General features: G+C 65.9%; 103 protein-coding genes (1 of these 103 only partly in view). 38 read left to right on the top strand and 65 right to left on the bottom strand.

Annotated elements, in window-relative coordinates; genetic code table 11:
• The 4 genes in view from ACX9OW_RS03525 to ACX9OW_RS03510 are tightly spaced (at most 32 nt apart) and all read left to right on the top strand, a layout consistent with a single transcriptional unit that may run on beyond the window.
• Positions 1-313 carry the 3' end of a class I SAM-dependent methyltransferase gene (locus ACX9OW_RS03525; RefSeq protein ID WP_065181374.1) on the top strand. It extends 455 nt beyond the left edge of the window, so 313 of the gene's 768 nt are visible here — the last part of the coding sequence; its start codon lies beyond the left edge, outside the window; its stop codon occupies positions 311-313.
• Positions 314-321: 8 nt separating this feature from the next.
• Complete coding sequence (locus tag ACX9OW_RS03520) at positions 322-1377, top strand: quinone-dependent dihydroorotate dehydrogenase (RefSeq protein ID WP_065181373.1); 1056 nt, start codon at positions 322-324, stop codon at positions 1375-1377.
• An 8-nt stretch (positions 1378-1385) separates the two neighbouring features.
• Positions 1386-2447 (top strand): UDP-N-acetylmuramate dehydrogenase, encoded by a 1062-nt coding sequence (gene murB, locus ACX9OW_RS03515; RefSeq protein WP_459061943.1) that lies wholly within the window; start codon positions 1386-1388, stop codon positions 2445-2447.
• Positions 2448-2479: 32 nt separating this feature from the next.
• Positions 2480-3367, top strand: coding sequence for a DMT family transporter (locus ACX9OW_RS03510; RefSeq protein WP_065175629.1), 888 nt, complete (start codon positions 2480-2482; stop codon positions 3365-3367).
• 7 nt (positions 3368-3374) lie between these two features.
• Here ACX9OW_RS03510 and ACX9OW_RS03505 read toward each other — a convergent pair whose 3' ends face one another.
• On the bottom strand, positions 3375-4403 hold the full coding sequence (locus ACX9OW_RS03505; RefSeq protein ID WP_053517554.1) for an aminoglycoside phosphotransferase family protein: 1029 nt from the start codon (positions 4401-4403) through the stop codon (positions 3375-3377).
• 124 nt (positions 4404-4527) lie between these two features.
• Positions 4528-5139, bottom strand: coding sequence for a TetR/AcrR family transcriptional regulator (locus tag ACX9OW_RS03500; RefSeq protein ID WP_065175563.1), 612 nt, complete (start codon positions 5137-5139; stop codon positions 4528-4530).
• A 103-nt stretch (positions 5140-5242) separates the two neighbouring features.
• On the opposite strand from ACX9OW_RS03500, the gene ACX9OW_RS03495 reads away from it, so the two are divergent.
• Together ACX9OW_RS03495 and ACX9OW_RS03490 are read left to right on the top strand one after the other, a co-directional pair.
• The gene (locus ACX9OW_RS03495; RefSeq protein ID WP_346475702.1) at positions 5243-6322 is read left to right on the top strand and encodes an MBL fold metallo-hydrolase; all 1080 of its coding nucleotides are present in this window, start codon (positions 5243-5245) and stop codon (positions 6320-6322) included.
• Positions 6323-6519: 197 nt separating this feature from the next.
• Positions 6520-9636: a galactose-binding domain-containing protein gene (locus tag ACX9OW_RS03490; RefSeq protein WP_459061942.1), complete on the top strand. Its 3117-nt coding sequence runs from the start codon at positions 6520-6522 to the stop codon at positions 9634-9636.
• 59 nt (positions 9637-9695) lie between these two features.
• Here the strand turns inward: ACX9OW_RS03490 and ACX9OW_RS03485 are convergent, their stop codons facing one another.
• The 9 genes from ACX9OW_RS03485 to ACX9OW_RS03445 all read right to left on the bottom strand — a co-directional run bounded on the left by ACX9OW_RS03485 (position 9696) and on the right by ACX9OW_RS03445 (position 20294).
• Positions 9696-10670: an ABC transporter substrate-binding protein gene (locus tag ACX9OW_RS03485; protein WP_065175560.1), complete on the bottom strand. Its 975-nt coding sequence runs from the start codon at positions 10668-10670 to the stop codon at positions 9696-9698.
• Positions 10671-10686: 16 nt separating this feature from the next.
• The gene (locus ACX9OW_RS03480) at positions 10687-12417 is read right to left on the bottom strand and encodes an amino acid ABC transporter permease/ATP-binding protein (RefSeq protein WP_459061941.1); all 1731 of its coding nucleotides are present in this window, start codon (positions 12415-12417) and stop codon (positions 10687-10689) included.
• Entirely contained in the window at positions 12414-12974 is a 561-nt protein-coding gene (locus ACX9OW_RS03475) for a GNAT family N-acetyltransferase (RefSeq protein WP_459061940.1), read from the bottom strand. The genes ACX9OW_RS03480 and ACX9OW_RS03475 overlap by 4 nt, the downstream gene beginning before the upstream one ends.
• Positions 12971-14185 (bottom strand): M20 aminoacylase family protein, encoded by a 1215-nt coding sequence (locus tag ACX9OW_RS03470; RefSeq protein WP_053517561.1) that lies wholly within the window; start codon positions 14183-14185, stop codon positions 12971-12973. The genes ACX9OW_RS03475 and ACX9OW_RS03470 overlap by 4 nt, the downstream gene beginning before the upstream one ends.
• A gap of 4 nt (positions 14186-14189) precedes the next feature.
• Positions 14190-15533 (bottom strand): LLM class flavin-dependent oxidoreductase, encoded by a 1344-nt coding sequence (locus ACX9OW_RS03465; protein WP_459061939.1) that lies wholly within the window; start codon positions 15531-15533, stop codon positions 14190-14192.
• Positions 15534-15551: 18 nt separating this feature from the next.
• The gene (locus ACX9OW_RS03460; RefSeq protein WP_459061938.1) at positions 15552-16547 is read right to left on the bottom strand and encodes an LLM class flavin-dependent oxidoreductase; all 996 of its coding nucleotides are present in this window, start codon (positions 16545-16547) and stop codon (positions 15552-15554) included.
• Between the two features lie 14 nt (positions 16548-16561).
• Positions 16562-16924, bottom strand: a complete 363-nt coding sequence (locus ACX9OW_RS03455; protein WP_053517565.1) for a DUF3088 family protein — start codon at positions 16922-16924, stop codon at positions 16562-16564.
• Between the two features lie 159 nt (positions 16925-17083).
• Positions 17084-17665, bottom strand: a complete 582-nt coding sequence (gene msuE, locus ACX9OW_RS03450; RefSeq protein ID WP_459061937.1) for an FMN reductase — start codon at positions 17663-17665, stop codon at positions 17084-17086.
• A 52-nt stretch (positions 17666-17717) separates the two neighbouring features.
• Complete coding sequence (locus ACX9OW_RS03445) at positions 17718-20294, bottom strand: TonB-dependent receptor plug domain-containing protein (protein ID WP_459061936.1); 2577 nt, start codon at positions 20292-20294, stop codon at positions 17718-17720.
• Positions 20295-20554: 260 nt separating this feature from the next.
• Here ACX9OW_RS03445 and ACX9OW_RS03440 point away from each other — a divergent pair, with 260 nt between their 5' ends.
• Both ACX9OW_RS03440 and ACX9OW_RS03435 read left to right on the top strand, forming a co-directional pair.
• Positions 20555-21556: a helix-turn-helix domain-containing protein gene (locus ACX9OW_RS03440; RefSeq protein ID WP_277381695.1), complete on the top strand. Its 1002-nt coding sequence runs from the start codon at positions 20555-20557 to the stop codon at positions 21554-21556.
• 86 nt (positions 21557-21642) lie between these two features.
• Complete coding sequence (locus ACX9OW_RS03435) at positions 21643-22887, top strand: hypothetical protein (RefSeq protein WP_459061935.1); 1245 nt, start codon at positions 21643-21645, stop codon at positions 22885-22887.
• Between the two features lie 24 nt (positions 22888-22911).
• Here the strand turns inward: ACX9OW_RS03435 and ACX9OW_RS03430 are convergent, their stop codons facing one another.
• The 3 genes from ACX9OW_RS03430 to ACX9OW_RS03420 all read right to left on the bottom strand — a co-directional run bounded on the left by ACX9OW_RS03430 (position 22912) and on the right by ACX9OW_RS03420 (position 25086).
• Positions 22912-23397, bottom strand: coding sequence for a hypothetical protein (locus ACX9OW_RS03430; protein ID WP_053517571.1), 486 nt, complete (start codon positions 23395-23397; stop codon positions 22912-22914).
• 96 nt (positions 23398-23493) lie between these two features.
• Positions 23494-24078, bottom strand: a complete 585-nt coding sequence (locus ACX9OW_RS03425; RefSeq protein ID WP_053517572.1) for a TetR/AcrR family transcriptional regulator — start codon at positions 24076-24078, stop codon at positions 23494-23496.
• Between the two features lie 54 nt (positions 24079-24132).
• The gene (locus tag ACX9OW_RS03420; RefSeq protein ID WP_459061934.1) at positions 24133-25086 is read right to left on the bottom strand and encodes an AraC family transcriptional regulator; all 954 of its coding nucleotides are present in this window, start codon (positions 25084-25086) and stop codon (positions 24133-24135) included.
• A 102-nt stretch (positions 25087-25188) separates the two neighbouring features.
• Between ACX9OW_RS03420 and ACX9OW_RS03415 the strand changes: the two genes are divergently transcribed.
• Genes ACX9OW_RS03415 through ACX9OW_RS03405 form a run of 3 tightly spaced genes read left to right on the top strand, consistent with a single transcriptional unit; the run spans position 25189 to position 26834 of the window.
• Positions 25189-26025, top strand: a complete 837-nt coding sequence (locus tag ACX9OW_RS03415; protein WP_459061933.1) for an oxidoreductase — start codon at positions 25189-25191, stop codon at positions 26023-26025.
• 33 nt (positions 26026-26058) lie between these two features.
• A complete protein-coding gene (locus tag ACX9OW_RS03410) occupies positions 26059-26373 on the top strand; it encodes an ArsR/SmtB family transcription factor (RefSeq protein ID WP_414487916.1) in 315 nt (104 codons plus the stop codon).
• A 2-nt stretch (positions 26374-26375) separates the two neighbouring features.
• Positions 26376-26834, top strand: coding sequence for an SRPBCC family protein (locus ACX9OW_RS03405; protein ID WP_074901428.1), 459 nt, complete (start codon positions 26376-26378; stop codon positions 26832-26834).
• Positions 26835-26856: 22 nt separating this feature from the next.
• On the opposite strand, the gene ACX9OW_RS03400 is transcribed toward ACX9OW_RS03405, so the two are convergent.
• From ACX9OW_RS03400 to ACX9OW_RS03380, 5 genes are read right to left on the bottom strand one after another with little or no spacing between them, the layout of a single operon-like run.
• Positions 26857-27579 carry a hypothetical protein gene (locus ACX9OW_RS03400; protein WP_459061932.1) on the bottom strand — a complete coding sequence of 241 codons (723 nt, stop codon included), beginning with the start codon at positions 27577-27579 and terminating at the stop codon, positions 26857-26859.
• Position 27580: 1 nt separating this feature from the next.
• Positions 27581-28282 carry a Tox-REase-5 domain-containing protein gene (locus tag ACX9OW_RS03395; RefSeq protein ID WP_065181358.1) on the bottom strand — a complete coding sequence of 234 codons (702 nt, stop codon included), beginning with the start codon at positions 28280-28282 and terminating at the stop codon, positions 27581-27583.
• Positions 28282-28641 (bottom strand): hypothetical protein, encoded by a 360-nt coding sequence (locus ACX9OW_RS03390; RefSeq protein WP_459061931.1) that lies wholly within the window; start codon positions 28639-28641, stop codon positions 28282-28284. Before ACX9OW_RS03390 ends, ACX9OW_RS03395 begins: the two co-directional genes overlap by 1 nt.
• Positions 28641-29093 (bottom strand): DUF4123 domain-containing protein, encoded by a 453-nt coding sequence (locus ACX9OW_RS03385; protein ID WP_459061930.1) that lies wholly within the window; start codon positions 29091-29093, stop codon positions 28641-28643. Before ACX9OW_RS03385 ends, ACX9OW_RS03390 begins: the two co-directional genes overlap by 1 nt.
• Before the next feature lie 2 nt (positions 29094-29095).
• Positions 29096-29518, bottom strand: a complete 423-nt coding sequence (locus tag ACX9OW_RS03380) for a PAAR domain-containing protein (RefSeq protein WP_180875923.1) — start codon at positions 29516-29518, stop codon at positions 29096-29098.
• Between the two features lie 316 nt (positions 29519-29834).
• Between ACX9OW_RS03380 and ACX9OW_RS03375 the strand changes: the two genes are divergently transcribed.
• Positions 29835-30206 carry a DUF4180 domain-containing protein gene (locus ACX9OW_RS03375; RefSeq protein ID WP_459061929.1) on the top strand — a complete coding sequence of 124 codons (372 nt, stop codon included), beginning with the start codon at positions 29835-29837 and terminating at the stop codon, positions 30204-30206.
• Here the strand turns inward: ACX9OW_RS03375 and ACX9OW_RS03370 are convergent.
• Positions 30203-30985 (bottom strand): 3-hydroxybutyrate dehydrogenase, encoded by a 783-nt coding sequence (locus ACX9OW_RS03370; RefSeq protein ID WP_459061928.1) that lies wholly within the window; start codon positions 30983-30985, stop codon positions 30203-30205. The genes ACX9OW_RS03375 and ACX9OW_RS03370 overlap by 4 nt on opposite strands.
• 128 nt (positions 30986-31113) lie before the next feature.
• Between ACX9OW_RS03370 and ACX9OW_RS03365 the strand changes: the two genes are divergently transcribed.
• A complete protein-coding gene (locus ACX9OW_RS03365; protein WP_459061927.1) occupies positions 31114-32490 on the top strand; it encodes a M1 aminopeptidase family protein in 1377 nt (458 codons plus the stop codon).
• 39 nt (positions 32491-32529) lie between these two features.
• Here ACX9OW_RS03365 and ACX9OW_RS03360 read toward each other — a convergent pair whose 3' ends face one another.
• Both ACX9OW_RS03360 and ACX9OW_RS03355 read right to left on the bottom strand, forming a co-directional pair.
• Positions 32530-33261 carry a hypothetical protein gene (locus ACX9OW_RS03360; protein ID WP_459061926.1) on the bottom strand — a complete coding sequence of 244 codons (732 nt, stop codon included), beginning with the start codon at positions 33259-33261 and terminating at the stop codon, positions 32530-32532.
• A 98-nt stretch (positions 33262-33359) separates the two neighbouring features.
• Positions 33360-34199 (bottom strand): type 1 glutamine amidotransferase domain-containing protein, encoded by an 840-nt coding sequence (locus ACX9OW_RS03355; protein ID WP_459061925.1) that lies wholly within the window; start codon positions 34197-34199, stop codon positions 33360-33362.
• 97 nt (positions 34200-34296) lie between these two features.
• Between ACX9OW_RS03355 and ACX9OW_RS03350 the strand changes: the two genes are divergently transcribed.
• The 8 genes from ACX9OW_RS03350 (at position 34297) to ACX9OW_RS03315 (ending at position 43100) form a co-directional block, all read left to right on the top strand.
• Positions 34297-35220, top strand: a complete 924-nt coding sequence (locus tag ACX9OW_RS03350; RefSeq protein ID WP_459061924.1) for a LysR family transcriptional regulator — start codon at positions 34297-34299, stop codon at positions 35218-35220.
• A gap of 555 nt (positions 35221-35775) precedes the next feature.
• Positions 35776-36132 (top strand): hypothetical protein, encoded by a 357-nt coding sequence (locus tag ACX9OW_RS03345; RefSeq protein WP_065175061.1) that lies wholly within the window; start codon positions 35776-35778, stop codon positions 36130-36132.
• A 249-nt stretch (positions 36133-36381) separates the two neighbouring features.
• Positions 36382-37668, top strand: a complete 1287-nt coding sequence (locus ACX9OW_RS03340; protein WP_459061923.1) for a DNA methyltransferase family protein — start codon at positions 36382-36384, stop codon at positions 37666-37668.
• Position 37669: 1 nt separating this feature from the next.
• A complete protein-coding gene (locus ACX9OW_RS03335) occupies positions 37670-39754 on the top strand; it encodes an ATP-binding protein (RefSeq protein WP_459061922.1) in 2085 nt (694 codons plus the stop codon).
• 14 nt (positions 39755-39768) lie between these two features.
• Positions 39769-40401 (top strand): hypothetical protein, encoded by a 633-nt coding sequence (locus ACX9OW_RS03330; protein ID WP_459061921.1) that lies wholly within the window; start codon positions 39769-39771, stop codon positions 40399-40401.
• A 20-nt stretch (positions 40402-40421) separates the two neighbouring features.
• Positions 40422-41354, top strand: a complete 933-nt coding sequence (locus ACX9OW_RS03325) for a ComEC/Rec2 family competence protein (protein WP_459061920.1) — start codon at positions 40422-40424, stop codon at positions 41352-41354.
• Between the two features lie 155 nt (positions 41355-41509).
• Positions 41510-42361 (top strand): HAD family hydrolase, encoded by an 852-nt coding sequence (locus ACX9OW_RS03320; RefSeq protein WP_459061919.1) that lies wholly within the window; start codon positions 41510-41512, stop codon positions 42359-42361.
• A 1-nt stretch (position 42362) separates the two neighbouring features.
• Positions 42363-43100 (top strand): hypothetical protein, encoded by a 738-nt coding sequence (locus ACX9OW_RS03315; protein ID WP_459061918.1) that lies wholly within the window; start codon positions 42363-42365, stop codon positions 43098-43100.
• 109 nt (positions 43101-43209) lie between these two features.
• Here the strand turns inward: ACX9OW_RS03315 and guaA are convergent, their stop codons facing one another.
• From guaA to folD, 4 genes are all read right to left on the bottom strand, one after another.
• Positions 43210-44775, bottom strand: coding sequence for a glutamine-hydrolyzing GMP synthase (gene guaA, locus ACX9OW_RS03310; protein ID WP_049483147.1), 1566 nt, complete (start codon positions 44773-44775; stop codon positions 43210-43212).
• Positions 44772-45251 (bottom strand): hypothetical protein, encoded by a 480-nt coding sequence (locus ACX9OW_RS03305; RefSeq protein ID WP_346475716.1) that lies wholly within the window; start codon positions 45249-45251, stop codon positions 44772-44774. Before ACX9OW_RS03305 ends, guaA begins: the two co-directional genes overlap by 4 nt.
• 107 nt (positions 45252-45358) lie before the next feature.
• Positions 45359-46816, bottom strand: coding sequence for an IMP dehydrogenase (gene guaB / locus ACX9OW_RS03300; RefSeq protein WP_014036909.1), 1458 nt, complete (start codon positions 46814-46816; stop codon positions 45359-45361).
• A 270-nt stretch (positions 46817-47086) separates the two neighbouring features.
• Positions 47087-47965: a bifunctional methylenetetrahydrofolate dehydrogenase/methenyltetrahydrofolate cyclohydrolase FolD gene (folD, locus tag ACX9OW_RS03295; RefSeq protein ID WP_065181342.1), complete on the bottom strand. Its 879-nt coding sequence runs from the start codon at positions 47963-47965 to the stop codon at positions 47087-47089.
• Between the two features lie 466 nt (positions 47966-48431).
• Here folD and ACX9OW_RS03290 point away from each other — a divergent pair, with 466 nt between their 5' ends.
• Complete coding sequence (locus ACX9OW_RS03290) at positions 48432-49223, top strand: hypothetical protein (protein WP_459061917.1); 792 nt, start codon at positions 48432-48434, stop codon at positions 49221-49223.
• Between the two features lie 86 nt (positions 49224-49309).
• On the opposite strand, the gene ACX9OW_RS03285 is transcribed toward ACX9OW_RS03290, so the two are convergent.
• From ACX9OW_RS03285 to ndk, 9 genes are all read right to left on the bottom strand, one after another.
• On the bottom strand, positions 49310-51142 hold the full coding sequence (locus ACX9OW_RS03285; protein ID WP_053517608.1) for a monovalent cation:proton antiporter-2 (CPA2) family protein: 1833 nt from the start codon (positions 51140-51142) through the stop codon (positions 49310-49312).
• Between the two features lie 217 nt (positions 51143-51359).
• Complete coding sequence (gene moeB, locus ACX9OW_RS03280; protein ID WP_459061916.1) at positions 51360-52496, bottom strand: molybdopterin-synthase adenylyltransferase MoeB; 1137 nt, start codon at positions 52494-52496, stop codon at positions 51360-51362.
• Positions 52497-52622: 126 nt separating this feature from the next.
• A complete protein-coding gene (der, locus tag ACX9OW_RS03275; RefSeq protein ID WP_053520183.1) occupies positions 52623-54020 on the bottom strand; it encodes a ribosome biogenesis GTPase Der in 1398 nt (465 codons plus the stop codon).
• 15 nt (positions 54021-54035) lie between these two features.
• Positions 54036-55244 (bottom strand): outer membrane protein assembly factor BamB, encoded by a 1209-nt coding sequence (gene bamB, locus ACX9OW_RS03270; protein WP_053520184.1) that lies wholly within the window; start codon positions 55242-55244, stop codon positions 54036-54038.
• Positions 55244-55882 (bottom strand): YfgM family protein, encoded by a 639-nt coding sequence (locus tag ACX9OW_RS03265; RefSeq protein WP_053520185.1) that lies wholly within the window; start codon positions 55880-55882, stop codon positions 55244-55246. Before ACX9OW_RS03265 ends, bamB begins: the two co-directional genes overlap by 1 nt.
• Positions 55883-55946: 64 nt before the next feature.
• Entirely contained in the window at positions 55947-56816 is an 870-nt protein-coding gene (locus ACX9OW_RS03260; protein ID WP_459061915.1) for a RodZ domain-containing protein, read from the bottom strand.
• Between the two features lie 18 nt (positions 56817-56834).
• Positions 56835-57620 carry a type IV pilus biogenesis/stability protein PilW gene (gene pilW / locus ACX9OW_RS03255; RefSeq protein WP_065181337.1) on the bottom strand — a complete coding sequence of 262 codons (786 nt, stop codon included), beginning with the start codon at positions 57618-57620 and terminating at the stop codon, positions 56835-56837.
• Entirely contained in the window at positions 57607-58812 is a 1206-nt protein-coding gene (rlmN, locus tag ACX9OW_RS03250) for a dual-specificity RNA methyltransferase RlmN (protein ID WP_053520188.1), read from the bottom strand. The genes pilW and rlmN overlap by 14 nt, the downstream gene beginning before the upstream one ends.
• Positions 58813-58822: 10 nt before the next feature.
• On the bottom strand, positions 58823-59248 hold the full coding sequence (gene ndk / locus ACX9OW_RS03245; RefSeq protein ID WP_005409295.1) for a nucleoside-diphosphate kinase: 426 nt from the start codon (positions 59246-59248) through the stop codon (positions 58823-58825).
• Between the two features lie 349 nt (positions 59249-59597).
• On the opposite strand from ndk, the gene ACX9OW_RS03240 reads away from it, so the two are divergent.
• From ACX9OW_RS03240 to ACX9OW_RS03230, 3 genes are all read left to right on the top strand, one after another.
• Positions 59598-60254, top strand: coding sequence for a TetR/AcrR family transcriptional regulator (locus ACX9OW_RS03240; protein ID WP_065175050.1), 657 nt, complete (start codon positions 59598-59600; stop codon positions 60252-60254).
• Positions 60255-60294: 40 nt separating this feature from the next.
• Positions 60295-62667: a 3-hydroxyacyl-CoA dehydrogenase/enoyl-CoA hydratase family protein gene (locus tag ACX9OW_RS03235; protein WP_459061914.1), complete on the top strand. Its 2373-nt coding sequence runs from the start codon at positions 60295-60297 to the stop codon at positions 62665-62667.
• A gap of 93 nt (positions 62668-62760) precedes the next feature.
• Complete coding sequence (locus ACX9OW_RS03230; protein WP_053520191.1) at positions 62761-63969, top strand: acetyl-CoA C-acyltransferase; 1209 nt, start codon at positions 62761-62763, stop codon at positions 63967-63969.
• Between the two features lie 464 nt (positions 63970-64433).
• Here the strand turns inward: ACX9OW_RS03230 and galU are convergent, their stop codons facing one another.
• The 8 genes from galU to cmk form a co-directional block, all read right to left on the bottom strand.
• Positions 64434-65312: a UTP--glucose-1-phosphate uridylyltransferase GalU gene (galU, locus tag ACX9OW_RS03225; protein ID WP_459061913.1), complete on the bottom strand. Its 879-nt coding sequence runs from the start codon at positions 65310-65312 to the stop codon at positions 64434-64436.
• Entirely contained in the window at positions 65312-67222 is a 1911-nt protein-coding gene (locus ACX9OW_RS03220; protein WP_053517731.1) for a polysaccharide biosynthesis protein, read from the bottom strand. Before ACX9OW_RS03220 ends, galU begins: the two co-directional genes overlap by 1 nt.
• A gap of 3 nt (positions 67223-67225) precedes the next feature.
• Complete coding sequence (locus ACX9OW_RS03215) at positions 67226-68215, bottom strand: MraY family glycosyltransferase (protein WP_065181335.1); 990 nt, start codon at positions 68213-68215, stop codon at positions 67226-67228.
• Between the two features lie 3 nt (positions 68216-68218).
• The gene (gene lapB / locus ACX9OW_RS03210; protein ID WP_053517734.1) at positions 68219-69397 is read right to left on the bottom strand and encodes a lipopolysaccharide assembly protein LapB; all 1179 of its coding nucleotides are present in this window, start codon (positions 69395-69397) and stop codon (positions 68219-68221) included.
• A 6-nt stretch (positions 69398-69403) separates the two neighbouring features.
• Positions 69404-69688 carry a lipopolysaccharide assembly protein LapA domain-containing protein gene (locus tag ACX9OW_RS03205; protein ID WP_053517736.1) on the bottom strand — a complete coding sequence of 95 codons (285 nt, stop codon included), beginning with the start codon at positions 69686-69688 and terminating at the stop codon, positions 69404-69406.
• A 77-nt stretch (positions 69689-69765) separates the two neighbouring features.
• Positions 69766-70071, bottom strand: a complete 306-nt coding sequence (locus tag ACX9OW_RS03200; protein WP_053517737.1) for an integration host factor subunit beta — start codon at positions 70069-70071, stop codon at positions 69766-69768.
• A gap of 85 nt (positions 70072-70156) precedes the next feature.
• Positions 70157-71836: a 30S ribosomal protein S1 gene (rpsA, locus tag ACX9OW_RS03195; protein ID WP_053517739.1), complete on the bottom strand. Its 1680-nt coding sequence runs from the start codon at positions 71834-71836 to the stop codon at positions 70157-70159.
• A 199-nt stretch (positions 71837-72035) separates the two neighbouring features.
• Positions 72036-72713, bottom strand: coding sequence for a (d)CMP kinase (gene cmk, locus ACX9OW_RS03190; RefSeq protein ID WP_053517740.1), 678 nt, complete (start codon positions 72711-72713; stop codon positions 72036-72038).
• 197 nt (positions 72714-72910) lie between these two features.
• On the opposite strand from cmk, the gene ykgO reads away from it, so the two are divergent.
• From ykgO to ACX9OW_RS03160, 6 genes are all read left to right on the top strand, one after another.
• Complete coding sequence (gene ykgO / locus ACX9OW_RS03185) at positions 72911-73036, top strand: type B 50S ribosomal protein L36 (protein ID WP_005409283.1); 126 nt, start codon at positions 72911-72913, stop codon at positions 73034-73036.
• A gap of 146 nt (positions 73037-73182) precedes the next feature.
• Positions 73183-73512, top strand: coding sequence for a hypothetical protein (locus ACX9OW_RS03180; protein WP_053517741.1), 330 nt, complete (start codon positions 73183-73185; stop codon positions 73510-73512).
• 39 nt (positions 73513-73551) lie between these two features.
• Positions 73552-74589 (top strand): agmatine deiminase family protein, encoded by a 1038-nt coding sequence (locus ACX9OW_RS03175; protein ID WP_053517742.1) that lies wholly within the window; start codon positions 73552-73554, stop codon positions 74587-74589.
• A 164-nt stretch (positions 74590-74753) separates the two neighbouring features.
• Complete coding sequence (locus ACX9OW_RS03170; protein WP_053517744.1) at positions 74754-75641, top strand: carbon-nitrogen hydrolase; 888 nt, start codon at positions 74754-74756, stop codon at positions 75639-75641.
• 13 nt (positions 75642-75654) lie between these two features.
• Positions 75655-76185, top strand: coding sequence for a GNAT family N-acetyltransferase (locus ACX9OW_RS03165; RefSeq protein WP_065175046.1), 531 nt, complete (start codon positions 75655-75657; stop codon positions 76183-76185).
• Positions 76186-76189: 4 nt separating this feature from the next.
• Positions 76190-77410: a TraB/GumN family protein gene (locus ACX9OW_RS03160; protein ID WP_053517747.1), complete on the top strand. Its 1221-nt coding sequence runs from the start codon at positions 76190-76192 to the stop codon at positions 77408-77410.
• A gap of 156 nt (positions 77411-77566) precedes the next feature.
• Here ACX9OW_RS03160 and ACX9OW_RS03155 read toward each other — a convergent pair whose 3' ends face one another.
• Genes ACX9OW_RS03155 through ACX9OW_RS03145 form a run of 3 tightly spaced genes read right to left on the bottom strand, consistent with a single transcriptional unit; the run spans position 77567 to position 85304 of the window.
• Complete coding sequence (locus ACX9OW_RS03155) at positions 77567-80644, bottom strand: efflux RND transporter permease subunit (protein ID WP_065181330.1); 3078 nt, start codon at positions 80642-80644, stop codon at positions 77567-77569.
• Positions 80641-84102, bottom strand: a complete 3462-nt coding sequence (locus ACX9OW_RS03150) for an efflux RND transporter permease subunit (protein WP_459062459.1) — start codon at positions 84100-84102, stop codon at positions 80641-80643. The genes ACX9OW_RS03155 and ACX9OW_RS03150 overlap by 4 nt, the downstream gene beginning before the upstream one ends.
• A 56-nt stretch (positions 84103-84158) precedes the next feature.
• The gene (locus tag ACX9OW_RS03145) at positions 84159-85304 is read right to left on the bottom strand and encodes an efflux RND transporter periplasmic adaptor subunit (RefSeq protein ID WP_053517749.1); all 1146 of its coding nucleotides are present in this window, start codon (positions 85302-85304) and stop codon (positions 84159-84161) included.
• A 205-nt stretch (positions 85305-85509) separates the two neighbouring features.
• Between ACX9OW_RS03145 and ACX9OW_RS03140 the strand changes: the two genes are divergently transcribed.
• Complete coding sequence (locus ACX9OW_RS03140) at positions 85510-85902, top strand: c-type cytochrome (protein ID WP_053517750.1); 393 nt, start codon at positions 85510-85512, stop codon at positions 85900-85902.
• A 9-nt stretch (positions 85903-85911) separates the two neighbouring features.
• A complete protein-coding gene (locus tag ACX9OW_RS03135; RefSeq protein ID WP_053517751.1) occupies positions 85912-86373 on the top strand; it encodes a c-type cytochrome in 462 nt (153 codons plus the stop codon).
• 129 nt (positions 86374-86502) lie between these two features.
• On the opposite strand, the gene ACX9OW_RS03130 is transcribed toward ACX9OW_RS03135, so the two are convergent.
• Together ACX9OW_RS03130 and ACX9OW_RS03125 are read right to left on the bottom strand one after the other, a co-directional pair.
• A complete protein-coding gene (locus tag ACX9OW_RS03130) occupies positions 86503-88383 on the bottom strand; it encodes an ATP-binding cassette domain-containing protein (RefSeq protein ID WP_459061912.1) in 1881 nt (626 codons plus the stop codon).
• 51 nt (positions 88384-88434) lie between these two features.
• Positions 88435-89310 carry a LysR family transcriptional regulator gene (locus ACX9OW_RS03125; protein ID WP_065181327.1) on the bottom strand — a complete coding sequence of 292 codons (876 nt, stop codon included), beginning with the start codon at positions 89308-89310 and terminating at the stop codon, positions 88435-88437.
• Between the two features lie 101 nt (positions 89311-89411).
• On the opposite strand from ACX9OW_RS03125, the gene ACX9OW_RS03120 reads away from it, so the two are divergent.
• Together ACX9OW_RS03120 and dbpA are read left to right on the top strand one after the other, a co-directional pair.
• Positions 89412-90491: a YeiH family protein gene (locus ACX9OW_RS03120; RefSeq protein ID WP_053517756.1), complete on the top strand. Its 1080-nt coding sequence runs from the start codon at positions 89412-89414 to the stop codon at positions 90489-90491.
• 69 nt (positions 90492-90560) lie between these two features.
• On the top strand, positions 90561-91937 hold the full coding sequence (dbpA, locus tag ACX9OW_RS03115) for an ATP-dependent RNA helicase DbpA (RefSeq protein ID WP_253118808.1): 1377 nt from the start codon (positions 90561-90563) through the stop codon (positions 91935-91937).
• A 118-nt stretch (positions 91938-92055) separates the two neighbouring features.
• On the opposite strand, the gene ACX9OW_RS03110 is transcribed toward dbpA, so the two are convergent.
• Entirely contained in the window at positions 92056-92595 is a 540-nt protein-coding gene (locus ACX9OW_RS03110; RefSeq protein ID WP_053517758.1) for an adenine phosphoribosyltransferase, read from the bottom strand.
• A 296-nt stretch (positions 92596-92891) separates the two neighbouring features.
• On the opposite strand from ACX9OW_RS03110, the gene ACX9OW_RS03105 reads away from it, so the two are divergent.
• The gene (locus ACX9OW_RS03105; protein ID WP_459061911.1) at positions 92892-95315 is read left to right on the top strand and encodes a membrane-bound PQQ-dependent dehydrogenase, glucose/quinate/shikimate family; all 2424 of its coding nucleotides are present in this window, start codon (positions 92892-92894) and stop codon (positions 95313-95315) included.
• A gap of 101 nt (positions 95316-95416) precedes the next feature.
• Complete coding sequence (locus tag ACX9OW_RS03100) at positions 95417-96274, top strand: IclR family transcriptional regulator domain-containing protein (protein WP_197572672.1); 858 nt, start codon at positions 95417-95419, stop codon at positions 96272-96274.
• A 115-nt stretch (positions 96275-96389) separates the two neighbouring features.
• Here ACX9OW_RS03100 and pcaC read toward each other — a convergent pair whose 3' ends face one another.
• From pcaC to ACX9OW_RS03025, 15 genes are all read right to left on the bottom strand, one after another.
• Entirely contained in the window at positions 96390-96776 is a 387-nt protein-coding gene (gene pcaC / locus ACX9OW_RS03095) for a 4-carboxymuconolactone decarboxylase (protein WP_459061910.1), read from the bottom strand.
• A 24-nt stretch (positions 96777-96800) separates the two neighbouring features.
• Entirely contained in the window at positions 96801-97586 is a 786-nt protein-coding gene (gene pcaD, locus ACX9OW_RS03090; RefSeq protein WP_164152931.1) for a 3-oxoadipate enol-lactonase, read from the bottom strand.
• 25 nt (positions 97587-97611) lie between these two features.
• On the bottom strand, positions 97612-98955 hold the full coding sequence (locus tag ACX9OW_RS03085) for a 3-carboxy-cis,cis-muconate cycloisomerase (protein WP_459061909.1): 1344 nt from the start codon (positions 98953-98955) through the stop codon (positions 97612-97614).
• A gap of 90 nt (positions 98956-99045) precedes the next feature.
• Complete coding sequence (gene pcaG, locus ACX9OW_RS03080; protein ID WP_111185632.1) at positions 99046-99609, bottom strand: protocatechuate 3,4-dioxygenase subunit alpha; 564 nt, start codon at positions 99607-99609, stop codon at positions 99046-99048.
• Positions 99610-99613: 4 nt separating this feature from the next.
• Complete coding sequence (pcaH, locus tag ACX9OW_RS03075; protein WP_053517767.1) at positions 99614-100324, bottom strand: protocatechuate 3,4-dioxygenase subunit beta; 711 nt, start codon at positions 100322-100324, stop codon at positions 99614-99616.
• A gap of 67 nt (positions 100325-100391) precedes the next feature.
• Entirely contained in the window at positions 100392-101606 is a 1215-nt protein-coding gene (pcaF, locus tag ACX9OW_RS03070; RefSeq protein WP_459061908.1) for a 3-oxoadipyl-CoA thiolase, read from the bottom strand.
• A 1-nt stretch (position 101607) separates the two neighbouring features.
• Positions 101608-102255: a 3-oxoacid CoA-transferase subunit B gene (locus ACX9OW_RS03065; RefSeq protein WP_459061907.1), complete on the bottom strand. Its 648-nt coding sequence runs from the start codon at positions 102253-102255 to the stop codon at positions 101608-101610.
• Entirely contained in the window at positions 102252-102932 is a 681-nt protein-coding gene (locus tag ACX9OW_RS03060) for a 3-oxoacid CoA-transferase subunit A (protein WP_053517770.1), read from the bottom strand. Before ACX9OW_RS03060 ends, ACX9OW_RS03065 begins: the two co-directional genes overlap by 4 nt.
• Before the next feature lie 169 nt (positions 102933-103101).
• The gene (locus ACX9OW_RS03055) at positions 103102-104418 is read right to left on the bottom strand and encodes an MFS transporter (RefSeq protein ID WP_262218403.1); all 1317 of its coding nucleotides are present in this window, start codon (positions 104416-104418) and stop codon (positions 103102-103104) included.
• Positions 104419-104471: 53 nt separating this feature from the next.
• A complete protein-coding gene (gene aroD, locus ACX9OW_RS03050; RefSeq protein WP_459061906.1) occupies positions 104472-105359 on the bottom strand; it encodes a type I 3-dehydroquinate dehydratase in 888 nt (295 codons plus the stop codon).
• A complete protein-coding gene (locus ACX9OW_RS03045; protein WP_459061905.1) occupies positions 105359-106648 on the bottom strand; it encodes a carbohydrate porin in 1290 nt (429 codons plus the stop codon). Before ACX9OW_RS03045 ends, aroD begins: the two co-directional genes overlap by 1 nt.
• Before the next feature lie 22 nt (positions 106649-106670).
• Positions 106671-108182, bottom strand: coding sequence for a NosD domain-containing protein (locus tag ACX9OW_RS03040; RefSeq protein WP_459061904.1), 1512 nt, complete (start codon positions 108180-108182; stop codon positions 106671-106673).
• 273 nt (positions 108183-108455) lie between these two features.
• The gene (locus ACX9OW_RS03035; protein ID WP_459061903.1) at positions 108456-110021 is read right to left on the bottom strand and encodes a protein adenylyltransferase SelO; all 1566 of its coding nucleotides are present in this window, start codon (positions 110019-110021) and stop codon (positions 108456-108458) included.
• Positions 110022-110052: 31 nt separating this feature from the next.
• On the bottom strand, positions 110053-110742 hold the full coding sequence (locus ACX9OW_RS03030; protein ID WP_459061902.1) for a glutathione S-transferase: 690 nt from the start codon (positions 110740-110742) through the stop codon (positions 110053-110055).
• A 146-nt stretch (positions 110743-110888) separates the two neighbouring features.
• Positions 110889-111098 carry a cold-shock protein gene (locus ACX9OW_RS03025; RefSeq protein ID WP_005416210.1) on the bottom strand — a complete coding sequence of 70 codons (210 nt, stop codon included), beginning with the start codon at positions 111096-111098 and terminating at the stop codon, positions 110889-110891.
• Between the two features lie 303 nt (positions 111099-111401).
• Here ACX9OW_RS03025 and ACX9OW_RS03020 point away from each other — a divergent pair, with 303 nt between their 5' ends.
• Complete coding sequence (locus ACX9OW_RS03020; RefSeq protein ID WP_053517778.1) at positions 111402-111893, top strand: YaiI/YqxD family protein; 492 nt, start codon at positions 111402-111404, stop codon at positions 111891-111893.
• Positions 111894-111906: 13 nt separating this feature from the next.
• Here ACX9OW_RS03020 and ACX9OW_RS03015 read toward each other — a convergent pair whose 3' ends face one another.
• On the bottom strand, positions 111907-112788 hold the full coding sequence (locus tag ACX9OW_RS03015) for a pseudouridine synthase (RefSeq protein ID WP_065181315.1): 882 nt from the start codon (positions 112786-112788) through the stop codon (positions 111907-111909).
• Positions 112789-112884: the final 96 nt, after the last annotated feature.

Genomic DNA, 112884 nt, shown 5'->3' with positions numbered 1-112884 from the left:
TGGCTATGAGCAGCTGCTGCTCGATTACGGCACGGACTATTCCGCCGTGGCAGAACGCTACCAGGATGACGCCACGATGCAGGCATGGTTTGGCGCCGGGTTGCGCGGCCAGGTGGAACTGCCGAACGTGCAGCACCTGGATCTGGACGCCCTGCGCGGCCGCCTGCTGTCGTCCTCCTATGCGCCACAGCCCGGGCATCCGCGCCATGCGCCGATGCTGGCGGCACTGCAGGATCTGTTCGCGGCCCACGCGGTCAACGGTCAGGTCGCCTTTGAATATCGAACCCGAGCCTTCCTCGGCACGCTGGACTGAACCGACGCATGTATTCGCTTGCCCGCCCCTTCCTGTTCTCGCTCGACGCCGAGCGCGCCCACGGCCTCGGCCTGTCCGCATTGGACGTGGCCTATCGCACCGGCACCACGCCGCTGCTGGCCGCACGCATCGCGCCGCTGCCGAGCACCGTGTTCGGGCTGACATTCCCCAATCCGGTCGGCCTGGCGGCCGGCCTGGACAAGAATGGCGAGCACATCGATGCGCTGTTCGCGCTGGGTTTCGGCTTCGTCGAGATCGGCACGATCACGCCGCGGCCACAGGCGGGCAACCCGACGCCGCGGCTGTTCCGGCTGCCGGCGCACAACGCCATCATCAATCGCATGGGCTTCAACAACGCAGGCGTGGATGCACTGGTGCGCAATGTCGAGCGCGCGCGCAACCGTCGCGGCCTGCTCGGCATCAACATCGGCAAGAACAAGGACACCCCCAACGAGCAGGCCGTCGACGACTATGTGGCCTGCCTCGACAAGGTGTACCCGCTGGCTGACTACATCACCGTCAACATCTCCTCGCCCAACACCGCCGGCCTGCGCGAGCTGCAGGAGGAAACCGCACTGCGCCAGCTGGTCAGCCAGCTGCGTGATCGCCAGGAAGACCTGGCCGCGCGGCACGGCCGGCGCGTACCGATGCTGGTGAAGGTGGCGCCTGACCTCAGCGAGCGCGACATCGACGCTGCTGCGCGCGTGCTCGGCGAGCTGCAGGTGGACGGCGTGATCGCGACCAACACCACGATCGACCACAGCAAGGTGGCCGGCGATCCGCTGGCGAACGAAGCCGGCGGTCTGTCCGGTGCCCCGGTCCTGGAACAGTCCACCCTGGTCCTGCGGCGGCTGCGCTCGCGCCTGCCCGAGTCGGTGCCGCTGGTCGGTGTCGGCGGCATCCTGTCCGGCGCCGACGCAGTGGCCAAGATGGCGGCGGGCGCCTCGCTGGTGCAGTGCTACAGCGGCCTGATCTTCCGCGGGCCGGCGCTGGTATCGGAATGCGTGGAGGCGATCCGCCGCCGCCGCGAAGCGCCCAGCCGTGGCGCGGTGGCGCCGCTGTGAGCACCCCCATGGATAGACTCGACACCGCCGCACCGCTGCGCTGGACACTGACCCGGAACGCGCCGCTGCAGGCGCTGAACACCTTCCACGTGCGTGCCAATGCCGCGCAGCTGCTGGAGCTGCATGACGCATCGCTGTTGCCGGACGTGCTGGCGCTGCCGGAGGTTTCCGGCGGACCGCTGCTGGTGCTGGGCAGCGGCAGCAATGTGCTGATCGCCGACGATGTGCCTGGCACCGTGCTGGTGTTCGGCAACCGCGACATCAGTTTCCTGGAGCATCGCGCCGATCATGCGGTGATCCGCGCCGGTGCCGGCGTGCCCTGGCACGGCCTGGTGATGTGGTCGCTGCAGGAAGGCCTGTCCGGGCTGGAGAACCTGGCCCTGATTCCAGGCACGGCCGGTGCAGCGCCGATCCAGAACATCGGCGCCTATGGCGCACAGGTCGGCGAGTTCATCCAGGCAGTGGAAGCCTGGGACTGCCACGAGCAGGCCTGGGTGCGGCTGGACAACGAACAGTGTGGCTTCGCCTACCGCGACAGCGTGTTCAAGCAGCAGGCAGACCGCTACCTGATCACCGCCATCGAGCTGAAGCTGCCCTTGCTGCACGACCTGCGCATGGACTATGCCGGCATCCGCGAAGAACTGCAGGCGCAGGGCGTGGAGCTGCCCAGTGCCGTGGACGTGGCCAACGCAGTCATCGCGATCCGCCGCCGCAAGCTGCCCGATCCGGAGGTGCTGGGCAATGCCGGCAGTTTCTTCAAGAATCCGGTCCTGCCCCTGGAGCAGGTCGACGTGCTGCTGCAGCATTTCCCGGACCTGCCGGTGTTCCCGGCCGATCGTGAGGACCGGCGCAAGGTCTCCGCAGCGTGGATGATCGAGGCCTGCGGCTGGAAGGGCTTCCGTGAGGGCGATGCAAGCGTTGCTGCCAGCCATGCGCTGGTCCTGGTCAACCATGGCAACGCCACCGGGGCCGAGCTGCTTGCGCTGGCGCGGCGCATTTCCGCGTCGGTGCTGGAGAAATTCGGCGTACCGATCGAACCGGAGCCCCGCCTGCTCGGCGCACAGTGGTGAACACCCCCGCCCTTTCCACCGGCGCCACCCCGATGCGGGCGGCGCTGCTGATGCTCGGCAGCACCCTGGCGTTCGGCATGATGGCGGTGGCGATCCGTTACGCCACCCGTTACGTACCGACCCAGGAGGTCGCCTTCTTCCGCAACGCGTTCGGCCTGCTGGCACTGCTGCCGATGCTGCTGCGGCCGGGCCATGCGCCGCTGAAGACCCAGCAGCTGCCACGCTACTTCGTGCGTAGTGCGATCGGCCTGGGTTCGATGCTGTGCGCGTTCTGGGCGTTGGGCCATCTGCCACTGGCGCAGGCGGTATCGCTCTCGTACTCCACACCGTTGTTCGTCACCATCGCCGCCGTGCTGTGGTTGGGCGAAACCGTGCGTGTGCGCCGCTGGGCCGCAGTGGTGGTCGGTTTCATCGGTGTGCTGGTGATCGTGCGGCCGGGCACCACCGGCTTCACCGCTGGCAGCCTGGTCGCCGTCGCCGCTGCGGTGCTGAGTTCACTGGTGGCCATCCAGATCAAGCAGCTCACCCGCGTGGACAGCGCCGATACCGTGGTGCTCTATACCTACGTCTTCTGGGTGCCGCTTTCGCTGGTTCCGGCAGTGTTTGTCTGGGTCTGGCCCAGTGGCGTGGCCTGGCTGTGGCTGCTGGTCACCGGCGTGATGGGCACGGTCGGCCAGCTGCTGTGGACGCGTGCGCTGCGCCTGGGAGAAGTGTCGGCGCTGACGCCGATCAGCTTCCTGCAGCTGCCGCTGGTGACCCTGTGCGGGTGGCTGCTGTTCAACGAGACCGTGGACCGCTGGACCATCGTCGGTGCGGGCATCATTCTGGCCGCCAACGCTTACATCGCCCACCGCGAGGCCGTGCTGTCGCGGCGGGCGGCGACGGCGGCGGCGTCAGCGGCGGCCAAGCCCGCCGAATGATCCACCGTCAACGCTGCAGCGGCGACGCATCCAGCGCGCGATACGCGCGTTCGGCTGCATCGAACACATTGCCCGGCGCGAACTGTTCGCCCAGGTAGTGCAGCGACTGACGGCGCAGCTGCGGCGAGCGCTCCAGCGCGTCGCCCCCCAGCAGCACCTGTTCGAACTCGATCAGGTCCTGCAGGATCCGCCAGTGCCGGTACCAGGCTATCCAGCGTGGGTCCCCCAGGTCCGGGCCATACCCTTCCACGAAACCGAGCGGACGTTCGCGCCCCCAGCGTCCACCCACCGCCGCGCCGGGGAACATCAGATCCCGCTCGCGCGGCGCCAGGGACAGGCCATCCCAATCAATCAGGTGAAGGTTGCCCTCGTTACCCATCAGCAGGTTTCCCGCATGCAGGTCGGTATGGCACAACCGCAGCGGCGGCCGTTCGTCGCGCAGTTCATCGTGCAGTTCCGACGCGCGGCGGTGGACCTCGGCAATGCGTTCGCGGCGCAGCTCCCAGACGGCCAGGAACGCACTGCCCAACCGATCCTGCGCGACCGGCAAGGCATCGCCCGGCTGCAGCCAGCGCCCAACGGTGGTCAACGCATCCGCTTCAAGGCGCAGGGTCGGCAGCGCGCGTTGCAGCGATTCGGGCACCTCAGCGTCATGCAGCCGGCGCAGCACGTTGCCCAGGCGCAGCCACTGCGCATGGCTGAGCGGCGCCTCGAAACCGGACTGGCCCTCTATGTAGGGAAACAGCGTGAACTGCAGGCCCCAGCGCTGGACCGACGCGCCGCCGGTCAATGCCGGCCATGGCGCCACGATCTCCTCGATGCCCAGGGTGCCCCGCAGCCAATGCAGCGTGTCCCAGACCGCCGGTTGCACCTGGTAGGTGCGGCATTTCAACCACCACTGACCGCGTCGCGCGTCGATGCGGTAAACGCTGGCATTGGCGTCTGCGCCAACCGGGCGAGGCACCACGGCGGCGGTGGTGATGCCATAGGACTGTTGCAGGACTTCGCCGATATGGCGCGCCGAAGCGGATGACATGGAAGCAATCGTGCATTGATACCCGACGTCACTATCGCAGATGGCGCATCGACGGCACAGACATGTCCGTCACAGCACTGTGCTTGCGGGCCGGGCGAGCCATGCCGACGCGGTTGCCACGGCGTCAGCGCGCGTAGTGGCCCAGGAACATGGCGACCGCCGATGCCGCCACCCGCGCGCGCTCGTCGGCCCCCAGCGGCGCCTGCCCCATCGTTACCTGCGGCCAGAAGGCGAAACTCTTCACCAGTCCATGCAGCTGATGGGCGGCGAATTCGGGATCGACCGCACGCAGCCGGCCATCGGCGATCGCTGCACGGATCCAGGCGCTTTCCCCACTCTCCTTCTCGCCCATGCGACAGACGATTGCCTGCGCACGTTCGGGTGAATGGATGATCTCCGCCATGGCAACGCGGGCCAGGTCGATGAAATTGGCATCACCCAGCAGTTCCAGCTTCTGCTCCAGCAACGCGAGCAGCTGCGGCTCCAGTGGCTGCTCCGCACGGTAGGGCAGCTCGACGCCGGCCATGCTGCGTTCCCAGAGTTCCTCCAGAATCAGCGAGAACAGTTCTTCCTTGCTGGGGAAGTGGTTGTAGACCGTGCGTTTGGATACACCGGCCGCTGCCGCGATCCGGTCCATGCTGGTGGCCTCATAGCCGGCCGTGCGGAATTCCTCCACCGCCGCGCGCACGATGGCCTCGCGTTTGCGGTCGGTCAGGCGCTGCGGCGGACGGGACATGGCGACACCAGATAACTGAACGGATACCCCCATTTTACACCGATGAGTATACTTTTCCGCAGCAGGAAACTACACTGTGCAGTGTACCCTGCGGACGTCACCCATGAAGCGCCTGCTCCTTGTCCTCCTGCTTGGAATCCTCGCCGTGACCGCCTACACCTTCTGCAAGTCCTGGTCCCTCCCCGACTTCCCCGACTCCCCGCAATACCGCGAGGGCAAGTTCCACAACGTACTGCCGCGGCCGGCGATGGGCCTGCGCAACGGGCTGGAGATCTGGTGGACCTTCCTGTTCAACAAGCCGAAGGGGACCGTACCCGCGGGCGCCATTCCGGTGCAGGCGCTGGATCGTGCCGCGCTGGAAGCCGCGCCGGATCGCAGCCTGTTCCGGCTGGGGCATTCGACGATCCTGCTGAAGCTGCGCGGCCAGTATTGGCTGACCGACCCGGTCTTCTCCGAACGGGCGTCACCGGTGCAGTGGATGGGCCCTGCCCGCTTCCACGCCCCGCCGATCAGCATCGAACAGCTGCCGCCGATCGCCGGCGTGATCCTCTCGCACAACCATTACGACCATCTGGATCGCGCTGCGGTGATGCAGCTGGCGGGCAAGACCACGCGCTTCATCGCGCCGCTGGGTGTGGGTGATCAGTTGATCGCCTGGGGCGTGGACGCGGACAAGGTCGAACAGCTGGACTGGTGGCAATCGACCGAAGCCGATGGCCTGCGCCTGACCGCCACACCCGGCCAGCACTTCTCCGGCCGCGGCCTGGGCGACAGCGACCGCAGCCTGTGGGCCTCGTGGGTCATCCAGGACGGCGACTTCCGCATCTTCTTCAGTGGTGACACCGGCTACTTCGATGGCTTCAAGGCCATCGGCGAGAAGTACGGCCCGTTCGATCTGACCATGATCGAAACCGGCGCATACGATCCGCGCTGGGCATTCGTGCACATGCAGCCGGAGCAGACGCTGCAGGCCCACCTGGACCTGCGCGGCAAGTGGCTGCTGCCGATCCACAACGGCACCTTTGACCTGGCCCTGCATGACTGGCAACAGCCCTTCGAGCGCATCACCGCGCTGGCAGCCGCGCACGATGTGCCGATCGCCACGCCGATGATGGGCGAGGCGCTGGACATGCAGGCGCCGCAGGCAGGCACGCGCTGGTGGGAACAGGTGGCGCTGCGCTGAGCTTGCCTGGGCGCTGCTGTCACGGGGCGCCGGTTCGTGCAGGCAGTGACCTTACGGACGATGGCTGTCGCGACGCCGTGCAGGGCGTCGCGCCACGCGTCCGCCCTCTCCCCTATTGCAGCGCGTCATGTAAACGATTACACCCCCTGCTAGCGTAGCGCCTGCCCGATCCTGGCCGAACCTCCAAGGCTGTCGACATGACGCTGCGTGCTGATCGCTTCCGCCCCTCCTGGGCCTGCCTGCGCTACGTCGCGCGCGCTCTGCTGCCGCTGGCCGTGATGGCCTCCGCCGCGCAGGCGCAGACACTGCCACCGCGCAGCCAGTGGCAGGCCAGCAGCTCGTCACAGCAGGTCCCGGCGATGGCCATCGGCCATCTGATCGACAACGACCCGAAGACGGTCACCGGCGGCGCCTTCAGCCCCGGACACTGGTTCCAGATCGATCTGGGCGCACCTGCCCTGCTCGGGGGCGCGCGCCTGACCTGGGATGTCTCCAATCCCGAGGGTTACACGCTGCAGACCTCGATGGACGGCCGGCAGTGGCAGACCGCCTACACCATGGCCGACTCGCTGGGCGATGTGGAGACGCTGTACTTCGAACCGCGCCAGGCGCGCTATCTGAGGCTGGCCAGTCCCCAGCGCACGTCGGACTGGGGGGTCTCCATCTTCGAGATGGAACCCTTGGACGCCACGCTCAGTGCACGCGTGCACGGACTCGACAGCGCACAGGCAGCCGCGTTGTGGCAAGGCGGTAGCGGCGTCGCCCTCCCTACCGATGGCAAGGGCAGCCATGTGCTTGAAATCACCCTGCCGCGCGCTCAGCCGGGCACCGGCCTGGCGGTGGAGTGGGCGGGCCAGCGTGGCGCCGCACGCCTGCAGGCCCAGGATGCGCAGGGGCGCTGGCAGCCGCTGGCGCAGGACACACAGGCCGCCAGCCATGCCCAGAGTTGGTTGGCCAGCGATACGGTGCACGATGTGCGTGCCCTGCGGCTCATCGTCGACGGGCCCTCGCCACAGGTCACGCGCCTGCGCCTGCTCGGCCCAAAGGCCGTGATGACGCCGATGAAGCAGTACCAGATCGCCGCCAGCGGCGCGCAGCGTGGCCTGTTCCCGGCGTCGTTGCAGATGCAGCAGACGTACTGGACGGCAGTAGGCGTGCATGCCGGACGGCAGAAGTCGATCTTCGACGAATACGGCAACATCGAGGCATTCAAGGGCGCACCGCTGGTGCAGCCGATCTGGCGCAATGCCGATGGGCGTGCCGCCGGTGCCGCGGAACAGACCGTGCAGCATGCCCTGCGCGACGGCTGGAAGCCGATGCCCTCGGCCGCCTGGTCGCCGCAGCCCGGTCTGGAACTGCGCAGCGAAGCGTTCGCGATCGAGCGCGACGGCCAGCCCGTCACCTTCCTCCGGCATCGACTGCGCAATACCGGTACCACGCCGGTCGAGGGCACGCTGAGCCTGGTGGTGCGGCCGATGCAGATGAACCCGCCGTGGCAGAACGGTGGCCTGTCGCCGATCCGCGACGTGGCCATCGACGGCCAGAGCGTGCGCGTCAATGGTCGTACGCTGCTGCACTCGCTGTCGGCGGTCAGCGCCTCCGGCGCGGCACCGTTCGGCCCGAACGGCGAAACCGAGATCACCTCCGCCATCGCATCGGGCCGGTTGCCCGGCGCACGCCAGGCCACCGATGCGCGTGGGCTGGCGGCGGCGGCACTGGACTACCGGATCACACTGGCGCCCGGCGCCAGCCAATCCGTGGTCGTCGCCTTCCCGCTGGGTACGGCGGCGGCCGACGCCAAGGGTGTACTTCCGGAGCCACCGGCACTGGACCTCGCGCGCCTGCCAGGCGATGCCGATGCCGGCTTCGAGACGCTGGCCGCCGAAGCCTCCGCGGACTGGCAGGCACGATTGGGCCAGGTCGGCCTGCGCCTGCCCGATCCGTCGCTGGTCGACATGCTGCGTGCCCAGGCCGCGTACATGCTGATCAACCAGACCGGCCCGGCCATGCAACCCGGCCCACGCAACTACAACCGCTCCTTCATCCGCGACGGCATGGCCACCTCGGCGGTACTGCTGCGGATGGGCGAAGCCAAGGTCGCGCGCGACTACCTGGCGTGGTACAGCGAACACGGGGTACATGCCAACGGCCTGGTGTCGCCGATCCTCAATGACGATGGCAGCGTCAACACCGGCTTCGGATCGGACATCGAGTACGACAGCCAGGGGCAGTACGTCGCGTTGGTGGCCGATGTCGCGCGCCTCGACGGTGGCCCTGAGTCCGTGCGTGCGTACCTGCCGAAAGTGAAGGCCGCGCTGCGCTTCCTGCAGGAACTGCGTGAGCGCACGCTGGTACCCGGTTACAAGGCCGATCAACCGGCGCCGGAACGCTTTGCCGGCATCCTGGCACCGTCGATCAGCCACGAGGGCTATCCCTCTCCCACCCACAGCTACTGGGACGACTACTGGGGCCTGAAGGGCTGGCATGACGGCGCATGGCTGGCTGAATCACTCGGCGACCACGCCACCGCCACCTGGGCACGCGGGCAGTACAAGGCGCTGTATGACGCACTGCACGCTTCGATCCGCGCGACGATGGCGTGGAAGGGCATCGATTTCATTCCCTCCTCCGCCGATCTTGGCGATGGCGACCCGACCGGCGTCTCCATCGCGCTGGATCCCACCGGTGCGCAGAGCGTGCTGCCGGCTGATGCGCTGCGCACCACCTTTGCCCGCTATCTTGACGACGTCCGCAAGCGCAACCAGCCCGGTGCGCTGTATGCGTACACCCCTTATGAAATCCGCAACGTCCTGAGCTATGTGCATCTGGGCCAGCCCGCAGCGGCCGACGAACTGCTGCAGGGCCTGCTGCGCGACCGTCGCCCGCTGCAATGGCAGGTGCTGGCCGAAGTCGTGCACTCACGGCTGCGTTTTCCGCGCTACCTGGGCGACATGCCGCACACCTGGATCGGTGCCGAATACGGCCGCACCCTGTTCGGGATGCTGATACGCGAGGACGACGATGCCCTGTCACTGCTGCCGGGCACGCCGCCCTCCTGGCTGGCCGGCGATGGCCTTGCGGTGGAGCGCCTGCCGACGGCGTACGGCACGCTGCGGATGCAGGCACAGCAACGCGACGGTACGCTGACCGTGACGCTCGGCGAAGGGCTGCGCAGCGCCACGGCCGTCAAGGTCTGGTGGCCCGCGCGCACGGCACCGAAGCAGGTGCGCGTGGACGGCCGTAGCGTTTCCGACTTCGATGCCGAGGGTGTGCGGTTGGCGAAGCCGTTCAGGACGCTGGAGGCGCGTTGGTAGAGCGGCCGAGCATGGTTCGTCTCTATAGAAGCAGCCTTGGTGCCGGGGCATGCCCGGCGTCAGAGATCCGGCAAGCCCGGCGGGTTGGTCTGCGACTGCGGCACGGCTTCCTCGGTCACGTTCCAGCGCGCCAGTGCCTGTGCGTAGGTGCCGCTGCCGATCTGGGTATTGAGCGCCTGGGTCACCGCATCGGCCAGGCCGCTGCCCTTCCGCGTGGTGACCGAGATCGCAGCAGCGTTAGGCCAACCGCCCGGAAACAGGCCAACGCGCCGCACCTTGCCATCGCGCGCGGAGTACGCGCCGGTGGCGTTGGGTTCGAACGACACATCGGCTCGGCCGGTGATCACGGCCAGGCGGCCGACCACCGAATCATCGAAGTACTGGTATTGCACCGGCTCCAGCCCGGCCGCGATGTTCTGTGCATCCCACTGCCGCAGGATCTGGTCCTGGTTGGTGCTGGCACCGACCACCACCTTCAGGCCAGCGACATCGGCCGGCTTCTCGATCTTCTGGATGGGCCCGTCGGTGCGCGTATAGATGCCGAGCAGGTCATAACGGTAGCTGGAGAAGTCGAACTTCTTCTTGCGCTCTTCGGTCACGGTTACGTTGGACAGCACTGCGTCGTACTTGCCCGACTCCAGTCCCAGCGGCCAGTCGGCCCAGGCGACCGGCACCACCACCAGCTTCAGGCCCAGCGCATCGGCCACCAGCCGTGCGATGTCCGGCTCGATGCCGATCACTTCCTTGCTGTCGGCGCCATAGTCGGCCAGCGGCAACTGACCGGGATGCGTCGCGACCGTCAACGTGCCCGGCGTCACGAAGCGGAAGTCCGCCGGAACCAGCGCCTGCGCTTTCGGATCCACGGTCCCCCGCAGCGCTGGCGCGCCGGCACCGGCCAGGCTGCTGGTCGCTGCGGGCACGGCCTCCGGGGCCTGCCGTGCCCGTGAATAGACGATGCCGGCAATGCCGATGACCAGCACAGCGATGACCAGCAGGGTGCTGCGCGAGGGACGACGAGACGTTGCAGGACTCATGGGGGTCACATCCGGATCAGAGGGTCTTGGCGAGAAAATCGGCGGTGCGCTGCTGGCGCGGGTGTTCAAATATGGCCTCGGGCGTGCCCTGCTCGATCACCCGGCCCTGGTCCATCATCACCACGTGGTCGGCAACGCGGCGGGCGAAGCCGAGTTCGTGGGTGACGATCACCAGCGTGGTGCCGGAACGGGCGAGCTCTTCGATTACGCTGAGCACTTCGGCCACCAGTTCCGGGTCCAGCGCCGACGTCGGCTCATCGAACAGCAGCACCTTCGGCTGCAGGGCCAGTGCACGGGCGATGGCGATGCGCTGCTGCTGGCCACCTGACAGCTGGCGCGGGAACGCATCGGCCCTGTCCGCCAGACCGACGCGCTCCAGCAGCACGCGCGCCTGCTGTTCGGCCTGCGTACGCGGCACACCGCGCACCGCGATCGGCGCCTCGATGATGTTCTCCAGCGCGGTCAGGTGCGGGAACAGGTTGAAGCCCTGGAACACCATGCCGACCTCGGCACGACGGCGGCGTATCTCGCGCTCCGGCAGCTCGTACAGGGTGTCGCCGTCACGGCGATAGCCGATCAGCTGGCCACCGACGCTGACGAAGCCGGTGTCGGCGCGCTCCAGGTGGTTGATTAGCCGCAGCAGAGTCGACTTGCCGGCACCGGACGGGCCGATCAGCACCGTTACGCTGCCGCCGCGCAGTTCCAGGGTGATGTCCTCCAGTACCGGCTGCCCGTCGAACGCCTTGCCGACACCGTGCAGCGATATCGGCGCTCCCTGTCCGGCCTCGGCCGCGCTCGCGATGCGCGGCCGCACCGGAACCGGCGATGCCGCACGCGGCGCGGGCGAGGATACCCGCGACACGCTGCGCTCACGCTGCAGCTGGCCACGCGCGAAGCGCTGCTCCACGCGCCGCTGCAGCAGCGACAGCACGGTCAGGATCACCAGGTACCAGACCGTGGCCACCATCAGCAGTGGCACCACCTCCAGGTTGCGGCGGTAGATCACCTGCACGGTGTAGAACAGCTCCGGCAACGCCAGCACGTAGACCACCGACGTGCTCTTGGCCAGGCCGATCACATCGTTGAAGGCGGCCGGCAGGATCGAGCGCATCGCCTGCGGCAGGATGATGCGCCGCACCTGGCGGCCGCGCGGCAGGCCCAGCGCGGCCGCTGCTTCATACTGGCCGTGATCGACCGAGAGGATGCCACCGCGGATCACCTCGGCCGAGAACGCCGCCTGGTTCAGTGTCAGGCCCAGCACCGCAGCCGTGAACACACCGATCAGCTGGGTGGTGGGATACGAGAACAGGCTGATGCCGGTGAACGGAATGCCCAGTTCGATCGTGCTGTACAGATAGCCCAGATTGTTCAGCAGCAGCAACAGCACCAGCAGTGGAATCGAACGGAACAACCAGACGTAGCCCCACGATACCGCCGACAGCAACGGCGAGCCGGATACCCGTGCCAGCGCCAGCAGCGTGCCCAGCGCGAAGCCCAGGCCGGTGCCGAGCGCGGTCAGCAACAGCGTGCGACCCAGCCCTTCCAGCACCGGGCGGGCGAAGAACCACTCGGCGAAGGTGCCCCAGCCCCAACGTGGATTGCCGAGTACCGACTGCAGTCCGATCAGGATCAACGCCAGCGCCAGGACCGTGCCGAACACCTGCAGCGGATGCCGCGCCGGCACGATCTTCAATGCCGGTGCCGGACGCGCGGCCAGACCCTCGATCGCGGTGGACGGCGTACTCATGCGTGGACTCCCTGCGCGGCGGCAGTGCTTGATGCCGGCGGACGCGCCGGTGCCCGCAGCTGCTTCTCGAACGGCAGATGGGCGATCGATTCCGGGTCGGCAGACAGATCGAACAGTGCGGTGTAGCCATGGCTCAGGTACAGGCCGACCGCCTCAGGCTGGCGGAAGCCGGTGGTCAGGTACACGCGGCGATAGCCCTGGCGTGCGGCCTGGTCTTCAAGCTCCTGCAGCACCCGCCGGGCGATGCCCTGGCGGCGCAGGCCAGGCAGTGTCCAGATGCGCTTGAACTCGGCCGTATCCGGGTCGCGGTGAGGCATGAACGCGCCGCCGGAAATGGCCACGCCCTCACGCAGCAGCAGCACGAATGCTCCCACCGGCGCAGCGAATGCCTGCGCCGGGTAGCGTTGCAACTCCTCGCGCGCACTGCCACCGATGCGTCGCCGCACATCGGCGTAGCGACTGTCGTACTCCTGTTCGAGCCCATCGAACAGCGGCCGCGCCAGTGGATCGTCCACCGAGGTGTAGAGGAAGCGCTCCTCGAACGGTGCCGTACTCATGCTGCGTCCTCCACCAGATAGTGTTCGGCCAGCCGCGCCCAGAGGCTGGCGGCAGGGGCGATGGCCGCATCGTTGAACACGTAGCGCGGGCTGTGCAGCGGCGCACTGTCACCGTTGCCGACGAACACGAAGCTTCCGGGCCGGGCCTGCAGCAGGAAGGCGAAGTCCTCGCTGGCGGTGCGCGGCGCGAAGGCATCCAGCACCTGCCCTGCGCCGAATCCCTGCAGCGCCACCTCACGGATATAAGCGGTCTGCTGCGGATGGTTGATCACGCTCGGGAAGCCACGCGGGAACTCGATCTCGGCGCGCGCCCCGAACGCGGCGGCGGTCTGCTCGGCAAGCTCGGTCACGCGACGGCGCAGCGTGTCGCGAACGTCGGGCAGATAGGCGCGTACGGTCAGCGTCAGCTCCACCACGTCGGGAATCACGTTGGCCGCCTGCCCACCGTGGATCGAACCGACCGTCACCACGCCCATCTGCCGCGGGTCCACGTTGCGCGACACCACACTCTGCAGTGCGGTGACGATGTGCGCGGCGGCGAGGATCGGATCCACGCTTCCCTGTGGCTCCGCACCATGCCCGCCCTTGCCGATCACCCTCAACCGTGCCCAGTCGACCGATGCCATCGCCGGTCCGTCGACAAAGCCGAAGTGCCCCACCGGCACACCCGGCCAGTTGTGCAGTCCGTAGATCGCATCCACCGGAAAGCGCTCGAACAGACCGTCGGCGAGCATCCTTGACGCACCGGAGCCGGTTTCTTCCGCCGGCTGGAACACCAGTTGCAGGGTGCCATCGATGCGCCCGTGCCGGGCCAGGTAATGCGCCGCCGACAGCAGGATCGCAGTGTGGCCATCATGACCGCAGGCGTGCATCCGTCCTTCGTTCTGGCTGGCATAGGGCAGCCCGGACGCCTCCTGGATCGGCAGCGCATCGATGTCGGCGCGCAGCCCGAGCCGGCGGCTGCCCTGACCCCGCTGCAGCGTTCCGACCACACCGGTTCCACCGACGCCCGTGGTCACCGTATAGCCCCACTGCTGCAGGAGTTCGGCTACGCGTGCGCTGGTGCGATGCTCCTCGAAGGCGAGCTCCGGGTGTCGATGCAGGTCGTGGCGGATGGCGATGGCCTCATCGGCGCGTGCGGCTATTTCAGGCAGCACGCCCGTCGGCCCGGTGGGCGCCACAGTCAACGATGCCCGGCGCAGTACGTTCATCGCCTCACCCCACCTTCCGCGCCGGTTCGGCGGCCGTCGAATGACGGCTGGCCTTGTAGGGCAGGCCCAGGTGGTCGCGCAGCGTCTTCCCTTCCAGCTCGCGCTGGTGATACCCGCGCGCCTGCAGGATCGGCAGTACCAGGGTCACGAAATCGTCCAGCCCCTCGCGCTGCGCCGCAAACCCGAGAATGAAGCCATCGCTGGCGCCCGCCTCGAACCAGCGGATCAACTCGTCGGCCACGTGCTCGGGTGTACCGATGAAGTTGGGCCGCGGGCTCACCGCCTGCAACGCGACTTGGCGCAGGCTCAAGCCCTGCTCGCGGGCGTCCTGCTTGATGCGATCGGTGGTGGAGCGGAACGAATTGCTGCCGATCTCGCCCAGCTCGGGGAACGGCGCGTCGGGATCGTACTGGGTGAAATCGTGATGGTCGAAGAAGCGCCCGAGGTAGGCCAGCGCATCGTCCAGGCCTGCGAGTGCGGCAATCGCCTGGTACTTGGCTTCGGCCTCCTCGGCGGTGTGGCCGACAATCGGCCCGATGCCCGGAAAGATCTTCACGTCATTGCCGCTGCGCCCGTGGGCGATGGCCGAATTCTTCACCTTCTGGGTGAAGGCACGGGTTTCTTCCAGCGAGGGCGAGTGGGTGAATACCGCATCGGCATACTTGCCGGCCAGCGCGATGCCGTCGTCGGACGAGCCCGCCTGGAAGATCACCGGCTGGCCCTGCGCCGAGCGCTGGATGTTCAGTGGGCCTTCGACCTGGAAGAAGCGGCCCTTGTGGTCGAGGCGGCGGAACTTGTCGGCGGCGAAGAAGGTGCCCTGTTCGCGGTCGCGGATGAAGGCATCGTCGTCCCATGAATCCCACAGGCCCTGCACCACCTCCAGGTATTCGTCGGCGATCTGGTAGCGCAGCGCATGTTCCGGATGCGGGCGGCCGTAGTTGCGGCCCGATCCTTCCAGCGGCGAGGTCACCACGTTCCAGCCGGCGCGCCCACCGCTGATCAGGTCCAGCGAGGCGAACTGCCGGGCCACGGTGAACGGATCGCTGTAGGAGGTGGACAGCGTGCCGGCCAGGCCGATCTTCTTCGTCGCCGTGGCCAGCGCGGACAACAGCGAGATCGGCTCGAAGCGGTTGAGGAAGTGCGGGGTCGATTTCTCGTTGATGTACAGCCCATCGGCAACGAAGCCGAAGGCGATGCCGTTGTCTTCGGCCGTGCGCGCGATGTCGATGTAGAAGTCCAGGTTGACGCTGGCATCGGCCGGGTTGGACGGATGCTTCCACGCATGCATGTGGCTGCCCGGTCCCTGCAGCATGATGCCGAACGGGATGGGGCGCGGTGTCTTGCTCATGGGTATCGCTCCTGCAGGTCAGGCCACCGCCGCGCGTGGCGCGGGCGACAGCAGTTCAAGGGATGCCAGGCGTGCGTCGAGGTCGGCCACCGGCGCATCGAGGATGAATTCGCCCACGCCGAAGCGGCGGTGCAGTGCGTCCAGTTCCCCGCGCACCTGCTGCGCGTCGCCCGACAGCACGCTGGGCCGCGTCTCTTCGATACGGAAGTCGGTCACGCCCACCTGGCGGGCATACTCGGCCGCGGCGTCCGGGCTGGGCAGGTTCACCGTCTGCCCCGGGCCGAGGTGCAGCTTGTAGACACGCAATGCGCCGACATGGCGCGCCGCCGCCTCGCTGGTGGGCGCCGCGAAAGCGACGGTGGCCAGCAACGGCGGCTGCGTGGATACGGCGCGATAGGCCTCGAACGCCGCTTCGATGTGCTTCGGGTCGCCGTCGAAATGGGCGGCATAGACGAAGCGCCAGCCCAGCTCCGCCGCCTGCCGTGCGCTCTGCGGGCTGGCGCCCAGCAGGAAACGCTCGGCCGCCACCTGCGGCACCGGCCGCGCCTGCGCATTGGCATGCGCATGATCTTCGGCCAGCGAGCCGGACAGGAATCCTTCCAGATCGCGCAGCTGCTGATCGAAATCGGCGAAGGCCGGTCGCCCCGCGGCCAGCGCTGCGGTGGACGCCGGCAGGCCACCGGGTGCCTTGCCCACCCCCAGGTCGACGCGTCCGGGCGCCAGCGCCGCCAGCAGGTTGAAATTCTCGGCCACCTTGTACGGCGCATAGTGGCGCAGCATCACGCCACCGCTGCCGATGCGGATGCGCCGGGTCTGTGCCAGCACCCATGCCGCCAGCACCTCCGGCGCCGGACTGGCCAGAGTCGGTGCGGCGTGATGCTCGGCAAACCAGTAGCGGTGGTAGCCCAGCTGTTCGGCATGCTGGGCCAGCTGCAGGCTGTTGCGCAGCGCCTGCTCGGCGCCTGCGCCTTCGGCCACCGGGCTCTTGTCCAGCACGCTGATGAGGTAGCTCATGTCCGCGTCCTCGCTCAGGGGTGGGCCACAGGAATGCCAAGCAGGCCATTGAGTGCGGCCAGGATCGGCTCGGCACCGGTCACGTACTGCCGGTCCTGGTAGGCACCGTTGGCGTGTTCGCTGCGCACGCCCTGCGGCAGCACCAGCTTCGGCAGCGACTGGTCCTGCTCGCCCACCGCCGCGATCACCTCGCGGCGTGGCCGCGCGAAGCCGATGCGGCGCACGTCCAGCTGTGCATCCAGGCCGTCGATGCTGGACAGCGCGCCTTCCAGCAGCAGGCTGTGCCGGCAGAAGAAGCGCTGGCCCGGCAACTGGCCGTCGACGAACTCGCGATCAAGCAGGAACAGGATGGGTTTGGGGGAGGCAGCTGCAGCCACGGGTTCGTCCTCGTCTGGGCCGGCAATGAAGTGCCGTTTCGCTATCGATGCTAGAGAAGCTGTGCGCCGCGCCCGTACCTGCTGGCGACAATCGCCGGTCGGATCCGGCCACGCAGATGCAGGTTGGCAATAAGCAGACTGCTGGCCGTTATGGGCAGCTCAGGCGATGCGGCGCAGGGGCGCCGGCCCGCTGGCGGCATGCGGCAGCAGATGCCCGGCAGCGCGCTCGGCAGCCAACTGGATGCGCGCCTGCAACGCCGCGCTGTTGATCTGCTCGCCATCGAAATCGGCTGGTGTGGCGTACACGCCGATGGGCAACGTATGCGCCTGCAGGAAGCTGAACAACGGTCGCAGCTGATGGTCGATCACCAGCGCATGCCGCTCGCTGCCCCCGGTGGCTGCCAGCAGCACAGGGGTATCCACCAGCGCCTCGAGGTCGATGAAGTCCACCAGGTGCTTGAACAATCCCGGGTACGAGCCACGATGGACCGGTGCGGCCACCACCAGCAGCTCGGCATCCTCGAGGGTGGCCAGCGCCTGTTCCACCGCGGGCTCGGCCTCGCTGCGCGACAGCGTCTGCCCCAGCGCGCGTGCAATCGGCGCCAGCTCCACCAGTGTCACGCTGGCATGCAGGCGCTGCTGCAGCGCCTCCAGCAGGTGCCGTACCAGCAACAGCGTGCGCGAATTCACCGATGCCGTTGGCGAACCGATAAACGCAACAATCTTCAACCCAGATGACATGCCACTCTCCTCGGTAACGCCGGACGCTGCCCGGCGACGCCATGCCTGAACCTCAGAACCGGTAATTGACCCGCCCGTACCAGAACGCGCCGATCCTGCTGAGCACGTCACCGCTGTCCCAGGTGGTCTCGATGCTGGCCACGTCGGTGGCGCTGCGCGCGTACTCCGGCACCTTGCGGGTGCGCTTGTCGAACACGTTGTTGATGCCCAGCGCCGCACTCCAGCCCGCGCCCAGCTCCACACCGCCGGACAGGTTGGTCACCAGCACCGGTGGCTGCCTGTATTCCACGCCGTTGTTGAGGCGCTTGATCGACCCGTAGTAGGTAACGTCCACATTCGAGCGCCAGCGTCCGTTCTGCCAACCCAGTCCGGCCACCTGGGTGTAGCTGGGCGTACGGAAGCGCAATGCGTACTCGCCGGACTTCGTCAGCAGGTTGATGTTGGGCAGCCCCTGCAGCGCCGCAGGAATGGCGCTGACGCTGCGGATCGTGGTGCGTCCGACGTTGGCGGCATAGCTCCAGCGCAGCTTGCCCCACGATGTGTCCTGGTTCGCCTCCAGCGTCAGCTCCACGCCGCGCGTGCGGGTGTCGCCCACGTTGGTGAAGTAGCTGGCATAGAACGCGTCGCCCGGCAGGATGCTGATGCCGGCCGAACCCAGCAGCGCATCGATCGTGTTCTTCTGCGCGGAGGTCAATACGGTGCCGCTGTTGTCGGTGATGCGCGCCGGATCCTGCGCGTTGTAGCCGATCTGGCTGGACTGGCCGAGCTGGCCGCGGATGTCGATCTGGTAGGCATCCACGGCCAGGTGGAAGGCCGGGCTCGGGTCCCAGGTCACGCCGATGCTGTAGTTGGTGGCCTTCTCCGGTTTCAGCGGGGTGGCACCCAGTGCCACCGCAGCGGGCGAGGACACCTGCGCCACCAGCGTCGTACCGCACGGGCAGCTGCCCGTGGCCTGGTAGAACTGCGCGCCTAGGCTTGGCGCGTGGAAGCCGTTGCTGACCGTCGCACGCACGCCCAGTGCGTCGGTGATGTCGAAGCGGCTGGTCAAGCGTCCGGTCGAGACACTGCCGAAGTCCGAATGGTCTTCCCAGCGCGCGGCCGCATCCAGGTACCAGCGCGAGGTGACGTTGGTCGCCGCCCCCACGTACACCGCCTTGCTGTTGCGCGTGGCTTTCACCGCGTCGGCGGTGGAGTAGCCGACAAACGCAGCGGCACCGAATCCGGTGTACGACTCCCACTGCCCTGCCCCGCGCTCGTAGCGCTCGTGCTGGTACTCGGCACCGGCACTCACTTCCAGGGGTGAGGCAAAGGCCGCCACGTCAAAGCCCCGGCGCAGGTCCAGGTTGGCAATGCCCTGCTGGTAATCCAGCTTGCCGTCATAGAAGTCGGTGGGCGAGCCCGGGTACGGCAGCGAGTAGTTCACCGAGTTGCGGGTATAGGTGCGCACCGTGCTGCGGTTGCCGGTCAGGCTGGCGTCGTAGTCCCAGCCGGCCAGCTGGCCCTTCACGCCGGCGGTGCCGGTGTACTGCTTCTCCTTGGTCTCCAGCACCGGCAGGAAGCCGTCGGGAAACACGCTCAGCACTCCCGGTGTCCGGTACGTGGTGAAGATCGTGGCCGGCAGGCGGAAGTTCTGGATCGCCTGCGCGGTGCGGTCACTGGCAGTGGCGTTGGCGTAGAACTGCGCGCTCTCACCCAGGCCATGGCCCACGTTCACCGCAAACGCCTTCAGCGCATACGACGGTGAGCTGAGGATGGTGTTGGCTTCAGCATCGCGCGTGACCTCGGCAGGGTCCGGCGTCGCACCGGCCGGCAGGCGGTTGTTCGGCCGCAGCGCGACCCGGTTGCCATTGGCATCGATCGCCGGATAGCTCAGATAGCCATCGATGTAGCGTCGCGTCCGGATCGCGTGGTGCTGGCGCGTGGTCTCACCCGAGAGGTTGACGAAGCCGTCCTCACCCCAGGGCAGGCCGACGTTGGCGCGCACGCTGGTACGGGTGCCATCGCCATCGATGCTCTGCCCGCTCTCCACCGACACCTCGCCGCCCTGTGCCTGCGATTTCAGGATGACGTTGACCACACCGGTGATCGCGTCCGAGCCGTAGATGGCGGAGGCACCATCGCGCAGCACTTCCACGTGGTCGATGGCCGACACCGGAATCAGCGCCAGATCCGCCCAGGCGTGGCCAGGAAAGCCGCCGCCGTTGGCACCGCTCACATAGGCACTGGCGTTGCGGCGCTTGCCGTTGACCAGCACCAGCGTGTAGCCCGGTGAAAGATTGCGCAGCTGATAGCCGCGGATCAGGCTCTCCTGGTCGCTCTGGTAGCCACCGATCTGGCTCAGCGACGGCAGGCTGCGCTGCAGCGCTTCGAGCAGGTTGGCCTGCCCGGTCGCAGCAAGATCCTCGGCGGAGATCACGTCGATGGGCGTGGAGCTGTTCTTGACCGTGCGCGTGCTGGTGCGCGAGCCGGTCACCACCACTGCGTCCAGGGTGGATGCAGCGACGTTGGCGGCGGCCGCTGTGGTTGCCGGCTGCGCATCGGCGTCTGCCGCATGCACGGGGGCCGCTACCAGGGCGGCGGCGATCAACACAGCAAGAGGACTCAGGACGGGGGCGTAGGCGGCAGGCATGGGGGCTCGTGGGGTGGGCCGGAAACACGCTTCCATTCAAGGGCCTGTTCACCCGCCACGACAGGCGTGATCGCGTCACCCAGCCGTAACATCCGGCCACCCACATGACCGCTGGTAATGACGTTAGGCAGCGCACTTGCATGGGGTCGGATCCCTTTCGAAGGAAACGGATCCGACCCCAGCCGCCATATATCCCGCAGGCATCACCTCATGACCGCATGCCACGCGGCGGCATGCACCATCACCGGTAGCATCAGGCCATGCCCATCCACGCTGCCGATTCCACCGCGCCGACCGTCGCCATCGTGGCCTGCCACGGCCAGGGCTTGTTCGAGTTCGGTTGTGCGGTGGGCCTGTTCGCACCGGTGCGTCCGGAACTGGGCGTGGCGTGGTACCGCACGCAGCTGTGCGCGGGCGAACCCGGTGCACTGCGCATGCTCGGCAATACGCAGGTGCAGTTGCCGCATGATCTCAACGCGGTGGACGATGCGGACATCATCGTCATTCCCGGTTGGCGCGAACCCAGTGAACGCCCGCCGCAGGCGTTGCTTGATGCGCTCGTCCGCGCCCACGCGCGCGGCGCCCGCATCGCCTCGATCTGCTCGGGCGCCTTCGTGCTGGCCTGGGCCGGCCTGCTCGATGGCCGCCAGGCCACCACCCACTGGCGGCTCACCGAAACGCTTGCGCAGCAGTTCCCCCGCATCGGCGTGCGCGACGACGTGCTCTACGTCGACGCCGGCAGCATCATCACCTCGGCCGGTTCGGCCACCGGCATGGACATGATGCTGCACATGGTGCGCAAGGATTACGGCGCACGCGTGGCCAACCTCGTTGCCGAGCGCCTGGTGCTGGCGCCCTGGCGTGATGCCGGCCGCAGCCAGCGCGTCAGCCGCGCCATTCCCAGCGGCGAGCCGACGCGCCTGGCCAAGCTGATGGAATGGATGCGGCGCAACCTGCGCGAACCGCACTCGCTGGGCAGCCTCGCCGAACAGGCCGCGTTGAGCCAACGCACCCTGCAACGGCAGTTCCTCGACGCCACCGGCCTGTCACCCATCGACTGGCTGATCCGCGAGCGGGTGGCTTTCGCCCGCGAGCTGCTGGAAACCACCGACCGCCCCCTGCACTGGGTCGCCGAGCAGGCCGGTTTCGGCTCACAGGAATCATTCCGCCGCCATTTCCGCGGACTGGTCGATGCCAGCCCCACCGAGTACCGCAGCCTGCATCGGCAGGGCATCGAAGCCGATCGACTGGTGGGCTGCTGAGGGTAGGCCTGCGGCAACGTCCGCCTTTCCACTCCGCCACCGGACCGGCAAGATATCGCCATGTCCCGCAGGCCGATGGAACGGTGATGACTGACCGCCCTTACAGGAACTACCGCTTCGGGATAGGCGTGTCGCTGGTGCTGGCGGCGTTCATCGCCACCCTTTCGCTCATCGCCGTGGCCACCCCCAATCTGGGTTGGGGCGTTGTGGCGCTGGCCACCCTGGCGATCTGGGTGGGCGTACCGTTGCTGCTGGTGCTTGCGCTGGCGTGGCTGCGCTACATGGTACGGGACCGTGGCCAGGTGCCCGGCCGCGTGCACGCTGTGATGTTCGTGCCCACCGCCGCAGCCATGCTCATCGTTCCGCTGTGGCACTCCCTGCAGAACACCTGGGACAGCCTCGCCGGCGGCTCGCGTGCCGCCATCGCGGAACTGCACGTCAATCTCAGCGGGCAACCGCTGTGGCTGGAAACCTCGCCGTATGCATCCACCGGCTCCGGCGCTGGCCCGGACCTGCCCATGCAGGGCGACACGCCCGAACGTTTCATCACCTTCCACCGCTACCCCAACGCGCAGTCCGATGCAGACAGGGCATTCCCGTATGAAGACGGGCGCCTGAAGCGCTCGGTGGACCACTACCGCTACGCCACGCCCTCCGGAGATCGTGCCGTCACCGACGTGCCCCTGCTGCGCCGCCCCTATCCAGACCTTGCGCCCTTCAACGCGGCATGGAGGCGCCCGGGCACGCCGGAACTGGTGCACCTCTATTACCACTACCGCGATCATGTGGAGGTCGCGCCCGCGCTCGCACGCCTCAGCGGCGCTACCGCAGATGATCTGGAGCGCAGCCGCTTCGAAGGCATGGTGCTGTTCAAGATCCACAACTACGGCGGCGCGCCCATCGTGCGGATGGAGGTCAATGGCATCGCACTGGACATCGGAGACGGCGCCATCGCCAGCATCCGGACGCCGCCCGCGGACTGCACCGCGTACGGCTACCCGGAGGGCGCCGCTCTGCTTCCGCTCGATCAGCCCTTGCAGGTCCGCTGGCAGACCAGCAGCGAGCCGATGCGCTGGCACAGCGCCCGCGTGCAGGTACCGGCGTTCCGCACGCCGCAGCCCCTGGAGGGCCAGTCAACCCTGCAGCGCGTGCTGCTGTATGTGCTGCCCGATGACGCGCTGGCCGCCGAACGCTACGCGGAAATATTCGACCGCGATACGCGGCGCGGCATCCGCGCTACCGGCCTGCCCGCGGCGGCCGCTGCGGTGGCCACCTGCGGCAGCGCCTACGCCACCTATGGCGAAGACGCGCCGCCGCCGCTGGCAGACTGAGCAGCGTCGCCGCAGCGCCTGTTCTCAGCGGCGGCCACGCATCCGCCAGCACTGTGCGATGAAACCGAGCACGAACACCACGAAACACCCCAGCAAGGTCTGCAGCACGACCGGAGCCATCGGCGCGGCCGCAATCGGATGTGCCACCGGGATGCGGGTCAGCGTTTCATTCACGCCCGGCACCAGCGACAGCAGGAAACTGAACGACAACGCGAAGGTGGACAGATACCGCGCCGCCCGCCCCAGGAAGCGCAGGCGCGCGGCTAGCACGCCGCCGAAAGCAACCAGCAGCACGATCACGCCAAAGGCGTGGCCGGGATTGAGTCCGCCCGTGCTGGACACGGTGAACGAGGTTGCCACCGACAACACCAGGCCCAGCAGGTAGAGCTTGCCGGCACGCGTGGCCGGATCGATGGCGCGGTGGCGGACGAAGCCATAGAGACCGGCCACGATGGGAAGCAGGCTGACGGCAGTGTGGATGACGCCGAGGGCGGACAGCGGGTGTGGCATGGGAGTGCTCCGTTGGGATTAAACAAACCTACTAGTAGGTAGGCATGGTGGGCAAAAAGAAGACCCGCGTTGCCGCAGGCCTTCCGCATACAGTTCTCAGGCAGCGCTCACCCGCGCGATCGCCAGCCGCGCCAGGGCCGCGAAGGTCGCCGCATCGCCAAACCCCCGCGCCGCCAGCATCGCACCGTGCACGGACGCCATGAACGCCTTGGCTTCGTCGCCCGCCGGGCCCTGCAGGCGCAGCTGCCCCTGCGCAGCGCCCTTCAGCAGGGTACGGGTCAACCACTCGGTCAGGTCCTCGAAGTGGCCGCGCACCTCCTCGGCAATCTCCACCGGGATCATCGGTGCTTCCGCGGCCAGCATCGCGCAGATGCAGAACGACGCCGTTCCGCCGGCAATGCAGCTGGACCAGTAATCGACATAGGCGTTGAGCTCCAGCAGCGGATCACCCAGCTGCCGGTCCAGCAGTGCCAGTCCCTCGCGCGCCTCGGCCCGGTACAGCACCACCACCGTGCGCACCAGATCGGCCTTGCTGGGGAAGTGGTGATGGATGCTGGCCTTGCTGATGTTCACCCGCGCGGACACGTCCGCGTAGCTGAAACCGTTGTAACCACCGGCTTCCAGCAGGGAACGGGCCTGCGCCAGAATCTCCAGCGCCTTCGGGGACAGCGACTCTTTCATGGCGAAAACCTACTAGTAGGTAGATAGGCCTGTCAACGGGCCGACCCGCGCCGTTCAGTGGGAAGACACATACAGCGCACCGGCTGGCGCGGGCGGCACCGCGAAGCTGCGCCGCATCCGCGCCACTTCCGCCGCCGGCGGCAGGCCGAACAGACGCTTGAACTCCCGGTTGAACTGCGACGGGCTGGCATACCCCACCGCCAGCGACGCCGCTTCGGCGGTCATCCCCTGGCGCAGCATCAGCAACCGCGCCTGGTGCAGGCGCGTGGACTTCACGTACTGCATGGGCGAAGTGCCGGTGACGTCACGGAAGTGATCGTGGAAGGTCGCCACGCTCATCCCCGCCTCCGCCGCCAGGTGTGCCACGTCCAGCGCCGTGGCATAGGCCGCATGGATCTGCCGCAACGCCCGGCCGATGCTGCCGAAACGGCCGCGCATGGCCAGCGCCTCACGCATCGCAGCGCCCTGCGCGCCGGTCAGCACGCGGAAGTACACCTCGCGCACCAGCGCCGGGCCCAGCACCGCCGCTTCCCGCGTGTCGCCCAGCGCATGCAGCAGCCGTATCACCGTGGCCTGCATCGGCGGGTCCATCGGGCTGGCCATCATGCTGCGCGCGTGTGTCTGCCCCGGCGCCTCATGCGCGTCCAGCGCAAGCAACAGCTCCGCCGCCAGTTGCAGGTCCAGGTGCAGGTAGATCGCCAGCAACGGCGCCTCCGCCAACGCGTCGGTTTCCATGGTGAACGGCACCGGCACCGACACCGCCAGGTAGTGCTGCGCGTCGTACTGGTAGACCTGCCCGCCCAGGTAGCCGCGCTTGACGCCCTGGCAGACGATCACGATGCCCGGGTCGTACAGCACCGGCGTGCGCGCCAGCGGCCGGTTCGAGCGCAGCAGGCGTACGCCCGGCACGGCGGTGAGCGTGTAGCCCTCCTCCGGCGCCAACGCCTGCAGCAGCCCCACCATGCGCGCCTGCGCATCCTGCTGCACCGGATCATCGCCAGACCGCACCGCACACCTCAGAGGAATAGGCAAGATCGGCCGAAGCTTAGGCCTGTAGGGCATCCCCCACAAGCACTACTGTGCAAGCACGCTTTCCATGAGGCCATCACCATGTCCCCCTCCCGTCTGCTGCTCATCACCGGCGTCAGCAGCGGCTTCGGCCGCGCCCTCGCCGAACAGGCCCTGCAGGCCGGCCACCGCGTGGTCGGTACCGTGCGCAACGAACCGGCCCGCCAGGCGTTTGAATCCCTCGCCCCCGGCCGCGCGTTCGGCCGCCTGCTGGACGTCACCGACCACGCCTCCATCGACGCGCTGGTCGATGCCATCGAAAGCGGCATCGGCGCCATCGACGTGCTGGTCAACAACGCCGGCTATGGCCACGAAGGCATCCTCGAGGAATCCACGCTGGACGAACTGCGCCACCAGTTCGAGGTCAACGTGTTCGGCCCCGCCGCGCTCATCAAGGCCGTGCTGCCGCATATGCGCGCGCGCCGCCGTGGCCACATCCTCAACATCACCTCGATGGGCGGCTTCATCACCCTGCCCGGCATCGCCTGGTACTGCGGCAGCAAGTTCGCACTGGAGGGCGTCAGCGAGGTGCTGGGCCAGGAAGTGGCCGCGTTCGGCATCCACGTCACGGCCGTCGCGCCGGGATCGTTCCGCACCGACTGGGCCGGCCGTTCGATGGTGCGTGCACCGCGCAGCATTGAAGATTACGACGCCTTGTTCGACCCCATCCGCCGTACGCGCGAGGCCAAGAGCGGCCATCAGCTGGGCGATCCGGAAAAGGCGGCGCAGGCCATGCTGAAGATCATCGACGGCGACGCACCGCCCAGCCACCTGCTGCTGGGCAGCGATGCCGTGCAACGTGTGCGTGACAAGCTGCAGGCCATGTCCAGCCGCATCGACCAGTGGGAGGTCGTGAGCCGATCCACCGACGGCGGTTGACATGCAGGTATTTACCTGCCTATTCTGTCCGCCATGGATGCAGACAAGGTGTTCAAGGCCCTGGCCGACCCCACGCGCAGGACGTTGCTGGACCTGCTCTGCGCCGACAACGGCCAGGCGTTGGGCCAGCTGTGCGAACACCTGGACATGGCCCGGCAATCGGTCACCCAGCACCTGGGCCTGCTGGAAGACGCCAACCTCATCAGCACGGTGCGCCGTGGCCGCGAGAAGCTGCACTTCATCAACCCGGTGCCGCTGCATGACGTCTACGAGCGCTGGGTACGCAAGTTCGAGCAGCAGCGCCTGAGCCTGCTGCATGACCTGAAACGAGAACTGGAAGGAGAATGACGATGTCCGCAGCGTCCACCCGCTTCATCCACGTGATCTACATCGCTTCCACGCCACAGAAGGTGTTCGAGGCCATCACCCGGCCCGAGATCGCCCGCCGTTACTGGGGCCACGAGAACGTGTCGGACTGGAAACCCGGCTCGCGCTGGCAGCATGTGCGCGCCAACGACACGCGCTCGGTCGAGCTGGTCGGCGAAGTGGTGGAAAGCACCCCACCCTCGCGGCTGGTCATCACCTGGGCTGCGGCCTCGCAGGCCGACAACCCGGACAGCTACAGCCGCGTCACCTTCGAGATCGTGCCCTACCAGGACATGGTGCGGCTGACCGTCACCCACGACGATCTGGAACCCGGCAGCGGCATGGATACCGGCATCCGCCAGGGCTGGCCGATCGTGCTGTCCAGCCTGAAATCGTTGCTGGAGACCGGCAAGGGTCTGGACGTGTTTGCCAAGCCGAGCTGACCGGTGAGGTGTCTGGCCGCAGTCACTTCAACGCCGGGTCGATGACCGGAAGCAGCCCGAGATCCACCAGGCTCATCTCGACCTGGTTGGCCTGTTGCACGGCATGCGGGTCGGCAAGATCGAGTACGTCGGTGGCGAGGATGAGTGTTCCGTTGCCCCGTCGCTCAAGCTTTGCCGCAGCAGGAACCTGATCACGGGTGAGCGCCTCATCCACATATCCCATCCAGCCCAGGAACTCACGATGGGGAGACGGTGCTCGATGCAGGCTGTAAAGCAGTAGATCAGCACCCACACGCTGTTTCACGTTCGTCTGTATCAAACACACATCGGGCCGCTTGGACATCGCATCCAGAATCGTCCACAGCACGCGCGATGGCCGCTCGAAGACCACCTCCACATCGCTGATGCTGATCCGAATCGAGCCAAAGCTTGGAGAGATCGCCAGCCCAACCCGTCCGCGCGCCCTCCAGCTCGCCTCATCTCCCGCGTTCGTCAACAGCAGGCCGGGAGCGCCGGCATGCCGAAGCTCTGGAAACTCGGCATCGTCCGCTTCCATTCGGGCGATGATCCTCGATCGCTCTACGAATGACACGAAATGGTCCTTCGGCCCTTTCGGCATGCCCCACCATTGCCGGAAATCAGGCGTGAGCTCTCCAAGATTCTCGATCAATGCAGCCGAATAGGCGTATGCCTCTGAGAGAGACAGCCTCTGTGGGACGAACTTCACGGTCAAGGTAACGATCATCTCAAATGGCACCCAGCACGTAAGGGGTATGGCGCGCACTCTCAGTTGGAATCCCGGCTTCAATTCCAGCAATGAAAGCGACGACGTCCATGAAGTGCCACTCAAGCTTCCCTCTAGGCATTGCAGGGGCGACGAGCGCGGATTGCACTCTGTAACTTTTGAGCCAGGACTCAGTTACGGCAAACGTAAATGGCGTTGCATCACGGCCATATTCGTCGAAGAATTTTTCAAAGTTGGCCTTCGCTTCAACCACGGTACACCGATCTCGCCAGAAGCCATCAAACGAGGTACCTCCGTATAGCCATTCAAGGGTGGTGTACTCTCCGCCCTTGCCAAAGAACCCCTTTACGACTTCTACGCCAATGCTCACGATCTGGTCAGCACTATCGCCTCGGCGTACATAGCCAAACCGCTCCGGACCGGCAAACATGTTGGCGATCTGTAGCTGGTAGTCATAGTTGATGCGTGTGCTCAAGGTTATGTATCTCGGCGTCGGCGGCTGCCCCACTCGCCCATTTCCCAGCAAGCACTGATTGCACTCGCTGTGGTCTGGCACATCAGAGCAGTCTGCTTCTCGACTTCGGACGTCTGGCTTGTCCTTGACGGCGTCGTTCGCCGCGGTGGCCGCGGCTGCCGCTGCCGCCGCCGCAGCGGCTCTCTCGGCCAGCTTGCCTATGCCCCAACGAACAGGAACCGCAACCATCACTCCTCTCCCTTCGGCCACCGATGCAAGGCGGCCAAGGCGCCGAGCACATCAGCCGCCTTGGTGCTCGGATGCTCCGCGTGGCGAATCGCGATATCCACTTCAGCATTGCGATGAAGCTCACCACCACTGCCGACATCCGTTTTCGTCCAGGCAACGAGCACCGGAAGGTGGGTGATGCCCAACTCGTAGGCCGCGTAGGCATAACAGCGATCGGTTTCCGCAAGAAGTGCGGCGTCACCCATGCCAAGGACCCGTTCGGGCATGTCACGACGAATCTCGCCAGCAAGCTTGGGGAGGAAATCGAACAGATCAGGCAAGCGCAGCAACGCCTCCTGCCTGGCACTGAACGTCAGCATCAGCTTTTCTCCACAACGTCGCGATCCAGCTGCCACTGCTGCCCCTGCAGCCAGACTGACCACCGGAGGAATGGCGCCATGAACGCTCTCTTCTGTTCACGCGTCATGACGGTCCACACACGATACAAGGCGCGTCCATCCCAGAACCGGAACAGCGCCAAGCCTCCATCTGACAGCCGTACGTCCAGGCGGGCTTGAAGATGCTCGATGACGGCGCCAACCGGCTCGTCACTGGTCACCCAGCACACCCGTCCCGGACGCGCCTCAAGATTCAGCAGCCATCGGCGCACCCATCCATCGCCATTCAACTGGATCAGCCAAGGCCCAACATCGGCGCTGCTGGCTTCAGGCTGATGTTCAAAGAGCGGCCACGCAATGCCCGATGTGGCATAACCCCCCAGAACATTGGCAATCTGCGGGGACGCAGCGGCGTCAACAATGGCGTATTCCATATTCATCTCCGCAGGTAAGCGGCACCGCTCCTTGCCGCCGCCAGAAGGCATTCCCGGCAGACCGGCTCCTTTGGGGTCGAGTGCACCGTGAACTCGTCGGGCGGTGGCGCGGGAGCCGTGGCATCCCCTTCCGACGTGGCAGGTGCCAACGCACCAGCAGCCGCGATGTGGGCCGTCTGCTGGGCGCCCGCCAGCAGGCTGCATCCGCAGGCCAGCCGATCGCCGTCGCGCGCAACCGGCTGCCCATCCACAATCCAGGAATCGTCCCCGGTCACGATCGGAAAGATGCCCTGATGCTTGGGGCATGTCGCGCGGTCGGACATACGTGCTACGGCGTGCCCGTTGATATCAGTAAACGCAGAGCCCGTGATAACGCGCCCTCCGCCACTGGTTGCATCCCCGACGACCACAATCAATCGACCCATATCAGTTCCACACGAAGCAGGCACCGACCTTTCCAGCCAGCTGCGCGAAGCTACCGAAGCCGATGACAGGACTTCCAGGCGCGAAACGGCGGCGATCTACCTGCAATCCCGCAAGTGGATGAGCCACAAGGAGAATTCTGGAATCGTGTAAACACAACCACCTCTCACATGCGGCAGAATGCGTCTCCAGTGAAGGGCGAACACGTCACCATGAGCGAGCAGCCGGCCTGATCGACCCAAAACGTCCGCAACAGGGGCCGCCCTAGCTCGCTCCCTCCCCCCACCCCGCTCAACGCACACCACCCACTCCACCCCCATGCACCCGCACCTGGAAAAGATCGGCGACACCACCCTCCTGCGCGCCCATGACCAAGGCCCCTTGCTGGATGCCAGCGGCCTGCGCGACCTCGTCGGCGACGCGCTGGGTCACGATGCCGAGTGGATCGTGGTTCCCGTGCAGCGCCTCTCGCCGGACTTCTTCGATCTGCGTTCGGGCGTGGCCGGGCAATGGGTGCAGATGCTGGTGAACTACCGCCTGCGTTTTGCCGTGCTGGGGGATGTCAGCGCGCACCGGGCGCGCAGCGAATCACTGGATGCGTGGATCACCGAGTGCAATCGCGGGCGCGAGGGCTGTTTCGTGGCCGACTGGGACGCGCTGCGGGCGCGGCTTGCGGCGCCGGCCCGCTAGCCCGCGGTCCAGCCCCCGTCCACCGGCAGCGCCGTGCCGGTCATCTGCGCCGCGGCGTCCGAAGCCAGAAAGACCACGGTCTGCCCCAGCTGCTCGGGGGTGACGAACTGCAACGAGGGCTGCTTTTCGGCCAGCAGCGCACGCGCGGCAGACTCCTGATCGATGCCCTCGCGCTCGGCCAACGCGGTGATCTGCTGCTCCACCAGCGCCGTGCGCACCCACCCCGGGCAGAGGGCATTGGCGGTGATGCCGGTGCCGGCATTCTCCAGCGCGGTCACCTTGGTCAATCCCACCACGCCATGTTTGGCTGCCACATAGGCCGACTTGTTCACCGAGCCCACCAGCCCATGCGCCGAGGCGATGTTGATGATGCGCCCGGCGCCCTGCTGCTTCATGTAGGGCAAGGCCGCCGCCGTGGCATGGAACACCGCCGAGAGATTCAGCGCCAGGATCGCGTCCCACTTCTCTGCGGGAAATTCCTCGATCGATGCGGTGTGCTGGATGCCCGCGTTGTTCACCAGGATGTCGATACGCCCCATCCTCGCAACGGCGTTGGCGATCATGTTCCGTACGGCCTCGCCGCGGGAAAGATCGGCGCCGTCATGCGCCACCCGCACACCGAACTCCGCTTCGAGGTTGGCGCGGAGGCTCTCGATCTGCGCCGCATCGCCGAAGCCATTCAGCACGATGTCGGCGCCCTGTCGCGCCAGCGCCGTGGCGATACCAAGACCGATACCGCTGGTGGAGCCGGTAACCACCGCGACCTTTCCGTTCAACATGGGCGAGCTTCCATCACGTGCAGGGGGCCAGTGTAGCTCCGCAACTGCACGCCACGCGTGGATGCGCCCCTCTCGGCAGGAATTCATATTGGCTCTATAGTCGGCGCCATCCACCCAAGGATGGCTCGATGAACCCCAGCAAGGCCCTGCTGCCGGCGGCCCTCGCCGCACTGCTCGCTCCTTCCCTCAGCCAAGCCGCATCGCCCGAGCAGCTGGCAACGCCGCTCACCACTGGCAGTGTGCGCCTGGATATCGCCAGTGGCCGCGTGGAGGGCGATGCATGCCTGTCCAATCGCCCCGCCGACGCACAGAGCCACTTCGTGCTCAATGCCGGTCTGAACGTCGCACGGGTCACCGATGACGAGGGCAAGCCGGTCGGATTCGATGGCTGGTACGACCCGGGCGTGGATGGCGAGGCGCGCGTCTACACTCTGGCCGAGCACACGGCCACGCTCTGCGTGCAGTACGTGGGCGCGTTCCCGCTGTACCCGAAGCACGATGCCATGGGCGACTTCAAAGGCATGATGGCCTTCAACGGCGACAGCGCCCGTTTTACCGAGCAGTCTGCATGGCTGCCTCAGGCGTTCGACCCCAAGGCCCGCGTGCGCGGCAGCGAAAGCCGCTACGACCTGCAGGTGGACTGCCGCGGCTGCCGCTTCCTGTACCTCAATGGCAGCCCCGCCATCGAAGGCACGCAGGGCCGCTTTCGCAGCGACAACGCGCGGCCCATCCTGCTGTTCGGTGGCAGCGGCCCGATCACCCACACCGCGCAGGTCACCCTCCTCAACGAGAGCCTGCCCACGCCCAAGGTCGACGCGCTGTCCCGCGTCGTGCAGCAGGTGGCCGACGTGCACGCGCGCTACATGGGCGTGCCGCTGGCCGACCGCCCCACCTTCCTGCGCATGGTCACGCTCAACCAGGCCGAGCGCGACCGCGACGGCAGCGAATGGGGCTTTGCCACCTGGCCGACCATCGCCATGAGCGGCAGCATCGGCAACGTGGCCGATTCGCTGCTGGCCGGCGGTGAACAGGCCGAACGGCGCGTGCAGTACGTCGCGCACGAAATGGGCCATTACTACTTCGGCACGCTCAACCGTCCGCAGGGGCCGTACTACTGGGTGCTGCTGGAATCCAGCGCCGAATTCCTGTCGATCAAGGCGCTGCGTCAGATCAGTGGTGACGCTGCGGCGGACCACTATGTTGCAAGGTTGCAGGCCACCGTCGATGCGCTCGATACGCCGCTGCCGGCGCTTGATGCCGTCGATGGCCACTCGGACCTGGGCGAGATGTATCGCTACGTCTATGGTCCGTTGCTGCTACTTTCGCTGGAAAAGCAGGTGGGTGAGGCGAAGATGCAGGCCTTCATGCGCGGGCTGCTGGCCGCGCCTTCACCGAAAGACTGGGCGGAGCTGCAGGCCATTGCACTGAAGGCCAGTATCGATGCCGAGGCCTGGCAGCACTGGCAGGCCAGCTGTGTGGCAGGGGGCAGGCCGAGGTGCCAGTAGATCCGCACCATGTGTGGACGGCCCTACCCCATCGCCCCATCACTTCCAGTGATCCGGCCCCAGGAACGGCAGGCTCAACACAAATACCGGAACCGCCACAGGGATCAATGCGGCGCCCAGCACCTTGCCCGCCGCTGACCCCACGCCCGGCCTGTCCTCCCGCTCCGGCAGGATACGCTCGGCGCGCGCGTTGATCGGCTGCGCCAGCGCCGCCTTCTCCGCCAGCGCCGCAGCGTGCGGCAACTGCACGCGTTCGCCATCGCCCTCGAACAACGCGCTGTAATAGCTGCCGCCCTTCTTTGAAAGGTCGCAGGCGCGATCAAAGGCCAGCGAGTAACGGGTCCGCTCCAGCGGCAGGTAGTAGCGCGCGCGCTCATCGACCACCTTGGCTTCGCGCGGTGTGACGTCAATCCGTTCCAGCCTGAACTGCGCCGCCTGTTGCGGCGTCACCTGCTCCGGCCGCAGCAGCAGCGCGTAGCTGCCATGCACCTTGGCCTTGTTGGCCGGGTCGCGCCAATCCTCGTGGAAGTACATCTGCGCGCACACCACCGCCTCGCGCAGCGGGCTGTCCATCAGGGCGCGGTAGTCACGGAACGGCGCGGCATCGAAGCGCATCGGTTCGTCGTAGCGCGGCAGCAGATACAGCTGCCCATCGTCGGCCACGAAGGCACCGGTAATCTCGCGGATCGAGGTGTGCTGCTCCGGGCCGCTGGCGCACCCGGACAGCAGGCCCAGGCACAGGGCGGAGAGAATGAAGAAGGACGTTCGCATGTCGTGTCGAGGGCTTCCCTGGCAAAGGGCCTCGCCAGAACGCGCGAGGCCAATCCGCCATGGTGCCACGCCGGCCATCACACGCCCAATCAACCGGCTTACTTCAGCCGTTCAAGCAGCCGCTGCCCCACTTCCAGCGCCGAGGCCGGGTTCTGCCCGGTAATCAGCTCGCGGTCCACCACCACATGGCCGGTCCACGGCGTTGTGTTGCTGCTGAACGTCGCACCCGCCCGCTGCAACGCGGTCTGCGGGTAGAACTTCATCTCGCCGCCGCCCAGCAGCGGCTTGGCCTGTTCTTCTTCCTGGTTGCTGATCACCGTCATCCGGTAGCCGCTGTAGATCCACTTCGGCGTGGCCGGCGTCGCGCCCGCGTCCAGCTTTGCCACGAAGCCATCGGCATCCGGCAGCGTCGACAGCAGCGCGATCGGCCCGTGGCAGACCAGCGCGGTGGTCTTGTTGCGCTGGTGGAAGTCGGCCAGCAGCCGGCCCAGCGCCGGGCTCTTCAGCAGGTCCTGCATCGGCGCGTGGCCACCGGGAATGTAGACCGCATCGAAACGGGCATAGCCCTGCTGCTCGATGCGCGCCAGGCTGACCACCGGTGAGGTCGTCGGCGAGGTCAGTGCCAGCTTCTCCAGCAGGTCCTTGTGCAGCGTCAGCTGCGCGGCATCGTTGCCGAAGTACGCCGCCGTCACCGAGGACGCATCCACCGTCGGCGCCCGCCCCTGCGGCGTGGCGAAGGTCACCTCGTGGCCGGCGTCCAGCAGCAGCTTGACCGGCTGCATCAGCTCGTTGAGATAGAAGCCGGTGGACAGCACCTTGCCGTCCTTCAGGTCCAGGTGGTTTTCGTCGGACAGCACCACCAGCACGTTGGCGGCCTGCGCGCCGCTGGCGGCCAGGGTCAGGGCCAGCGCTGCGGCCAGCCGGGTCATCGGGTTCATGGGGTAGCTCCTATCGGGGAATGGCGGCCACTTTATTCATCGCCCCAGCGGCGATAAATTGGCGCCATCGCAAAACATCTGTTCCCCGGAGAGCCAAATGAGCCGCAAGTTCGACTATCTGGGCGATGTGGAGGTGTTCCTGGCGGTGGTGGAGCACGGCTCGTTCACGGCGGGCGCGGTGGCGCTGTCCACCACGCCGTCGGTACTGAGCCGCGCGGTCACCCGTCTGGAAGCGCGGCTGGGCCGGCAGCTGCTGCAGCGGACCACCCGCCGCGTGGGCCTGACCGACGCCGGGCGGCTCTATCGGGAACAGGTGCGCACGGCCTTTGGCCTGCTGGACGACGCCGAGCGCGACGTACTGGCCCAGGACGGTGCGCTGGCCGGCCGCGTGCGCCTGAGCGTGCCGACCACCTATGGTCACTACCGGCTGCCGCCCGTGCTGGCGCGCTTTGCGCAGCAGTACCCGCAGGTGCAGGTGGAACTGAACATCACCAACCGCAACGTGGACCTGGTGGCCGAGGGTTTCGACCTGGCCATCCGCCTGGGCCAGCTGCCGGACAGCGGGCTGGTGGCGCGAAAGCTGGAGGACGCGCCGCTGCTGCTGGTTGCCGCGCCGGACTACCTGCAACGCCGCGGCACGCCGCAGACGCTGGACGACCTGCAGCAGCACCTGTGCCTGCCATTCGTGATGCCGCGTACCGGGCGGTTGGCGCCGTGGATCTTCCGCGACGACGGGCGCGACGTGGACTGGCTGCCGCGTTCGTCCATCGAGACCTCCGACGATGTGCTGGGCGTGGTGTCGCTGGCCGAACAGGGCATCGGTATCTGCCAGAGCTATGAGTTCATCGTGCGCGAGCGGTTGCGGCGCGGGCAGCTGGTGGAGGTGTTGCCGCAGCTACGCGGGAGATCGCGGCCGTTCTCGGTGATCTATGCGCCGCATCGGCGGCAGTCGGCGGCCGCGCGGGCGATGATTGAGCTGCTGGTGGGGAGTGCGGCGGAAGCTGGGGGCGGCCTTGGTTGAGGGTGCGATGCCTGCTGGCGGTGTCGTGATTGAACCGATTTTTCAGGTGCGCGGGTGATCGGGCGGTGTCGCCATCCGATTTTGAGCCGAAAGCGGTGTTAAGAAGGCTGTCGCGCTATTCGCTTGTGGCGTGGGCAATTACGCCAGTTTGATTCGCAATCAGCATGGTGACTGCGCGAATGCGTCTGGCGATGTCGCGTGCTGCACGAATGGTGCGTGCCACAATAGTTCTTCGCTCTCGATTCCTGCGATTTCTTCGGGAATTTCTATTGGCATTCGGAGCGACGGCGTAAACACCATGACGCGCCACCGACAACGGGTGGCTACGGGTCTGCAAACCCGTGACGATTGCTGTGCCTGTTGTTTACGCTTGCCCGTCGGCACCGTACTTGAACGGTGCCGGCGGGCAATCCGTCGGCCTCTATGGCGGGCGGTGCGTGGGGGTCTTCGGACCCACCGGTCATGGCACTACTTCGTCCCGGTTTGCAGCCACGCATCGTCCGCCACCCCGCCTACGCGGTGGCGCTGTCAAACACAGCCAGGGAAACCGACGCCATGAACGATTCCGAGAACTTCTCCTCGTATACATCCGTTGAGCCCATCAACGACGACACCCCACCGCCCGACCTCAACTCCCTGATCGGCATCCTCAAGCGCATCCGCCGCTGCGAAGGCGCCGATGGGTTGCCTTGGCCGGAGAACGATGTGTCGCCTGGACGCCGAGTCAGCCTCGCGAGGAGTGAGCGCGCGATGGTGGGGGCGCTGACCGTGCTGGAGGTGCTGCACGCCGCAGATCGCTGCCGGGTGGCGGCTGACCCGGAGCGGCATTTGGATGAGGGGGTGGTGGATGGGTTGTTTCTGGCTTGCAGGGGGTTGGTTGAGTGGGCTTGCCGGGAGGTTCGGCCGGAGTGAAAGAGCGGTGTCTGAGGAGACCGGTCCCAGAGTGTTCTGGTAGAAGGCAGGCCAAGCGCAAACAGCAGCGCTAAACTCTCCAAGGCCTTCAATGGACCAGGCTTGTGTATGATTCAGCGCGGCTCATCGCTATGCGGCCAAGATGTGTAAAGGCTACTTGGAGCAACTGGCACTTGTTCAAGCTCAAGACGTCCGATTGACCCGTGCCAGCTTTTCTGCAGAATATGAGGCTACTAAGGAGAGCGGCCCATGAATCTTGAACGCCAGCGCCAGCTGCGCAACTATGTGCATGATTCCAGGCAAGCACTGCTCAACTCGAGCCTCGATAGTGCCCTCGCCCCAGCTATCTCCCTTATCGGAGATGAGGCTAATCGAGCGATCATTGCTTTGCTCGGCCGGACAGAGCGGAGGAACGATGGCATCTTTTTTTCTGGTGCAGCTTGGGCGTCTCGCCTGATCAACTCCCTACCTCCCGGTCCTTTCAAGCGATATGTCGATCCGAGCTGCGGGGTCGGTGACCTACTGCTTGAGGCAGCGAGACGACTACCCTTAGGGATAGATTTATCATCCACACTGGCGATTTGGTCGCGAAGTTTCCATGGCATGGACCTACACGCCCCGCTTGCACAAATGGCGTGGAGTAGGCTGCAAGCGCTCGCAATGCACCTTCATCCTGTTGAAGGCGTGAAGGCAGCTCCTGCGTATATTGATCACACTGAGAGTTTCCGTCAGCTCAACTCTCTCGAGGATTCATGGGGCCTGATGCCTGGTGATTGCGTGCTGATGAATCCCCCCTATAACCCAGTTATAAGCCCGGAGTGGTCTACCACAAGCCGAGGCAGGGTAACAGCCGCCGCACTTTTCCTGGAGCGTGCCGTTGCTACTGCTCCCCCGGGCACAGTCATAGCCGCATTGGTTCCAGAAGTGCTGAGGAGTGGAACCAGATTTGAAAAGCTGCGTGGATTCGTCGAACAGCGATGCCAGATCCACGAATTCTCTCCTCAAGGGAGATTTAGCTCTGAGGCTGACATAGACGTATCCATCATCTCATTGACGGTGCGGGACGCTCCACTTGAGGTTGCTCCCCCAATAGAAATCGACGGCTCGGGGCTCACTCTGGCCGAGATCGCGGACGTGCATGTAGGGTCTATTGTCCCGCACCGCGCCGTTTCCTCTAAGCTACGCAGGCCATATTTGGATGTAGATGGAGCGCCTGTGTGGGCAGAAATTTACCCTTCTGTGCAGAAAAAGCTGTCCGGGCGTGCGTTTAAGCCTCCCTTCGTGGTTATTCGAAGAACATCGGGGCCGAGCGACAAAGAGCGAGCAAGGGCAACCATCGTACGAGGAAGCAGCCCGGTAATTGTTGAAAACCACTTGCTTGTAATAAATCCAAAAAATAAAACATTGCGAAACTGTCGTCACATTATGCGTGTACTTCGCGACACGCGCACGACAGCATGGCTCAATGAAATGCTGAGATGCCGCCATTTGACAGTAAAGGTTATGAAGAAGCTTCCATTGTGGACGGAGACCTAGCATGGCCAGAGCATCACTGCGATTCGCGAGCGACTTGCTTCGGAGACTTGGAGAAGAGCTCAACCCATCCCCGGTCAACGGCATTATCGAACTTGTCAAGAATAGCTACGATGCTGATTCGACAACTTGCAATGTGACTCTTATCCAGCCACGCGAGCTCAATGGCACTGTTATACCTGGAAGTCTCACAATCGAGGACTGGGGTGACGGAATGACGGAGCAAGACTTCCGAGATGGATGGCTGGTAGTCGGAAGGTCACGGAAATCACGCACCAATACCACTCGACTGGGTCGACGTCCCGCTGGAGATAAGGGGCTCGGGCGCCTCTCCGCGCTGAGGATGGGGAGCTCGGTGCAAGTGACATCCATACCAAGAAAGCAAAAGAATAAACAGTTCCAGCTTTCTATTAATTGGCAGCGATTTGATCGAAGCCGTACGCCGAACGAAGTGCCCCTCAACCTTCGGACATCTGTAGCCGCAGAAGGCTCTCATCATGGTACTCGCATCGAAATCACCGGCATCCTTCGAAAGCTCGAAGCAAACGAGATTGAAAGGCTCAACCGGGGGTTATTAATAGTTTCAAATCCATTTGAGCAATCCGCCGAACCATTTAACATAAATCTAGTCATTGACCCACTCCCTCGAGGCCTTCTCCCAAAATTACCTGATCTATTCAACGCCGCCTCCTTCAGGCTAAAGGCCAGTGTTGCAAAAGATGGAAGCATGGCAGCCTCGCTTCTTGACGGCGCAGGGCAAGTACTAGCGACTGCGGATTCTTCAGACCTGGAGCAGAGATTTAAAGTGCACGGCCAAGGCGCGAGCCTTCACGCCCTCATACCTGCCGAGTTTAGTATTTGGATTTACTTGCTCCGATCAAGCGAATTCTCTGGCGGAGTAAAAGAGCTAAACGCTGTACGCAGCATGCTGCAGAATTTTGGCGGAGTTCACGTTTTCCTCGATGAAGTCCGAGTTGCACCTTACGGCGACCCTAATGATGATTGGGTTGGTATGGCCTCGATGCGAGCTTCTAACCCTGAATTCCTGCCACAACCCAGGACCGCTTTAGGCTATATAAAAATTAGCGATCAACCCGGGCTTCGACAAAAGACTGATCGATCTGGATTTCTTGAGAATCCATCAACTGATGCCTTGCGAGCATTCGCACGGGCGGCGCTAAGTTGGCAATCGATGGTGCGGGTGAGCTTTCGCGATAACACGGAAGATCATGAACGAAACTCAGCCAAGGAGGATAGAGAAAAACTCTCTGCTGAGCTTCAGGGGATAGTGGAGGGCCTTGAAGATGCTCCGAAAAAGCGCGCAAAGCAGCTCGTAAAGCGACTTTCTGAAATTTCAAACAGACAGGAGAACGTTCTCACTCGCGAGGTGGATTTGTATCGGGCTCTGGGGACCGCAGGCATTGCATCCAGCGTCTTTGCGCATGAGGCAGCAAATAATTCGCTCGCTAGAATTCGTAACAATACGACATCAATTCAGTTCAGGGCACAGAAGAACGGTATCGCTCTAACGAAGGAAATCAGTCCTCTTGTAGAGAGAATTACCAATGATGTAGACGGACTTTTGGCAGTTTCTCAGATAACGCTCTCACTTGTGAAGGCAAGACATCGTCGCCGGCAGAAGATCAGTGTATTCCCCATAATACGAGACGTTTTAGACCTATTCTCTCCGTACTTCGAACTAAGCAAGGTGGAAGTTCGACATTCAAACATAATGAAAGATTGGTCTTTAATGGGGTCCCGCGCAGCCTTAGAGTGCATCCTGGTAAACCTACTCACCAATTCAATGCAGGCGATGGAGCACGCAGGCACTGCCTCACCCTTGATTACAATTGAAGGCAGCTCGGCGCCCGGGAGGGCAATAATAAAGGTAAAAGACAACGGGCCTGGAATTCAGGATCTTCCACTGACGGACATCTGGCTTCCAGGAGAAACAACAAAGGAAGAGGGAACCGGCCTAGGCCTGACAATCGTAAAGGCATCTGTAAAGGATCTGGGTGGGACGATCAAAGCAGAGGCGTCGTGCGACTTGGGCGGTGCAGGTTTCCACATCACATTGCCATTGATTTAGAGACGGAGCTCGGGATGGAACTCCAAAGAATTGCAGCGATTGACGACCAGCCTCGAAGCATCGAGATCATGTCAGATAGCATTACCAACTTTCTTGATGCGGAGCCGGTTTGCTACAAGGCGATGCCCGCCGATCAATATAAGATTGAGCAATGGGTGAAAGATGAGGACATTGACGGTGTTCTTATTGACTACAATCTAAAGAAGAGAAATTTCTCGACACAGAACGGAGCTGTAATCGCGGCCCACCTATTCCGAATGGGAAAGCCAACGGTATTAACAACTGCTGGTCGACTCTCCGGAGTAGCTGAGGCAATTTGGCTTGGCAGAGAGATACCAGCATTCGTAGACAAGAAGCAGCTAGATCTCATCGGGCCAGCATTCAATCGCGCTCAACAGGAAATTCAAGGAAAGATAAAGCCCGAAAGAAGGGCATACAGAACCGTGGTGCGCATAGAGAATGCAGATTCTAGGCACTGTAACCTAGTGATACTAGCCTATGACCCCCATGAAATCATCACCGTTACTACGGCCGACTTGCGACATCGGCTGGGCTCGGAACCGATCGAAGGCATGCGGTTCAAAGCTGAGGTGAACATAGGCGCAGAATCAATCGACGAACTTTTTATTTCGGAGATCAGCTTGTGAAATCTCAGCCGAACTGCTACTTGCTCGATGTCGGCCATGGGAATGCGACGCTGATTGAAGGTAGAAATGGAGCGGCGCTTGTCGATGCCGGAAAATCCAAGATCGCTCTTATAAATTTCCTAGAGTCAATGAAGATCCAAACTCTTGACGCGATCTTTATTTCGCACGCGGACGCAGATCATATCGGTGGGCTTCTGGCAGTTCTCTCAAAAGCGAATACCGATGCTGACTTCAAGATAGGCCACATATATGCCAATCCGGACTCGCGAGACAGCAAGGCCTGGGAAGATCTAACTGCACTCCTCCAAGATATGGAAGAGCGTAACCTTCTGCGTCTTACTCCGGACTTGGGCGCGGGGTCGCCAGAGAAGCCCCTAGACTTGGGTGGCTGCAGCGTAGAGCTTATTGCCCCAAGCAAGTACATGAGAATAAAGGCTGTCGGTGGAAAGTACAGAAGTAAGAAAATCCAAGACGCAAACTCACTAAGTGCTGTAATTCATGTAAAGCATGGAGATTCGGGATGGCTATTGCTACCAGGTGATCTAGATCATCTGGGTCTAACCGATGCTGTATGCCGCACAGCTTGGAAGACCGCTCCCGTCGTAGTTTTCCCTCATCATGGCGGGAGCGCCGGGACACCAGCTCAGACAAAAGAGCTCACGTCCGCGATAGTTCAGCACACCCAATCGACGTGGGTGCTGTTCTCCGGCAGAAGTCATAGCGAACTATTCCCTTCAGAACTGGTAATAGACACCCTTATGGGCCTCGCTCCGCAGCCCGTCATTATTAGCATCGGCGACTCGCCGGCTCTAAAGAGCAGGATTCTCCCACTGAAGGAATGCAAACATCTCAACGGCCAAGGAACACTGGAAGTTTCACCACCAGATTCCACGGGCACAGTCAGAATCACCCCCTACCCTCATGAGTTACCTGGAACTAAAATTCTCCATTGAGAAACTCCTGTTCGATTTTATAAAAACTGGCTATCGCAACCTCGCCATATCTCCATCCATAATATTTTCGTCAAAATGTGTACACCGCTCATCGTAAGCGATAGCCAGATCGAGCCCCTCCCAAGAACAAACAAATATTACCAAGAAGCAGGTCCGTGAAAAGACTACTGATTACCGATGTTGATAACACCCTTTTTGACTGGCAAAAACTCTGGTATGAAAGCTTTACCGCCATGAGCAAAGCCGCAATTGAAATATCTGGGATCGATGAGGAGACGTTCTATGCGGAGTGCAGGGCACTTCATCAAAAGCATGGGACCACGGAGTACGCGTTTGTTCTTACAGAGCTCCCGTCATTTAAGAGCAAGTATGGAAACCGCGTTATAGAGGCAATGCAACCAGCCATAAATAGCTTTCGCGAAGCCCGCCAAGAACACCTACACCTTTATCCAGGAGTTGATGAAACACTGATAAAACTAAAAGAATCAGGCGTAACAATTGCCGCCTTCACTGAGTCCAAGGCATTCTACACTAACTACAGATTCAGAAAACTCCACCTAGATGGGAAGATAGATTTCCTATATTCACCCGAAGATCACAGCCTTCCAAGAGACTCTAGCTTCATTCGAAAATATCCAGATGAGCACTATAATCTGAAGAAAACCGAGCACCGCTTTACGCCGACGGGCGAGCACAAACCGAATCCCCACATCCTTCTGAGTATAATTGAGGAACTGAATTTCGATAAACAGGAGGCAGTCTACGTCGGCGACAGCCTTCTCAAAGACGTGTGCATGGCTCAAGATGCCGGCGTTACAGATGTATTTGCCGCCTATGGAGCTGCACAGGATCGAACGGCGGAGTACGATTTACTCAAGACGGTTACTCATTGGACGCCAGACATGGTCGCCAGAGAACAAGCCAAGCTGAAGCCCGGCGCCGTGACTCCCACCTACACGCTTCCGGACGGCTTTTTCCAAATAGTTGAAATTCTGGAAAGGGAATAACATGGACGAACTAAACGCGAAGATCGAAATTTGGAAGAAGATCGTTGATGTCCAACAACACTTTAATGATCTCGAGCTTAGAATTCGGAATTTCGCACTCATTGTGACGGGCGCATTTCTCGGCCTTGGCGGGTACGCAATTAAGGATGGTGGGTCCACCCATCTTGGCGGAATGGATGTTTCCACTGCATCGATCATCATTGGTGCATCGCTAATTCCGCTTTGCGCATTCTACCTAATGGATCGCCTTTGGTATCACCGCCTTCTCGACGGCGCTGTCAGTGCCGGAGTAGAAGCCGAAAGACAGTTAAATTCCGACCATCAGCTCAAAGATGGCACGACGATGAGTGGAATATCGGTAAACCTTGGCCAGAGCATCAAAGAGAAAAGTCCATTCAGACTCTGGATATTTGGAGGAATGATCCACTCCCGCCACAAGATGGACGGATTCTATGGGCTACTTGGCGTGGCAATTATCGCACTAACCATAACCCTAGCCAGCGCCACAAGCTCGCCGAAGTCACGCGGCAACTCGCTTGACGACATGAGCCTCAGTGAGATAGTGGCCCAGTCAGCCATTATTGACCGCGCAGCGGCAAAAAAAATATGCGACTTGCGTGTCAAGCAGCTTCTTAATCGATCAGCGTCGTCACCCGGGTCGTTGGTGACCGACCCAGACACGGGAAACCAAGCAGTTCTTGTTTCGGGACAGTGGGAGCTAGTACCAAAATGCCGTTAGCGACATCAGCTCCCAGCCCCCCTCCTCGCATAAGTTTCGCTCTGCGCGGGGTGAGCCCGCGAGAGAACGAGCTCACTGACATGCATCCATTAGAGCGAGGGCGTATAACTCATTCCCACTCAATAGTCGCCGGCGGCTTCCCCGAGATGTCATAAACCACCCGCGACACCCCCCGCAACTCATTGATGATCCGGTTGCTCACCGTCCCCAGGAACTCATACGGCAGATGCGCCCAATGCGCCGTCATGAAGTCGATCGTCTCCACGGCGCGCAGTGCAATCACCCACTCATAAGCGCGCGCGTCACCTACCACGCCCACCGACTTCACCGGCAGGAACACGGCAAACGCCTGGCTGGTCTTGTCGTACAGGTCCGCCTTGCGCAGCTCATCAATGAAGATGGCATCGGCCTTGGCCAGCAGTTCGGCGTATTCCGGCTTCACCTCACCCAGAATGCGCACGCCCAGGCCCGGGCCCGGGAACGGATGGCGGTAGACCATGGTGCGCGGCAGGCCCAGTTCAACGCCCAGGCGGCGCACTTCGTCCTTGAACAGCTCGCGCAGCGGCTCCACCAGGCCCAGCTTCATGTGCTCCGGCAGGCCGCCCACGTTGTGGTGGCTCTTGATCACATGCGCCTTGCCGGTCTTGCTGCCGGCCGACTCGATCACGTCCGGGTAGATGGTGCCCTGCGCCAGCCACTTGGCGTTGCTCAGCTTGTTCGACTCTTCGTCGAAGATCTCAACGAACAGGTTGCCGATGATCTTGCGCTTGGCTTCCGGGTCGCTCACGCCTTCCAGCGCCTTGAAGTAACGGTCGGCGGCATTCACGCGCACGACCTTCACGCCCATGTGCTCGGCGAACATCGCCATTACCTGGTCGCCTTCCTGCCAGCGCAGCAGGCCGGTATCCACGAACACGCAGGTCAGCTTTTCGCCGATGGCCTTGTGCAGCAGCGCAGCCACCACGGACGAATCGACGCCGCCGGACAGGCCCAGGATCACTTCGTCATCGCCCACCTGTTCGCGCACGCGGGCGATCTGGTCGTCGATGATGTTGGCGGCGGTCCACAGGGTCTGGCAGCCGCACACGTCCACCACGAAGCGGCGCAGCAGCGTCTGGCCCTGCAGGGTGTGGGTCACCTCCGGGTGGAACTGCACGCCGTACCAGCGCTTTTCTTCGTTGGCCATGGCGGCCACCGGAATGCGGTCGGTGGTGGCGGTGATGGTGAAGCCCGGCGGCGCAACGGAGACGTGGTCGCCGTGGCTCATCCAGACATTCAGCTTCGGCTCGCCGCCGTGGTCGCTCAGGCCCTTGAACAGTGCATCCGGGTTGATGACGTTCACTTCGGCGTGGCCGAACTCGCGCTGGTCAGCGGCTTCGGTGGCACCGCCCAGCTGGGCAGCCAGGGTCTGCATGCCGTAGCAGATGCCGAAGATCGGCAGGCCACTGTCGAACACTTCCTGCGGTGCAGCCGGGGCACCCGGCAGCGTGGTCGATTCCGGTCCACCGGACAGGATGATGCCCTTGGCGCCGAAGCCGGCGATCTCGGCCGGGTTGTGGTCCCACGCCCAGATTTCGCAGTAGACACCCAGTTCGCGGATGCGGCGGGCAATCAGCTGCGTGTACTGCGCGCCGAAATCGAGGATGAGGATCTTGTCGTTATGGATGTTGGTCATGGTGCCGTTCCAGTGGTGTTTTTCGCAGCGCCCGGCGCTTCAAGGCTCTGTGTCAGCGTGGCGATGAACGCCTCGCGTTGTTGAATATGTGAGGGGTCTTCCTCGTCCCAGCGCAGCATCAGCAGGCCGTGCGGTGCGGTGGGGTTGGAGCGGTCAGCGCGCGGCAGCTCGGCGATTTCCTGCACTTCGGTGCCGGGCACGATGCGCCGTTGAAAGGCGTGCATCGGGTAACCGGAATCAACGGCGTTGCCCCAGAACGCGGACTGCACGCTCATCCGTTTCGGCTCCAGCGGCCCCAGCTCGGCGGTGACCACAGGATCTTCAAGCCTGTCACCCAGATCGGTAACGCACCGCAGGATGACCTGCAGCGGGCGCTCGCCGGTGCCTTTCAGCAGCCAGCGCTGCTCGCCCGCGGCCTGCACCTGCCAGCCCTTCGGCAGCGAGAACGTGTTCTGGCACGCCTGCACGTGCTGCAATTGCGAAACCGCCGCGCCCGGAGACCCGGAGCGCGGCGGCGGTTCGGACAACGAACAGCCTGCCATCAGCAGGCTGCCCGTAATCGCAAGAGCAGTTCGCAAGCGCATCAGGCGCGGTAGTTCGGCGGCTCTTTGGTGATGGTCACGTCGTGGACGTGGCTCTCACGCTGGCCGGCGCCGCTGATCTTCACGAACTTGGGCTTGCTGCGCATCTCGTCGATGGTGGCGCAGCCCACGTAGCCCATGGTGGCGCGCAGGCCGCCCATCAGCTGATGGATGATGCCGCCCACCGGGCCGCGGTACGGCACGCGGCCTTCGATGCCTTCCGGCACCAGCTTGTCGGCGGTGGCGGCGTCCTGGAAGTAGCGGTCCTTGGACCCCTTCTCCATCGCAGCCAGCGAGCCCATGCCGCGGTAGCTCTTGTACGAACGGCCCTGGTACAGCTCGGTCTCGCCCGGCGATTCCTCGGTACCGGCCAGCAGGCCACCGACCATGATGGTCGAGGCACCGGCGGCCAGCGCCTTGCCGATGTCGCCCGAGTAGCGGATGCCACCGTCGGCGATCAGCGGGATGCGGTCCTGCAGCGCTTCGGCCACCAGATCGATGGCGGTGACCTGCGGCACGCCGACGCCGGCGACGACGCGGGTGGTGCAGATCGAGCCCGGGCCGATGCCGACCTTGACCGCGTCGGCGCCGCTGTCCAGCAGCGCCAGTGCGGCTTCGCCGGTACAGATGTTGCCGCCGATGACCTGCACGTTCGGGAAGTTCTTCTTGACCCAGCTGACGCGGTCCAGCACGCCCTGCGAGTGGCCATGCGCGGTATCGACCACGATCACGTCCACGCCGGCAGCGACCAGCGCTTCCACGCGGCGATCGGTATCGCCACCCACGCCGACGGCGGCACCGACCAGCAGGCGGGTCGACAGATCCTTGGCGGCGTTCGGGAAGTCGGTGTTCTTCTGGATGTCCTTGACGGTGATCAGGCCACGCAGTTCGAACGAGTCGTTGACCACCAGCACCTTTTCGATGCGGTTGCGGTGCAGCAGCTGCAGCACTTCATCAGACGCGGCGCCTTCCTTGACCGTGATCAGGCGATCCTTCTTGGTCATGATGTGGCGGACCGGATCGTCCAGCTCGGTCTCGAAGCGCATGTCGCGGTGGGTCACGATGCCGGCCAGCAGGCCGTCGCTGCCCACCACCGGCACGCCGGAGATGTTGTGCGCCTGGGTCAGGGCCAGCACGTCACGGATGGTGGTTTCCGGGCCGACGGTGATCGGGTCGCGGATGACACCGGCCTCGAACTTCTTCACCTTGGCCACTTCCGCGGCCTGCTGTTCCAGGCTGAGATTCTTGTGGATGATGCCCATGCCGCCGAGCTGGGCCATGGCGATGGCCAGGCGGGCTTCGGTGACGGTGTCCATCGCGGCGGACAGGATCGGAAGCTTGAGCTTCAGGTCTCGGGTCAACCGCGTTTCGAGGTTGACGTCCTTGGGCAGGATGGTCGAGTGGGCGGGGACGAGCGAGACGTCGTCGTAAGTGAGTGCTTCAGCCTGGATGCGCAGCATCGGCATACCCGAGATGTGGGGAAGCGCGACATTTTACCTTGTTTTCGCGCCGCGTGGCAGGGGGTGGATGCGACGCAGTGTCGCGCGGGCGGCGGTCCATTCAGGGGGCCGGCCACCGCTTTGGTGGGTGCCAACCTTGGTTGGCACAAACAGGGAGAGGCCTTCACCCCATCTGGGGTCCAGGCACCGGACGAAGCGTGCCAACCAAGGTTGGCACCCACACAGGCAGGCCGACGACGGTTGGCACCTACCAACAGCCGCTCGCTGCGATCAGCTCAGCGCTTCCGCCGCTTCCAGGGTGTTCTGCATCAACGTGGCCACGGTCATCGGGCCGACACCGCCCGGCACCGGGGTGATCCAGCTCGCCCGCTGCGCCGCCGCGTCGAAGCCGACGTCGCCCACCAGCCGACCATCGTCCAGACGGTTGATGCCAACGTCGATCACCACCGCGCCCGGCTTCACCCACTCGCCCGGCACGATGCCCGGGCGGCCCACCGCCACCACCAGGATGTCGGCGTTGCGCACGGCCTGTTCCAGCACGTCCTTCGGGGTGAACTTGTGGCAGCTGGTGACGGTGCAGCCGGCAATCAGCAGTTCCAGGCCCATCGGGCGGCCAACGTGGTTGCTGACACCGACGATGGTGGCGTTGCGGCCGCGCACCGGCTGGTCGGTGTGGCCCAGCAGCGTGGTGATGCCGCGCGGGGTGCACGGGCGCAGGCCGAACTCGCGCAGGGCCAGATGGCCGACGTTTTCCGGGTGGAAGCCATCGACGTCCTTGCGCGGGTCGATGCGCTGGATCAGCCGGCGTGCATCGGGGATACCCGGCAGCGGCAGCTGGATCAGGATGCCGTTGATCTTCGGATCGGCATTGAGCTGGTCGATCAGGTCCAGCAGCTCGGCCTCGGTGGTGCCGGCCGGCAGGTCGTAATCGTGCGCTTCGATGCCGACCTTCTCGGCGGCACGGCGCTTGTTGCGCACGTACACGGTCGAGGCCGGGTCGCCGCCCACCAGCACCACGGCCAGCCCCGGACGGCTGCCACCGGCCGCGATGCGGGCGTCGACACGCACCTTCAGGCTGTCGAGCAGGTCTTCAGCGATGCGGCGGCCATCGAGAATGCGGGCAGGATGCGGGGCGGCGGAATCGTTCATCGAATGCGGGGGCGGCGGCGGTGGGGAGGCTATTGTCCCCGATTCAGGCCCCCTCGCCCACCGCTGCAAGACCTCTGGCCAATGCTTCAGTCCCGGGAAAACCCTGCCTTAACTCGATTCTGTCGGACTTGCAAAGGGGCAATCTACGGGGTATGTTTAATACACTGTCTTAGGTGCGAGTTGAGTGGCCCACCCGGATGGCGGTCCCGGCGAAGCCGGGACCGCCATCCGGGTGGGCCATTAAACTCTTTCCAATTTTGATCTTTCTCAGGCCACTGGCGAGCGAAATTTCGATGAACGCCAAATTTCACAAGTCTGTCGACGCGTCCCCCAGCCTGAAGGCTCTGGACGATGCTCGCCGTGCACGTGAAGTTGCCAGCTACAAGAACGATCCTTCCCGTCCCATGCCCGTCGTTTTCAAGGTCAGGGAGAATGGCGGCAGGATCGCGTGGCCGCATAAGTTCCGGTGATTGATCCGGAGTTGCCGACCGAGGCACTTCTCATACCGCCAACCCCGGCATTACTTGTGGGCGGACAGGCTCTTGCACTCTGGGTGAATGCATTGGATGTTCCGCTGCCGACGGCGTTGGCAGGCGGTGTAACCGTAGACGTGGATTTCCTCGGATCTGCCACTGACGCCCGAGAGCATCACGCATTCCTCGAGATCGCCACTGCGGAAAAAAGGATGCGGACCGAAATCCATTTCCCGCAGCCGTTCGAGAACACACCCAACAGTGCGAAGATCACCATCTTCCGCGCATCGGGGATTGCTGCGGAGATTGACTACCTCAGCCACATCATCGGCTATGTAGGGAAGGACGAAGATCGATTGAAGGATAGAGCGATCGAGATCACCGATCTCTACTTCTCGGGATCGTCACTACACGTGATGCATCCCTTCGATTGCCTACGCAGCCGTCTCTGCAACATCCACAGCCTTCCAAGCAAGCGCAATACCATTCATGTGGCGCAAGCCCGCCTGGCATTGGAGGTCATGAGGGCGTTCATCCTCAAACTGACGGAAGAAGAGTCCGACACGAGAGCGCAGATGTATCCGCTTCTTGAGGAAATCATCTCCTTGGCCTCCAGCCGCGTCGGCGTCGACACCTTCCATCATTTCGGAATCGACGTTCTGTCGTGCCTACCAGTCGATCAGCTGCCGGAGCCCTTCGTTAACAGGCGACTCCCCCTGGCCCAGGACTACATACACCGCCGTCGCTTTGGAAAGAAGGGCGGGAAAAGGGTGCCAAAACGCTGAGCCTGCAGCGAGAGTGAAGGCAAGAACAGAGGTAGTCTCCTTTCCGTTACCTTAGTTGCCGGCCAGCGGCCGGCACTATCAGCGACTCATTCTTCCTCTTCGGGCACGTCCTGCGGGTTCAAGGTCTTGCTTGCCCGCTTCGGCGCGGTGAACGGGGTCGGCGTCGGTACGCCCTGGCCGGAGTTGCCAAACACCATCTTGGCGCCGGCGTTCAGGCCGCCACCGGCGATTTCCAGCTCGAAACGCTCGGCGTCGCGGCGACGGATCTGCTCGGCGATCTCGATCGCGTCGTCCTCGTCGGCGCCCAGCTCGATCAGGGCGGCCTGACCGAACAGCACGGCCGATTCAAAGGTCTCGCGGATCTGGAAATCGACGCCGGCATGGATCAGCCGCAGTGAATGCTCGCGGTCGAACGAGCGCACCATCAGCTTGGCCTGCGGGAATTCGTGCGCGACCAGCTCGACGATGCGGTCGGCGGCGTCGGCCTTGTCCACGCACACCGCGATCGCGCGCGCGGTCGCCGCGCCGGAAGCATGCAGCACGTCCAGGCGGGTGCCGTCGCCGTAATAGATCTTGAAGCCGAACCGCGCCGCGCTCTGGATCATCTCCACATCGTTGTCGATGATGGTCACGTCCACGTCGCGCGCCAGCAGCGACTGGCTGGCCACCTGGCCGAAGCGGCCGAAGCCGATCAGCAGCACGCTGCCGGACAGGCCGTCGGCCTCGTCCACGCCCTCCAGGTTCACCGTCGGCTTCGGCGCCACGCGCTTGTAGACCAGCACCACCAGCGGGGTCAGCGCCATCGACAGCACCACCACGGCGGTGAAGTTGGCATTGATGTCCACGTCGATCACGCCAGCGGCCGCCGCTGCGGAGAACAGCACGAAGGCGAACTCGCCGCCCTGCGCCATCAGCACGCCACGGTCCAGCGCCTGCGCGTGGTCACTGCCCATCAGACGCGCAACGACATAGATGCACAGTGCCTTGGCCGCCATCAGCGCCAGCACCAGGCCTGCGATCAGCTGCCAGTGCGAGGCCACCACGCCCAGGTCCAGCGCCATGCCGACGCTGAGGAAGAACAGGCCGAGCAGGATGCCGCGGAACGGTTCGATATCGGCTTCAATCTGGTGGCGGAAGGTCGATTCGCTCAGCAGCACGCCGGCCAGGAACGCGCCCATCGCCATCGACAGGCCGGACAGCTGCATCAGCAGTGCCGCGCCCAGCACCACCAGCAACGCGGCGGCGGTCATCACCTCGCGTGCCTTCGATTCGGCCAGCAGGCGGAACAGCGGGTTGAGCAGGAAGCGGCCGACCAGCACCAGGCCGACGATGGCACCGACACCGATCGCCACCGACAGCCAGCGCGAGCCCTCGCCATCGGCGCTGCCCGCGCTGGGCGCCATCCACGCCACCAGGGCCAGCAGCGGCACGATCAGCAGGTCTTCGAACAGCAGGATGGAGACGATCTTCTGCCCCGAAGGCAGCGCGATATCACCGCGCTCGGCCAGCAGCTGCATCACCACGGCGGTGGACGTCAGCACGAAGCCGGTGGCACCGATGAAGGCCACCTGCCACGGGAAGCCGAACAGCTTGGCGATGCTGGTCAGCACCAGCGCGCAGGTGACGATCTGCAGCGTGCCCAGCCCGAAGATTTCCTTGCGCAGGCTCCACAGGTGCGAGGGCCGCATCTCCAGGCCGATCACGAACAGGAACATCACCACGCCGAGTTCGGCGGTATGCAGGATGGCCTGCGGATCGGAGAACCAGCCCAGCCCGAACGGTCCGATCGCCAGGCCGGCGGCGAAGTAGCCCAGCACCGACCCCAGGCCCAGCCGCCGGAACAAGGGCACCATCACCACCGCCGCGCCCAGCAGGGCAACCACCTTGACCAGCTCGCTGGTCGCTGCTTCTACCGCCATGCGGTGCTTTCCCCGGAATCCAGAATCGCTCACCACGATAGAGCAATGTGGATGACGGCAATAGCACGCATGTTGCGCCGGATTGTCTTGGAGGTGGAACGATGCCGGCAGCCACCCCTTAGATCATTCTGAAACGATCAACGGTGCCGGGCCATGCCCGGCGGATGTGCCTGCGCGCCCCGCTGCGCTCGCCGGGCATGGCCCGGCGCTACCGGAATCACCCGCCTTGGCAGAAGGCGGCGTAATCGATATAGCCCGGGAACGGCACGCCCGGCCCGCAGACCGGGCATTGCGGGTCCGGGCCGATGCCGGTTTCGCGGAAGCGCATGCCCAGTGCATCGAAACGCAGCAGACGCCCCACCAGGGGCTCGCCGATGCCCAGCAGCAGTTTCAACACCTCGGTGGCCTGCAGCACGCCGGCCAACCCTGGCAGCACGCCCAGCACGCCGGCCTCGGAACAGTTCGGCGCGAACTCTGGCGGCGGCGGCTCCGGGAACAGGCAGCGGTAGCAGGGCGCGACGCCGCGCTGGCGGCCGGCGTCGAACACGCTCACCTGGCCGTCGAAGCGCTCGATTGCCGCATACACCAGCGGCAGCCGGTGCTTGATGCAGGCATCGTTGAGCAGATAGCGCAGCGGGAAGTTGTCCGAGCCATCCAGCACCACGTCCACCCCGTCCAGCAGCGCGTCGACGTTGTCGGAGGTGACCCGCTGCGGCACGGCTTCAATGTCGATCGCGGGATTCAGCGCCAGCAGGCGCTCGCGTGTGGAGTCGACCTTGAGCTGGCCGACACTGGCTTCGGTATGCACGATCTGGCGGTGCAGGTTGCTGCGTTCGACCCGGTCGTGGTCGGCGAAGCGCAGGTGCCCGACCCCGGCGGCGGCCAGGTAGAAGCCGGCCGGTGCGCCCAGCCCGCCCGCGCCCAGCACCAGCACACGCGACTGCTGCAGGCGACGCTGGCCCGCCTCGCCGATCTGCGGCAGAAGCAGGTGGCGCGAGTAGCGATCGAAGAAATCGCGGTCGGCAGCGCTGGCCACGGGCTGCACCAGCGGCAGCGCCTGCTCGCGCCAGGCCACGGTGCCCCCGGCGACCGACGCCACGTTTGCGTAGCCGGCATCGAGCAGGGCCTGCGCGGCGTCGGCCGAACGCTTGCCGGTCTGGCAGATCAGCAGGATTTCCTGTTCCGGGCGTGGCAGGTGCGCGGCCGGGTCGGCCTGCAGTTCCGCCCTGGCCACACCGCGGGCGCCTTCGGCCATGCCACCGGCGCGCTCGTGCGCCTCCCGCACGTCGATCAGCACGGCGCCATGGGCCAGGCGGTCATGCGCCTGCGCGGGGGAAAGCTCTCGGATGCTCATGGCGCCATTATCGCGCAGGCCCTGCCCGCCGAGCGTCCCAGGGGTCAGATCCCTGTTCCGAAGGAAAAGGGATCTGACCCCATTCCCCGTCAAACGAAAAAGGCGGCCCTGCGGCCGCCTTTCCGGTTACTTGCCCTTGACGTGTTTCATCAAGCGCCGCTTGGCCTTGATCTGCCGTTCGGTCAGCACGTTCTTCTTGCCCTCGTACGGGTTGGCACCTTCGCGGAACAGGAACACCACCGGCGTGCCGATCAGCTTGAAGCGCTTGCGGAAGAAGTTCTCCAAGTAGCGCTTGTACGACTCCTGCAGCTCCTTCAGGCGCGTGCCATGCACGATGAAGGTGGGCGGGTTGGCCCCGGCCGGGTGCACGTAACGCAGCTTGGAGACGTGGCCGCGGATGGTCGGCGGCGGGTTGGTCTCGTAGGCCACTTCCAGCGCCTTGTTCACTTCGCTGGTGGTGAACGTCTTGTTCGCCGATTCGTGGGCGCGGTGCACCGCACGGAACAGCTCACGCAGGCCCGAGCCATGCTTGGCCGAGATGCGTACCGATTCCGCCCACGGCACGAAGCCCAGCTTCAGCGACAGCATGGTTTCGGCCTGCTCGCGCTGGTACTCGGTCAGGCCATCCCACTTGTTGATGGCGATCACCAGGGCGCGGCCGGCGTCGAGTACGGCCCCCAGCACGGTGGCGTCCTGGTCGGTCACGCCTTCGGTGGCGTCCAGCATGAGCACGGCCACCTGGCACTGCTCGATGGACTGCATGGTCTTGACCACCGAGAACTTCTCGACCACCTCGTCCACCCGCGAGCGGCGACGCAGGCCGGCGGTGTCGATCAGGCGATATTCGCGGCCATCGCGTTCCAGGTCCACCGCGATCGAATCGCGGGTGGTGCCGGGCACGTCGGAGGCGATCATGCGCTCCTCGCCGAGGATGCGGTTGACCAGGGTCGACTTGCCCACGTTGGGGCGGCCGACAAAGGCGATGCGCACACGGTTCGGATCGTTGTCCAGCTCTTCGCCACTGCCCTCTTCCGGCAGACGCTGGATCACTTCATCGAGCAGATCGTCCAGGCCCTGACGATGCGCGGCCGAAACCGTCAGCATCTCGCTGAAACCGTAGCGCGCGAATTCCGAGCGCACGGCCATCTCGTCGGTGCCGTCGATCTTGTTGATGAGCAGCAGGGTCGGACGCGACAGCTTGCGCAGCCACGACAGGATCTCGTCATCCAGCGCCGACGTGCCCTCGCGGGCATCGACGACGAACAGGATCAGGTCGGCTTCGGCGGCAGCGGCCCGGGCCTGACGCGTGGTAGCGCCCGCCAGGCCCTCGTCTTCCCCGGCGATACCGCCGGTGTCCACGACGAGGAAATGATTGTCCTCGTCGAGGCGGCAGACGCCGTAGTTGCGATCACGGGTGACGCCGGGCTGGTCATGGACCAGGGCGTCACGGGTGCGGGTCAACGCATTGAAAATGGTCGACTTGCCGACATTCGGCCGTCCAACCAGGGCGACCAAAGGCAGCATCGCGATTACTCCGTATTAATTTGCCAACCGGAAGGCGGTCAGCTTGCCATCCACGTTCTGCACCAGCAGCACCCCGTCGACGACGATCGGCTGGGCCAGCAGAGCTTCACCGCCGCTCTTGGCCCGCGCCGCCATCGCGCCATCGGACGTCTGCAGCCAGTGCACGTATCCCTTGTAGTCGCCGACCACCACGTAGTCGCCGTGCAGTGCCGGGCCGGTCAGCAGGCGCCGGGCGAGCCCGGTCTGCGACCACATCGCCGCGCCACTGGCCTTGTCCAGGCCAAACACGCCACCCTTGTTGTCGGTGACGAACACATTGCCCGACGAGACCGCCACGCCACCGGCACCGCCGTGGTCGCGCGCCCACAGCGGGCGACCGGTCGGGCCTTCGATGGCCATCGTCTGGTTCTTGAAGCTGCTCACGAACAGCGTGTTGCCATCGAGCACCGGCGCACCGTCGATGTCGGCCATGCGCTCCAGCTCGGTGCGCCCTTCAGCGCTGCCCACGTTCTGTTCCCACAGGGTGCGGCCATCCTGCATGGCCAGCGCGGCGATGGCGCCGTCATCCCTGCCGATGAACAGCACGCCCGGACCGGTCACCACCGGCGCATTGCCACGCACGGTCAGCGCCGGCAGTTCGCTCGGGTTGAACCAGCGCTGGGTGCCGTTGCCCACGTCGAAGGCGGTGATGCGGCCGTCGTTGCTGCGCACGAACACCATGCCCTGGGCCACCGCCGGCGCGGCGATCACTTCGCCGGGCACGCGGGCGCGCCACTTCTCGCTGCCGTCATTGATGTCCAGCGCGATGACCTGGCCGTCGAGCGTGCCGATCACGACGAGGTTCTCGCCAACACCCGGGCCACCGGACAGGCGCAGCTTGTCCTTCTTCTTTTCCTTCTTCGGCTCCCAGGTCCAGACCTTCTTGCCGGTCTGCAGGTCGATGGCGTGCACGCCACCGGTGATCGCCGCAGCGAACACGTGACCGTTGGCCACCGCCGGGCCCTGGCGCACGCCGATGCGACGCTCACCCTTGCCCAGATTGACCGACCAGGCCTTGTTGACCTTCAGGGTCGGCTCGAACTTGACCAGTTCGGCCGGCTCCTGCGCCTTCTTCGCTTCCGCGTCCTTGCCGGCGAACCAGCCCTTCATGGTGCTGCAGCCGGACAGCGCCACGCCGAGCAGCAGCACGGTGGCGACGCGGGTGATCATGACCTTCTGACTCATCAAACCGACTCCGCAGGGGCGGCGACGGTGCCGCCGGCGTCCATAACCTTGGTTTCCAGCAGGCGCCGCTGCGGCGCCGCCACGTCCAGCGTCTTCAACGCCTTCTCGTACTGTTCGCGGGCGGCATCGCGCTTGCCCTGGGCCATCAGCGCATCGCCGTGGATCTCCAGGCTGCCGCTGTCGGTGGCGCTGCCCAGCAGGGAGATGGCCTCGTCGGCCTTGCCGGTAGCGACCAGCAGGCGGGCCACGCGCTGGTCGACCACGCGCTGCAGGTCACCTTCGACCTTCACGCTGCGCAGCGTCGCCAGGGCTTCTTCATTCTTGCCGGCGTCGACCTGGGCCTTGGCCAGCTGCAGCGCCGCGAGGTCGCCGTAGATGCTGGAGGGACCGGCTTCGAGCGCCTTCACCGCCTTGGCGGCGTCGTCGAGCTTGTTCTGCTGCAGACCCACCAGTGCCTTCTGGTATTCGACATTGGCCGAGGCCAGCTTGCCGCCCTGCTGCGTCTGCCACCACTGCCAGCCGGCGATGGCGCCGATGGCGATGGCCACGCCACCGATGATGCTGGCGCCATTCTTCCGCAGCCAGCTGCGGACGCGTTCACTTTGTTCGTGCTCGTCGAGCAGATCGTCGATCGCCATGCGTACTCTCGCCCCGCCCATCGGGAGGGACCATTGGGATTATCGAAGGTGGTGAAACCGCGCCTCAGTGCGAAACCGGGACCACGGAGCCTTCAGAGGATACCTGAAAGCGTGCCACGTTGGCTCGCTGGTAGGGCGCCAGATCGACGATAGCGCCGTTCTGCTGAACCTGGACCGCCGAGGCGTTGCCCAGAGTGACCCGGGTCACCTGGCCCGGGGTGAAGCTGCGGCTCTCGCCGGACCGGATCAGCGCCTTCTCGACGGTGCTGCCATCGGGGCCGCCGATGTCGACCCAGCTGTCTCCGTTGAACTGCATCTCCAGCGTGGTGCCGGCACCCGCCGCAGTGGCGGCCGGACGCGGGACCGGCGCCAGCGAGGCGACGTACGGGGTCGCGGCCGGCTTGGCGGTGGACGCCACCGAGGTCTCCGTCGATGCCACCGGCTCGGCGCCGTCGGCGGCGGGGGTGACCGGCACGGTCGCCGGGATCACGTCCAGCGAGGCGGTGTTCGGCGACGGCGTGCCGCCATCGAAATGGCCGCGCGTGGCGAACCACACCGGCACGGCCAGCACCGCGGTGATGCCGACATACAGCGCGCGCCGGCCGAGGTTCTCGGCGATCCGGCGCGCACGCGGGGTATGGGTATGGCTGACCAGGGTCGGCGGGACCACCGGGCCCACCTGGGCCTGCTCCAGCAGTTCGCTCACATCCACATTCAGCAGGCGCGCATAGCTGCGCAGCTGGCCGCGGACGAACACCGGCGCACCGAGCTTCTGCCACTGTTCTTCTTCCAGCGACCTGACTACCTGGACCGGCATGCGCAGCCGCTGTCCGACGTCGTCAAGGGTCAGTCCGGCCGCCTCGCGGGCCTGGCGAAGGCGGGTGCCACAGCCGGCCGCAGTCTCGAGAGCGCTCACAGTCTGGTCATCAATCACAATGCATCAACCCTGGAGTTAGGAGCCCGCATCCTGCGGAAATTCCTGTCGAATCCGCTGCAGATAGCGATCGGATGCTGCGTGATCGCCCAGCCGCGCCTCGATTTGAGACGCAAGTTGTAACACGGAACGTGTTGCGGGTGCAGCCGAAATCCTGCGCTCGGCGAAGGCCCGGGCCTCCATGTAGCGGCCCTGGCGGAAGCTCAGCTGGGCCATCGCCTCCAGGGCGACCGGGTTGGCCGGAGCCACCGCGAGTGCGGCACGCAGGTCGCGCTCGGCCCGTTCGGGCTGCCCCGCGTCAAGCGCACAGCCCCCCGCGTTGGCCTGCGCCTCGGCCGGCGTGGCATAGCCCGGCGCCTGCAGCGCACGATCGAACCACACCAGCGACTCGGCCGCCTGCCCCTGCTGGCACAGCCAGGCGCCATAGTTGTTGAGTACGTCACCGCGCTGCGGGGCCAGCTCTGCGGCCCTGCGGAAGCCCTCGCCCGCCTGCCGGGTGCGGCCGCGGCGGTCATCGATGCCGGCCAGCAGGACCAGTGCGTCAGGCTCGTCGGGCTGCAGCTTCAGCACCTGGCGGGCCTTGCTCTCGGCACCGTCCAGATTGCCCAGCTGCATGTCGCGCGAGGCCAGCACCAGCAGGTCGTTCACGCGCACCTGGCGACGCACGCCGTCCGGGTCACGCACCGAATAGACCGGCGCTTCGCTGGGACCGAGCCGGCCCTTGGGCGTGGAGGAGCAGGCACCGACCGCCATGGCCAGCACGCCCGCAAGCAGCGCCAGCCGGAAGCGGTCAGGCGGCCGCATCGCTCCCCTTCCCCGCCTGCAGCGTCTTGTTGAACTCCGCCTGGCGGCGGGTGCGGTCCATCACCTGGCCCTTGAGCTGGCCACAGGCGGCGTCGATGTCGTCGCCGCGCGTGCGGCGGACCATCGTCAGCACGTTGCTGTCGAGCAGGATCTTCTGGAACGCGCGGATGTCGGCTTCCTCGGAACGCTCGTAACGGGTGCCCGGGAACGGATTGAACGGGATCAGGTTGACCTTGCCCGAGTCCTTGGCCTGCACCGCGTTGTCGAACTGGCGCATCAGCCGGGCCAGCTGCCGGGCATGCTCGGGCTGGTCGTTGATGCCCTTCATCAGGGTGTATTCGAAGGTCACCGACTCGCGACGCTTGTTGGCGCGCAGGTAGCGCGCGCACGAGGCCATCAGCTCGGCGATCGGGTACTTCTTGTTGAGCGGCACCAGCGTCTCGCGCAGCTCGTCGTTCGGTGCGTGCAGCGACACCGCCAGGGAGACATCACTCTCGCTGGACAGGCGGTCGATCTGCGGCACCAGGCCGGACGTGGACAGTGTCACGCGCTTGTTCGCCAGGCCGTAGCCCAGATCGTCGCGCATCACGCTCATGGCACGCACGACGTTGTCGAAATTCATCAGCGGCTCGCCCATGCCCATCATCACCACGTTGGTGAGACGGCGCATCTGGTGCGGCACGTTGCCCAGGTGGCGCGCAGCCACCCACACCTGGCCGATGATCTCGGCGGTGGTCAGGTTGCGGTTGAAGCCCTGGGTGGCGGTGGAGCAGAACGTGCAGTTCAGCCCGCAGCCGACCTGCGAGGACACGCACAGCGTGCCGCGGGTCTTGTCCGGGATGTACACGGTCTCGATGGCGTTCTTGCCATCCACGCCCATCGCCAGCAGCCACTTGTGGGTGCCGTCGGCGGAGGGCTTGTCGAACACGATGTTGGGAACGACGACCTCGGCATGATCCTGCAGCTTGGCGCGCAGGACCTTGCCGAGATCGGTCATCTCATCGAAGTCGGTGACGTAGCGGTGGTGGATCCACTTCATCACCTGGTGGGCACGGAACTTCTTCTCGCCGAGAACCTCGACGAAAAACGTCTCCAGGCCCGCGCGATCGAGGTCGAGCAGGTTCTGCTTGCCGGCCGTGGGTGCCGACTTCGGCAGCGGCTGGATGGCGGGTGTCTGTACGACCTCGTTCACGGCATCACTCTCAGCGCGAGACGACTTCGGTCGCGGCGAAGAAGTAGGCGATTTCGATCGCGGCATTCTCGACCGAGTCCGAGCCGTGGGCGGCATTGGCATCGATGGATTCAGCGAAGTCGGCGCGGATGGTGCCCGGCGCGGCTTCCTTCGGATTGGTGGCGCCCAGCAGGTCGCGGTGGGCCAGCACGGCGTTCTCGCCTTCCAGGGCCTGGATCATCACCGGGCCGGAGATCATGAACTCGACCAGAGCGTTGAAGAACGGACGCTCGCGGTGCACGGCGTAGAAGCCTTCGGCTTCACGGCGCGACAGCTGCTTGTACTTGGCGGCGACGACCTTCAGGCCGGCCTTTTCAAAGCGGGCGTAGATTTCGCCGATGACGTTCTTGGCAACGGCGTCCGGCTTGATGATCGAAAGGGTGCGCTCCAGCGCCATGGGATGTCTCCAATGGAATCGGGCCGCTGATGGCCCGAAGGGTACATGAAAAAAACCCGCGTCGGAACGCGGGCTTAGCCTGATAAACGTAGGCGAATTGTAAGAGATCCCATTAAGTAGTGCCAGCCCATGGCTGGCAGGCCTCATGCCGGCCGGGGTCAGGCCCCCGCAGGGGCCCTGACCCCATCCCCCAGCCCGACAGGGGTCGGAGCCCCTTCGGGGATCCGGCCCCGCACCCGGGGGTGAATGCCCTCTGACTGGCCCGGCAGTTTTGCTGCACTGCAAAATGCCATACGCTGCCGTCTGGTTCTAGTATCAAACAATCGTTTGATTAAGGTCCGCCTGCCCGATGGCCAAGCCCGCCCACTTCTCGACCAAGGACCGGATCCTCGGTGCCGCGGAGGAGCTGTTCGCCCTGCACGGCTTTGCCGGCACGTCGCTGCGCCAGGTCACCAGCCAGGCCGACGTCAACATCGCCGCCGTCAACTACCACTTCGGTTCCAAGGAAAACCTGGTCAACGAGGTGTTCCGCCGTCGCATGGACGAGATGACCGGCGCCCGCATGGCCCAGCTCGAACGCGCCCGCAGCGAACACCCTGGTGAACTGCGCCCGGTGCTGGCCGCCTTCGTGGAGCCGGCGCTGGCGCTGGCCCAGGACCGCCAGAGCGGCGGCGCCTTCGTCCGCGTGATCGCCCGCGCCTACGCCGAGAAAAACGACAACCTGCGCAAGTTCCTGTCCGACCACTACGGCCACGTGCTGCGCGCGTTCGGCAAGGCCATCGCCGAGTGCGTGCCCGACCTGAGCAAGGAAGAGCTGTACTGGCGGCTGGATTTCCTGGCCGGCTCGCTCACCTACGCCATGGCCGATTTCGGGCTGATCAAGCGTCCCGCCGGTGTCACCGAAGCGGCGCATCGTGCCCAGGCAGCCCACGAGCTCATCCATTTCGCCGAAGCCGGGTTCCGCGCCGCCGCACGCAGCGGCAGCGCCCTGCCCGCCTCCGCCTGATTCCACCCAGTAACTGCTGACCAACAAAGGCCCTTACACCATGTCCAATTCCCTGCTAGTCCGCCGCGCCGCCGTGCTGGGTGCCGGCGTCATGGGTGCCCAGATCGCCGCCCACCTCACCAACGCCGGCGTCGACACCGTGCTGTTCGACCTGCCCGCCAAGGAAGGTCCGGCCGATGGCATCGTGCTGAAGGCAATCGCCAACCTGGGCAAGCTCAGCCCGGCGCCGCTGGCCAGCAAGTCGCTGACCGAAGCGATCACCCCGGCCAACTACGAGTCGGGGCTGGAGCAGCTGAAGGACTGCGACCTGATCATCGAGGCCATTGCCGAGCGCATGGACTGGAAGCAGGACCTCTACAAGAAGATCGCTCCGTTCGTGGCCGATCACGCCGTGCTGGCGTCCAACACGTCCGGCCTGGGCATCAACAAGCTGGCCGACGTGCTGCCGGAACAGCTGCGCCACCGCTTCTGCGGCGTGCACTTCTTCAATCCGCCGCGCTACATGCACCTGGCCGAGCTGATCCCGGCCTCGACCACCGATGCCGCCGTGCTGGAAGGCCTGGAAGAGTTCCTGGTCACCACGCTGGGCAAGGGCGTGGTCTACGCCAAGGACACCCCGAACTTCATCGGCAACCGCATCGGCGTGTTCTCGATCCTCTCGACCATCCACCACACCCAGCAGTTCGGCCTGGGCTTCGATGAAGTCGATGGCCTGACCGGGCCGCTGGTCGGGCGCCCGAAGTCGGCGACCTACCGCACCTCCGACGTGGTCGGCCTGGACACCATGGCGCACGTGATCAAGACGATGGGCGACACCCTGCCGAACGACCCGTGGCATGAATTCTTCAAGTCGCCCAAGTGGCTGGACGCGCTGATTTCCAAGGGCGCACTGGGCCAGAAGACCGGAGCCGGCATCTTCCGCAAGGTCGGCAAGGACATCGTCGTGCTCGATCTGGAAAAGCAGGACTACCGTCCGGCCGACCGCAGCGCCGCACCGGAGGTGGTCGAGATCCTGAAGATCAGGAACCCGGCCGAGAAGTTCGCCAAGCTGCGCGAGAGCCAGCATCCGCAGGCACAGTTCCTGTGGGCGACCTTCCGCGATCTGTTCCACTACAGCGCCTACCACCTGGCCGACATCGCCGAGACCGCGCGCGACGTCGATCTCGCGATCCGCTGGGGCTACGGCTGGTCGCTGGGCCCGTTCGAGACCTGGCAGGCCGCGGGCTGGAAGCAGGTCGCGCAGTGGATCGCCGATGACATCGTCGCCGGCAAGAGCATGAGCAACGCCCCGCTGCCGGACTGGGTCTTCGATGGCCGCGACGGCGTGCACGCCGCCGAGGGCAGCTACAGCCCGTCGCGCAACGCCAAGCTGCCGCGCTCGTCGCTGCCGGTGTACCAGCGCCAGCGCTTCCCGGATCCGCTGCTGGGCGAAACGTTCGCGCCGGGCGAGACCGTGTTCGAGAACGATGGCCTGCGCATGTGGCACGACGGCGACGGTATCGCCGTGGTCAGCTTCAAGACCAAGATGAACACCGTCTCCGACCAGGTGCTCGATGGCCTGCAGGAATGCGTCTCGCGCGCCGAGAAGGACTTCCAGGGCCTGGTGATCTGGCAGCAGAAGGAACCGTTCTCCGCCGGTGCCGATCTGGCCGGCGCCCTGGGCCTGCTGCAGGCCGGCAAGGTCGACCAGTTCGAGCAGATGGTCGCCAACTTCCAGCGCACCAGCCAGCGCATCAAGTACTCGCTGGTGCCGGTGGTGGCTGCCGTGCGCGGCCTGGCCCTGGGCGGTGGCTGCGAGTTCCAGATGCACAGCGCCAAGACCGTGGCCTTCCTGGAAAGCTATATCGGCCTGGTGGAAGCCGGCGTCGGCCTGCTGCCGGCCGGTGGCGGCCTGAAGGAACTGGCCGTGCGCGCCTCGCAGGCGGCCGGCCCGGGCGGCGACGTGTTTGCCGAACTGAAGAAGACCTTCGAGACCGTGGCCATGGCCAAGGTGTCCAACTCGGCGGTCAATGCCAAGGAGCTGGGTCTGCTGCGCAGCACCGACAAGGTGGTGTTCAACAGCTATGAGGCGCTGTACATCGCCAAGGCCGAAGCCCGCGCGTTGGCCGAAGCCGGCTACCGTCCGCCGCTGCCGGCACGCCGCATCCAGGTGGCCGGCGACGTCGGCATCGCCACCTTCAAGATGATGCTGGTCAACATGCTGGAAGGTCGCTTCATCAGCCCGTACGACTACGAGATTGCAGAGCGCATCGCCACCGTGCTGTGCGGCGGCAAGGTCGATCGCGGCACCCTGGTCGATGAAGAGTGGCTGCTGACCCTGGAGCGCAAGCACTTCGTCGAACTGGCCCAGCAGGAAAAGACCCAGGCCCGCATCGCGCACATGCTCAAGACCGGCAAGCCGCTGCGCAACTGATTGATGGCGGGTGCCGGCCCCCGGGCCGGCATCACCTGCTGTGGCAGTCGAGCATGGCTCGACTCTACAAAACCTATTCGAGAGATCACTGCAATGACCAAGCAAATCCAGGACGCCTACATCGTCGCCGCCACCCGTACCCCGGTGGGCAAGGCGCCCAAGGGCATGTTCCGCAATACCCGCCCCGACGACATGCTTGCCCACGTGCTGCGCAGCGTTGTCGCGCAGGCGCCGGGCGTGGACGTCAACCGCATCGATGATGCGATCATCGGCTGCGCGATGCCGGAAGCCGAGCAGGGCATGAACGTGGCGCGCATCGGCGTGCTGCTGGCCGGCCTGCCGAACACCATCGCGGCGCAGACCGTCAATCGCTTCTGCTCCTCCGGCCTGCAGGCCGTTGCGCAGGCCGCCGATGCGATCCGCCTGGGCAACGCCGACCTGATGCTGGCCGGCGGCACCGAGTCGATGTCGATGGTGCCGATGATGGGCAACAAGATCGCGATGGCACCGAGCGTGTTCGACAACGACCATGTGGCCATCGCCTACGGCATGGGCATCACCGCCGAGAAGGTGGCCGAAGAGTGGAAGGTCTCGCGCGAAGAGCAGGATGCCTTCGCCCTGGCCTCGCACCAGAAGGCGATGGCTGCGATCCAGAAGGGCGAGTTCAAGGACGAGATCAGCCCGTACGAGATCGTCTCGCACCTGCCGGACCTGGCCGATGGCCAGCGCATCATTACCCGCAACAAGGTTGCCGATACCGACGAAGGCCCGCGCCCGGATTCCTCGGCCGAAGGCCTGGCCAAGCTGCGCCCGGTATTCCGCAATGGCCAGTTCGGTGGCACCGTCACTGCCGGCAACTCGTCGCAGATGAGCGACGGCGCCGGTGCCGTGCTGCTGGCGTCGGAACAGGCGATCAAGGACTACGGCCTGACCCCGCTGGCGCGCTTCGTCAGCTTCTCGGTGGCCGGCGTGCGCCCGGAAGTGATGGGCATCGGCCCGATCGCCGCGATCCCGAAGGCACTCAAGCAGGCTGGCCTGAACCAGGATCAGCTGGACTGGATCGAGCTCAATGAAGCCTTCGCCGCGCAGTCGCTGGCGGTGATCCGTGACTGCGGCCTGGACCCGGACAAGGTGAACCCGCTGGGTGGTGCGATCGCCCTGGGCCACCCGCTGGGTGCCACCGGTGCGATCCGTACCGCGACCCTGCTGCACGGCCTGCGTCGTCGCCAGCAGAAGTACGGCATGGTGACTATGTGCATCGGCACCGGCATGGGCGCGGCGGGTATTTTCGAGGCGCTGTAAGGTTCAAAGCGTTGCCGGCTGATTGCTGATGGTGGGGCGCGGGTGGGTGAGGCTGCCCGGGACACGCCGCAAGTACATCCCTGTAGGCTTGGCAGCGGCATCCATGCCGCTGACAGTCCCGGTCAGCCTCACCCACCCGCGCCATCCAGCATTCCGCGCGGCGGAGGGATGAGCAGGAGCTGGGGTCAGATCCCTTTGCTCCGCAAAGGGATCTGACCCCAACAAGCAAAAAGGCAGCCGATGGCTGCCTTTTTGCTTTTGCTCTTGTCTTTGATTCCGCCCTTCCCGTCCGCGCCCGCAGGAAATCTGACAGGCGGTACGGGTGGGCCTTTGCAGGACCGTTGGCGCCATGGATGGCGCCATCGAGCCCCCATGGATGGGTTTACGGCGTGTCCTGCAAAGGCCCACCCGTACCGCCCACCACGTATCAATCAAGGCGCCGCGAACGGAGCGCTTGATAAACCTTATTCCGCCAGCATCGCCGCCAGCTTCTCGCGCGCCGGGCCCGCCAGCTTCGGGTTGTCCAGCGCGAAGCGGATCGTCGCCTCGACCAGCCCCAGGTGCGTGCCGCAGTCGAAACGGGTGCCCTCGAAACGGTAGGCATCGACCTGCTCGGTCTTCAGCAGTTGCGCGATCGCATCGGTCAGCTGGATCTCGCCACCGGCACCACTGCCGGTCTGCTCCAGCAGATCGAAGATCTTCGGGCTCAGCACATAGCGGCCGACCACCGCCAGATCGCTGGGGGCGTCCTCCGGCTTCGGCTTCTCCACGATCTGCGAGATACTGCCCTTGCGGCCATCGAAGGCCTCGGTGGCCACAATGCCGTAACTGGCGGTCTTGTCGTGCGGCACGTCCTCGACCGCGATCACGCTGGCACCGCTGGCCTCATTGAGATCGGCCATCTGCTTCAACGCACCGTCGCCGCGGTTCCAGATCAGATCGTCCGGCAGCAGCACGGCGAACGGCTCGTCACCGATCACGGCCTTGGCACACAGCACCGCGTGGCCCAGGCCCAACGCTTCGGCCTGCGTCACGAAGACCGCACGCACGCCGTTGGGCAGCACGTGGCGGATCATCTCCAGCTGTTCCTGCTTGCCGGCGCGCTCGAGCTTCTGTTCCAGCTCATACGCCTTGTCGAAATAGTCGGCGACGGCGTGCTTGTAGCGGTTGGTGATGAACACCAGCGTGTCACAGCCGGCTTCTATGGCCTCATCAACAGCGTACTGGATAAGCGGACGATCGATGATCGGCAGCATTTCTTTCGGCACCGTCTTGGTCGCCGGCAGGAAGCGCGTCCCGAGCCCTGCCACGGGAAAAACTGCTTTACGAATTCGCTTGCTCATTAGTGCCTGTTGGCCTCGCGTGTCGGAAACGGCACGACTTTAGCGGATGAGATGTAAGCATCCTGTTCGATTGGAGAAAACTCCGGCATCGTCGCGAACAGGATCTCCTGGATGGTGTCGATGTCGTAGCTGCTGATCGCTTCGCGCAGCTTCGGAACGTTGCCGAGCACCATGTCACGCGAGAACGCGCGCACGCCGGCTTCGAGGATCTTGGGGTGCGCGGTCGAACGATAGTCCTCGTCGGAATAGAACAGCGTCTCGTGCAGCTTCTCACCCGGGCGCAGCCCGGTGTAGATGATCGGAATATCCTTGTACGGCTGCTTGCCGGCCAGCCGGATCATCTGCTCGGCCAGCACCCGGATCGGCACCGGCTCACCCATGTCGAGCGTGTAGATGGCGCCATGCGACGCCGAGGCGGCCGCCTGCAGGATGAGCTGGCAGGCCTCGGGGATCGTCATGAAATAGCGGCTGACCTCCGGGTCGGTGACCGTGACCGGCCCGCCCTTGAGGATCTGCTCGCGGAACAACGGCACGACGCTGCCCGCCGACGCCAGCACGTTGCCGAAGCGCACGGTGACGAAGCGGGTATGCGTGGACTTCTGGTCCAGGCTCTGGCAGATCATCTCGGCGTAGCGCTTGCTGGCACCCAGCGCATTGACCGGATCGACCGCCTTGTCGGTGGAGATGAACACGAAGTGCTCGACGTGTGCCTCCAGGCAGGCACGGGCGACGTTCTCCGTGGCCAGGATGTTGTTGCGCACCGCCTCGCGCAGCTGCCGTTCCAGTACCGGCACATGCTTGTAGGCGGCAGCATGGAAGGCCGTATCGACCGGGTGCAGCGACAGCGCATGGCGGATCACTGCGGGGTCACCGCAGTCACCCAGCACGGCTTCGATCTCGATGTCGGGAAAACTGCGGCGCAGCTCGCCTTCGATGGTCAACAGCAGCAGTTCGCTGATCTCCAGCAGGACGATGCGGCCTGCACCGTGGCGCGCGCACTGGCGGCAGAGTTCTGAACCGATCGAACCACCGGCACCGGTCACCATCACGGTGCGCCCGCCCAGCCAGCCACGGATCAGGTTCCAGTCCGGCATGATCGGCTTGCGGCCCAGCAGATCCTCGATCGCCACTTCCTTCAGCTGGCCCGGCAGCGACTGCCCCTGCAGGATGTCACTGAGCTTGGGCACGGTGCGGAACGGAACCCCGGTGCTCTCGCAGATGGCGACCACGCGCTGCATGCCGGCGGCATCCAGCGACGGAATGGCGATGACCAGCAGCTTGGCTGCGGTTTCGCGGGCCACGGCCGGCGCATCGTCCAGCGTGCCCAGGATCGGCAGGCCCTGCAGTTTCGCGCCGCGCAGGTGCGGGGCGTCATCGAGCAGGCCGACCGGCTCGAAATTGCCGGAACGGCGCAGATCGCGGACCAGCGTTTCAGCGGCCTGGCCGGCGCCCAGGATCAGCACCCGGCGCGCGCTCGAATCGGACTGCAGCGCCTGGTAGTCCTTCCATGCGCGATACAGCAGGCGCGGGGCACCCAGCAGGGCCGACAGCGCGAAGGGATAGATCACCAGCACCGACATCGGCACGCCGTTGAAGCGCTTCCACATCAGCACCAGGACGATGGCGACCATGCCGATGAAGCTGGCTTTGAAGATGTTCAGCAGGTCGCTGACACTGGCAAACCGCCACAGGCCGCGATACAGGCCCACGCGCCAGAACACCAGTCCCTGCAGCAGCAGGACCAGGGTGGTATCGACATTCCACAACGGCAGCGCAGGCGCGTCCGGCAGGATCGAGTAACGACCGGCATGGAGCAGCTGCCAGCATGCCCAGACCATGAACAGGTCGTGGCAGACAATGGCCGTACGCGGCAACAGGCCGAGGATTCTATCCCGCCAGGGTGAAGACATATTTCAAGGAGTTCCTTGTCGGAGGCGCATTCCATTGCGCAGGAGGAGCCACAGCATGCTCAGCGTGATGAACCAAGCAATTGCCACGACAGCCTCCCACCTCGGCTGCAGATTCGAACTGACATTGAACACTGTAATACTGAATAGGCCCAAAACAAAGTACATCCCTGTCACCAGGGCGTGGCTGGCTCCTGCCTGCACAGCGCGCTGATAGACGTGCTGGGTGTGGGGTTCCATCCAGCGTTGCCCGGAAATGATGCGCGCCAGCAGTGTGAAGCCCGCGTCCACGAGGAACGGTGACAGCGGCACCAGCAGGAGGATCCAGTTGATGTCCGTGCGCAGGCTGGCCACGGCCACGACGGCCGCCACCGCGTAGCCCAGCGCTCCGCTGCCGACATCCCCGAGGAAGATGCGTGCGCGCGGAAAGTTGAAGGGCAGGAAACCCACGCAGGCCAGCCCGAGGGCGATGGCCAGCAATGACCACGGCCAGGGCAGCACCGGAGCGAACCCCAGCGCGACCACGATGGCCTGGCTGCTGGCAATGCCGTTGATGCCATCCATGAAGTTCCAGATGTTGATCAACGAGGCGGTGAAGAACAGCACCAGCAGGGCCAGCAGCCAGCTGCCGCCGTGGATCTTCACCAGCCCGGCCAGCAGGCCCGCAGCAATGAAATGAACAAGCAGCCTGCGCATGGCCGGCAGCGGGCGATGGTCGTCCCACCAGCCGATGCCCGCGACCAGCAGCAGGCCGGCAGCGGCGACCAGCAGGCTCGGCATGGCCTGCGGCCACGCCCACATGGCCACGGCTGCGGTGGCCAGCAGGCTGATGACAATGGCGATGCCGCCGCCGCGTGGCGTGGCGACGCTATGGCTGCGGCGTTCCCCGGGGTGGTCCATCAGCTGCCGGCGCAGCGCGTAGCCGCGCGCCGCCCAGGTCAGGGCGGCGCTCAGCAGGGCCAACGCCAGCAGCGCGCCCATCACGAGCCAGGGCATGATTCAGAGCACCGCGTAGTTCAGCAGCGGCTTGACCGTACCCCATTCCTTGCAGCTCGGGCACTGCCAGTGGTGGGTGCGCGCACCGAAGCCGCAGCGTGTGCAGCGGTAGGCCGGATTGCGCACCAGCAGCTGGTCGGTGATGTGCTTGAGATCGTGCAGGGTGGCGGTGGAATCGGCACCTTCGGCGAGGGTCAGGTCGATCAACGCCGATTCGCCGCGCACCGAGGGGCGGTCCTTGAGCTGGCGGCCCAGATAGGCGCGCGCAGGGGCGACACCTTCCTGTTCCTCCATCAGCCGGGTCAGCGCCAGCACCGGCGCGATACCGCGGTAGTGCTCGGTCATTTCCGAAAGGAAGGCGCGGGCGCCGCCCAGGTCGCCGACCTTGCGGTAGTTCTGCATCAGCGCCGGCAGCAGTTCCGGCAGATACTCCGGGTCATTGCGCGCAGCACGCTCGAAGGCTCGCACCGCCGCTTCGGGATTGCCGGCATCGCTCTCCAGGCGTCCTTCGATGATGCCGGCGCGCACCGACATCGCATCGGCCTGGTAGGCACGGGCAATGGCCGCCCTCGCCTCTTCCAGCTTGCCGGCGCCACGGAAGCGTTCGGCCAGCTCGCACTCGAACTGCCCGATCAGCTTGCCCATCGGCTCGCCGGTGACGTCCTCGAAGCGGGTGGCGTTGTCGATCGCCTTCTCCCAGTCGCGCTCGGCCTGGTAGATCCCGATCAGGTGCTTGAGCGCCTGCGGCGCACGCTGGTCCAGCTGGGCCAGCTCGGTGAACACGGTTTCGGCGCGGTCCAGCAGGCCGGACTTCATGTAGTCCTCGCCCAGCGCCAGCAGCGCCTGCACGCGCTGCGCATCGCTCAGATCGTTGCGGTTGACCAGGCCCTGGTGCAGGCGGATGGCGCGGTCCACTTCGCCGCGGCGACGGAACAGATGGCCCAGCGCGACCTGGGTCTCGAAGGTTTCCTTGTCGAGCTCGGCGATGTGCAGGAACAGCTCGATGGCCTTGTCCGGCTGCTCGTTGAGCAGGTAGTTCAGGCCACGGAAGTAGGTGCTGGACAGTCGGCTGACCTGGTTGTCACCGTGGCGCTGACCGCCACGCCGTCCGATCACCCAGCCGGCCAGGGCGGCCAGCGGCACGAACAGGAAAAACCAGAACCACTCGGTGACGAAATCCATCTTCGATCAACGTCCGTCAAAAGATTGGGGGGAAGCGGCCGGTGCCGGCGTCGCGGCAGCGGACTTGTTGGCGCGGCGCAGCTGGCTGTAGAGCGGAACGACCACGCTCACCAGCACCAGGCCGGCGCCGACCACCACGCCCACCAGCAGGGCGGCGATCAATGCCACGCCGACGGAGGTATGCAGCTCGGTGAACAGCAGGTTGATCGACATCGCGGTCATGTTGACCGCACCGATGATCAATCCAAGGATCAGCACCGCCAGCAGGACCAGCAGACGAAAGACCTTCATGCGACAGCTCCAGGGGCGGGAGACCGTAGCTTATCCGACTCGCGGCTGGATTCGCACGCGGTGGCGCGACGGGACGCTCAGGCGGGATCGGCGTCCAGCGGCAGCACGCTGCTGACCCGCTCGCGCAGTTCCTTGCCCGGCTTGAAATGGGGAACGTGCTTGCCCGGCAGGGCAACCGATTCGCCGGTCTTGGGGTTGCGACCCAGGCGCGGCGGGCGGTAGTGCAGCGAGAAGCTGCCAAAACCGCGGATTTCGATGCGATCCCCGACAGAGAGGGAACCGCCCATCATTTCCAGCAACGACTTCACCGCCAGATCGACATCATCGGCCTTCAGGTGCGCCTGACGGCGCGCAAGGATTTCGATCAGTTCGGATTTGGTCATCACCGGCTCACATCAGGGGCATTTCAGCCTGAAACGGCCCGGGCAGTGCCCGGGCCGTCCAGGAAACAACGAACAACGGGCCCGATTACTCGGACTTGCTACCGTTCAGCTGGGCACGCAGCAGCGCGCCGAGCTGGGTGGTGCCACCCGAAGCGGACTGGTATTCCTCCAGCACTTCGCGCATTTCCGCGTCGTCCTTGGCCTTGATCGACAGCTGCAGGGTACGGCCCTTGCGGTCCATGCCCACGAACTTGGCTTCGACCTTGTCGCCGACCTTCAGGTGCTGGGTGGCGTCGTCAACGCGCTCGTTGGCGATGTCGCGAGCCGAAACGTAGCCTTCGATGCCGTCGGCCAGTTCGATCACGGCGCCCTTGGCGTCGACTTCCTTCACCACGCCTTCGACCTTGGAGCCCTTCGGATTGGCCGCCATGTACTGGCCGAACGGATCCTGCTCCAGCTGCTTCACGCCCAGGGAGATGCGCTCGCGCTCCGGGTCGACGGCCAGGACGACGGCGTCCAGGGTATCGCCCTTCTTGAAGTTGCGAACGACGTCTTCGCCGGTGGTGTTCCAGCTGATGTCGGACAGGTGGACCAGACCATCGATGCCACCGTCCAGGCCGATGAAGATGCCGAAGTCGGTGATCGACTTGATCTGGCCGGACACCTTGTCACCCTTCTTGTGGGTGGCAGCGAAGGTTTCCCACGGATTGGCGGCAACCTGCTTCATGCCCAGCGAGATGCGGCGACGCTCTTCATCGACGTCCAGCACCATCACTTCGACTTCGTCACCGACCTGCACGACCTTGGACGGGTTGACGTTCTTGTTGGTCCAATCCATCTCGGAGACGTGCACCAGGCCTTCGACGCCCGGCTCGATCTCGACGAACGCGCCGTAATCGGTGACGTTGGAGACCTTGCCGAAGACGCGGCTGTTGGCCGGGTAACGACGGGCGATGTTGTCCCACGGATCTTCGCCCAGCTGCTTCAGGCCCAGCGAAACGCGGTTGCGCTCGCGGTCGAACTTCAGCACGCGCACGTCCAGCTCGTCGCCGACGTTCACGACTTCGGACGGATGGCGCACGCGCTTCCATGCCATGTCGGTGATGTGCAGCAGGCCGTCGATACCGCCCAGGTCCACGAACGCGCCGTAGTCGGTCAGGTTCTTGACGACACCCTTCAGGATCGCGCCTTCCTGCAGCTTGTCCATCAGCTGCTCGCGCTCTTCCGAGTGCTCGCTTTCGACGACAGCGCGGCGCGAGACCACGACGTTGTTACGCTTGCGGTCCAGCTTGATGAGCTTGAATTCCAGCTCCTTGCCTTCCAGGTAGGCCGGATCGCGCACCGGGCGCACATCGACCAGGGAACCCGGCAGGAAGGCGCGGACATCCTTGATGTCCACGGTGAAACCACCCTTGACCTTGCCACTGATGCGGCCGGTGATGGTTTCGTTCTTTTCCAACGCTTCTTCCAGCTCGTCCCACACCATCGCGCGCTTGGCCTTCTCGCGCGACAGGACGGTTTCGCCGAAGCCGTTCTCGATGGAGTCGAGGGCGACCTTGACGATATCGCCTTCGGCGACATCGATCTCGCCAGCGTCGTTACGGAACTGTTCGATCGGCACGATGCCTTCGGACTTCAGGCCAGCGTTGATCACCACGACGTCGCCGCGGACTTCAACAACGGTACCGCTGACGATGGCGCCCGGCTTCAGCTTGGCCAGATTGGCCTGGCTGGCTTCAAACAGTTCGGCAAATGATTCGGTCATTAGATTTACTCTGTTGGACACATGGGTCGGTGGCGTCCCTTCGGGGATGGGCGACCGCCCGCCTGTTGGTCGACCCCGGAAAAGCAGGTCGTGTGTGAAGTAGGAAAACCGCCACGCATCATTGCGCGACGGAGCTTGTACAGCACTGCTATTGCGCGACCACCACCGATGCGGCTGGCAGTGCTCCCGCGCGAACGGATCAGGCAGCCGGAACCGGAAGCAGATCCATCACTCGGGCAACGACATCTGCGATGCCGATGCCTGTGGTGTCGATGAGGACGGCATCGTCTGCCGGCTTCAGGGGCGCCACGGTACGCTGAGCATCACGGGCGTCGCGGGCCATGATCTCGCGCAGGAGGTCATCAAAGTTAACAGAAACCCCCTTGTCTTTCAACTGCTTATGCCGGCGCTCGGCGCGCTCTTCGGCACTGGCGGTCAGGAACACCTTGTAGGGGGCATCCGGGAAGATCACCGTACCCATGTCGCGACCGTCCGCGACCAGGCCCGGCAGCTCCCTGAATGCGCGCTGCCGCTCCTTCAGGGCCGCCCGGACTTCGGGAATGGCCGCGATGGCCGACGCCAGCGCGCCGGTGGTCTCCAGCCGCAGTTCGTCGGTGGCATCGCTGCCATTGACCAGGACCCGCATCGCGTCACCCTGTTCAACAAACTGAACATGGGTATCGAACGTGCACCGCACCAGTGCCGAGGCGTCGGAGGTATCGATGTCGGCCCAGCTGGCGGCCACGCCCACCGCCCGGTACAGGGCGCCTGAATCCAGGTAATGCCAGCCCATCCGGCGCGCCACGATGCGGCTGATGGTACCCTTGCCGGCCCCTGATGGGCCGTCGATGGTCAGGACGGGAGCGAGTGGATTCATGGGGGTCCCAGTACGTGTGAAGGGGGCATTCTAGCCCCTGCCAGACACCCCGCGACGGATCTTTTGTGCAACCACTTGAAACCATGAGGAAAAGCCCGGTAGAATGGCGGGCTTGAACGAGCGTCAACTGCCGATTGTCTTTCGCATATCGCGGCCACGCTCCACCCGAACAACTACTGTTTACGCCGAGGTATGCCATGAAAGTCCTGTCCTCCCTGAAGTCGGCGAAGGCCCGTCACCGTGACTGCAAGGTCGTCCGTCGCCGTGGCAAGATCTTCGTGATCTGCAAGTCGAACCCGCGTTTCAAGGCGCGTCAGCGCTGAGCCCAACAGCCTTCGTGGCTGCGGCTGGTCCCGCGCGGGACCGACCCGATGCAAAAAGCCGCCTTCGGGCGGTTTTTTGTTTATGCGGCTTTTTCCTGCCGATTTTGCTGTAATCGCCTTTCTTGACCACTGGGGAGTAGATCGAGATGAAGCGTTACCTGTCCACCCTGGCCGTGCTGGCCACTCTGGCTGCCGCCACGCCGGCCCTGGCCGACACTCTGCTTGTCGACCGCGCCCGCGAGAAGCCGGCCGGCGCCCTGCCCCTTCGTGGCCAGTCCATGCAGCAGGTGCAGAGCCAGTTCGGTGCGCCCAGCGAGCAGCTGCAGCCGCGCGGCGGGCAGAAGCGGCAATGGCCGACCATCAACCGCTGGGTGTACCCACAGTTCACTGTCTACTTCGAGAAGCAGAAGGTGATCGACGTGGTGGCCAACCAGGCGGACCCGAACGAAATCGGCCCGAAACCGCCGATCCGTTGACCCCTTTACCCGCCCCGGGCGGGCCTGTGTAGCGAGACCATGAACCAGACCCTTCGTTTTCCTGCCGAGTGGGAAGCCCAGAGCGGCGTCCTGATTGCCTGGCCCACCGCCGATACCGACTGGGCCGACCGCCTGGGACAGGTGGAGGAAACCTATATCGCACTGGTTGCAGCGATCACCCGCTTCCAGCCGGTGCTGATCTGCGTGGCCGATGACGATGTGGAGACCTATGCCGAAATGCGGCTGCGCTCCAACCGCATCGACATGGACAGGGTGCACTTCACCACGGCGGCCTACGACGACACCTGGCTGCGCGACTCGGGCCCGATCACCCTGCGACGTGCCGACGGCGGTTTCCAGCTGCTGGACTTCCGCTTCACCGGCTGGGGCGGCAAGTTCGATGCCACCCTCGACGATCAGCTGGTGGGCGCGCTCGACCAGGCCGGCGTTTTCAACGACGCGCCGGTGCGCAGCATCCCGTTCGCGCTGGAAGGCGGCGCCATCGAAACCGACGGTGAAGGTACCCTGCTGACCACCTGGAAGTGCCTGCACGAACGCCACCCGGATCGTGACCGCGCCAGCCTGAGCGCCGACCTCGCCGACTGGCTGCAGCAGGAGCGCGTGCTGTGGCTCGACCACGGCTACCTGGAAGGCGACGATACCGATGCCCACATCGATACCCTCGCCCGCTTCGCCTCGGCGGACAGCATCGTCTACCAGGCCTGCGACGACGAGAACGACTCGCACTACGCCGAGCTGCAGGCGATGGGCAGGGAACTGGCTGCGCTGCGCACCCGTGACGGTCAGCCATACCGCCTGTTCCCGCTGCCGTGGGCACAGCCGGTGATCGACGAAGGCCGCCGCCTGGCGGCCTCGTACGCCAACTACCTGATCGTCAACGGCGCGGTGCTGATGCCGGCGTACGGTGATCCGGCCGACGATCTGGCCCGCGACGTGCTGGCCAAGGCCCATCCGGGCCGCGAGATCGTCCAGGTGCCCTGCCGCTCGCTGATCTGGCAGAACGGCAGCCTGCACTGCATCACCATGCAGCTGCCGGAAGGCCTGCTGAAGGCGTAGCACGATGCGGTAGCGCCGGGCCACGCCCGGCGAGCACAGCGGCATTCGGTTCGTACGCCGGGCATGGCCCGGCGATACCGGCTGCGTGCACCTGTTCAGCGGCCGACACGCTGCGGCATCGCATACGCGCTAACATGCGGGTTTTCCCCCGCAGGAACACCCGCATGAACTCGCGCAGCCCGCTTACCGTCGCCCTGATCCAGGAGCGCAACCACGGCGATGCCGCCGCCAATCTGGCGGTGATCGAGGCACGCGTGGCCGAAGCGGCAGCGCAGGGCGCCAAGCTGGTGCTGCTGCAGGAACTGCACAACGGCCCCTACTTCTGCCAGCACGAGTCGGTTGACGAGTTCGATCTGGCCGAACCGATCCCGGGCCCGAGCACCGAGCGCCTGGGTGCGCTGGCGAAGAAGCATGGCGTGGTGCTGGTCGGTTCGCTGTTCGAGCGCCGCGCCGCCGGCCTGTACCACAACACCGCGGTGGTGTTCGAGAAGGACGGCACCCTGCTCGGCAAGTACCGCAAGATGCACATCCCGGACGATCCGGGTTTCTACGAGAAGTTCTACTTCACCCCGGGCGACATCGGCTTCACCCCGATCGACACCTCGGTGGGCCGCCTGGGCGTGCTGGTGTGCTGGGACCAGTGGTATCCGGAGGCGGCGCGCCTGATGGCGCTTGCCGGCGCCGAGCTGCTGCTGTACCCGACTGCGATCGGCTGGGACCCGGACGACGTGCAGGACGAGAAGACCCGCCAGCGCGATGCCTGGGTACTGAGCCACCGTGGCCATGCCGTCGCCAACGGCCTGCCGGTGCTGAGCTGCAACCGCGTCGGCCATGAGGCCTCGCCGCTGGGCGCGTCGGGCATCCAGTTCTGGGGCAACAGCCACGTGCTCGGCCCGCAGGGCGAGTTCCTGGCCGAAGCCGGCACCGATGCCGCTGTGCTGGTATGCGACGTCGACCTGCAGCGCAGCGAGCACGTGCGCCGCATCTGGCCGTTCCTGCGCGATCGCCGCATCGATGCCTACGGCGATCTGCTCAAGCGCTACATCGACTGAACCGGAGCCGCGCATGGCCGTCCTCATCCGTGATGCCGGCCCGGCCGACATCGCCGCGATCACCGCGATCTACGCGGTCGAAGTGACCGACTTCGTCAACACGTACGAGTACGACATACCGGACCAGGCCGAGATGCTGCGCCGCATGCGCGACATCATCGACCGCGGTTTTCCCTATCTGGTCGCCGAGATCGACGGCCAGGTCGCCGGCTACGCCTACGCCAACACCTACCGCACGCGCATTGCCTACCAGTGGACCGTGGAGAACTCGGTCTATGTCGATGCACGGTTCCAAGGCCAGGGCGTCGGCACCGGCCTGTTGCAGGCGCTGATCGACGCATGCGTCGCACGTGGCTTCCGGCAGATGGTGGCGGTGATCGGCGAACCGACCAATACCGCTTCGATCAGGCTGCACGAGCGTTTCGGCTTCGAGCTGGTCGGCGTGTTCCGCGGCCTCGGCCGCAAGCACGGCCGCTGGCTGGACACCGTGCAGATGCAACGCGCGCTCGGCGACGGCGCCGACACCGCACCTTCCAATGAATGACTCCATGACAGAAATCCTTCCCGAGACCGGCGACGATCTGTTCGCCGGCCAGCCGGTGCGCGTCGTTGAACGCGACGGCGTGCGCTACACCCTGCTGGGCACCGCCCACGTTTCCCACGCCAGCGTCGAGGCGGTGGAGAAAGCAATCAACAGCGGCCGCTTCGATGCCGTCGCGGTCGAACTGGACCCCCAGCGCCTGCAGGCCCTGAGCGATCCGGACACGTTGGCCAAGCTGGACCTGGTCGAGGTGATCCGCAAGGGTCGCGTTGCCCTGTTCGCCGCCAACCTGGCGCTTTCCGCCTACCAGCGTCGTCTGGCCGAACAGCTCGGCATCGAGCCGGGTGCGGAACTGAAGCGCGCCGTCGAACTGGGGCGTGAGCGCGGCCTGCCCGTCCACCTGATCGACCGCGAGGTGGGCCTGACCTTCCGCCGCGCCTCGCAGCGGCTGGGCTTCTTCGGCAAGCTGAAGCTGGTTGCGGGCCTGGGCGCCGGCCTGTTCTCATCGGAAGAGGTGGGCGAAAACGAAATCGAGAAGCTCAAGCAGGGCGACATGCTGGAGTCGAGCTTCGGCGAGTTCGCGACCGAGAATCCCGCGCTGTACGAAACCATCATCGGCGAGCGCGACCGCTACATGGCCACGCGCCTGCGCGAAGAACACGACCCGCGGCAGCGCGAAGTCCTGGCGGTGGTCGGCGCCGGCCATCTGGCAGGCCTGGCGCGATACCTCGAAACGGATACCGATGCACCGGCACCGTTGCGCGCCGAACTCGAAGCCGTGCCGAAGAAGCGCAACATCCCGTGGTTCACGCTGGGCATCCTTGCCATCGTCATCACCGGCATCGCCGTCGGCTTCTACCGCGGAGGCCTGGGCGTGGGCACCGAACTGCTGGCCACCTGGGCGATGTACACCGGCGGCCTGGCCGGCCTCGGCTGTCTGCTGGCCGGCAGTCACCCGCTGAGCATTCTCACGGCGATCGTGGTCGCCCCGTTCAAGCCGTTCCGGCTCAGCATTCCCACCGGCGCGTTCTCGGCGCTGGTCGAGGCACGCCTGCGCAAGCCGGCGTACCAGGATTTCCTGCAGCTGCGCGACGATGCACAGTCGTTGAAGGGCTGGTACCGCAATCGGGTCACCCGCGTGGTGCTGACGTTCATGCTGACCAATCTCGGCAGCATGCTCGGCCTGTGGCTGACCGGCTTCCAGGTGTGGGGCAAGGTCGCAGGTTGATTGCAACGCCCCGCCGGGCATGGCCCGGCGATACCGTGTGGCGGTGATGGTAGCGCCGGGCCATGCCCGGCGAAAAAAAAGGGAGGCCGCCCCACTACGACCGGCCTCCCCACACCACAACACGTTGTCGTTCCCCGTAGTCGGGCAAGCTCGACGCTAGGCGGCCGTTGCCGCCACCTTTTCCAGGCCGCGCGCGCGGCGGATCAGCCGCGTCACGGCATTGCGCAGGTCGTCCAGCACCGCGTAGATCGTCGGCAGGAACAGCAGGCTGACCACGGTCGAGAACGCCAGTCCACCGGCGATGGCACGGGCCATCGGCGCGTACTCCGGGCCGTCGCCGAACATCTGCGTGTTGGTCAGCGAAATCGGCACCATCGCCAGGATCGCCGTTCCCATGGTCATCATGATCGGGCGCAGGCGCTCGCGTGAGCCCTCCACCAGGGCCTGGGTACGCCCCATGCCGCTGCGCCGGAGGTTGTTGATGTGCTCGATCATCACGATGCCGTTGTTCACCACCACGCCCATCAGCACCAGGATGCCGATGAAGGACATGATTCCGAACGAGGTGCCGGTGATCCAGAACAGCCAGAACACGCCGAAGATCGAGAACAGCACGCCGCTCATGATCGCCGCCGGGAACAGCAGCGATTCGAACACCGCCGCCATCACCACGTAGATCATCACCAACGCGATGAGCAGGTTGAACACCATCTGCTGCATCGCCTCGTCATCGTTGCCATAGTCGCCGCCATCGAAGGTGTAGCCATAGCCGGCCGGGAAGCTCATCGGCTTGAGTACGGCCTCGATCGCCTTGCGTCCGTCCGGTGCGGTGATCTTCTCGGCCAGGTTGGCCTTGATCGTCAGCGTGGTCTGCCGGTTGGTTCGGCCGATCTGGGTGGCGGACGAACCGACATCGACGCTGACCAGACTCAGCAGTGGCACGCTGCGGCCGTCGCCGGTACGCACGCTGAAGCCGGCCAGGTCTTCCGGGCTGCTCTGCTCGGCTCCGGCGAAGCGCACCCAGACCGGCACCTCGTTGTCGCCGCGACGGAACTCGCGCATCGGTGCACCGCGCAATGCCAGGCCGACAAAGCTGGCCACCTGCTCGGCATTGAAGCCGAAGGCGGCGGCACGCTCGCGATCGACGCGCACCTTGAGTTCACCGCCCTTCTCGCCATTGTCGATGCGCACGTCGCGCAGCTCCGCACGCTGGGCCAGCAGGGGCAGCACTTCCTGGCCGATTTCCTGCAGCATGCTGCTGGAATCGCCGATCAACTGCACCTGCACGCCCTGGTTGCCGCCACCACCATCACCGCCCTGGTTGCCGACGAAGTAGTCGGTACGCGCGGACTTCGGCAGGCCCTTGCGCAGCTCCTCCTGCAGTGACTTGATGTCCTTGGCGTACTTCTCGTCCAGGGTGACGACCGTCGAGCTGCCTTCCTGCTCGCTGTACCAGGAGTACACCTGCTTGACGTGCAGGCGCTCACGGTTCTCGTCGATCCAGTTCTCCACCCGCGCCACTTCCTCGGACATCTGCCGGTAGGTGTAGGCCCCCTTCCACATGTAACCGATGAAGATGTCCTTGCCACCTTCACCACCGAACATGTCCACCTTGGTCAGTTTCATCGGCACCAGGCTGACGGCCACCACCAGCACGATGCCCAGCAGGCTCCAGCCACGATGGTGCAGCGACCAGTCCAGCACCTGCGCGTAGCGCCGCTGCAGGCGCGCGATCAGGCCGGTCTGCGAGTGCACGAGCTTGGGCGTGGCCATGCGCGCGGACAGCATCGGAATCAGGCTGACCGCAACCAGCCAAGACGCCAGCAGCGATACCGAAATGGTGATCGCGATCTGTGCCATGAAGATGCTGATGTTGTTGGTCTCGCCGAACAGGTTCGGCACGAACACGATGCAATGGCACAGAGTGCCGGCGCTGAGCGCGATGGCGACGTTGCGGGTGCCGATGATCGAGGCCAGCCGTGGCTGTCCCGGCATGCGCTCGCGCTCCTGGTAGATGCTCTCCACCACCACCACGGCGTTGTCCACCAGCATGCCCACCGCCAGCAGCAGGCCCATCATGGTCAGGATGTTCAGCGTCACCCCGACGAAGTACATGAAGCCCAGGGTGATGGTGAAGCAGATCGGGATGGCCAGCGTCACCATCAGCGTGGACGGCCAGTGGCGCAGGAAGAAGAACAGCACCGTCACCGACAGGATCAGGCCCACCGCACCGGCTTCGGCCAGCTCCAGCAGCGAGGAGGTCACCGCCTTGCCCTGGTTGTCGATGACCTTGATCTGCACATCGCGCATCGAGGCCTGTGCGCGGATCGCTTCGACTTCGGCCAGCGCCGCGCGCGAGACGTCGACCAGATTGGCGCTGCGCTCCTTGAAGATATCCAGGCCCACTGCCGGGTTGCCATCCAGGCGGCGGCCATAGTTCATCCGCGCCGGCTTCAGCCGCACATCGGCGATGTCACCCAGCCGCAGGCCCTTGGCGTTGATCACCAGATCGCGCAGTTCCTGCAGGTCGGTGATCTCGCCGACCGGTTGCACGCGCACACGCTGGCCGTTGTCATCGATCTGCCCGGCCGAGATCGAAAAGTTCAGCGTGCGCAACCGTTCGCTCAGCTCGTTGATGCTCAGCCCGTGCGCGTTGAGCCGGTTGGGATCGATCGCGATCTCGACTTCATTCGGCGGTGCACCGGTGATGTCCACGCGCGCAACGCCCGGAATGCGCTCGATGCGCCGCTTGAACTCGCGGTCGAGCATGTCATAGGCGGTCGTCAGGTCGGTGGTGCTGGCCAGGCGCACCTTCAGCACCGGCTGGTCGCTGCTGGACCACTTGAACACGTTGTAGCGCTGCAGGTCGTCAGGCAGGTCGCTGCGGATCGCATCGATACGTTCGCGCGCGTCCGAAGCGGCGATGGCGATGTCACGGTCCCAGTCGCTGAACTCGATGAAGATCAGCGCCGCTTCGGACGTGGCCGAGGAGCGCATGCGCTTGATCCCGGTCATCGTTGCCAATGACTCTTCCACCGGCCGGATGATGGTCCGCTCCACTTCTTCCGGTGTCGAGCCCGTGTACGGAATCTGCACGAACAGGAACGGCGCGGAGATGTCCGGCAGAGCCTCCAGTGGCAGCCGGAATGAAGCGATCAGGCCGATCACCACCAGCGATACGAAGCACATGATGGTGGTGACCGGACGGCGGATGGAGAACTCGGCGACACTCATGCCGGCTCCTCGCCGCCGACGCGGCCACCTTCTGCGATCCGCAGTCCGTCGCCGGCGTGCTTGCGGCCGCGTTCGCGGTAGTAGGCGTCGCCGCGGCGATCCATCAGGTCGTAGACCACCGGGATCACCAGCAGGGTCAGCAGGGTGGAGACCAGCAGGCCGCCGATCACGGTGATCGCCATCGGCGCACGTACTTCAGCGCCCTCGCCCATCGCCACCGCCAGTGGCAGGAAGCCGAACAGCGTGCACAGGGTGGTCATGATGATCGGACGCAGGCGCGAGCGCGCGCCTTCCACCAGCGCCTCGTGCTTGGCCACGCCGGCCTCGCGCAGCTGGTTGACCTTGTCGATCAGGATGATCGCGTTCTTGGTGACCAGTCCCACCAGCAGGATCAGGCCGATGAACACCACCACCGAGATCGGCTTGCCGGTCAGCATCAGCGCCAGGATCGCGCCGACCAGCGCCAGCGGGATGGTGAACAGGATCACGAACGGATGCAGCAGCGATTCGAACTGCGACGCCATCACCAGATAGACCAGGAAGATCGCCAGTCCGAAGGCGAAGATCAGCGACGTTGCCGCCTGCGCCAGTTCCTCGCCCTGGCCACCGATATGCAGGCCGACGCCCGCACCAAGCGGCTGTTCGGCGACCATCTGCTGCACTTCGCGCATGGCCGCGCCCAGATCGATGTCACGCAGGTTGGCCGAGACCACCGCGACACGGGTCTGATCGGCACGGTGGATCTCGCTCGGACCGGTGGTGGCCACCACGTCGGCCACGGCGTCCAGGGTGACCGGACGGGTACTGCCCGGGTTGACGATCAAGCGGCGGATGCTCTCCACGCTGGCCCGGTCGCCTTCCTGTGCCCGTACCAGCACGTCGATCTTGCGGTCGCGGAAGCTGTAGCGGGTGGCCACATCGCCGCGCACCTTCTTCACCACGACGTCGGCGATCTGGCGGGTGGTCAGTCCCAGTGCACCGGCGCGCTCCTGGTCGAAGCGGATCTGGATCTCCGGGAAGCCCTCCTCCACCGTCGACTTCACGTCGGCGTAGTGCGCATTGCCGCGCAGCAGGGCAGCCAGCCGCTGGCCAGCCTGCTCCAGCGTGGCCATGTCCTGACCACGCAGTTCGATTTCCAGCGGGGTGGAGAAGCTGAACAGTGCCGGCCGCGCGAAGTCGACCTGCGCGCCGGGGTGCCCGGCCATGGTGCCACGCAGGCGCTCGGTGATGGCCGCTTCGGTGCGCGCATCCCCACCGCCTTCCATCACCACGGTCAGCTTGCCGATGTTCTCACCGCTCTCGGTCGGGCTTGCGTCCAGCCGGGTACCGCTGCCACTGACGCCGTACAGCGAGGCCACGCCATCGCCCTTGCCGTGCGCCAGCTGCAGTTCGCGGACCAGTGCATCGGTCTGCTTCAACGGCGTGCCGGCCGGCAGCTTGACGGTCATCTCGAAGCGGTCCTGCGCCAGCTGCGGGATGAGGTCGGCGCCCAGCATCGGCACCAGCGCCATGGTGGCTGCAAACGCCAGCGCGGCCAGGCCCAGCACCTTGCCGGGGTGCGCCAGCGCGCTCGGCAACAGCCGCAGGTAGCCACGTTCGGCCCCCGCATAGGGCTTCATCGCGATATCGCTGGCCTTGCGCATGACCGGACCGATCACGGCGGCAACGCCGCGGCAGGCACGCACCACCAGCCAGGCCAGCGCATAGAAGGTCCAGCGCACCGCAGCGACGAAGCCACGACGGCCGGCTGCAACGGGCTTCTGCCAGCGACGCTGCGGCTGCCACGCCTCGCTGGCGGGCTCTTCGGGGAACGCCAGCGGCGGCCGCCCCTTCAGCGAGCTGAGCATCGGAATCAGTGTCATCGATACCAGCAGCGAAATGGCGATGGCGATCGCCACGGTCAGCGCCTGGTCGCGGAACAGCTGGCCGGCGATACCGTCGACGAACACCAGTGGCAGGAACACCGCGATGGTGGTCAGGGTGGAGGCGACCACTGCCATGCTCACTTCGCGGGTGCCTTCGATCGCGGCCTGCAGGATGCCCAGCCCGCGCTCGCGCGCCTTGGCGATGCTCTCCAGCACCACGATCGAATCGTCCACCACCAGGCCCGTCGCCAGCGCCAGGCCGCCCAGCGACATGACATTCAGGCTGAGACCCAGCTGGCCCATGAAGAAGAACGTGGCGATGATCGACACCGGCAGCGACAGGCTGATGACGAACGTGCTCCAGCCATCGCGGAGGAACAGGAAGATGATCAGGATCGCCAGCAGGCCGCCGATCACCGCATCCTTCTTGACGTCGCTGATCGCATGCTCGATGAAGCGCGACTGGTCCTCGATGGTGGTCAGTTCGGCATCGCCGGGGAACGTGCCCTTGATCTGCTCCAGACGCTTGCGCAGCGCTTCGGCGGTGGCGACGGTGTTGGCGTCGCCTTCCTTGTAGATCGCCAGCTCGACCGATTCCTTGCCGCCGAGGCGGATGATCGCTTCACGCTCCTTGTAGCCCTGGCGCACGGTGGCCACGTCCTTCAATCGGACGGGAATGCCATTGGCAACCACGCTGGAGCCACCGCCGGACGATGCGCTCTGTGCGGCCGAGGCTGCGGCGATGGCCGCAGCGGAACCGGTGGAGGCGGCAATGTTGAACATCTGCTGCAGCGCGGAGTCTGCCGCGCTGCCATTGGACGCCTGGGTGGTGACCAGCAGGTTGCGGATCTCCTCCAGGTCGGCGAACTGGTTGACGGTACGCACCAGGAAGCGCTGCGAGCCCTCTTCCAGCCGACCGCCGGAGATGTTGATGTTCTCGTCCTTCAGGCGCTTGATGACGGTATCGATCGGCAGATTCAGCTGCGCGAGCTTCTGCTGGTCGATGTCGACCTGGATCTCGTCCTCCAGGCCGCCGCCGACCTTGACCGCCGCCACGCCGGTGACCGGTTCCAGCTTCTTCTTCAGATCCTCGTCGGCGTAGCGGCGCAGGATGGTCAGCTCGCGGATGGCGTCGGCATCGCTGGACGGGGCCGCCTTGCTGGACAGCACCAGGCGCATGATCGGCTCGGTGGACGGATTGAAGCGCAGCAGCACCGGGGCTTTCGCCTCCAGCGGCAGGTTCAGCGCTTCCATCTTGTCGCGCACTTCCAGGCTGGCCTGGTCCATGTTGGTGCCCCAGGCGAACTCCAGCACCACATCGCTCTGGCCGGTGCGCGAGACCGACTTCAGCTTGCGCAGGTTCTTGACCACGCCCACGGCTTCTTCCACCGGCTGGGTGATCAGGGTTTCGATCTCGGTCGGTGCCGCACCGGTGTATTCGGTGCGTACCGTCAGCGTCGGGTAGCTCAGGTCCGGCAGCAGGTTGACCTTGAGGCTGCCCAGCGCAATCAGGCCGAACAGCAGCAGGGTGACCGTGCACATGGCAATGGTGACGCGGCGGCGGGTAGCGAACTCCACCAGGCCGCCGCGCATGCCGGCGGCGGCGCTTTCGCCGTGGGGCGAAGCACCGTGGTCGTGGTCAGGATGGCTCATTGCCGGCTCCCGGCCTTGTCTGCCGGCTTGGCCGAGGCCGTCGCCGTCTTCGCCTTCGGATCAGCGATCACCTGCACGGCGGTGCCGTCGCGCAGCGCGACCTTGCCCGCGGTGACCACCTGGTCTCCGGCCGCCAGGCCATCACGGATCTCCACCCATGGCCCCTCGGCGTAACCCAGCTTGACCGGAACGCGCGCGACCTTGCCGTCGCGCACCCGGAACACCGCCGGCTCACCATCGTCGAGCAGCGCCAGGCGCGGCACGACCAGGGCGTCGGCACGCTGGTCGTAATCGATGCGGATCCGGCCGAACATGCCCGGCTGCAGGGAATGGGCAGTGCCGTCGAAGGCACTGACAACACGGAACGTGCCGCTGCCCGAATCCACCACCGGTGCGATGCGATCAACGATGCCGGTGAAGCTCTGGCCCGGCAGTGCATCCGCCGACAGGGTCACCGGCTGGCCGGCACGCAGCGTTGCCAGCTCGCGTTCGGGAACGTTGAGGGTGGCTTCCAGGCGCGAGTTGTCGACGATGCGGAAGATCGGCGTGTTGATCTGCACGAAGTTGCCGGTCTTGATCGAGCGCGAGGCGATCACGCCGGAGATCGGTGCGACCACCGTGGTGTACGACAGCTCCAGCGTGGCCAGGCGATACTGCGCGCGCACGTTTTCCAGATCGAAGCGCAGCTGGTCGACGTCGGCGGCACTGACCATCTGCTGGCCGACCAGCTTCTGTGCGCGCTGGTAGTTGTTCTCGAGCTTGCGCATCTGTGCCTCGCTCTGGGCAACCGCCAGGCGTGCGCGGTCCGGATCGAGCCGCACCAGCGGCTGCCCCGCGCTGACCCGCTGGCCTTCCTCGACCAGCACCGCCAGCGCCACGCCAGAGGTCTTGGCAACCACCTGCGACTCGGCGCGCGGCTCCAGCGCGGCGGTGCCGGTGTAGCTGGCCGCCACCGCGCGGCGGCTGGCCACCGCGACCTCGACCGGCACGGACTCGACTTTTTTCTCATCCTTGGTTTCGGCGGCCTTGGCCTCGCTGTTGGGGCCCGCGGCGCAACCGCCCAGCATCAGCGTGGTGGAGATCAGCAGGGCGGCGGCGCAGAGTCCGCTGCGGCGACCATGCAGGAAGATTGGGTGCGACATCGTCAGGTCCCTGGAGGATGCGTGGGCAGGTGTGGTAGCAAAGTAATGCACCACTTCACGGCAACACCATATCCCAAAGGTCATGGTGTCTTCACGCCGCTGGTCGGCCCACCCCCATTTCAGCTAGATGAAACCTGAGGCTATACTCGGGTCGTTCCGTACCCCACGCCGGAACGACCAGACCCGAATCCCCGGAAACGACATCATGCGCCCGCAGCCGCTCGCCGCTTGTCTCGCTCTGGCCGTCCTCCTGCCCCTCGGGGCCGCCGCACAGCCCGCTCCAGCTACCACGACCGCAGCACCCGCCCCAGCCCCGGCACCCGCCGCTGCTGCCGCCGCCGCACCTGCCGGCAATTACGACAATGGCCGGGTGCTGGCCTACACCTGCCAGGGGTGCCATGGCATCACCGGTTACAAGAACGCCTACCCGAGTTACCGGGTACCGAAGATCGGTGGCCAGACCCAGCAGTACCTGACCCAGGCCCTGACCGAGTACCGCCAGGGCAAGCGCCGGCATCCGACGATGCAGGCCCAGTCGATGAGTTTCAGCGAACAGGAGATCGCCGATCTCTCTGTTTACCTGTCCACCGTCAAGTAAGGCCCGCCCATGTCGAAAGCCGCGCATCCACTGCGTCATGCCATCGCCCTGTCCGTCGCCCTGCTGCTGGCGGCCTGCTCGCAGTCACAGGTGGAGAACAGCGAGAAATCCGCCGCCGATCCGGGCCATGCCAGCGGCGAGCACGGCTCTTCATCGTCGGCAGGCCTGCCCACCGGCCGTGAGGCTGCCGGTGAAGCCCGGGCCAAGGTGAAGGGCAAGGCCACCAACCAGAGCTGCATCGATTGCCATGGTGCCGACGGCAACGCCCCGATCGATCCGACCTACCCGAAACTGGGTGGGCAGTACGGTGATTACCTCGCGCATGCGCTGCAGGCCTACCGTTCCGGCGACCGCCAGCACGCGTTGATGACGCCGCAGGCGACGGACCTGAGCGATCAGGACATCGCCGACCTGGCGGCGTACTTCGGCAGCCGGCCAAGCCAGCTGCGGGATCTGCACGGGGTCAAATAGGATCAGGGCGCCGTGGCGCCCTTGCATCCCTGGCGCCGGGCCATGCCCGGCGGAACGCCAGAAGCCCGCGCTGTGCGCCCGCGGGGCATGGCCCCGCGCTACCCTCGCACCGCCAGCGTCGGTCAACGATCAGCCTTCCAGCTCTTCCCAGCGCGCGTACGCGGCGTCCAGTTCGGCCTGCACCTTGGCCAGCTGCTGCGTGTGTGCCGTCACCTCGGCGCTGCTGCGGGTGTAGAACGAGGGATCATTCATCGCTGAGGTGAGGCCTTCGACGTCACCTTCCAGCTTCTCGATCGTCTTCGGCAGCTGCTCCAGTTCGCGCGCTTCCTTGTAGCTGAGCTTGCGCTTGGCCGCGGCAGGTTCCGCGGCAGCCACAGGCGCAGCCGCTGCCGCCGGCCTGGCAGCGGCGGGCACTGCTGCCACTGCGGTACTGGCCGCGTAGCGCTGCCAGTCGGTATAGCCTCCAACGTACTCGCCGATCACGCCGTCGCCCTCCATCACCAGCGTGGACGTCACCACGTTGTCGATGAAATCACGATCGTGGCTGACCAGCAGCAGCGTGCCGGTGTACTCGCCGAGCAGCTCTTCCAGCAGTTCAAGCGTTTCCACGTCCAGGTCGTTGGTAGGTTCGTCCATCACCAGCAGGTTGGACGGCTGCGCGAACAGCTTGGCCAGCAGCAGGCGGTTGCGCTCCCCACCGGACAGCCGGGTGATCGGCGCGCGCGCGCGCTCGGGCGTGAACATGAAGTCCTGCAGATAGGCATGCACGTGCTTGCGCTTGCCGTTGAACTCGAGGAAATCACGGCCTTCGGCCACGTTCTCGATGGCGCTCCAGTCTTCGCGCAACACGGCACGATACTGGTCGAAATAGGCCACCTGCAGGTTGGTGCCGGCGTTGACCTCGCCCTTCTGCGGCTGCAGTTCACCCAGCAGCAGCTTCAACAGAGTGGTCTTGCCGCTGCCGTTGGGGCCGATCAGGCCGATCCGGTCGCCGCGCAGGATGGTGGTGGTGAAGTCGCGGACCATGGTGCGGTCGCCGAACGCGAACGAAATGTCCTTGACGTCGATGACCTTCTTGCCGGAGCTCACGCCCTGTGCCGCTTCCATCCGGACATTGCCGCTCAGCTCGCGTCGCTGCGACCGTTCGGTGCGCATCGCTTTCAGCCGGCGCACGCGACCTTCATCGCGGGTGCGGCGCGCCTTGATGCCCTGCCGGATCCACACTTCTTCCTGTGCCAGCAGCTTGTCGAAGCGCGCGTTCTCCTGCGCCTGCGCGTTGAGGCGCTCTTCGCGGCGGCGTTCGTAGTTGGCCCAGTCGCCGGGCCAGCTGGTGACCTGGCCGCGATCGATCTCGACGATGCGGGTGGCCAGCGCACGCAGGAAGCGGCGGTCATGGGTGACGAACACCACGCTGCCGCTCCAGCCCTTCAGGAATGCTTCCAGCCAGTCGATGGCTTCGATGTCCAGGTGGTTGGTCGGCTCGTCCAGCAGCAGCAGGTCCGGGCTGGAGACCAGCGCGCGGCCCAACAGGACGCGGCGCTTCATGCCACCGGACAGGCGCGCGAACTCCGCATCGCCATCCAGGTCGAGCTTGGTCAGTGTCTCGGCCACGCGCTGGTCCAGACCCCAGCCATTGGCCGCGTCGATCTTGGCCTGCACCCGGCCGAGCGCATCGCCGTCGAACTCGTCGGCATGGCTGAGGTGGTGGAACTCGGCCAGCCACTGGCCCAGCTCACCCAGGCCATCGGCCACCACGTCGAACACCGAGCCGGCCGCGCCGTGCGGCACTTCCTGTTCCAGGCGGGTCACACGGACGCCCTGCTGGACGCGTACTTCGCCATCATCGGGCTTGTGGTCGCCGGACAGCAGCTTGAGCAGGGTGGATTTGCCGGCGCCGTTGCGGCCGATCAGGGCGATGCGTTCACCCGGCTCGATCGACAGTTCGGCTTTTTCCAGCAACAACGGGCCGCCGACGCTGAAGTCGACGTTCTGCAGAGTAATCAGAGGCATCCGGATATTGTACGGGTTGGGGGCGCCGGCCGGGCTGCTCCCGGAGATCGATCAGCCCACCTCCCCCAGCAACGCCTGCAGACCCGGCAACCATTGCTTGCCAGGGTGGCGCACCAGCCACAGCGTGCGCTGCAGCGCGGGTAGTGGTGTATCCAGCACACGCAGGCGACCCAGTGCCAGCGGCTCCTCCAATGCGTGACGTGACAGGCAGGCCACGCCGAGGCCGGCGATCGCGGCTTGCTTGATCGCCTCGGTGTTGCCCAGCTGCAGGGTCTGCGCGAAGCCGCGCAGATGCGGCAGAAGCGCCTGCTCCACGGCCTCGCGGGTGCCGGACCCGGGTTCGCGCAGCAGCCAGCGCGCCGCGCGCAGATCCTCCAGCGACCAGCGCGCCGCCGCGTCGGCGGCGGCAACGATCACCAGCGGATCCTGCTGCCACGCGGTCACCTGCAAACCCCGCTCGTGGCATGGCCCCTCGATCAGGCCGGCATCCACATCCAGCCGCTGGACGGCGGCGACCACGCCGGCGCTGTTGTCGATGCGCAGATCGACTTCCGCCTGTGGCGCCTGCCGCAACAGGTCGGCGATGCGCGCCGGCAGCAGGTAGTTGCCGATGGTGGTGCTGGCCGCCAGCACCAGCCGCAACGGTGCCCCCTGCGCGGGGTCCCCGCCGGCAGCGAGCTGGCGCTCGAGATCAACGGCATTGACCAGCAGCGCGCGGGCCGGTTCCAGCAGCGCGCGGCCATGGCCGTTCAGCACCAAGCGGCGACCGACACGGTCGAACAGGGGCGTGCCGAAGTGCGCCTCCAGCTCCTGCAGGGCGGCACTGCTGGCCGACTGCGAGAGCGCGATGGCCTGGCCGGCCGCGGAGGTACTTCCGTGGTCGGCAATGGCGACGAAGACCTGTAGCTGGCGCAGAGTCAGGCGCATGGCATTTACCTATAAAGCAGGTAGATTCTACTTATATTATTCGTTTTACAGGTCATTGGCGCAGGCGCACGCTTTTCATCGTTCCCCACACCGGTCCCGCCATGAGCACCTCCGCCCCCTCCGCCTGGTCCCTGCCCGTTCTGCGGCAGCGCTGGCAGCCGCGCCTGCCCGGGCTGCTGCTGGCAGCCCTGCTCGCTGCGGCATCGCTTCATCTGGCGGACCTGCCATGGCTGCAGGCGCATGGCCTGAGCGCGCTGACCGTGGCGATCGTCGCCGGTATCGCGGTCGGCAATACCCTCTACCCGCGGCTGGCGCCGCGCAGCGCGGCAGGCATCGGCTTCGCCAAGCACTGGCTGCTGCGTGCCGGCATTGTGCTGTATGGCCTGCGCCTGACGTTCCAGGACATCGGCCATGTCGGCATCGCCGGCGTGCTGATGGACGTGCTGGTGGTCGCCAGCACATTTGGCCTGGCCTGTTGGCTGGGCACGCGCGTGTTCAGGATGGAGCGTGAGGCGGCGATGCTGATCGGCGCCGGCAGTGCCATCTGTGGCGCGGCGGCAGTGATGGCGGCCGAGCCGGTGGTGCGTGGTCGTGCGGCACAGGTAACAGTGGCGGTATCGACCGTGGTGGTGTTCGGTACGCTTGCCATGTTCCTGTATCCGGCGCTGTATGCGTTGCTGCAGTCGCACGGCTGGCTGGCGATGGACGCGCGGCAGTACGGCCTGTTCACCGGGGCGACCGTGCACGAAGTGGCGCAGGTGGTGGCTGCCGGCCGTGCCGTGGGTGAGGCGGCTGCCGATACCGCCGTCATCACCAAGATGGTCCGGGTGATGCTGCTTGCGCCCTTCCTGGTCGTGCTGTCGCTCTGGCTGGCACGCGGCAGCAAGGCAACGCCCGAGGGCAGCAAGGCCCGCATCGTTGTGCCGTGGTTCGCGTTCGGTTTCGTCGCCGTGGCCGGCATGAACTCGCTGCAGCTGCTGCCCGCCGGACTTCACGCAGCGCTGGTGCAGCTGGACACGGTGCTGCTGGCGATGGCGATGGCGGCGCTGGGCGTGACCACCCATGTCTCCGCGCTGCGCCAGGCGGGCCTGAAGCCGCTGCTGCTGGCGCTGCTCCTGTTCGCCTGGCTGCTGTTCGGTGGCCTGGCGATCCACCAGGGCGTGCTGGCGATGCTGCACTGAGCGCAGGTCTGCCGATACGGCCGCTGCCCCGGGAGACGGGGACGGCCGCGCGCGCAGGTACAATGCGCCATGACTGATTTCTCGACCCTGCCGCTGAGCCCGGCCCTGCAGCCCGGCCTGGATGCCCTCGGCTACACCACCCTGACCCCTGTGCAGGCCCAGAGCCTGCCCGCCATCCTCGATGGCCGCGACGTGATCGCGCAGGCTCCGACCGGCAGCGGCAAGACCGCTGCGTTCGGCCTGGGGCTGCTGCAGGCGATCGATCCGAGCCTGATCCGCGTACAGGCGCTGGTGCTGTGCCCGACCCGCGAACTGGCCGACCAGGTCGGCAAGCAGATCCGCAAGCTGGCCACCGGCATCCCCAACCTGAAGCTGCTGCTGCTGGTCGGCGGCGTGCCGCTGGGACCGCAGCTGGCTTCGCTGGAAGGCCACGACCCGCACGTGGTGGTCGGCACCCCTGGCCGCGTGCAGGAGCTGGCACGCAAGCGCGCGCTGAATCTTGGCGCGGTGCGCACGCTGGTGCTGGACGAAGCCGATCGCATGCTCGACATGGGCTTTGAAGAGCCCATCCGCGAGATCGCCGGACGCACCCACAAGGACCGGCAGAGCCTGCTGTTCTCGGCCACCTTCCCCGACAGCATCCGTGCCATTGCCCGTGACCTGCTGCGCGATGCCGTTGAAGTCACGGTGGAAGGCGCTGACCAGGCGCCGGCCATCCGCCACCTGTTCTGCGAGGTCGAGCCGGCCCATCGGCAGAAGGCGCTGGCCGGCCTGCTGCTCAAGTACACGCCCGAATCGGCAGTGGTGTTCTGCAATACCCGCAAGGACGTGGATGAGGTCGCCCATTCGCTGCAGCAGTTCGGCTTCTCGGCGCTGGCCCTGCACGGTGACATGGAGCAGCGTGACCGTGAGGAAGTGCTGCTGCTCCTGGCCAACCGCAGCTGCAACGTGCTGGTCGCAAGCGACGTCGCCGCGCGCGGTCTGGACGTGGAAGAGCTGGCGGCGGTGATCAACTACGAGCTGCCGACCGATGTCGAAAGCTACCAGCACCGCGTTGGACGTACCGGCCGTGCAGGCGCCAGCGGCCTGGCCATCAGCCTGGTGGCGGGCCGCGAAAAGACCCGCGCCGAAGCGATCGAAGCACAGATGGGGCACGCGCTGGACTGGCAGAAAACGCCGCTGGCGACGTCACGTCCCGCCGAGTTGCCGCAGGCAGCGATGCGCACCCTGCGCATCGACGGTGGCAAGACAGACAAGCTTCGCCCGGGCGACATCCTCGGCGCCTTGACCGGCGACGCAGGACTGTCGGGCAAGTTCATCGGCAAGATCGCGATCTTCCCGACCCGCTCCTACGTGGCGATTGCGCGCGAGCAGGCCAGCAAGGCCCTGGCGAAACTGGAGGCCGGCAAGATCAAGGGCCGCCGCTTCCGCGTACGGATGATGTAAGGCCCAGCGACAGGTAGCGCCGGGCCATGCCCGGCGACAGTTCCAAAGCCGGTAGCGCCGGGCCATGCCCGGCGACAGTTCCAAAGCCGGTAGCGCCGGGCCATGCCCGGCGGCAGTCTCAGAACACCAGCTCGGTGTGCAGCGGCAGGTCCGCCTGCCAACGGGCGCGGCCACCCAGGCCATCCAGCTCGACCAGGACGCCAGCACCGACCACGTCCACGCCCAGCCGGCGCACCAGCGACAATGCGGCCACCAGCGTGCCGCCGGTCGCCAGCACGTCATCGATGATCGCCACGCGCGCGCCGGCCGCCAGCGCATCGGCATGCACTTCGATGCAGTCGCTGCGGTACTCCAGTGTGTATTCCTCGCGCAGCACCTGGCCGGGCAGCTTGCCCGGCTTGCGCACCGGCACGAAGCCGACGCCCAGTTCCAGTGCCATCGCGGCGCCCAGGATGAAACCACGCGATTCGATACCCACCACCGCGTCCAGCTTCTGGTCGCGCCAGCGGTCGGCCATCGCGCGGATGGCATCACGGAAGTCCTCGCCGTGCGCGAGCAGCGGCATGATGTCCTTGAACAGGATGCCGGGCTTGGGGAAATCGGCGATGTCGCGCAGGCGCGAGGCCCACGCGGGGACGGCCACGGTGGCGTCGGTCATTGCAGCTACCAGCTTGTATGGCGGCATAGGGTAACCGGTTCGTCCGTACGCTGCCCGTTCCCGGCATCTTCGCGCCGCTGCGTTCCATCAATGGCGCCACAGCATCACGCAAAAATCGCACACGCGTGCGATAATCGCCGTGATCGGTAATTCACCCGCCTTGCGTCATAAGCAGATCGACGCCTGCACGCCGTCACGGCCCGCAGCCGCCCTGGATGCCGTCGGCCCCCGCCACGCCTGGCGCGTGCGGGGCTTCCCCGCCTCCGCGCGGGTTCCTGCAATGAGGTTCATGCAACGTGGACGAGACGACGAAGGTTCCGGCCCTGTGCCGTGTGCTAGTGATCCTGCTCGGCATCCTGGTGACGCTGTTCGGCCTGGCTCTGCTGGTCGGCGGCGTACGCCTGGTGCAGCTGGGGGGCAGCTGGTACTTCCTGCTGATGGGTGTGGCGTCTGCCGTGGCCGGCGTGCTGCTGGTGATGCGCCGGCCGAATGGTGCGCTGCTGTACGGCCTGGCGTTCGTGGCCACGCTGCTGTGGGCGCTGGTGGATGCCGGCTGGAATTTCTGGCCGCTGGTTTCGCGCCTGGTGATGCCCGCCGTGCTCGCCCTGCTGGTCGCCTTGGCCTGGCCGGTGCTGCGCCGCAGCCGCGGCCAGGTGGCCGGTCGCGGCGCCTATGGCGTGGCTGCAGTGCTGCTGGTGGGTCTGCTGGGTACTGCATTCGCAGCGTTCCAGCCGCGTCCCGTGCAGGCGGCGCAGGGCACCACACCCCCCGTAGTGCCCGTGGCCAAGGGCGCTGAACAGCGCGACTGGATGCACTGGGGCAATACCACCGCCGGTACCCGCTTTGCCGCACTGGACCAGATCACCCCGGCCAATGTGAAAGAGCTGCAGGTGGCCTGGACCGCGCGCACCGGCGATGTACCGGAAAGCAACGGCTTCGGCGCCGAAGACCAGAACACCCCGCTGCAGATCGGCGACACCCTGTACCTGTGCACCCCGCACAACCAGGTGATCGCCGTTGATGCCGATTCGGGCAAGCAGCGCTGGGCCTTCGATCCCAAGGCCACCGCACCGAACTGGCAGCGTTGCCGGGGCCTGGGCTATTTCGATGCGACTACCGCACCGGCCGCCGCGACGACGGCTACACCGGCACCGGCACCAGTGCCGGCCACTGACGTGGCGAGCACCGGCCCGGCGCTGTGCGGGAAGCGCATCCTGATGACCTCCATCGACGCCCGCCTGTTCGCGCTGGATGCGAACACCGGTGCCCTTTGCCCGGACTTTGGCAGCAACGGGGTGGTCGACCTGAAGGTCGGCATGGGCGAGATCAAGCCCGGTTTCTACACCCTCACCGCCGCGCCGCTGGTGGCGGGCGAGCTGATCGTGGTCGGCGGTCGGGTGGCCGACAACATCGAAGTGGGTGAACCGTCCGGCGTGGTGCGTGCGTACAACGTGCGCACCGGTGCGCTGGTCTGGATCTGGGATCTTTCAAAGGAGACCCCGGACGTGCCGCTGGATCCGTCGATCCACTACACCCGTGCGACGCCGAATGTGTGGACGTCGATGGCCTACGACCCGCAACTGGGCCTGGTCTACCTGCCCACCGGCAACACCACGCCGGATCAGTGGGCCGGCGAACGCACGCCGCAGGACGACAAGTACAGCTCTGCCGTGGTCGCGCTCGACGTCGCCACCGGCAAGGAACGCTGGGTGTACCAGACCGTACACCACGATCTGTGGGACTACGATCTGCCCGCACAGCCGACCCTGATCGATGTACCCGACGGCAAGGGCGGCACATTGCCGGCGCTGCTGCAGGTCACCAAGGCCGGGCAGATCTTCATGCTCAACCGGCAGACCGGCGTGCCGATCAGCGAAGTGCGCGACATTCCGGCGCCGCAGGGCAACGCCGAGGGCGAGCGCTACGCCGCCACCCAGCCGCTGTCGGTGGGCCTGCCGCAGATCGGCGCGGAAACGCTGACCGAGTCGGACATGTGGGGAGCCACCCCGATCGACCAGATGCTGTGCCGCATCCAGTTCAAGCAGTTCCGCTACGACGGCATGTACACGCCGCCGGGCGAAGACCTGGCGCTGCAATGGCCGGGTTCGCTGGGCGGCATGAACTGGGGCAGCGCCTCGGTCGACCCGACCACCGGCTATCTGTTCGTCAATGACATGCGCCTGGGCCTGTGGACCAAGCTGATTCCGCGCGCGCAGATGAGCAGCGGCGACGGCGGCGTGGAAATGGGCGCGGCCTCGCAGACCGGCACGCCCTATGGTTCGCTGCGCGACCGATTCCTGTCCAAGCTTGGCATTCCCTGCCAGAAGCCCCCGTTCGGCACGATGTCGGCGATCAACCTGGCGACCCGCAAACTGGTCTGGCAGGTACCGGTGGGCACGGTGAAGGACACCGGTCCGATGGGCATCAAGATGGGCCTGTCGATCCCGATCGGCATGCCGACCCTGGGCGGTTCGCTGGCCACCCAGTCAGGCCTGCTGTTCTTCGCGGGCACGCAGGATTACTACCTGCGTGCCTACGACAGCCGTACCGGCGATGAGCTGTGGAAAGCACGCATGCCGGTGGGCAGCCAGGGCACGCCGATGACCTATGTCTCGCCAAAGACCGGCCGTCAGTACGTGGTGATCTCCGCCGGTGGCGCCCGCCAGTCGCCGGACCGCGGCGATTACGTGATTGCCTACGCGCTGCCCGAGCGCAGGTGAACCCTGCCCCGTAGCGTCGCCTGCCGGGCGGCGCTACCCGGGTACCGGTTGCTGGTGCGAGCGCTTACCATGCAAGGTCGAACCCGATGAAAGCTGCTGCCATGCCTGCCGCCGTTCCTCCCAGCCGTCGCCCCAAGCGCGCTCCTGTCCCGCCGCAGGACCGTGGCCTGGCCCATGAGCTGATGCAGCAGATCCAGGACAACCAGGGCGATCCGGACTTCATGACATCGCTCGGTCGCGGCCTGGCCGTGCTGAGCGTGTTCTCGCAGCACCCGCGCGAAGTGACCATGTCACAGATCAGCACCGATACCGGCATCTCGCGTGCCGCGGTGCGGCGCGTGCTGTATACGCTGGAAAAGCTGGGCTATGTCGGCGAACAGGGCCGTGGCTACGTGCTGCTGCCGCGAGTGCTGGGCATGGGCGGTGCCTATGTGGCGTCGTCGTCGATGACCGCCGCAGCGCAGCCGGTGCTCGATGCCCTGCGCGACGACGTGCATGAATCCTGCTCGCTGGGCGTGCTGGACGGCGACGACATCCTGTACGTGGCACGTGCGGAAACCGTACGCATCATGTCGATTGGACTGCGCGCGGGCAGCCGTCTGCCTGCCTACTGCACATCGATGGGCCGCGTGTTGCTCGCGGCGTTGCCGCGCGACACGCTGGAAGGCTATCTGGAACGCAATCCGCTGCGGCCGCGCACCGAGCGCACCATCACCCGCATGGATGATTTCCTGGACACGCTGGAGAAGGTGCGCCGCGAAGGTGTGTCCCTGGTCGACCAGGAACTGGAGATCGGCCTGCGCTCGATCGCAGTGCCTGTGCGTTCGCGCAGCGGTGACGTGATTGGTGCGTTGAACATCGGCACCCAGGCGGGCCGTATCGGTCTGGGCGTGATGCAGACCCAGCTGCTGCCGCGCCTGCGTGAAGCGGCGCAGCGATTGGGCACGTTGTTGAATTGAGGCACGCCGACGGGCATGGCCCTGCGTCATCGTCGGCCGCTGCGCTCGCCGGGCATGGCCCGGCGCTACCACAACGCGGCCCGGTAGCGCCGGGCCACGCCCGGCGGAACCGGCATCAGCCCTCGGCGTCCTGCTCTTCCAGAATCGGCTTAGCCAGCGCGAAGGCGTGGTTGGCCGCAGGCACGCCACAGTAGATCGCAGCCTGCAGCAGCACTTCCTTGATCTGCTCCGGCGTGACGCCGTTGTTGCGGGCGGCACGGATGTGCAGCTTGAACTCCTCGTCGTGGCCCAGCGCCACCATCATCACGATGGTCAGCAGCGAGCGCGTATGCCGCGGCAGCCCCTCGCGCGTCCACACCGTGCCCCACGCTGTGCGGGTGATGAAGTCCTGGAATTCGGTGGTGAAATCGGTGCGCGCCTGCAGCGAGCGTTCAACGTGTGCCTCGCCCAGCACCTGGCGGCGCACCGCAAGGCCGGCTTCGTAGCGTTCCTGTTCGTCCATCGTGGTCTACCTGTTATGCGGGGGTCAGTGCTGCGCGGAAAGATGCGCAGCCAGTGCGGAAGTGAATGCCTGCGGCGACTCCAGATTGCAGATGTGGCGGCCCGGGACAGCGGCGTAGTGGCCATGGGCCACGCCCTCGGCGATTGCCTGCAGATCGGTCGGCACGCACACCGGATCATCATCACCGGCAATGGCCAGCAGCGGCACGCCGATGCGGCCCAGCACATCGCGGAAGTCGGCCGTTGCCACAGCGTTGCAGCAGCCGACGTAACCGTCGACGCGGGTCGCCAGGAATACCTGCAGGATCTCTTCCACCTGGCTGGCATGGGTCTGTGCGAAGGCAGCGGTGAACCAGCGTTCGCGGGTGCCATCCACGAGGGGCAACAAGCCATCGTGCTGGACCTGGGCCATACGCGCCTGCCAGCTCTCCAGCGTGCCGATCTTCGCCGCGGTGGCGGCCACGGTGAGCGTGCGCAGCCGGTTGCCCGCATGCACGCCCAGCCACTGCCCGGTCAGACCACCGATCGAAAGACCGCAGAAATGGCTGCGCTCGACGCCCACGTGATCCCACAGGGCCAGCACGTCGGCGCCCAGTTCGGCCACGGTGTACAAGCCGGGCGGAGCGCTGGACTGGCCGTGGCCCCGACGGTCATAACGCAGGATTCGATACTGCGAGGCCAGCGCATCCACCTGCGGCTGCCACATGCCCAGGTCGGTACCGAGCGAATTGCAGAACGTCAGCCATGGCGCGTCGGCACGGCCCTCGGTCTGGTAATGCAGGCGGTGCTGCGGAAGGTCGAGGAAGGGCATGCGTGCTCCAGCGGTGAACGTGGGATCAGCCGCGCGCGAGCACGCGGTCGATCCAGGTATCGGCCATGCCGCGCCAGCTGTCGGCAGCGAACAGGGCATCCAGTTGTGCAGCGGAAAGCTGCGAGGTGACTTCCGGCGTCTGCGCCAGCACGTCGCGCAGATGCTCCGATTGCGCCAGCGCCTGCTTCGCGGCCTGCTCCACCAGGGCGTGCGCGGCCGACTTGCCGATACGCTCGCCCAGGGTGACCGCCACGGCCTCGGCGTAGAGCAGGCCGCCATGGCTGTCCAGATGCTGGCGCATGCGTGCGCGGTCCAGTTGCAGGCCCTGCACCACCATGTCCACCTGGGCCAGGCTGCCCGCACACAGGCGGACGATCTCCGGCACGGTCTCCCACTCGGCATGCCACTGCCCGGCCGCGCGCTCGTGCGGCTGCGGCATGGCGCTGAACAACGTGGACAGCAGGCCCGGCACGCGCGTGGCGGCGGCGATGGCCGCCACGCAGCCCACCGGATTGCGCTTGTGCGGCATCGCCGAGGAGCCCCCCTTGCCCTCCCCGGCCGGCTCGAAGGCCTCCGCCACCTCGGACTGCATCAGCAGCACGATATCGCTGGCGATCTTGCCGAGGCTGCCGGTCAGCAGCGCGAACACGCTGCCCAGTTCGGCGATACGATCACGTGCGGTGTGCCAGGGCAGCGCCGGCAGCGGCAACTGCAGCTCGGCAGCCAGGGCTTCGGCCACGTCCAACCCGCGCGTCTGCAGCGAGGCCAGCGTGCCCGCGGCGCCACCGAACTGCAGCACCAGAGTGTCTTCGGCCAGCGCATCCAGGCGCCGCTGGCTGCGCTGCAGGGCATCAAGCCAACCGGCGGCCTTCAACCCGAAGGTTACCGGCACGGCCTGCTGCAGCAGCGTGCGTCCCGGCAGACCGGTGCCGCGCTCGGCCTCGGCCAGCCGCGCCAACGCCGTGCACAGCACCTGCAGTCGCGCCTGCACCTGACCGACCGCCGTGCGCAGCTGCAACACGGCGCCGGTGTCGATGATGTCCTGGCTGGTGGCGCCCCAGTGCACCCAGCGCGCGGCTTCGGCATCATTCGCCTTGACCTGCGCAGTGAGCGCCTTGACCAATGGAATGGCCGGGTTGCCGGCCTGCGCGGTGGCGGCCGACAGCGCCGGCAGCGCATACAGATCGGCGCGGCAGGCCGCTTCGATCGGGGCCAGTGCAGTGGCGGGAATCACCCCGCACCGCACCTGCGCGCGTGCCAGCGCGCGCTCGACGTCCAGCATCGCCTGCAGGCGCGCTTGATCACTGAACACGGCGTCGACGGCAGAATCGCCGAACAGACCGCCCAGCAGCGTTGGGGAGAGGCTCATCGGTGCAGTCCATCCTGGGTGGCCACAGCTTACCCGCGCCCGCTGCGTGCGGGCGTGGAGTGGCCGGAAGGCGCGTCGCGCGCGCCGCGATCAGTAGGCGAAGAAGACCGTCTCATCCGGGCCCTGCATGCGCACGTCCCACCGGTACAGACCCTTGCCCTGCGCCTGCGCAACCAGCGTGTGACGGCGCTCGGGCGGTACCAGCGCGAGGATGCCGTCCTCGCCATTGCTGGTCTCGTCACTGAAGTAGATGCGGCCCCGCACAGCCTGCAGCAGGCCACGCATGAACACCAGCACGATCAGGTGCGGTGCCTGCGGCTCGCCGCGCAGGCCCGGCACGCGGCCCGGCTTGACGGTGCTGAAGGCAAACCGCCCCTGCTCATCGGTCGGCACGCGGCCCCAGCCATCGAAGGCCGGGTCGTGGTCGTCGCGGCGCGGGTCTTCGCCATGGGCATAGATGCCCTGTGCGTCGGCCTGCCAGATTTCCAGCACGGCATCGGACACCGGCACGCCATTGCCATCGAACACCTGGCCCTGCACGTGCACGCGTTCGCCCTGCGCGGTGGCCGGGGCGATGTCGGTGCGGTACAGCGGTTCCAGGCCCAGGCGGTAGTACGGGCCGACGGTCTGCCACGGAGTGGATTGGAAACTCATGGTCTTACTCCCAGACGGTCATCTTGCGACCGCGCAGCACGATGTCGAAACGGTAACCCAGCGCGAATTCGTTGGTAGTGGTTTCCCAATCGAACGAGGACACCATGCGCTCGCGCGCGTTGGCATCGTCCACGCAGTTGTAGATGGGATCGAACGCCAGCAGTGGGTCGTTGGGGAAGTACATCTGCGTGACCAGCCGCTGGCCGATGCCATCGCCATGCAGGGAGAAATGGATGTGCGCCGGGCGCCAGGCGTTGTAGTGGTTACGCCACGGGTAGGCGCCGGGCTTGATGGTGGTGAAGCGATAACGGCCTTCGCTGTCGGTCAGCACCTGGCCGGTGCCCTTGAAGTTGGGATCCAGCGGTGCATCGTGCTGGTCACCCTTGTGCAGGTAACGGCCAGCAGCGTTGCACTGCCATACCTCGACCACGGTGTTGCGCACCGGGCGGCCATTCTCGTCCAGCACGCGGCCGCTGACGATGATGCGCTCGCCCTGCGGCTGGCCGGGGAAACCTGCGGTCAGGTCCGCGGCGTGCTCACCCAGGGTGATGCGGTTGATGCTCGGGCCGGTCACTTCCGAGAGCGTCACCGGGATGGCGATCGGATCGGTACCCGGGCCACGCAGCGCGGTGGAGGCATACGGCAGGTGGATGCGCGGCGGCTGGCTGCCGGGATACGGCGTGCGGTAGCCGCGCAGTTGAGTGGGATCGCTCATGGCGTACTCCTGTTGGCGAGCGGCCCGCAGGCCGCGGCTGTCGTGCAGATCATGGGTTCGTTGGGGCTCACACGCGCTCAATGGCCAGGGCTACACCCTGCCCCACGCCGATGCACATCGTGGCCAGGCCACGCCGGCCCCCGGTGGCTTCCAGCTGGCGCAGCAGGGTCAGGGCCAGGCGCGCACCGCTCATGCCCAGCGGGTGCCCCAGTGCGATGGCGCCGCCGTTGGGGTTCACGTGCGCGGCATCATCGGCCAGGCCCAGCTGGCGCATGCAGGCCAGGCTCTGCGAGGCGAAGGCTTCGTTCAGTTCGATGGCATCGAAATCGGCAATGGTCAGGCCCAGGCGCGTCATCAGCTTCTGGCTGGCCGGCACCGGGCCCATGCCCATGATTGCCGGCTCCACGCCGGCGCTGGCAAAGCCGAGAATGCGTGCGCGCGGGGTGAGGCCCAGCGCCTTGACCTGCGCACCGGACGCCAGCAGCAACGCCGCGGCACCATCATTGATGCCCGAGGCATTGCCTGCGGTCACCGTTCCGGGTTGCCGGAACAGCGGCTTCAGTCCAGCCAGGGCGTCTGCGGCGGTATCGCCGCGCGGATGTTCATCGCGGTCGACAATCACGGTCTCGCCGCGCCTGCGGCCCGGCACCTCCACCGCCTCGATTTCGCCATCGAAGAATCCACGCGCCTGCGCGACGGCGGTGCGTTGCTGGCTGCGCAGCGCGAACGCATCCTGGTCCTCGCGGCTGATGGCGTAGCGCTCGGCCACGTTCTCGGCGGTCTGGCCCATGGTCTCCACGCCATGCAGCTCGCGCAGGCGGGAGTTGATGAAGCGCCAGCCCATGGTGGTGTCTTCAATCTGCTGGTCGCGGGCGAACGGCGAGGTCGCCTTGCCCATCACGAATGGCGCGCGTGACATCGACTCGACACCACCGGCAATGGCCAGACCCAGCTCGCCCGTGGCGATCCCACGGGCCACCGTGCCGATCGCATCCAGGCCCGACCCGCACAGGCGGTTGATCGTGCTGCCCGGCACCGTCACCGGCAGGCCGGCCAGCAGCAGGCTCATGCGCGCAACGTTCCGGTTGTCTTCGCCGGCCTGGTTGGCACAGCCGAGGTAGACGTCCTCGACCAGCGCCGGATCCAGCTGCGGGTGGCGCGCCAGCAGTGCCTTCAGCGGAATCGCGCCGAGGTCGTCGGCGCGCACGCCGGACAGCGCTCCACCATAGCGACCGATCGGGGTACGGATGCCATCGACGATGTAGGTCTCGTGCAGGCTCATCTCAGGCTCCCTCGGCCAGTGCCAGCGGCAGGCCGGTCAGTTCACGCAGTTGTCCGATATCCATCCCTTCCACCATCTCCAGCACGGTCGCGCCATCAGCCCCCAGATCGAACACCGCCACATCGGTGTACACGCGCGACACGCAGCGCAGCCCGGTCAACGGGTAGCTGCACTCGGTCACCAGCTTGCTCTCGCCCTTCTTGGTGAACAGGTCCATCATCACGAACACCTGCTTGGCACCGATGGCCAGGTCCATCGCGCCGCCCACGGCCGGAATCGCATCGGGGGCCCCGGTGCTCCAGTTGGCGAGGTCGCCCTGCACCGAGACCTGGAAGGCACCCAGCACGCAGATATCCAGGTGGCCGCCACGCATCATCGCGAACGAATCGGCATGGTGGAAATAGCAGCCCCCGGTCAGCAGGCTGACCGGCTGCTTGCCGGCATTGATCAGATCCGGATCCTCCCGGCCAGGCGCCGGCGCCGGTCCCATGCCCAGCAGGCCATTCTCCGACTGCAGGAAGATCTCCTTGTCGGCCGGCAGGAAATTGGCCACCGTGGTCGGCAGGCCAATGCCCAGGTTGACGTAGGCACCTTCGGGAATGTCACGCGCCACACGCGCGGCCATCTGTTCGCGACTGAGCTTGTTCATGCCTGCACCCCCGCTGCGGCCACCGGCACCACGCGCTGCACGAAGATGCCCGGGGTCACTACGGCCTCCGGGTCCAGTTCACCCAGCGGCACCACCTCACGCACCTGCACGATGGCGCAGCGCGCGGCCATCGCCATCAGCGGGCCGAAGTTGCGTGCGGTCTTGCGGTACACCAGGTTGCCCCAACGGTCGCCGCGGTCGGCCTTGATCAGCGCGAAATCAGCGTGCAGCGGGTACTCAAGCACGAAGTGACGCCCGTCGATCTCACGCGTCTCCTTGCCCTGCGCCAGCTCGGTGCCGTAGCCGGTCGGGGTGAAGATCGCGCCCAGGCCGGAACCCGCCGCGTGGATGCGCGCGGCCAGATTGCCCTGCGGCACCAGCTCCAGTTCGATCTCACCGGCGCGGTAGGCGGCGTCGAAATGCTGCGAATCGGCCTGGCGCGGAAACGAGCAGACGATGCGACGCACGCGCTTGTGCCTGATCAGCGCGGCCAGGCCGGTATCGCCGTTGCCGGCGTTGTTGTTGATGATGCACAGCTCGCGCGCACCCTGTGCGATGAGCGCGTCGATCAGCTCGTCGGGCATGCCCGCCGTGCCAAAGCCGCCGATCATCACGGTGGCGCCATCATGGATATCGGCCACCGCTGCTTCCACGCTGGCCACGGTCTTGTCGATCACTGCATTGCTCCTTGCCCTGCGCGCCAGCGGTCATCACCGCCTCGCTTCAGAGCCACTGCGAAGGGAAAACACGGCCTCGACATGGTCGCCATGGCACCCCGTCCGGTCAATGCGATATTCGCACTCCTGATTCGATAATCGCACATTGAGTCGACGACTCCCTCGCGGTTCAACGCTGGTTCCGGCCCACGCCCACGCGCAGACCCAGGCACGCCCAGGCCGCCAGCAGCAGCGGCAGCGCGCACAGCACATACAACGCGGAGGGCCGCCAGTGGCCATCCACCAGCACACCCACCGTGAGCGGCGAGAGGATCGCACCGACGCGGCCGATGCCGATGGCCCAGCCCAGACCGGTGGTTCGCACTTGCGCGGCGAACACCACCGGCGCCGCGGCATACAGGCCCGCCATCGCGGCGAACAGTGCTGCACCGATCACGAACGCCAACGGGAAGGCCATGCCCAGCTGCGTGTTGAAGGCGGCAAAGCCCAGCATCGACACCATCGCCAGCAGCAGCGCACCGGCGGTCAGCTTCGACAGCGACCAGCGCGAGGCCAGCCAGCCGAACAGGCTGCCGCCGACGATGCCGCCCAGGTTCAACAGCACGCCTCCGGTGATGCCCTGCTGGGCGGAGACACCGGCAGAGACCAGCAGCTTCGGCGTCCAGCTCAGCACGAAGTAGAAGGCGAACATGTGCAGGAAGAAGGCCAACGCGATCAGCAGCGCGACGCGCCGCAGGTCACCCACGAACAGCGCCGCATAGCCCTGCCGCTGGCCATCACGCAGCGGCGCCGGCGGCAGCGCCTTCAGCTGCGGCATGCGCATGCGCGAGAGCAGTGCGTTCAGGCGCGGCAGCGCATCGGCCGGGCGACGCGCAACCAGGAAATCCAGCGATTCGGGCAGGCACCTGAGCACCAGCGGAATGCACACCAGCGACGCCGCGGCGCCGATCAGGAACACGCTGTGCCAGGACCAGTGTTCCAGCATCCACGCCGCCAGCAGACCGCCGGCGGTGGCGCCTATCGGATAGCCGGTGGCCTGCAGCGCGACCGCCGTACTGCGCCACTTGGCATTGGCGTACTCGGCGGTGATCACGCCCACGCCGGCCAGCATGCCGCCGATGCCGATGCCGGTGTACACGCGCAGCGCGCCCAGCTGCCAGGCGTTGGCAGCCAGCGCCGACAGCGCCATTCCGCTGGTCAGGATCAGCAGGCAGCACACGATCATCGGCCGCCGGCCCCAGCGATCGGCCAGCGGCGCCAGCAGGAACGAGCCCAGCGCCATGCCGACCAGGCCGGCGCTGAGCATCATCCCCAGCACCTTGCCCGACAGCTCCCAGTCCGCCGACACATGCGGCGCGGTAAAGGCCATGACCATCACATCGAAGCCATCGAGCATGTTCAATAGCACGCAGATGGCGATGGCGGTCCACTGGAAGGGACTCATCCGTTCCAGGACAAGCGAGGGTGCGGGGGCGGCGTGGCTCATGGGGCGGTTTCCTGCAACAGCGTGATGCGGTGGAACGTCCGGCGGGGAAGGTCTCAGTGACCGGCCTGGCTGGATGCATGGATGACCTGCAGGACGTCCTGCAGGCGATCGACTTCGACCTGGCCCGGTGCCGACGGAGTGCCGATCATGCCGAAGGTGAGCGCCTGGCCGAAGGTTTCACCAGCCAGGCGCGAGACCACACCGGTGCCCCCCATCGACATGGTCAGCAGCGGCCTGTCGCTCTGCTGGCGCACGTGCCAGGTGGCATCGAGCAGGGCCAGCACGTCGCCTGCGTCGCGCGGCATCACCGCGATCTTCAGCACGTCCGCCCCCAGCGCCTGCTGCCTGAGCAGGCGCGCGACGATCTCATCGCGGGGCGGCGTTGCGTGGAAGTCATGGTTGGACATCACCACCTTCACGCCGGCCTTGTGCGCCTGCGCCACCAGCGCCTGCACCACCTTCGGATCACGGAACATCTCCACGTCGATCAGCTGGGCCACGCCGCCGCGCAGCAGCGTGGCGTAGAGCGCGCCGTAGTCGGCATCGCTGATCGGCTTGGCGCCGCCCTCGGCCTTGGTGCGGAACGTCACGATGACCGGCTTGCCGCCCAGCGTGGCCTGGATGCGCTTGCCCAGCGCGACCAGCGCCTTGCCATCGGTGGCGATGTCCAGGTAGTCGATGCGCCACTCGGCGATGTCGGTGGCCTTGCTGGCAGCGATGGCCGCCGCCTGCTGCAGGGCCACGTCAGCGGTGGCGCCAGTGATCGGCACGATGGTGCGGGGATGGCCCTCGCCGATACGCAACTGGCCGACCTGCAGTACCGCCGGCGGCGGTGCGGCCAGGGCCAGCGCCGGGACGGCGCACAGTGCACCGGCCAGCACAACCGGAGCGAGCGGAAACTTCATGGCGGTCACCAGAGCATGGAAGGAGCGCATGGCCATCAGAAGGTCACCTTGGCCTGTACGCCCACGGCCCAGGCGTTGTCGGTACCGCTGTAGTTGAACGTGCCCGGGTTGACGATGTACTGCACATCCGGGCGGATCATCAGCCACGGGTTTACCTGGACGCTGTAGGACAGTTCGAACAGCTCCTCGGCCTGGCTGAGGTTGTACAGCGGCGAATCGCCAGGCACGCCACCGGCGGCCAGCGTGGCCCGGCGCGCATCGACCAGCCGGTTGTTGATGTCGGCGCCTACGTAGCCCAGCGCGATGCTGTCCTGGGCGCGCGAGCCAATGCCCTGGTAAACCCCGCCCAGCGCATACCAGCGTTTGATCTGCGCGGTGTCGGTGTCGGACACCATGTACTGCGCGAACGCAGTCAGGCCGCGGCTGGGATCGGCCGATTCCCGGGTCAGACGCTGCTCGGCGAGCACGTAGGCGCCGTGGCGCCCGGTCGTCGGCGAAGCATCCAGACCGCGCTTGTCCACGCGTGAGGTGTCGTAGTAACCGCCGAACTTGTAGACGCCCGCGTAGCGGCTACCCTTGGCCGGGGTCCAGGTCACTTCCACCGGGAACAGCGAACCGGTGGTACCGGAAGCGAGCGGACGGAACGCGTTGCGTTCGATGTTGCCACCCAGGTTCGGATTCACCTGGAACCAGCCGGTGCGAACGTTGACGGCCGGGCTGACCTGCTGGGCGAACTCACCGCCCCAGCGTGCCACGGGGTAGTTGTACCAGCCGCTGTTGCCCGACATCGCCAGCGGGTGCGCGCAGAACGCCGCATTGACGAAGTGGGTCAGCAGGCTGTGCAGGCCGAACTGGTTGCCCATCGCGTAATAGCCCAGCTTGTAGTACGACTGCCCCGCGTTGAAGGTCTGGTCGTAGCTCAGTTCGGTCAGCCGCGTGTACTGGCCGCCGTACGCTTCCTGGATGGGGAAGCGGTTGCCGACGAAGTCCACCGAGGTGCTGCGGCCGCGACGGTCGTTGAGGGTGAAGTGGAAGGCACCGCCGTTCCAGCCGGCCAGCGTGCCCATGTCCAGGTCCACGCCAACGCGCACCTGCTGCGCATAGCGCGCACCGGTTTCGCCGTAGCCTCCATCGACCACGCCCATGGCTTCACCCACGTAGTCGCCGCGGAAGGCGATGCCACGCTCGAACAGATCGGTGCGGGTGCCGCCCCAGTCACCAGTAAGCGTCCTGCCTTCATAGCGGTTGCTCGATTGCGCGCTGGCGATGCAGGGCAGCAGTGCGGTGGCCAGGACGGCCAGGGAAACAGGGTTCGCAAGGTTCATGATCGCGGTCTAGTGGAGATGATCAGCGCAGCGACAGCGGCGCGCTCAGGGGGGAGGTGGCGCCCTGCGCCGAGGTGACCGTGGCGGTCAGGCTGCCGGCAGCCGCAGCATCTGCCGCGGCGCCGAGCGGGAAGGTGAAACGGCCCTGCCCCTGCGCATCGGTGCGCGCCTGCACGCTGCCCAGCACCCACTCGGCCTCGCTGCCGCTGGCGGCGCGGTTGCCGAACACTTCGACCTGGTAACGGCTGTCGGGCGTGCCCTGGAAACGACCGATCAACTGGCGCTGCGTACCCTTGCCCTGCACGACAGTCAGCTGCGGTGCCACCTGGCCCAGGTTCGGCAGCGGCTGGCAGTCGGTCTGGCCGGCAGCGGAGCAGATGCGCGCACGCTTGGACGGATCATTGTCGACACCACGACCACGGGAACCGACGAAGCTGGCGTGTTCCAGGCCCGGCACGCCGAACACGATGGCGCCGCGCGGTTGGCCCTTCACGCAGGCGCCGCCGGCCTCGCAGCGCTCGATCGGCAGGCCGTTGCCGAAGATGCGGTTGGCGGTGAAGCGGTTCGGCGCACTGACCGGCTGCGGGCGCACGCCGATGCCGATGCCATTGCCGGTGATGATGTTGCCATCGACCACGTTGCCGCTGCCGGTGATGCTCAGGCCCAGCGAATTGCCGGTGAAGGTGTTGGCGGCGATGTAGTTGCGGTTGCCCCAGTTGATCTGCAGGCCATCGGAGTAATCGACGAAGCGGTTGTGTACCACGCTGTTGTCGTTGCCCCAGAGGATTTCGATGCCCTGCGACGGTTCCGGGTTGGCCTGGGTGGACTGGAACAGGTTGCCGGCCACCAGGTTCCAGGCCGCGCCACGGGTCAGCTCAAGTCCATCGCCGTTGTCGAGGAATTCATTGCGCACGATGCGGTTGTGCACGGTGGTGGTGGCAGTGGACTGCCCTGTGCCGTCGTCCCCGGTGAGCATGATGCCGGCGCCGCCCTTGTTGGCGACGATGCGGTTGTCGTGGATCTCGTTGTGGCTGGAGCGGTTGACCAGCACACCGATGCAGAAATTGCGGATCTCCAGACCGGCCAGTTCAACGCCTTGGGTATCCCGCAGGACCAGCCCCGGCAGCGTGGTGGTGCGCACGTTGGTGCCCGACTGGCCCGGTTCGGCGCCCGGACAGGCGTCGGTGCCGGTGCCGGTGACGTAGGCCGAACCGTCGATGGCGACGAACTGGCCATCGCGGTCCCAGGACGTGCCGATGATCTGCACCGGCCCCTTGATCTCCGGCAGCGGCGAGGTCGGCTTGATCACATGGGGCGCGGTACCCACCGCGTCGATCTCGATGCGATAGCGACCCGGCGCAGTGTTGGCGGTGGTGATCGCCCAGCGCAGGGAGCCGGGACGGGTGTCGTCGGCGTAGCGGTCCACGCGCAGCACCTGCAGGGGCCCGCGCGGCGGTTCGGCCTGGTAGGCCAACGCCAGGGTCGGCAACTGGGCGAGCAGGAACAGAGAAACAATGGACAAGCGACGGCGCATGCGATCACTCCGCACAGGTGAAGGGAAATCCTGCGGTCTTCCCCTGCACCTGGCTTCAGCACCGGGTCGGGTGCTGCCCTCGCCCCGCCAGGGGTGGATCGCTTGGACTGCTTTGAATCTGCGGAAGTGAAATTAGGTTTATCGCACTGCACCATTCAAGTGCGGTAATCGACTACGCGTGCGAATATCGCACTGAATGGGTACGACCATCGTTGTAGGGAAGGCTGCACTGGCACTTGCCAGGCGAAGCGCACGGCTGCGCCGTAGCACCGGTCAGGAACTGCAGGACAGCATCGAGCAGCCGGCGCGGTCGTCGGCCCAGGCCGGGCGCCTGCTGGCGAAATGCTCACGTCCGGCGCGTTGGGTGTACGGATCGCGCAGCACGTCCTGCAAGGCGTGTACGCCGCCCATGTCCCCTCGTTCCGCACGGTCGATCGCTTCCTGCGCCAACCAGTTGCGCAGCACGTACAGCGGATTGGCCGCGCCCATCTTCGCCAGGCGCTCGGCGGCCGGAAGAGGATCCGCCCGCAATCGCGCGGCGTAGTCCTGCAGCCACTGCCGCAGCGGCACCTGCACGGCCTCCTGCCGCTCCCGGTCGTAATAGACCTCAGCCAGTGCCGCCGGATCGGGCGATGCCGGATCGATCCGCATCAAGGCGCGCCAGGACAGGGTCATGTCCATGCCACCGTCCTGCAGCAGCTGCTGCCAGCGCTGGTAGAGCTGCAGATCGGCATCATCGGCAGCTGCCAGGCCAAGCTTGGCCGCCGCATCGCGACGCGTGCAGGCGGCAAAGGTGGCCTGATAGGCAGCAAGGCCCGCCTGCAACGCCGCGACGTCGGCAAACAAGGGCGACAGCGCCTGCGCAAGCCGCCCCAGATTCCAGTACGCCACCTGCGGCTGCGTTCCGAAGCGGTAGCGACGGCCCTGTGCGTCAGTCGTGTTCGGGGTCCAGTCCGGATCGAAGTCCTCGACCCAGCCATAGGGGCCATAGTCGAGAGTGAGGCCGAGCACGGAAAGGTTGTCGGTGTTCATTACCCCATGCACGAAACCGACACGCATCCAATGCGCGATCATCTCGGCGGTGCGCACCGCGATCTGCGCGAACCAGTCACCGTACAGCGCCTCACCCTGCCCTGCCAGTTCGGGGAAATCACGGGCGATGCAGGCATCCACCAGTTGCTGCAGCAGTGACGTCTCACCGCGCGAGGCCGGCAGTTCGAACGAACCGAAACGCAGGAACGAGGGCGACACACGGCATACGATCGCGCCGGGCTCGGCTCGCGGACGGCCGTCATAGAACATGTCGCGCACCACGTGCTCGCCGGTACCGACCAGCGACAGCGCACGCGTGGTCGGTACACCGAGGTGGTGCATGGCCTCACTGCACAGGAATTCACGGATCGACGAGCGCAGCACCGCGCGACCGTCGGCGCCACGGGAGTACGGGGTCGGGCCTGCACCCTTCAGCTGCAGTTCCCAGTGCCGGCCATCCGGCGCAACCAGCTCGCCCAGCGAGATCGCCCGCCCATCGCCAAGCTGGCCCGCCCAGTGACCGAACTGGTGCCCGCCGTAATTGGCGGCCCACGGCTGCATGCCCGGATACAACGCGTTGCCAGCGAATACCTGGGCAAACGTGCCGCTCGACACTTCAGCCACATCGATGCCGAGCAGAGCGGCGACCTCCGGCGACCAGGCCAGCAGGGTCGGCGCGGCGACCGGCGTCGGCATCACCGACGACCAGGCCGCCTCTCGGACTTCACGCCGGCGGGGCCCGGCTTCCGGGTCGCCCGGCAGGACGGTCAGCAGACGGTTGTCGAATCGCGGGAAGGGGCTGTCCATGGCCCTGACATGGGGATGGACGCCGCCGACCTCAATCGCCGCGCAGCGCCTGCAGCGATCCGCCGTGCGCTTCAGCGCGCTGGTAGGCCGGGCGTTCACCGATGCGCTGGAGAAACGCGCGCAGCGCCGGCTTGTCGTCCAGTCCGCCTCCGCGCGCCGCTGCGGCCTGGATCGGGAAGCTCATCTGGATATCGGCCGCGGTGAAACGCTCACCCGCGAACCACGGGCTCTCGGCCAGGCGGCGCTCCATCCAGTCCAGGTGCAGGCGGCGCTGCGGGCCGACGAAGCTCTGCTCGGCCTTGTCGGCGATGCTGCGGGCAATCGGGCGCACGAAGAACGGCACCGGCGCGTTGCGGATGCGGCTCATCACCAGCGTCAGCAGCAGCGGCGGCATCGCCGAGCCTTCGGCGTAGTGCAGCCAGTAGCGATAGGCCATGCGCTCGGCACCTTCGGCGGGTATCGGCGACGGCGACACCTGCCGCAGCGTGTCGTAGCGGTCAGCCAGGTAATCAAGAATGGCGCCGGATTCGGCCAGCACCTGCTCGCCGTCCTGCAGCACCGGTGATTTCCCCAGCGGATGTACCTGGCGCAGTGCCGGCGGTGCCAGCAGCGTTCTGGGGTCGCGCGGGTAACGGCGCAGTTCGTAGTCCAGCCCCAGCTCCTCCAGCATCCACAGCACGCGCAGCGAACGGGAATTCTCGAGGTGATGGACGATGCGCATGAAGGAACTCCAGAGGGGTGCAAGCATCGTAACGCGCCTGCACGCATGCGCCTGTGGATTCGATCCGTGCCTGCTCCCGCCGAGGCAAAAAAAACGCCGGAAGCTTGCGCTTCCGGCGTTCTGGCTACCCGAGGGCAGCAGACGGATTAGACCGCCTGCACCTGGTCAGCCTGCATACCCTTCTGGCCCTGGACGGCGATGAAGGTGACCTTCTGGCCTTCCTGCAGGGTCTTGAAGCCGGTGCCCTGGATGGCGCGGAAGTGCACGAACAGGTCCGGGCCGCTTTCCGGGGTGATGAAGCCGAAGCCCTTGGCGTCGTTGAACCACTTGACGGTGCCGGTCTGACGTTCAGACATATTTACTAACTCCTGAAACACATGTTGAAAAAAATCGCAGCCACCGGGTATCGGGGCCGAGACTGAGTTGCAGGCGTTGGTAAAGCGGATCGATGAGTGGATCGTGAGATCAACTGCACCAGGCCACGATTCACGGTGACCCTAGCAAACACAGTGGGTCGCACGATACGCGTGTTTTCCCCAAAAAGCGATAGCCCCGGCATTCATCGCCACCCCGCCCCCGCTAGGCGTGGCAAGGGCTGGCAGTCGGTCGGGCCCGGATCCGGGGACCCATTCAGGTTTTTCCTACCCTACACTGGGTAAATGACTGAAGCTGAAACCCCGGCTGAACTGCCCCGTCCCCGCATCTGGGTGGACGCAGACGCCTGCCCCGTTGTCATCCGCGACATCCTGTTCCGGGCCGCCGAGCGGGTCGGCCTGGAGTTGACCCTGGTCGCCAACCAGTGGATCCGCACCCCGCCCTCGCGCTGGATCCGCTCCCTCCAGGTGCCGCAGGGCCTGGACGTTGCTGACAGCGCCATCGTCGAACGGGTCGCCGCCGGCGATCTGGTTGTCACCCAGGACATTCCATTGGCCGCGCTGGTGCTCGAACGAGGCGCGCTGGCCCTGCATCCGCGCGGGGAGCTGTTCACCGCCGACACCATCGCCCAGCGCCTGTCGGTACGCAATTTCATGGAAGAGCTGCGCGGCGCCGGCGTCCAGACCGGGGGCCCGCCTCCCCTGCATGCGCGCGACCGCCAGGCGTTCGGCAGCGCGCTGGACCGCTGGCTGGCCCGCATCCGCGTGGCGCGATGAGGCGGGGCCCGGCTCACGCCACCACTGGGCCCAGCTCCAGGCCCAGCTGACGCTGGCTGCTGAACACCCGTCGTTCCCCATTCAGGGGATCGTCGAAGGACAACGCCCGCGCCAGCAGTTGCAGCGGCGCCTGCGCCCCGCTCGCGGCCGGACGCAGCTGCGGATACAGGTCGTCTCCGATGATGGGCGCGCCCAGCGCCGCCATGTGCACGCGCAACTGGTGCTTGCGACCGGTTCTGGGCTGCAGGCGGTAGCGCCAGACCGGACCTGTCGCGTCGATCACCTCGATGCGGGTACTCGCATTCGGCTCGCCCTCCATTTCGCCCATGCGGAAGAACGGCTGTGCCGGGCCGATGCGGCTGTGGCGCTCGAACGGGAAGTCCAGCGCCGGCAGCGCCGGGGCCAGCGCTTCGTAGGTCTTGTCGATGCGGCGCTCGCGGAACAGGCGCTGGTAGGCATCGCGCGACTCCGGTCGCAGCGAGAACAGGACCAGCCCAGCGGTGAGCCGGTCCAGGCGGTGCAGCGGTGCCAGCTGCGCGTTGCCGGTCCGCGCCACCAGCCGCGCCAGCAGGGTTTCGCGGACATGGGCACCCGCCGGGGTCACCGGCAGGAAGTGCGGCTTGTCGACCACCAGCAGATGCTCGTCCTGGTAGAGGATCGTCTCGTTGAACGGAATGCGCGGCTCGTGGCTGACCTCGCGGAAATACAGGATTTCCAGCCCCACCTGCCACGGCTGGTCCGCCGCCAGCGCCCTGCCCTGCGCATCCTGTACCCGTCCGCGCGCGAACCGGTCCTGCCACTGGCTGCGGTCGATGCGCGGAAAGCGTGCGCACAGGCCGTCGAGCAGGGTCGGCCAATGGCCGGGTGGCAGCTGCAGCCGGCTGGGCAGGGTCATCGCGTCCGCTCCGGCGGCAACAGGAACCGCAAGCGTGCCACCGTTGACGCGCGGCAGACACCCCGGCCACGGACACCCCTGCAGCAAACCTCTATC

The sequence above is a fragment of the Stenotrophomonas genospecies 5 genome (genome assembly GCF_054473825.1).
The sequence above is the reverse complement of the archived record's forward strand: the minus strand, read 5'-3'. Positions and strand labels throughout refer to the sequence as shown.

What these genes read in the sequence shown, in the direction of transcription:
- ACX9OW_RS03520 (WP_065181373.1), top strand. Translation starts at nt 322, where the DNA reads ATGTATTCGCTTGCCCGCCCCTTCCTGTTCTCGCTCGACGCCGAGCGC.
- murB (WP_459061943.1), top strand. Translation starts at nt 1,386, where the DNA reads ATGGATAGACTCGACACCGCCGCACCGCTGCGCTGGACACTGACCCGG.
- ACX9OW_RS03510 (WP_065175629.1), top strand. Translation starts at nt 2,480, where the DNA reads ATGCGGGCGGCGCTGCTGATGCTCGGCAGCACCCTGGCGTTCGGCATG.
- ACX9OW_RS03505 (WP_053517554.1), bottom strand. Translation starts at nt 4,403, where the DNA reads ATGTCATCCGCTTCGGCGCGCCATATCGGCGAAGTCCTGCAACAGTCC.
- ACX9OW_RS03500 (WP_065175563.1), bottom strand. Translation starts at nt 5,139, where the DNA reads ATGTCCCGTCCGCCGCAGCGCCTGACCGACCGCAAACGCGAGGCCATC.
- ACX9OW_RS03495 (WP_346475702.1), top strand. Translation starts at nt 5,243, where the DNA reads ATGAAGCGCCTGCTCCTTGTCCTCCTGCTTGGAATCCTCGCCGTGACC.
- ACX9OW_RS03490 (WP_459061942.1), top strand. Translation starts at nt 6,520, where the DNA reads ATGACGCTGCGTGCTGATCGCTTCCGCCCCTCCTGGGCCTGCCTGCGC.
- ACX9OW_RS03485 (WP_065175560.1), bottom strand. Translation starts at nt 10,670, where the DNA reads ATGAGTCCTGCAACGTCTCGTCGTCCCTCGCGCAGCACCCTGCTGGTC.
- ACX9OW_RS03480 (WP_459061941.1), bottom strand. Translation starts at nt 12,417, where the DNA reads ATGAGTACGCCGTCCACCGCGATCGAGGGTCTGGCCGCGCGTCCGGCA.
- ACX9OW_RS03475 (WP_459061940.1), bottom strand. Translation starts at nt 12,974, where the DNA reads ATGAGTACGGCACCGTTCGAGGAGCGCTTCCTCTACACCTCGGTGGAC.
- ACX9OW_RS03470 (WP_053517561.1), bottom strand. Translation starts at nt 14,185, where the DNA reads ATGAACGTACTGCGCCGGGCATCGTTGACTGTGGCGCCCACCGGGCCG.
- ACX9OW_RS03465 (WP_459061939.1), bottom strand. Translation starts at nt 15,533, where the DNA reads ATGAGCAAGACACCGCGCCCCATCCCGTTCGGCATCATGCTGCAGGGA.
- ACX9OW_RS03460 (WP_459061938.1), bottom strand. Translation starts at nt 16,547, where the DNA reads ATGAGCTACCTCATCAGCGTGCTGGACAAGAGCCCGGTGGCCGAAGGC.
- msuE (WP_459061937.1), bottom strand. Translation starts at nt 17,665, where the DNA reads ATGTCATCTGGGTTGAAGATTGTTGCGTTTATCGGTTCGCCAACGGCA.
- ACX9OW_RS03445 (WP_459061936.1), bottom strand. Translation starts at nt 20,294, where the DNA reads ATGCCTGCCGCCTACGCCCCCGTCCTGAGTCCTCTTGCTGTGTTGATC.
- ACX9OW_RS03440 (WP_277381695.1), top strand. Translation starts at nt 20,555, where the DNA reads ATGCCCATCCACGCTGCCGATTCCACCGCGCCGACCGTCGCCATCGTG.
- ACX9OW_RS03435 (WP_459061935.1), top strand. Translation starts at nt 21,643, where the DNA reads ATGACTGACCGCCCTTACAGGAACTACCGCTTCGGGATAGGCGTGTCG.
- ACX9OW_RS03430 (WP_053517571.1), bottom strand. Translation starts at nt 23,397, where the DNA reads ATGCCACACCCGCTGTCCGCCCTCGGCGTCATCCACACTGCCGTCAGC.
- ACX9OW_RS03425 (WP_053517572.1), bottom strand. Translation starts at nt 24,078, where the DNA reads ATGAAAGAGTCGCTGTCCCCGAAGGCGCTGGAGATTCTGGCGCAGGCC.
- ACX9OW_RS03415 (WP_459061933.1), top strand. Translation starts at nt 25,189, where the DNA reads ATGTCCCCCTCCCGTCTGCTGCTCATCACCGGCGTCAGCAGCGGCTTC.
- ACX9OW_RS03410 (WP_414487916.1), top strand. Translation starts at nt 26,059, where the DNA reads ATGGATGCAGACAAGGTGTTCAAGGCCCTGGCCGACCCCACGCGCAGG.
- ACX9OW_RS03405 (WP_074901428.1), top strand. Translation starts at nt 26,376, where the DNA reads ATGTCCGCAGCGTCCACCCGCTTCATCCACGTGATCTACATCGCTTCC.
- ACX9OW_RS03400 (WP_459061932.1), bottom strand. Translation starts at nt 27,579, where the DNA reads ATGATCGTTACCTTGACCGTGAAGTTCGTCCCACAGAGGCTGTCTCTC.
- ACX9OW_RS03395 (WP_065181358.1), bottom strand. Translation starts at nt 28,282, where the DNA reads ATGGTTGCGGTTCCTGTTCGTTGGGGCATAGGCAAGCTGGCCGAGAGA.
- ACX9OW_RS03390 (WP_459061931.1), bottom strand. Translation starts at nt 28,641, where the DNA reads ATGCTGACGTTCAGTGCCAGGCAGGAGGCGTTGCTGCGCTTGCCTGAT.
- ACX9OW_RS03385 (WP_459061930.1), bottom strand. Translation starts at nt 29,093, where the DNA reads ATGGAATACGCCATTGTTGACGCCGCTGCGTCCCCGCAGATTGCCAAT.
- ACX9OW_RS03380 (WP_180875923.1), bottom strand. Translation starts at nt 29,518, where the DNA reads ATGGGTCGATTGATTGTGGTCGTCGGGGATGCAACCAGTGGCGGAGGG.
- ACX9OW_RS03375 (WP_459061929.1), top strand. Translation starts at nt 29,835, where the DNA reads ATGCACCCGCACCTGGAAAAGATCGGCGACACCACCCTCCTGCGCGCC.
- ACX9OW_RS03370 (WP_459061928.1), bottom strand. Translation starts at nt 30,985, where the DNA reads ATGTTGAACGGAAAGGTCGCGGTGGTTACCGGCTCCACCAGCGGTATC.
- ACX9OW_RS03365 (WP_459061927.1), top strand. Translation starts at nt 31,114, where the DNA reads ATGAACCCCAGCAAGGCCCTGCTGCCGGCGGCCCTCGCCGCACTGCTC.
- ACX9OW_RS03360 (WP_459061926.1), bottom strand. Translation starts at nt 33,261, where the DNA reads ATGCGAACGTCCTTCTTCATTCTCTCCGCCCTGTGCCTGGGCCTGCTG.
- ACX9OW_RS03355 (WP_459061925.1), bottom strand. Translation starts at nt 34,199, where the DNA reads ATGAACCCGATGACCCGGCTGGCCGCAGCGCTGGCCCTGACCCTGGCC.
- ACX9OW_RS03350 (WP_459061924.1), top strand. Translation starts at nt 34,297, where the DNA reads ATGAGCCGCAAGTTCGACTATCTGGGCGATGTGGAGGTGTTCCTGGCG.
- ACX9OW_RS03345 (WP_065175061.1), top strand. Translation starts at nt 35,776, where the DNA reads ATGAACGATTCCGAGAACTTCTCCTCGTATACATCCGTTGAGCCCATC.
- ACX9OW_RS03340 (WP_459061923.1), top strand. Translation starts at nt 36,382, where the DNA reads ATGAATCTTGAACGCCAGCGCCAGCTGCGCAACTATGTGCATGATTCC.
- ACX9OW_RS03335 (WP_459061922.1), top strand. Translation starts at nt 37,670, where the DNA reads ATGGCCAGAGCATCACTGCGATTCGCGAGCGACTTGCTTCGGAGACTT.
- ACX9OW_RS03330 (WP_459061921.1), top strand. Translation starts at nt 39,769, where the DNA reads ATGGAACTCCAAAGAATTGCAGCGATTGACGACCAGCCTCGAAGCATC.
- ACX9OW_RS03315 (WP_459061918.1), top strand. Translation starts at nt 42,363, where the DNA reads ATGGACGAACTAAACGCGAAGATCGAAATTTGGAAGAAGATCGTTGAT.
- guaA (WP_049483147.1), bottom strand. Translation starts at nt 44,775, where the DNA reads ATGACCAACATCCATAACGACAAGATCCTCATCCTCGATTTCGGCGCG.
- guaB (WP_014036909.1), bottom strand. Translation starts at nt 46,816, where the DNA reads ATGCTGCGCATCCAGGCTGAAGCACTCACTTACGACGACGTCTCGCTC.
- folD (WP_065181342.1), bottom strand. Translation starts at nt 47,965, where the DNA reads ATGAACGATTCCGCCGCCCCGCATCCTGCCCGCATTCTCGATGGCCGC.
- ACX9OW_RS03285 (WP_053517608.1), bottom strand. Translation starts at nt 51,142, where the DNA reads ATGGCGGTAGAAGCAGCGACCAGCGAGCTGGTCAAGGTGGTTGCCCTG.
- moeB (WP_459061916.1), bottom strand. Translation starts at nt 52,496, where the DNA reads ATGAGCATCCGAGAGCTTTCCCCCGCGCAGGCGCATGACCGCCTGGCC.
- der (WP_053520183.1), bottom strand. Translation starts at nt 54,020, where the DNA reads ATGCTGCCTTTGGTCGCCCTGGTTGGACGGCCGAATGTCGGCAAGTCG.
- bamB (WP_053520184.1), bottom strand. Translation starts at nt 55,244, where the DNA reads ATGAGTCAGAAGGTCATGATCACCCGCGTCGCCACCGTGCTGCTGCTC.
- ACX9OW_RS03265 (WP_053520185.1), bottom strand. Translation starts at nt 55,882, where the DNA reads ATGGCGATCGACGATCTGCTCGACGAGCACGAACAAAGTGAACGCGTC.
- pilW (WP_065181337.1), bottom strand. Translation starts at nt 57,620, where the DNA reads ATGCGGCCGCCTGACCGCTTCCGGCTGGCGCTGCTTGCGGGCGTGCTG.
- ndk (WP_005409295.1), bottom strand. Translation starts at nt 59,248, where the DNA reads ATGGCGCTGGAGCGCACCCTTTCGATCATCAAGCCGGACGCCGTTGCC.
- ACX9OW_RS03240 (WP_065175050.1), top strand. Translation starts at nt 59,598, where the DNA reads ATGGCCAAGCCCGCCCACTTCTCGACCAAGGACCGGATCCTCGGTGCC.
- ACX9OW_RS03235 (WP_459061914.1), top strand. Translation starts at nt 60,295, where the DNA reads ATGTCCAATTCCCTGCTAGTCCGCCGCGCCGCCGTGCTGGGTGCCGGC.
- ACX9OW_RS03230 (WP_053520191.1), top strand. Translation starts at nt 62,761, where the DNA reads ATGACCAAGCAAATCCAGGACGCCTACATCGTCGCCGCCACCCGTACC.
- galU (WP_459061913.1), bottom strand. Translation starts at nt 65,312, where the DNA reads ATGAGCAAGCGAATTCGTAAAGCAGTTTTTCCCGTGGCAGGGCTCGGG.
- ACX9OW_RS03220 (WP_053517731.1), bottom strand. Translation starts at nt 67,222, where the DNA reads ATGTCTTCACCCTGGCGGGATAGAATCCTCGGCCTGTTGCCGCGTACG.
- ACX9OW_RS03215 (WP_065181335.1), bottom strand. Translation starts at nt 68,215, where the DNA reads ATGCCCTGGCTCGTGATGGGCGCGCTGCTGGCGTTGGCCCTGCTGAGC.
- lapB (WP_053517734.1), bottom strand. Translation starts at nt 69,397, where the DNA reads ATGGATTTCGTCACCGAGTGGTTCTGGTTTTTCCTGTTCGTGCCGCTG.
- ACX9OW_RS03205 (WP_053517736.1), bottom strand. Translation starts at nt 69,688, where the DNA reads ATGAAGGTCTTTCGTCTGCTGGTCCTGCTGGCGGTGCTGATCCTTGGA.
- ACX9OW_RS03200 (WP_053517737.1), bottom strand. Translation starts at nt 70,071, where the DNA reads ATGACCAAATCCGAACTGATCGAAATCCTTGCGCGCCGTCAGGCGCAC.
- rpsA (WP_053517739.1), bottom strand. Translation starts at nt 71,836, where the DNA reads ATGACCGAATCATTTGCCGAACTGTTTGAAGCCAGCCAGGCCAATCTG.
- cmk (WP_053517740.1), bottom strand. Translation starts at nt 72,713, where the DNA reads ATGAATCCACTCGCTCCCGTCCTGACCATCGACGGCCCATCAGGGGCC.
- ykgO (WP_005409283.1), top strand. Translation starts at nt 72,911, where the DNA reads ATGAAAGTCCTGTCCTCCCTGAAGTCGGCGAAGGCCCGTCACCGTGAC.
- ACX9OW_RS03180 (WP_053517741.1), top strand. Translation starts at nt 73,183, where the DNA reads ATGAAGCGTTACCTGTCCACCCTGGCCGTGCTGGCCACTCTGGCTGCC.
- ACX9OW_RS03175 (WP_053517742.1), top strand. Translation starts at nt 73,552, where the DNA reads ATGAACCAGACCCTTCGTTTTCCTGCCGAGTGGGAAGCCCAGAGCGGC.
- ACX9OW_RS03170 (WP_053517744.1), top strand. Translation starts at nt 74,754, where the DNA reads ATGAACTCGCGCAGCCCGCTTACCGTCGCCCTGATCCAGGAGCGCAAC.
- ACX9OW_RS03165 (WP_065175046.1), top strand. Translation starts at nt 75,655, where the DNA reads ATGGCCGTCCTCATCCGTGATGCCGGCCCGGCCGACATCGCCGCGATC.
- ACX9OW_RS03160 (WP_053517747.1), top strand. Translation starts at nt 76,190, where the DNA reads ATGACAGAAATCCTTCCCGAGACCGGCGACGATCTGTTCGCCGGCCAG.
- ACX9OW_RS03155 (WP_065181330.1), bottom strand. Translation starts at nt 80,644, where the DNA reads ATGAGTGTCGCCGAGTTCTCCATCCGCCGTCCGGTCACCACCATCATG.
- ACX9OW_RS03150 (WP_459062459.1), bottom strand. Translation starts at nt 84,102, where the DNA reads ATGCGCGGCGGCCTGGTGGAGTTCGCTACCCGCCGCCGCGTCACCATT.
- ACX9OW_RS03145 (WP_053517749.1), bottom strand. Translation starts at nt 85,304, where the DNA reads ATGTCGCACCCAATCTTCCTGCATGGTCGCCGCAGCGGACTCTGCGCC.
- ACX9OW_RS03140 (WP_053517750.1), top strand. Translation starts at nt 85,510, where the DNA reads ATGCGCCCGCAGCCGCTCGCCGCTTGTCTCGCTCTGGCCGTCCTCCTG.
- ACX9OW_RS03135 (WP_053517751.1), top strand. Translation starts at nt 85,912, where the DNA reads ATGTCGAAAGCCGCGCATCCACTGCGTCATGCCATCGCCCTGTCCGTC.
- ACX9OW_RS03130 (WP_459061912.1), bottom strand. Translation starts at nt 88,383, where the DNA reads ATGCCTCTGATTACTCTGCAGAACGTCGACTTCAGCGTCGGCGGCCCG.
- ACX9OW_RS03125 (WP_065181327.1), bottom strand. Translation starts at nt 89,310, where the DNA reads ATGCGCCTGACTCTGCGCCAGCTACAGGTCTTCGTCGCCATTGCCGAC.
- ACX9OW_RS03120 (WP_053517756.1), top strand. Translation starts at nt 89,412, where the DNA reads ATGAGCACCTCCGCCCCCTCCGCCTGGTCCCTGCCCGTTCTGCGGCAG.
- dbpA (WP_253118808.1), top strand. Translation starts at nt 90,561, where the DNA reads ATGACTGATTTCTCGACCCTGCCGCTGAGCCCGGCCCTGCAGCCCGGC.
- ACX9OW_RS03110 (WP_053517758.1), bottom strand. Translation starts at nt 92,595, where the DNA reads ATGACCGACGCCACCGTGGCCGTCCCCGCGTGGGCCTCGCGCCTGCGC.
- ACX9OW_RS03100 (WP_197572672.1), top strand. Translation starts at nt 95,417, where the DNA reads ATGCCTGCCGCCGTTCCTCCCAGCCGTCGCCCCAAGCGCGCTCCTGTC.
- pcaC (WP_459061910.1), bottom strand. Translation starts at nt 96,776, where the DNA reads ATGGACGAACAGGAACGCTACGAAGCCGGCCTTGCGGTGCGCCGCCAG.
- pcaD (WP_164152931.1), bottom strand. Translation starts at nt 97,586, where the DNA reads ATGCCCTTCCTCGACCTTCCGCAGCACCGCCTGCATTACCAGACCGAG.
- ACX9OW_RS03085 (WP_459061909.1), bottom strand. Translation starts at nt 98,955, where the DNA reads ATGAGCCTCTCCCCAACGCTGCTGGGCGGTCTGTTCGGCGATTCTGCC.
- pcaG (WP_111185632.1), bottom strand. Translation starts at nt 99,609, where the DNA reads ATGAGTTTCCAATCCACTCCGTGGCAGACCGTCGGCCCGTACTACCGC.
- pcaH (WP_053517767.1), bottom strand. Translation starts at nt 100,324, where the DNA reads ATGAGCGATCCCACTCAACTGCGCGGCTACCGCACGCCGTATCCCGGC.
- pcaF (WP_459061908.1), bottom strand. Translation starts at nt 101,606, where the DNA reads ATGAGCCTGCACGAGACCTACATCGTCGATGGCATCCGTACCCCGATC.
- ACX9OW_RS03065 (WP_459061907.1), bottom strand. Translation starts at nt 102,255, where the DNA reads ATGAACAAGCTCAGTCGCGAACAGATGGCCGCGCGTGTGGCGCGTGAC.
- ACX9OW_RS03055 (WP_262218403.1), bottom strand. Translation starts at nt 104,418, where the DNA reads ATGAGCCACGCCGCCCCCGCACCCTCGCTTGTCCTGGAACGGATGAGT.
- aroD (WP_459061906.1), bottom strand. Translation starts at nt 105,359, where the DNA reads ATGGCCATGCGCTCCTTCCATGCTCTGGTGACCGCCATGAAGTTTCCG.
- ACX9OW_RS03045 (WP_459061905.1), bottom strand. Translation starts at nt 106,648, where the DNA reads ATGAACCTTGCGAACCCTGTTTCCCTGGCCGTCCTGGCCACCGCACTG.
- ACX9OW_RS03040 (WP_459061904.1), bottom strand. Translation starts at nt 108,182, where the DNA reads ATGCGCCGTCGCTTGTCCATTGTTTCTCTGTTCCTGCTCGCCCAGTTG.
- ACX9OW_RS03035 (WP_459061903.1), bottom strand. Translation starts at nt 110,021, where the DNA reads ATGGACAGCCCCTTCCCGCGATTCGACAACCGTCTGCTGACCGTCCTG.
- ACX9OW_RS03030 (WP_459061902.1), bottom strand. Translation starts at nt 110,742, where the DNA reads ATGCGCATCGTCCATCACCTCGAGAATTCCCGTTCGCTGCGCGTGCTG.
- ACX9OW_RS03025 (WP_005416210.1), bottom strand. Translation starts at nt 111,098, where the DNA reads ATGTCTGAACGTCAGACCGGCACCGTCAAGTGGTTCAACGACGCCAAG.
- ACX9OW_RS03020 (WP_053517778.1), top strand. Translation starts at nt 111,402, where the DNA reads ATGACTGAAGCTGAAACCCCGGCTGAACTGCCCCGTCCCCGCATCTGG.
- ACX9OW_RS03015 (WP_065181315.1), bottom strand. Translation starts at nt 112,788, where the DNA reads ATGACCCTGCCCAGCCGGCTGCAGCTGCCACCCGGCCATTGGCCGACC.